This window comes from Synechococcus sp. MIT S9507 (assembly GCF_047304715.1).
Lineage (GTDB): Bacteria > Cyanobacteriota > Cyanobacteriia > PCC-6307 > Cyanobiaceae > Synechococcus_C.
Genome location: NZ_CP138970.1, coordinates 2,415,515 through 2,519,720, shown reverse-complemented (window position 1 = coordinate 2,519,720; position 104,206 = coordinate 2,415,515). Strand labels below are relative to the sequence as shown.

At 55.5% G+C, this 104,206-nt stretch carries 140 protein-coding genes and 2 pseudogenes (2 of these 142 cut by a window edge); 70 read left to right on the top strand and 72 right to left on the bottom strand.

Annotated features, from left to right (window positions below; translation table 11 throughout):
- Positions 1–42, bottom strand: the 5' portion of a protein-coding gene (locus SIB83_RS13665) for a chlorophyll a/b-binding protein (RefSeq protein WP_066907841.1). 102 nt of this gene lie to the left of the window's left edge; the window shows 42 of its 144 coding nt (coding positions 1–42); the start codon lies at positions 40–42; the stop codon falls past the left edge of the window.
- 48 nt (positions 43–90) lie between these two features.
- Positions 91–264, bottom strand: coding sequence for a conjugal transfer protein TrbI (locus SIB83_RS13660; RefSeq protein WP_413401948.1), 174 nt, complete (start codon positions 262–264; stop codon positions 91–93).
- 144 nt (positions 265–408) lie between these two features.
- Here SIB83_RS13660 and SIB83_RS13655 point away from each other — a divergent pair, with 144 nt between their 5' ends.
- The 6 genes from SIB83_RS13655 (at position 409) to SIB83_RS13630 (ending at position 4,266) form a co-directional block, all read left to right on the top strand.
- Positions 409–657 (top strand): hypothetical protein, encoded by a 249-nt coding sequence (locus SIB83_RS13655; protein WP_413401946.1) that lies wholly within the window; start codon positions 409–411, stop codon positions 655–657.
- A gap of 45 nt (positions 658–702) precedes the next feature.
- A complete protein-coding gene (locus tag SIB83_RS13650) occupies positions 703–2,655 on the top strand; it encodes a DNA polymerase (RefSeq protein ID WP_413746156.1) in 1,953 nt (650 codons plus the stop codon).
- Between the two features lie 258 nt (positions 2,656–2,913).
- Positions 2,914–3,282 (top strand): AbrB family transcriptional regulator, encoded by a 369-nt coding sequence (locus SIB83_RS13645; protein ID WP_413401942.1) that lies wholly within the window; start codon positions 2,914–2,916, stop codon positions 3,280–3,282.
- Positions 3,283–3,414: 132 nt separating this feature from the next.
- A complete protein-coding gene (locus SIB83_RS13640) occupies positions 3,415–3,621 on the top strand; it encodes a hypothetical protein (protein WP_413746155.1) in 207 nt (68 codons plus the stop codon).
- Between the two features lie 25 nt (positions 3,622–3,646).
- Positions 3,647–3,814 (top strand): hypothetical protein, encoded by a 168-nt coding sequence (locus tag SIB83_RS13635; RefSeq protein WP_413401938.1) that lies wholly within the window; start codon positions 3,647–3,649, stop codon positions 3,812–3,814.
- A 26-nt stretch (positions 3,815–3,840) separates the two neighbouring features.
- A complete protein-coding gene (locus SIB83_RS13630; protein WP_413746154.1) occupies positions 3,841–4,266 on the top strand; it encodes a DUF3750 domain-containing protein in 426 nt (141 codons plus the stop codon).
- Positions 4,267–4,294: 28 nt separating this feature from the next.
- Here the strand turns inward: SIB83_RS13630 and SIB83_RS13625 are convergent, their stop codons facing one another.
- A complete protein-coding gene (locus SIB83_RS13625) occupies positions 4,295–5,149 on the bottom strand; it encodes a hypothetical protein (protein WP_413746153.1) in 855 nt (284 codons plus the stop codon).
- Positions 5,150–5,306: 157 nt separating this feature from the next.
- On the opposite strand from SIB83_RS13625, the gene SIB83_RS13620 reads away from it, so the two are divergent.
- Complete coding sequence (locus tag SIB83_RS13620; protein ID WP_413746152.1) at positions 5,307–5,540, top strand: Nif11-like leader peptide family natural product precursor; 234 nt, start codon at positions 5,307–5,309, stop codon at positions 5,538–5,540.
- Between the two features lie 13 nt (positions 5,541–5,553).
- On the opposite strand, the gene SIB83_RS13615 is transcribed toward SIB83_RS13620, so the two are convergent.
- Positions 5,554–5,679, bottom strand: coding sequence for a hypothetical protein (locus SIB83_RS13615; protein ID WP_413746151.1), 126 nt, complete (start codon positions 5,677–5,679; stop codon positions 5,554–5,556).
- Between the two features lie 604 nt (positions 5,680–6,283).
- On the opposite strand from SIB83_RS13615, the gene SIB83_RS13610 reads away from it, so the two are divergent.
- Together SIB83_RS13610 and SIB83_RS13605 are read left to right on the top strand one after the other, a co-directional pair.
- Complete coding sequence (locus tag SIB83_RS13610; RefSeq protein WP_413401929.1) at positions 6,284–6,634, top strand: hypothetical protein; 351 nt, start codon at positions 6,284–6,286, stop codon at positions 6,632–6,634.
- Between the two features lie 90 nt (positions 6,635–6,724).
- A pseudogene (locus SIB83_RS13605) lies at positions 6,725–7,609 on the top strand (GNAT family N-acetyltransferase).
- Positions 7,610–7,655: 46 nt separating this feature from the next.
- Here the strand turns inward: SIB83_RS13605 and SIB83_RS13600 are convergent.
- The gene (locus SIB83_RS13600; protein WP_413747384.1) at positions 7,656–8,801 is read right to left on the bottom strand and encodes an acyltransferase family protein; all 1,146 of its coding nucleotides are present in this window, start codon (positions 8,799–8,801) and stop codon (positions 7,656–7,658) included.
- A 522-nt stretch (positions 8,802–9,323) separates the two neighbouring features.
- On the opposite strand from SIB83_RS13600, the gene SIB83_RS13595 reads away from it, so the two are divergent.
- A complete protein-coding gene (locus tag SIB83_RS13595; protein ID WP_413746150.1) occupies positions 9,324–9,581 on the top strand; it encodes a hypothetical protein in 258 nt (85 codons plus the stop codon).
- Between the two features lie 36 nt (positions 9,582–9,617).
- On the opposite strand, the gene SIB83_RS13590 is transcribed toward SIB83_RS13595, so the two are convergent.
- The 5 genes from SIB83_RS13590 to SIB83_RS13570 form a co-directional block, all read right to left on the bottom strand.
- Positions 9,618–9,785, bottom strand: a complete 168-nt coding sequence (locus SIB83_RS13590; protein WP_413746149.1) for a conjugal transfer protein TrbI — start codon at positions 9,783–9,785, stop codon at positions 9,618–9,620.
- Between the two features lie 151 nt (positions 9,786–9,936).
- Positions 9,937–10,065, bottom strand: coding sequence for a hypothetical protein (locus SIB83_RS13585; RefSeq protein WP_413401922.1), 129 nt, complete (start codon positions 10,063–10,065; stop codon positions 9,937–9,939).
- Between the two features lie 24 nt (positions 10,066–10,089).
- Positions 10,090–10,245, bottom strand: a complete 156-nt coding sequence (locus tag SIB83_RS13580) for a hypothetical protein (protein ID WP_413406575.1) — start codon at positions 10,243–10,245, stop codon at positions 10,090–10,092.
- A complete protein-coding gene (locus SIB83_RS13575) occupies positions 10,193–10,369 on the bottom strand; it encodes a conjugal transfer protein TrbI (RefSeq protein ID WP_413401920.1) in 177 nt (58 codons plus the stop codon). Before SIB83_RS13575 ends, SIB83_RS13580 begins: the two co-directional genes overlap by 53 nt.
- A gap of 221 nt (positions 10,370–10,590) precedes the next feature.
- Positions 10,591–10,920, bottom strand: coding sequence for a DUF1651 domain-containing protein (locus SIB83_RS13570; RefSeq protein WP_413746148.1), 330 nt, complete (start codon positions 10,918–10,920; stop codon positions 10,591–10,593).
- Between the two features lie 218 nt (positions 10,921–11,138).
- Between SIB83_RS13570 and SIB83_RS13565 the strand changes: the two genes are divergently transcribed.
- From SIB83_RS13565 to SIB83_RS13550, 4 genes are all read left to right on the top strand, one after another.
- Complete coding sequence (locus tag SIB83_RS13565) at positions 11,139–11,300, top strand: hypothetical protein (protein ID WP_413746147.1); 162 nt, start codon at positions 11,139–11,141, stop codon at positions 11,298–11,300.
- Positions 11,297–12,253 carry a M28 family peptidase gene (locus SIB83_RS13560; RefSeq protein WP_413746146.1) on the top strand — a complete coding sequence of 319 codons (957 nt, stop codon included), beginning with the start codon at positions 11,297–11,299 and terminating at the stop codon, positions 12,251–12,253. Before SIB83_RS13565 ends, SIB83_RS13560 begins: the two co-directional genes overlap by 4 nt.
- A gap of 138 nt (positions 12,254–12,391) precedes the next feature.
- Positions 12,392–12,571, top strand: a complete 180-nt coding sequence (locus SIB83_RS13555) for a hypothetical protein (RefSeq protein ID WP_413439760.1) — start codon at positions 12,392–12,394, stop codon at positions 12,569–12,571.
- A 32-nt stretch (positions 12,572–12,603) separates the two neighbouring features.
- Complete coding sequence (locus SIB83_RS13550) at positions 12,604–12,771, top strand: hypothetical protein (RefSeq protein WP_413746145.1); 168 nt, start codon at positions 12,604–12,606, stop codon at positions 12,769–12,771.
- Positions 12,772–13,216: 445 nt separating this feature from the next.
- Here SIB83_RS13550 and SIB83_RS13545 read toward each other — a convergent pair whose 3' ends face one another.
- Entirely contained in the window at positions 13,217–13,375 is a 159-nt protein-coding gene (locus SIB83_RS13545; RefSeq protein WP_413746144.1) for a hypothetical protein, read from the bottom strand.
- A 197-nt stretch (positions 13,376–13,572) separates the two neighbouring features.
- Between SIB83_RS13545 and SIB83_RS13540 the strand changes: the two genes are divergently transcribed.
- Positions 13,573–14,574 carry a hypothetical protein gene (locus tag SIB83_RS13540; RefSeq protein ID WP_413746143.1) on the top strand — a complete coding sequence of 334 codons (1,002 nt, stop codon included), beginning with the start codon at positions 13,573–13,575 and terminating at the stop codon, positions 14,572–14,574.
- 345 nt (positions 14,575–14,919) lie between these two features.
- On the opposite strand, the gene SIB83_RS13535 is transcribed toward SIB83_RS13540, so the two are convergent.
- A complete protein-coding gene (locus tag SIB83_RS13535) occupies positions 14,920–15,087 on the bottom strand; it encodes a hypothetical protein (protein WP_413746142.1) in 168 nt (55 codons plus the stop codon).
- A 291-nt stretch (positions 15,088–15,378) separates the two neighbouring features.
- Here SIB83_RS13535 and SIB83_RS13530 point away from each other — a divergent pair, with 291 nt between their 5' ends.
- The gene (locus SIB83_RS13530) at positions 15,379–15,885 is read left to right on the top strand and encodes a DUF3828 domain-containing protein (RefSeq protein WP_413746141.1); all 507 of its coding nucleotides are present in this window, start codon (positions 15,379–15,381) and stop codon (positions 15,883–15,885) included.
- Between the two features lie 935 nt (positions 15,886–16,820).
- Here SIB83_RS13530 and SIB83_RS13525 read toward each other — a convergent pair.
- On the bottom strand, positions 16,821–19,001 hold the full coding sequence (locus tag SIB83_RS13525; protein WP_413746140.1) for a mechanosensitive ion channel family protein: 2,181 nt from the start codon (positions 18,999–19,001) through the stop codon (positions 16,821–16,823).
- Between the two features lie 300 nt (positions 19,002–19,301).
- Between SIB83_RS13525 and SIB83_RS13520 the strand changes: the two genes are divergently transcribed.
- The 3 genes from SIB83_RS13520 to SIB83_RS13510 all read left to right on the top strand — a co-directional run bounded on the left by SIB83_RS13520 (position 19,302) and on the right by SIB83_RS13510 (position 23,490).
- Positions 19,302–21,068, top strand: coding sequence for a gamma-glutamyltransferase family protein (locus tag SIB83_RS13520; RefSeq protein ID WP_413746139.1), 1,767 nt, complete (start codon positions 19,302–19,304; stop codon positions 21,066–21,068).
- A 62-nt stretch (positions 21,069–21,130) separates the two neighbouring features.
- Positions 21,131–21,988 carry an alpha/beta fold hydrolase gene (locus SIB83_RS13515; protein ID WP_413746138.1) on the top strand — a complete coding sequence of 286 codons (858 nt, stop codon included), beginning with the start codon at positions 21,131–21,133 and terminating at the stop codon, positions 21,986–21,988.
- Positions 21,989–22,119: 131 nt separating this feature from the next.
- On the top strand, positions 22,120–23,490 hold the full coding sequence (locus tag SIB83_RS13510; protein ID WP_413746137.1) for a cytochrome P450: 1,371 nt from the start codon (positions 22,120–22,122) through the stop codon (positions 23,488–23,490).
- 12 nt (positions 23,491–23,502) lie between these two features.
- On the opposite strand, the gene SIB83_RS13505 is transcribed toward SIB83_RS13510, so the two are convergent.
- The 3 genes from SIB83_RS13505 to SIB83_RS13495 are packed head-to-tail and all read right to left on the bottom strand — an operon-like array spanning position 23,503 to position 26,989.
- Positions 23,503–25,173, bottom strand: coding sequence for an FAD-dependent oxidoreductase (locus SIB83_RS13505; protein ID WP_413746136.1), 1,671 nt, complete (start codon positions 25,171–25,173; stop codon positions 23,503–23,505).
- Between the two features lie 57 nt (positions 25,174–25,230).
- Positions 25,231–26,196 carry an SDR family NAD(P)-dependent oxidoreductase gene (locus SIB83_RS13500; protein ID WP_413746135.1) on the bottom strand — a complete coding sequence of 322 codons (966 nt, stop codon included), beginning with the start codon at positions 26,194–26,196 and terminating at the stop codon, positions 25,231–25,233.
- Positions 26,189–26,989 (bottom strand): SdiA-regulated domain-containing protein, encoded by an 801-nt coding sequence (locus tag SIB83_RS13495; RefSeq protein WP_413746134.1) that lies wholly within the window; start codon positions 26,987–26,989, stop codon positions 26,189–26,191. Before SIB83_RS13495 ends, SIB83_RS13500 begins: the two co-directional genes overlap by 8 nt.
- A 162-nt stretch (positions 26,990–27,151) precedes the next feature.
- Between SIB83_RS13495 and SIB83_RS13490 the strand changes: the two genes are divergently transcribed.
- Together SIB83_RS13490 and SIB83_RS13485 are read left to right on the top strand one after the other, a co-directional pair.
- On the top strand, positions 27,152–27,298 hold the full coding sequence (locus SIB83_RS13490; RefSeq protein ID WP_413746133.1) for a hypothetical protein: 147 nt from the start codon (positions 27,152–27,154) through the stop codon (positions 27,296–27,298).
- Positions 27,299–27,392: 94 nt separating this feature from the next.
- On the top strand, positions 27,393–27,587 hold the full coding sequence (locus SIB83_RS13485) for a hypothetical protein (RefSeq protein WP_413401891.1): 195 nt from the start codon (positions 27,393–27,395) through the stop codon (positions 27,585–27,587).
- An 83-nt stretch (positions 27,588–27,670) separates the two neighbouring features.
- On the opposite strand, the gene SIB83_RS13480 is transcribed toward SIB83_RS13485, so the two are convergent.
- Positions 27,671–28,093 (bottom strand): DoxX family protein, encoded by a 423-nt coding sequence (locus SIB83_RS13480; protein WP_413746132.1) that lies wholly within the window; start codon positions 28,091–28,093, stop codon positions 27,671–27,673.
- Positions 28,094–28,162: 69 nt separating this feature from the next.
- On the opposite strand from SIB83_RS13480, the gene SIB83_RS13475 reads away from it, so the two are divergent.
- Together SIB83_RS13475 and SIB83_RS13470 are read left to right on the top strand one after the other, a co-directional pair.
- The gene (locus SIB83_RS13475; RefSeq protein ID WP_413746131.1) at positions 28,163–28,639 is read left to right on the top strand and encodes a cupin domain-containing protein; all 477 of its coding nucleotides are present in this window, start codon (positions 28,163–28,165) and stop codon (positions 28,637–28,639) included.
- A gap of 62 nt (positions 28,640–28,701) precedes the next feature.
- Positions 28,702–29,442: a class I SAM-dependent methyltransferase gene (locus SIB83_RS13470; protein WP_413746130.1), complete on the top strand. Its 741-nt coding sequence runs from the start codon at positions 28,702–28,704 to the stop codon at positions 29,440–29,442.
- A gap of 21 nt (positions 29,443–29,463) precedes the next feature.
- On the opposite strand, the gene SIB83_RS13465 is transcribed toward SIB83_RS13470, so the two are convergent.
- Positions 29,464–29,910, bottom strand: coding sequence for a cupin domain-containing protein (locus SIB83_RS13465; protein ID WP_413746129.1), 447 nt, complete (start codon positions 29,908–29,910; stop codon positions 29,464–29,466).
- Positions 29,911–30,050: 140 nt separating this feature from the next.
- Between SIB83_RS13465 and SIB83_RS13460 the strand changes: the two genes are divergently transcribed.
- Together SIB83_RS13460 and SIB83_RS13455 are read left to right on the top strand one after the other, a co-directional pair.
- Positions 30,051–30,440, top strand: coding sequence for a putative quinol monooxygenase (locus SIB83_RS13460; RefSeq protein ID WP_413747383.1), 390 nt, complete (start codon positions 30,051–30,053; stop codon positions 30,438–30,440).
- Positions 30,441–30,622: 182 nt separating this feature from the next.
- A complete protein-coding gene (locus SIB83_RS13455) occupies positions 30,623–31,387 on the top strand; it encodes a GAF domain-containing protein (protein ID WP_413401881.1) in 765 nt (254 codons plus the stop codon).
- On the opposite strand, the gene SIB83_RS13450 is transcribed toward SIB83_RS13455, so the two are convergent.
- The 5 genes from SIB83_RS13450 to SIB83_RS13430 all read right to left on the bottom strand — a co-directional run bounded on the left by SIB83_RS13450 (position 31,388) and on the right by SIB83_RS13430 (position 37,011).
- Entirely contained in the window at positions 31,388–32,593 is a 1,206-nt protein-coding gene (locus SIB83_RS13450) for a glycosyltransferase (RefSeq protein WP_413746128.1), read from the bottom strand.
- A gap of 111 nt (positions 32,594–32,704) precedes the next feature.
- Positions 32,705–33,277 carry an SDR family oxidoreductase gene (locus SIB83_RS13445; RefSeq protein WP_413746127.1) on the bottom strand — a complete coding sequence of 191 codons (573 nt, stop codon included), beginning with the start codon at positions 33,275–33,277 and terminating at the stop codon, positions 32,705–32,707.
- Between the two features lie 159 nt (positions 33,278–33,436).
- Positions 33,437–34,231, bottom strand: a complete 795-nt coding sequence (locus tag SIB83_RS13440; protein WP_413746126.1) for an SDR family NAD(P)-dependent oxidoreductase — start codon at positions 34,229–34,231, stop codon at positions 33,437–33,439.
- Between the two features lie 405 nt (positions 34,232–34,636).
- A complete protein-coding gene (locus SIB83_RS13435) occupies positions 34,637–35,686 on the bottom strand; it encodes a WD40 repeat domain-containing protein (protein WP_413746125.1) in 1,050 nt (349 codons plus the stop codon).
- On the bottom strand, positions 35,674–37,011 hold the full coding sequence (locus SIB83_RS13430; RefSeq protein ID WP_413746124.1) for a CobW family GTP-binding protein: 1,338 nt from the start codon (positions 37,009–37,011) through the stop codon (positions 35,674–35,676). Before SIB83_RS13430 ends, SIB83_RS13435 begins: the two co-directional genes overlap by 13 nt.
- Before the next feature lie 127 nt (positions 37,012–37,138).
- Here SIB83_RS13430 and SIB83_RS13425 point away from each other — a divergent pair, with 127 nt between their 5' ends.
- The 7 genes and pseudogenes from SIB83_RS13425 to SIB83_RS13395 form a co-directional block, all read left to right on the top strand.
- Positions 37,139–38,197: a metal ABC transporter solute-binding protein, Zn/Mn family gene (locus tag SIB83_RS13425; RefSeq protein WP_413746123.1), complete on the top strand. Its 1,059-nt coding sequence runs from the start codon at positions 37,139–37,141 to the stop codon at positions 38,195–38,197.
- Between the two features lie 6 nt (positions 38,198–38,203).
- Positions 38,204–38,974: a metal ABC transporter ATP-binding protein gene (locus SIB83_RS13420; RefSeq protein WP_413746122.1), complete on the top strand. Its 771-nt coding sequence runs from the start codon at positions 38,204–38,206 to the stop codon at positions 38,972–38,974.
- Positions 38,967–39,824: a metal ABC transporter permease gene (locus SIB83_RS13415; RefSeq protein ID WP_413746121.1), complete on the top strand. Its 858-nt coding sequence runs from the start codon at positions 38,967–38,969 to the stop codon at positions 39,822–39,824. Before SIB83_RS13420 ends, SIB83_RS13415 begins: the two co-directional genes overlap by 8 nt.
- Positions 39,825–39,863: 39 nt before the next feature.
- A complete protein-coding gene (locus SIB83_RS13410) occupies positions 39,864–41,129 on the top strand; it encodes a cytochrome P450 (protein WP_413746120.1) in 1,266 nt (421 codons plus the stop codon).
- A gap of 378 nt (positions 41,130–41,507) precedes the next feature.
- Complete coding sequence (locus SIB83_RS13405; RefSeq protein ID WP_413746119.1) at positions 41,508–42,494, top strand: GRP family sugar transporter; 987 nt, start codon at positions 41,508–41,510, stop codon at positions 42,492–42,494.
- Positions 42,495–42,503: 9 nt separating this feature from the next.
- The gene (locus tag SIB83_RS13400) at positions 42,504–43,406 is read left to right on the top strand and encodes a ribokinase (RefSeq protein WP_413746118.1); all 903 of its coding nucleotides are present in this window, start codon (positions 42,504–42,506) and stop codon (positions 43,404–43,406) included.
- Between the two features lie 357 nt (positions 43,407–43,763).
- Positions 43,764–44,489 (top strand): annotated as a pseudogene (locus tag SIB83_RS13395) (cytochrome P450); the annotation flags it as partial.
- Positions 44,490–44,719: 230 nt separating this feature from the next.
- Here the strand turns inward: SIB83_RS13395 and SIB83_RS13390 are convergent.
- Complete coding sequence (locus tag SIB83_RS13390) at positions 44,720–44,944, bottom strand: hypothetical protein (RefSeq protein WP_413406365.1); 225 nt, start codon at positions 44,942–44,944, stop codon at positions 44,720–44,722.
- Positions 44,945–45,556: 612 nt separating this feature from the next.
- Between SIB83_RS13390 and SIB83_RS13385 the strand changes: the two genes are divergently transcribed.
- Both SIB83_RS13385 and SIB83_RS13380 read left to right on the top strand, forming a co-directional pair.
- Positions 45,557–46,810: an alpha-hydroxy acid oxidase gene (locus SIB83_RS13385; protein ID WP_413746117.1), complete on the top strand. Its 1,254-nt coding sequence runs from the start codon at positions 45,557–45,559 to the stop codon at positions 46,808–46,810.
- Between the two features lie 63 nt (positions 46,811–46,873).
- A complete protein-coding gene (locus SIB83_RS13380; RefSeq protein ID WP_413746116.1) occupies positions 46,874–47,494 on the top strand; it encodes a DUF3598 family protein in 621 nt (206 codons plus the stop codon).
- A 47-nt stretch (positions 47,495–47,541) separates the two neighbouring features.
- Here SIB83_RS13380 and SIB83_RS13375 read toward each other — a convergent pair whose 3' ends face one another.
- A complete protein-coding gene (locus SIB83_RS13375; RefSeq protein ID WP_413746115.1) occupies positions 47,542–47,796 on the bottom strand; it encodes a hypothetical protein in 255 nt (84 codons plus the stop codon).
- A gap of 11 nt (positions 47,797–47,807) precedes the next feature.
- Positions 47,808–48,020: a hypothetical protein gene (locus tag SIB83_RS13370; protein WP_413401860.1), complete on the bottom strand. Its 213-nt coding sequence runs from the start codon at positions 48,018–48,020 to the stop codon at positions 47,808–47,810.
- A 216-nt stretch (positions 48,021–48,236) separates the two neighbouring features.
- On the opposite strand from SIB83_RS13370, the gene SIB83_RS13365 reads away from it, so the two are divergent.
- Entirely contained in the window at positions 48,237–48,437 is a 201-nt protein-coding gene (locus SIB83_RS13365; RefSeq protein ID WP_413401858.1) for a chlorophyll a/b-binding protein, read from the top strand.
- A gap of 89 nt (positions 48,438–48,526) precedes the next feature.
- On the opposite strand, the gene SIB83_RS13360 is transcribed toward SIB83_RS13365, so the two are convergent.
- On the bottom strand, positions 48,527–48,730 hold the full coding sequence (locus SIB83_RS13360) for a hypothetical protein (protein ID WP_413746114.1): 204 nt from the start codon (positions 48,728–48,730) through the stop codon (positions 48,527–48,529).
- A 231-nt stretch (positions 48,731–48,961) separates the two neighbouring features.
- On the opposite strand from SIB83_RS13360, the gene SIB83_RS13355 reads away from it, so the two are divergent.
- Positions 48,962–49,066, top strand: coding sequence for a DUF4278 domain-containing protein (locus SIB83_RS13355; RefSeq protein ID WP_413746113.1), 105 nt, complete (start codon positions 48,962–48,964; stop codon positions 49,064–49,066).
- Between the two features lie 48 nt (positions 49,067–49,114).
- A complete protein-coding gene (locus SIB83_RS13350; RefSeq protein ID WP_413746112.1) occupies positions 49,115–49,438 on the top strand; it encodes a hypothetical protein in 324 nt (107 codons plus the stop codon).
- 41 nt (positions 49,439–49,479) lie between these two features.
- Here the strand turns inward: SIB83_RS13350 and SIB83_RS13345 are convergent, their stop codons facing one another.
- Entirely contained in the window at positions 49,480–50,307 is an 828-nt protein-coding gene (locus SIB83_RS13345; RefSeq protein WP_413746111.1) for a DnaJ domain-containing protein, read from the bottom strand.
- Positions 50,308–50,460: 153 nt separating this feature from the next.
- Here SIB83_RS13345 and SIB83_RS13340 point away from each other — a divergent pair, with 153 nt between their 5' ends.
- On the top strand, positions 50,461–51,126 hold the full coding sequence (locus SIB83_RS13340; RefSeq protein ID WP_413746110.1) for an SDR family oxidoreductase: 666 nt from the start codon (positions 50,461–50,463) through the stop codon (positions 51,124–51,126).
- A 237-nt stretch (positions 51,127–51,363) separates the two neighbouring features.
- On the opposite strand, the gene SIB83_RS13335 is transcribed toward SIB83_RS13340, so the two are convergent.
- Positions 51,364–51,501 carry a high light inducible protein gene (locus tag SIB83_RS13335; protein ID WP_066908436.1) on the bottom strand — a complete coding sequence of 46 codons (138 nt, stop codon included), beginning with the start codon at positions 51,499–51,501 and terminating at the stop codon, positions 51,364–51,366.
- Between the two features lie 179 nt (positions 51,502–51,680).
- Between SIB83_RS13335 and SIB83_RS13330 the strand changes: the two genes are divergently transcribed.
- The 3 genes from SIB83_RS13330 to SIB83_RS13320 all read left to right on the top strand — a co-directional run bounded on the left by SIB83_RS13330 (position 51,681) and on the right by SIB83_RS13320 (position 53,518).
- Positions 51,681–51,887, top strand: a complete 207-nt coding sequence (locus SIB83_RS13330) for a hypothetical protein (protein WP_413401845.1) — start codon at positions 51,681–51,683, stop codon at positions 51,885–51,887.
- A gap of 7 nt (positions 51,888–51,894) precedes the next feature.
- Positions 51,895–52,710 carry a PhzF family phenazine biosynthesis protein gene (locus SIB83_RS13325; RefSeq protein ID WP_413746109.1) on the top strand — a complete coding sequence of 272 codons (816 nt, stop codon included), beginning with the start codon at positions 51,895–51,897 and terminating at the stop codon, positions 52,708–52,710.
- An 88-nt stretch (positions 52,711–52,798) separates the two neighbouring features.
- Complete coding sequence (locus SIB83_RS13320) at positions 52,799–53,518, top strand: alpha/beta fold hydrolase (protein ID WP_413746108.1); 720 nt, start codon at positions 52,799–52,801, stop codon at positions 53,516–53,518.
- Here SIB83_RS13320 and SIB83_RS13315 read toward each other — a convergent pair.
- The 5 genes from SIB83_RS13315 to SIB83_RS13295 form a co-directional block, all read right to left on the bottom strand.
- Positions 53,504–54,835 carry an FAD-binding oxidoreductase gene (locus tag SIB83_RS13315; RefSeq protein WP_413746107.1) on the bottom strand — a complete coding sequence of 444 codons (1,332 nt, stop codon included), beginning with the start codon at positions 54,833–54,835 and terminating at the stop codon, positions 53,504–53,506. The two genes, SIB83_RS13320 and SIB83_RS13315, sit on opposite strands and share 15 nt — an antisense overlap.
- Before the next feature lie 9 nt (positions 54,836–54,844).
- Positions 54,845–55,000: a hypothetical protein gene (locus SIB83_RS13310; protein WP_413439765.1), complete on the bottom strand. Its 156-nt coding sequence runs from the start codon at positions 54,998–55,000 to the stop codon at positions 54,845–54,847.
- The gene (locus SIB83_RS13305; RefSeq protein ID WP_413746106.1) at positions 54,997–55,710 is read right to left on the bottom strand and encodes a hypothetical protein; all 714 of its coding nucleotides are present in this window, start codon (positions 55,708–55,710) and stop codon (positions 54,997–54,999) included. Before SIB83_RS13305 ends, SIB83_RS13310 begins: the two co-directional genes overlap by 4 nt.
- 5 nt (positions 55,711–55,715) lie before the next feature.
- Positions 55,716–56,195 (bottom strand): nucleoside deaminase, encoded by a 480-nt coding sequence (locus SIB83_RS13300; RefSeq protein ID WP_413746105.1) that lies wholly within the window; start codon positions 56,193–56,195, stop codon positions 55,716–55,718.
- 61 nt (positions 56,196–56,256) lie between these two features.
- The gene (locus SIB83_RS13295) at positions 56,257–56,433 is read right to left on the bottom strand and encodes a hypothetical protein (RefSeq protein ID WP_413746104.1); all 177 of its coding nucleotides are present in this window, start codon (positions 56,431–56,433) and stop codon (positions 56,257–56,259) included.
- A gap of 282 nt (positions 56,434–56,715) precedes the next feature.
- Here SIB83_RS13295 and SIB83_RS13290 point away from each other — a divergent pair, with 282 nt between their 5' ends.
- The 5 genes from SIB83_RS13290 (at position 56,716) to SIB83_RS13270 (ending at position 61,326) form a co-directional block, all read left to right on the top strand.
- Positions 56,716–56,988, top strand: coding sequence for a hypothetical protein (locus SIB83_RS13290; protein ID WP_413746103.1), 273 nt, complete (start codon positions 56,716–56,718; stop codon positions 56,986–56,988).
- Positions 56,988–57,158, top strand: a complete 171-nt coding sequence (locus SIB83_RS13285) for a hypothetical protein (RefSeq protein ID WP_413746102.1) — start codon at positions 56,988–56,990, stop codon at positions 57,156–57,158. Before SIB83_RS13290 ends, SIB83_RS13285 begins: the two co-directional genes overlap by 1 nt.
- Positions 57,158–57,508 (top strand): hypothetical protein, encoded by a 351-nt coding sequence (locus SIB83_RS13280; protein ID WP_413746101.1) that lies wholly within the window; start codon positions 57,158–57,160, stop codon positions 57,506–57,508. The genes SIB83_RS13285 and SIB83_RS13280 overlap by 1 nt, the downstream gene beginning before the upstream one ends.
- A 542-nt stretch (positions 57,509–58,050) precedes the next feature.
- A complete protein-coding gene (locus SIB83_RS13275; protein ID WP_413746100.1) occupies positions 58,051–58,533 on the top strand; it encodes a hypothetical protein in 483 nt (160 codons plus the stop codon).
- Positions 58,534–58,704: 171 nt separating this feature from the next.
- On the top strand, positions 58,705–61,326 hold the full coding sequence (locus SIB83_RS13270) for a DUF3987 domain-containing protein (protein ID WP_413746099.1): 2,622 nt from the start codon (positions 58,705–58,707) through the stop codon (positions 61,324–61,326).
- Between the two features lie 127 nt (positions 61,327–61,453).
- Here the strand turns inward: SIB83_RS13270 and SIB83_RS13265 are convergent, their stop codons facing one another.
- The gene (locus SIB83_RS13265) at positions 61,454–61,855 is read right to left on the bottom strand and encodes a hypothetical protein (RefSeq protein WP_413746098.1); all 402 of its coding nucleotides are present in this window, start codon (positions 61,853–61,855) and stop codon (positions 61,454–61,456) included.
- A 1,182-nt stretch (positions 61,856–63,037) separates the two neighbouring features.
- On the opposite strand from SIB83_RS13265, the gene SIB83_RS13260 reads away from it, so the two are divergent.
- The 4 genes from SIB83_RS13260 to SIB83_RS13245 all read left to right on the top strand — a co-directional run bounded on the left by SIB83_RS13260 (position 63,038) and on the right by SIB83_RS13245 (position 65,634).
- The gene (locus tag SIB83_RS13260; protein WP_413746097.1) at positions 63,038–63,835 is read left to right on the top strand and encodes a hypothetical protein; all 798 of its coding nucleotides are present in this window, start codon (positions 63,038–63,040) and stop codon (positions 63,833–63,835) included.
- 118 nt (positions 63,836–63,953) lie between these two features.
- Entirely contained in the window at positions 63,954–64,154 is a 201-nt protein-coding gene (locus tag SIB83_RS13255) for a DUF3104 domain-containing protein (RefSeq protein WP_413746096.1), read from the top strand.
- Positions 64,155–64,209: 55 nt separating this feature from the next.
- Positions 64,210–64,707, top strand: a complete 498-nt coding sequence (locus SIB83_RS13250) for a hypothetical protein (protein WP_413746095.1) — start codon at positions 64,210–64,212, stop codon at positions 64,705–64,707.
- A gap of 153 nt (positions 64,708–64,860) precedes the next feature.
- Positions 64,861–65,634 carry a hypothetical protein gene (locus SIB83_RS13245; RefSeq protein WP_413746094.1) on the top strand — a complete coding sequence of 258 codons (774 nt, stop codon included), beginning with the start codon at positions 64,861–64,863 and terminating at the stop codon, positions 65,632–65,634.
- Positions 65,635–65,659: 25 nt separating this feature from the next.
- Here SIB83_RS13245 and SIB83_RS13240 read toward each other — a convergent pair whose 3' ends face one another.
- Positions 65,660–66,901, bottom strand: a complete 1,242-nt coding sequence (locus tag SIB83_RS13240; protein WP_413746093.1) for a terminase large subunit domain-containing protein — start codon at positions 66,899–66,901, stop codon at positions 65,660–65,662.
- A 98-nt stretch (positions 66,902–66,999) separates the two neighbouring features.
- On the opposite strand from SIB83_RS13240, the gene SIB83_RS13235 reads away from it, so the two are divergent.
- Positions 67,000–67,389 carry a hypothetical protein gene (locus SIB83_RS13235; protein WP_413746092.1) on the top strand — a complete coding sequence of 130 codons (390 nt, stop codon included), beginning with the start codon at positions 67,000–67,002 and terminating at the stop codon, positions 67,387–67,389.
- Here SIB83_RS13235 and SIB83_RS13230 read toward each other — a convergent pair.
- The 5 genes from SIB83_RS13230 to SIB83_RS13210 form a co-directional block, all read right to left on the bottom strand.
- Entirely contained in the window at positions 67,386–67,766 is a 381-nt protein-coding gene (locus SIB83_RS13230; RefSeq protein WP_413746091.1) for a hypothetical protein, read from the bottom strand. The genes SIB83_RS13235 and SIB83_RS13230 overlap by 4 nt on opposite strands.
- Before the next feature lie 51 nt (positions 67,767–67,817).
- On the bottom strand, positions 67,818–68,012 hold the full coding sequence (locus SIB83_RS13225) for a hypothetical protein (protein WP_413746090.1): 195 nt from the start codon (positions 68,010–68,012) through the stop codon (positions 67,818–67,820).
- 73 nt (positions 68,013–68,085) lie between these two features.
- The gene (locus SIB83_RS13220) at positions 68,086–68,274 is read right to left on the bottom strand and encodes a hypothetical protein (RefSeq protein WP_413746089.1); all 189 of its coding nucleotides are present in this window, start codon (positions 68,272–68,274) and stop codon (positions 68,086–68,088) included.
- Positions 68,274–68,717 (bottom strand): hypothetical protein, encoded by a 444-nt coding sequence (locus SIB83_RS13215; protein WP_413746088.1) that lies wholly within the window; start codon positions 68,715–68,717, stop codon positions 68,274–68,276. The genes SIB83_RS13220 and SIB83_RS13215 overlap by 1 nt, the downstream gene beginning before the upstream one ends.
- 164 nt (positions 68,718–68,881) lie before the next feature.
- Positions 68,882–69,178 carry a hypothetical protein gene (locus SIB83_RS13210; RefSeq protein WP_413746087.1) on the bottom strand — a complete coding sequence of 99 codons (297 nt, stop codon included), beginning with the start codon at positions 69,176–69,178 and terminating at the stop codon, positions 68,882–68,884.
- A 468-nt stretch (positions 69,179–69,646) separates the two neighbouring features.
- Here SIB83_RS13210 and SIB83_RS13205 point away from each other — a divergent pair, with 468 nt between their 5' ends.
- Both SIB83_RS13205 and SIB83_RS13200 read left to right on the top strand, forming a co-directional pair.
- A complete protein-coding gene (locus SIB83_RS13205; protein ID WP_413746086.1) occupies positions 69,647–70,042 on the top strand; it encodes a hypothetical protein in 396 nt (131 codons plus the stop codon).
- A gap of 399 nt (positions 70,043–70,441) precedes the next feature.
- Entirely contained in the window at positions 70,442–70,870 is a 429-nt protein-coding gene (locus SIB83_RS13200; RefSeq protein ID WP_413746085.1) for a hypothetical protein, read from the top strand.
- A 368-nt stretch (positions 70,871–71,238) separates the two neighbouring features.
- Here the strand turns inward: SIB83_RS13200 and SIB83_RS13195 are convergent, their stop codons facing one another.
- A complete protein-coding gene (locus tag SIB83_RS13195) occupies positions 71,239–71,790 on the bottom strand; it encodes a hypothetical protein (protein WP_413746084.1) in 552 nt (183 codons plus the stop codon).
- Between the two features lie 473 nt (positions 71,791–72,263).
- Between SIB83_RS13195 and SIB83_RS13190 the strand changes: the two genes are divergently transcribed.
- The 3 genes from SIB83_RS13190 to SIB83_RS13180 all read left to right on the top strand — a co-directional run bounded on the left by SIB83_RS13190 (position 72,264) and on the right by SIB83_RS13180 (position 74,593).
- A complete protein-coding gene (locus SIB83_RS13190; RefSeq protein ID WP_413746083.1) occupies positions 72,264–72,710 on the top strand; it encodes a superoxide dismutase [Ni] in 447 nt (148 codons plus the stop codon).
- Between the two features lie 393 nt (positions 72,711–73,103).
- Positions 73,104–73,403: a hypothetical protein gene (locus tag SIB83_RS13185; protein ID WP_413746082.1), complete on the top strand. Its 300-nt coding sequence runs from the start codon at positions 73,104–73,106 to the stop codon at positions 73,401–73,403.
- Between the two features lie 746 nt (positions 73,404–74,149).
- Positions 74,150–74,593, top strand: a complete 444-nt coding sequence (locus SIB83_RS13180) for a hypothetical protein (protein ID WP_413746081.1) — start codon at positions 74,150–74,152, stop codon at positions 74,591–74,593.
- A 613-nt stretch (positions 74,594–75,206) separates the two neighbouring features.
- Here SIB83_RS13180 and SIB83_RS13175 read toward each other — a convergent pair.
- From SIB83_RS13175 to SIB83_RS13155, 5 genes are all read right to left on the bottom strand, one after another.
- Complete coding sequence (locus tag SIB83_RS13175; RefSeq protein ID WP_413746080.1) at positions 75,207–75,614, bottom strand: hypothetical protein; 408 nt, start codon at positions 75,612–75,614, stop codon at positions 75,207–75,209.
- A 79-nt stretch (positions 75,615–75,693) separates the two neighbouring features.
- A complete protein-coding gene (locus SIB83_RS13170) occupies positions 75,694–77,007 on the bottom strand; it encodes a site-specific integrase (RefSeq protein WP_413746079.1) in 1,314 nt (437 codons plus the stop codon).
- A gap of 229 nt (positions 77,008–77,236) precedes the next feature.
- Positions 77,237–78,097, bottom strand: a complete 861-nt coding sequence (locus SIB83_RS13165) for an N-acetylmuramoyl-L-alanine amidase (protein ID WP_413746078.1) — start codon at positions 78,095–78,097, stop codon at positions 77,237–77,239.
- A 178-nt stretch (positions 78,098–78,275) separates the two neighbouring features.
- Entirely contained in the window at positions 78,276–79,190 is a 915-nt protein-coding gene (locus SIB83_RS13160) for an N-acetylmuramoyl-L-alanine amidase-like domain-containing protein (RefSeq protein WP_413746077.1), read from the bottom strand.
- Positions 79,191–79,258: 68 nt separating this feature from the next.
- Positions 79,259–79,516 carry a hypothetical protein gene (locus tag SIB83_RS13155; RefSeq protein WP_413746076.1) on the bottom strand — a complete coding sequence of 86 codons (258 nt, stop codon included), beginning with the start codon at positions 79,514–79,516 and terminating at the stop codon, positions 79,259–79,261.
- Between the two features lie 136 nt (positions 79,517–79,652).
- On the opposite strand from SIB83_RS13155, the gene SIB83_RS13150 reads away from it, so the two are divergent.
- The gene (locus tag SIB83_RS13150) at positions 79,653–79,811 is read left to right on the top strand and encodes a hypothetical protein (protein ID WP_413401825.1); all 159 of its coding nucleotides are present in this window, start codon (positions 79,653–79,655) and stop codon (positions 79,809–79,811) included.
- Here the strand turns inward: SIB83_RS13150 and SIB83_RS13145 are convergent, their stop codons facing one another.
- Positions 79,812–79,961 (bottom strand): hypothetical protein, encoded by a 150-nt coding sequence (locus tag SIB83_RS13145; RefSeq protein WP_413401823.1) that lies wholly within the window; start codon positions 79,959–79,961, stop codon positions 79,812–79,814.
- 809 nt (positions 79,962–80,770) lie between these two features.
- Here SIB83_RS13145 and SIB83_RS13140 point away from each other — a divergent pair.
- Positions 80,771–82,219 carry a glycosyl hydrolase family 57 gene (locus SIB83_RS13140; protein WP_413746075.1) on the top strand — a complete coding sequence of 483 codons (1,449 nt, stop codon included), beginning with the start codon at positions 80,771–80,773 and terminating at the stop codon, positions 82,217–82,219.
- A gap of 29 nt (positions 82,220–82,248) precedes the next feature.
- Here SIB83_RS13140 and SIB83_RS13135 read toward each other — a convergent pair whose 3' ends face one another.
- The 3 genes from SIB83_RS13135 to SIB83_RS13125 all read right to left on the bottom strand — a co-directional run bounded on the left by SIB83_RS13135 (position 82,249) and on the right by SIB83_RS13125 (position 83,298).
- Positions 82,249–82,476 (bottom strand): DUF1651 domain-containing protein, encoded by a 228-nt coding sequence (locus tag SIB83_RS13135; protein ID WP_413746074.1) that lies wholly within the window; start codon positions 82,474–82,476, stop codon positions 82,249–82,251.
- Between the two features lie 31 nt (positions 82,477–82,507).
- Entirely contained in the window at positions 82,508–82,843 is a 336-nt protein-coding gene (locus SIB83_RS13130; protein WP_413746073.1) for a hypothetical protein, read from the bottom strand.
- A 254-nt stretch (positions 82,844–83,097) separates the two neighbouring features.
- Positions 83,098–83,298, bottom strand: a complete 201-nt coding sequence (locus SIB83_RS13125) for a hypothetical protein (RefSeq protein ID WP_413746072.1) — start codon at positions 83,296–83,298, stop codon at positions 83,098–83,100.
- A gap of 38 nt (positions 83,299–83,336) precedes the next feature.
- Here SIB83_RS13125 and SIB83_RS13120 point away from each other — a divergent pair, with 38 nt between their 5' ends.
- Positions 83,337–83,711: a hypothetical protein gene (locus SIB83_RS13120; protein ID WP_413746071.1), complete on the top strand. Its 375-nt coding sequence runs from the start codon at positions 83,337–83,339 to the stop codon at positions 83,709–83,711.
- Here SIB83_RS13120 and SIB83_RS13115 read toward each other — a convergent pair.
- Positions 83,690–84,148: a hypothetical protein gene (locus tag SIB83_RS13115; RefSeq protein WP_413746070.1), complete on the bottom strand. Its 459-nt coding sequence runs from the start codon at positions 84,146–84,148 to the stop codon at positions 83,690–83,692. The two genes, SIB83_RS13120 and SIB83_RS13115, sit on opposite strands and share 22 nt — an antisense overlap.
- 337 nt (positions 84,149–84,485) lie before the next feature.
- On the bottom strand, positions 84,486–84,770 hold the full coding sequence (locus tag SIB83_RS13110) for a hypothetical protein (RefSeq protein WP_413746069.1): 285 nt from the start codon (positions 84,768–84,770) through the stop codon (positions 84,486–84,488).
- A 1,401-nt stretch (positions 84,771–86,171) separates the two neighbouring features.
- Between SIB83_RS13110 and SIB83_RS13105 the strand changes: the two genes are divergently transcribed.
- Positions 86,172–87,992, top strand: a complete 1,821-nt coding sequence (locus SIB83_RS13105) for a hypothetical protein (RefSeq protein ID WP_413746068.1) — start codon at positions 86,172–86,174, stop codon at positions 87,990–87,992.
- Positions 87,993–88,149: 157 nt separating this feature from the next.
- Here the strand turns inward: SIB83_RS13105 and SIB83_RS13100 are convergent, their stop codons facing one another.
- The 3 genes from SIB83_RS13100 to SIB83_RS13090 form a co-directional block, all read right to left on the bottom strand.
- The gene (locus SIB83_RS13100) at positions 88,150–88,467 is read right to left on the bottom strand and encodes a hypothetical protein (protein ID WP_413746067.1); all 318 of its coding nucleotides are present in this window, start codon (positions 88,465–88,467) and stop codon (positions 88,150–88,152) included.
- A 757-nt stretch (positions 88,468–89,224) separates the two neighbouring features.
- On the bottom strand, positions 89,225–89,755 hold the full coding sequence (locus tag SIB83_RS13095; protein ID WP_413746066.1) for a DUF6538 domain-containing protein: 531 nt from the start codon (positions 89,753–89,755) through the stop codon (positions 89,225–89,227).
- 470 nt (positions 89,756–90,225) lie between these two features.
- Positions 90,226–90,384: a hypothetical protein gene (locus SIB83_RS13090; protein ID WP_413747408.1), complete on the bottom strand. Its 159-nt coding sequence runs from the start codon at positions 90,382–90,384 to the stop codon at positions 90,226–90,228.
- Here SIB83_RS13090 and SIB83_RS13085 point away from each other — a divergent pair.
- On the top strand, positions 90,340–90,522 hold the full coding sequence (locus tag SIB83_RS13085; protein WP_413746065.1) for a DUF1651 domain-containing protein: 183 nt from the start codon (positions 90,340–90,342) through the stop codon (positions 90,520–90,522). The two genes, SIB83_RS13090 and SIB83_RS13085, sit on opposite strands and share 45 nt — an antisense overlap.
- Positions 90,523–90,620: 98 nt before the next feature.
- On the opposite strand, the gene SIB83_RS13080 is transcribed toward SIB83_RS13085, so the two are convergent.
- The 3 genes from SIB83_RS13080 to SIB83_RS13070 all read right to left on the bottom strand — a co-directional run bounded on the left by SIB83_RS13080 (position 90,621) and on the right by SIB83_RS13070 (position 92,218).
- Positions 90,621–91,076, bottom strand: a complete 456-nt coding sequence (locus SIB83_RS13080) for a hypothetical protein (protein ID WP_413746064.1) — start codon at positions 91,074–91,076, stop codon at positions 90,621–90,623.
- Between the two features lie 396 nt (positions 91,077–91,472).
- Entirely contained in the window at positions 91,473–91,835 is a 363-nt protein-coding gene (locus SIB83_RS13075) for a hypothetical protein (protein ID WP_413746063.1), read from the bottom strand.
- Positions 91,836–91,915: 80 nt separating this feature from the next.
- The gene (locus tag SIB83_RS13070) at positions 91,916–92,218 is read right to left on the bottom strand and encodes a TIGR03894 family protein (protein ID WP_413401813.1); all 303 of its coding nucleotides are present in this window, start codon (positions 92,216–92,218) and stop codon (positions 91,916–91,918) included.
- 139 nt (positions 92,219–92,357) lie between these two features.
- On the opposite strand from SIB83_RS13070, the gene SIB83_RS13065 reads away from it, so the two are divergent.
- Positions 92,358–92,735: a hypothetical protein gene (locus SIB83_RS13065; RefSeq protein WP_413746062.1), complete on the top strand. Its 378-nt coding sequence runs from the start codon at positions 92,358–92,360 to the stop codon at positions 92,733–92,735.
- On the opposite strand, the gene SIB83_RS13060 is transcribed toward SIB83_RS13065, so the two are convergent.
- Positions 92,726–92,884: a hypothetical protein gene (locus tag SIB83_RS13060; RefSeq protein WP_413401809.1), complete on the bottom strand. Its 159-nt coding sequence runs from the start codon at positions 92,882–92,884 to the stop codon at positions 92,726–92,728. The two genes, SIB83_RS13065 and SIB83_RS13060, sit on opposite strands and share 10 nt — an antisense overlap.
- Here SIB83_RS13060 and SIB83_RS13055 point away from each other — a divergent pair.
- Entirely contained in the window at positions 92,883–93,215 is a 333-nt protein-coding gene (locus SIB83_RS13055; RefSeq protein WP_413746061.1) for a hypothetical protein, read from the top strand. The two genes, SIB83_RS13060 and SIB83_RS13055, sit on opposite strands and share 2 nt — an antisense overlap.
- Positions 93,216–93,274: 59 nt before the next feature.
- Here SIB83_RS13055 and SIB83_RS13050 read toward each other — a convergent pair whose 3' ends face one another.
- Positions 93,275–93,451 (bottom strand): hypothetical protein, encoded by a 177-nt coding sequence (locus SIB83_RS13050; protein WP_413401806.1) that lies wholly within the window; start codon positions 93,449–93,451, stop codon positions 93,275–93,277.
- 88 nt (positions 93,452–93,539) lie between these two features.
- Positions 93,540–94,346, bottom strand: a complete 807-nt coding sequence (locus SIB83_RS13045; RefSeq protein ID WP_413401805.1) for a prohibitin family protein — start codon at positions 94,344–94,346, stop codon at positions 93,540–93,542.
- Positions 94,347–94,457: 111 nt separating this feature from the next.
- Here SIB83_RS13045 and SIB83_RS13040 point away from each other — a divergent pair, with 111 nt between their 5' ends.
- Together SIB83_RS13040 and SIB83_RS13035 are read left to right on the top strand one after the other, a co-directional pair.
- Complete coding sequence (locus SIB83_RS13040) at positions 94,458–94,967, top strand: hypothetical protein (protein ID WP_413746060.1); 510 nt, start codon at positions 94,458–94,460, stop codon at positions 94,965–94,967.
- Positions 94,967–95,137 (top strand): hypothetical protein, encoded by a 171-nt coding sequence (locus SIB83_RS13035; RefSeq protein WP_413401801.1) that lies wholly within the window; start codon positions 94,967–94,969, stop codon positions 95,135–95,137. Before SIB83_RS13040 ends, SIB83_RS13035 begins: the two co-directional genes overlap by 1 nt.
- A 32-nt stretch (positions 95,138–95,169) precedes the next feature.
- On the opposite strand, the gene SIB83_RS13030 is transcribed toward SIB83_RS13035, so the two are convergent.
- The 4 genes from SIB83_RS13030 to SIB83_RS13015 all read right to left on the bottom strand — a co-directional run bounded on the left by SIB83_RS13030 (position 95,170) and on the right by SIB83_RS13015 (position 98,418).
- Positions 95,170–96,150, bottom strand: coding sequence for a SagB family peptide dehydrogenase (locus SIB83_RS13030; RefSeq protein WP_413746059.1), 981 nt, complete (start codon positions 96,148–96,150; stop codon positions 95,170–95,172).
- Positions 96,151–96,908: 758 nt separating this feature from the next.
- Entirely contained in the window at positions 96,909–97,169 is a 261-nt protein-coding gene (locus SIB83_RS13025) for a hypothetical protein (RefSeq protein ID WP_413401797.1), read from the bottom strand.
- 424 nt (positions 97,170–97,593) lie between these two features.
- Positions 97,594–98,220 carry an SOS response-associated peptidase gene (locus SIB83_RS13020; protein WP_413746058.1) on the bottom strand — a complete coding sequence of 209 codons (627 nt, stop codon included), beginning with the start codon at positions 98,218–98,220 and terminating at the stop codon, positions 97,594–97,596.
- A 15-nt stretch (positions 98,221–98,235) separates the two neighbouring features.
- A complete protein-coding gene (locus tag SIB83_RS13015; RefSeq protein ID WP_413401794.1) occupies positions 98,236–98,418 on the bottom strand; it encodes a hypothetical protein in 183 nt (60 codons plus the stop codon).
- A gap of 47 nt (positions 98,419–98,465) precedes the next feature.
- Between SIB83_RS13015 and SIB83_RS13010 the strand changes: the two genes are divergently transcribed.
- Positions 98,466–98,621: a hypothetical protein gene (locus SIB83_RS13010; protein WP_413401793.1), complete on the top strand. Its 156-nt coding sequence runs from the start codon at positions 98,466–98,468 to the stop codon at positions 98,619–98,621.
- Between the two features lie 18 nt (positions 98,622–98,639).
- On the opposite strand, the gene SIB83_RS13005 is transcribed toward SIB83_RS13010, so the two are convergent.
- Together SIB83_RS13005 and SIB83_RS13000 are read right to left on the bottom strand one after the other, a co-directional pair.
- Positions 98,640–99,161 carry a DoxX family protein gene (locus SIB83_RS13005; RefSeq protein WP_413401791.1) on the bottom strand — a complete coding sequence of 174 codons (522 nt, stop codon included), beginning with the start codon at positions 99,159–99,161 and terminating at the stop codon, positions 98,640–98,642.
- Between the two features lie 205 nt (positions 99,162–99,366).
- The gene (locus SIB83_RS13000) at positions 99,367–99,786 is read right to left on the bottom strand and encodes a nuclear transport factor 2 family protein (RefSeq protein WP_413401790.1); all 420 of its coding nucleotides are present in this window, start codon (positions 99,784–99,786) and stop codon (positions 99,367–99,369) included.
- Positions 99,787–99,869: 83 nt separating this feature from the next.
- Here SIB83_RS13000 and SIB83_RS12995 point away from each other — a divergent pair, with 83 nt between their 5' ends.
- Positions 99,870–100,085, top strand: a complete 216-nt coding sequence (locus SIB83_RS12995; protein ID WP_413401789.1) for a chlorophyll a/b-binding protein — start codon at positions 99,870–99,872, stop codon at positions 100,083–100,085.
- Between the two features lie 23 nt (positions 100,086–100,108).
- Here SIB83_RS12995 and SIB83_RS12990 read toward each other — a convergent pair whose 3' ends face one another.
- Entirely contained in the window at positions 100,109–100,960 is an 852-nt protein-coding gene (locus SIB83_RS12990) for an NAD(P)-dependent oxidoreductase (RefSeq protein ID WP_413746057.1), read from the bottom strand.
- A gap of 196 nt (positions 100,961–101,156) precedes the next feature.
- Between SIB83_RS12990 and SIB83_RS12985 the strand changes: the two genes are divergently transcribed.
- Complete coding sequence (locus SIB83_RS12985) at positions 101,157–101,288, top strand: hypothetical protein (RefSeq protein ID WP_413746056.1); 132 nt, start codon at positions 101,157–101,159, stop codon at positions 101,286–101,288.
- A 91-nt stretch (positions 101,289–101,379) separates the two neighbouring features.
- The gene (locus SIB83_RS12980) at positions 101,380–101,574 is read left to right on the top strand and encodes a hypothetical protein (RefSeq protein WP_413401783.1); all 195 of its coding nucleotides are present in this window, start codon (positions 101,380–101,382) and stop codon (positions 101,572–101,574) included.
- Between the two features lie 66 nt (positions 101,575–101,640).
- Here SIB83_RS12980 and SIB83_RS12975 read toward each other — a convergent pair whose 3' ends face one another.
- Both SIB83_RS12975 and SIB83_RS12970 read right to left on the bottom strand, forming a co-directional pair.
- Positions 101,641–101,940 (bottom strand): DUF2811 domain-containing protein, encoded by a 300-nt coding sequence (locus tag SIB83_RS12975; protein WP_413746055.1) that lies wholly within the window; start codon positions 101,938–101,940, stop codon positions 101,641–101,643.
- Between the two features lie 463 nt (positions 101,941–102,403).
- Positions 102,404–103,663, bottom strand: coding sequence for a glutathione S-transferase (locus tag SIB83_RS12970; protein ID WP_413746054.1), 1,260 nt, complete (start codon positions 103,661–103,663; stop codon positions 102,404–102,406).
- Between the two features lie 54 nt (positions 103,664–103,717).
- Between SIB83_RS12970 and SIB83_RS12965 the strand changes: the two genes are divergently transcribed.
- Positions 103,718–104,182 carry a hypothetical protein gene (locus SIB83_RS12965; RefSeq protein WP_413747382.1) on the top strand — a complete coding sequence of 155 codons (465 nt, stop codon included), beginning with the start codon at positions 103,718–103,720 and terminating at the stop codon, positions 104,180–104,182.
- Here the strand turns inward: SIB83_RS12965 and SIB83_RS12960 are convergent.
- Positions 104,172–104,206, bottom strand: the 3' portion of a protein-coding gene (locus SIB83_RS12960; RefSeq protein ID WP_413746053.1) for a pyridoxamine 5'-phosphate oxidase family protein. The gene runs 526 nt beyond the window's last position; 35 of the gene's 561 nt are visible here — the last part of the coding sequence; its start codon lies off the right edge, out of view; it ends in the stop codon at positions 104,172–104,174. The genes SIB83_RS12965 and SIB83_RS12960 overlap by 11 nt on opposite strands.

Here is a 104,206-nt window from a genome sequence, read left to right as displayed (position 1 = left end):
GAAGTTGACGAAGCCGAAGCGGCGTTGAGTGGTGTCAGTCATGGTTTCAGGTGCGATGGTTTCGGATGCGGAAGTGAATGGAGAAGCAGATCAGCCGGCGCAGTTGCAACCACAGGGCTCACGGCCATGGCACGGCTCCCTGTTGATGTGTCCGTTGGCGCAGGCCTGCGAACAGAAGAGAAGAGTGCCCCGGTGAAAGGATGTGGCCGGCTCGACGGCACAGGCGCAGTCGGGGCATGCGCACTGATGGAGAACTGCTGTCATGAATGTCTCCGCTGGGGACCTTTTCGGTCTATGGCTGCCGCTCCCCACGGTGCAGAGGGGACAGCCGACCTCGGAGGTACGGTTTCAGGATCTTTCCAGGTGAACGGCTCGGGAGCAGATTCACAGCTTTTTTTCAGCTGAATCATGCGGATCAGGCCAGCTCCGCACATCAATCGGTTATCCGTAGCCAATGGCACCGACAGCCCGATAACGGCCGGCCAGCATGAATGCATCCACACCGTTGGAGTTGGAACCATGAAAGCCAACAGCAACCGTTGCCAGGACCTGAACAAGCAGCTGGCCATGTACCGCGCCTTCCGCGACATGGAAGGCGTTGCGGCCGTCACCCGCGAGCTGCAGATGGATGCCTGCGCCTGCCCGATTAGGGACTGAACCTGATCAAAGAGGATCAGAGCTGCCCCGGCATCCAACAATTCATTGTTCGATCAGCAACTGCTGTTCCCCGGCAGTGAATCCATCCAACCGGCTTGTCCGGTGCCTTTCAGAGGGGAACCACCCACCGGCATCGACTACATCGGCAAGGCAACCGACCTTCCCGATCCCGATGCGATGGCACTCTCGATCGGATTTGATCTGGAGACCTTCAACCGTCGCACGGATCTCTGGCGTCACAAGGCCAGCCTCAGCCCCTCGCTCGGCGGCGAGATCCGGTTGGCACAGCTGCACGCAACGGGCAGTGACACCACACTGGTGATCGATGTGGCGGTGATCGGTCAGCCGGCCACTGACTGGATCCGCAGGCTTGTGCGCAACCCCGAACGCAGGCTGGTGGGCCACAACCTTCTGTTTGAGGCGACCTTCCTGATCGGCGCAGGCATCAGACCGTTGTGCCAGTGGTGGGACACAATGCTGGCCTGCCAGATCATCGGCGACCTGCCGGGCAACAGTCTGGCCGCCGCGGCTGCGCACTACCTGAAGCGTGCGCTCGACAAAAGCGAACAGACCGGCGACTGGGGAAATGCCCTCACCGCCAGCCAGCTGCGCTACGCAGCTCTGGATGCCGAAATCGTGCTGCCTCTGGGACGGGAGCTGCATCAACAGCTTGTCGCCACGCGACAGACCACGGTGCACCGGCTTGATTGCTCAACCATCAGTGCCTGCGCTGATGGTCAGGTGCGAGGGCTGGCGGTTGATGTCGAAACAGCACTTGACTCCAGAGAACGGGCCCTCAGAGAACGGGAACGACTGGCGGCCCAGGTGCAGAAGACACTCGGAATCGAGAACTACAGAAGCCCCGACAAGCTGCAGAGTGCCCTGAGTGTTCACCTGGGCGAGCCGGTTGAAAACACCAGGGACAGAACCCTGAACACGTTTCTTCCCGATCCAGTCATTGAGACGCTGCAGCAGCTGAAGGCGTTGGATCAGGAACTGAAGGAGGTGAACTGGCTGCTGGATGAAGCCCGGCTCACCGATGGCAGGGTTCGTCCTCACTACCGGATCATTGGTGCCAGCACAGGCCGAATGAGCACCAGTGCCCTGATCCGCGACAGCCGCAGTCACGTTCCATCCGACACCGAGCGATTCAAAACAGGCCCGAGACAGGGCGAACCCAAGCCCGTGAAACTCGGTCAGTGCGGATTCAACTTCCAGGGCATCACCGGCGATCGCAAAAAAGCGCTGGGAACCGGTGATCCCGACACTGTGCTGATGGACCTCGACTGGTCATCGATTGAGATCCGGCTGCAGGCAAGCCCTGAGCTTTACAACGACGATGGCCAGCGCAGCATCCTGCTGGACGGCATCGACCCACATGCCTACATCGCCAGTCAGGCCTGCGGACGCGAGATCACGAAGGCGGATCCGGAACGCTCAACGATCGGCAAACGAGCCAATTTCGCCCTGGCCTACGGCTGCGGGCTCTCGGGGGTTCGCAAATTGCTCTCGAGGGCCCGCGGTGAGCAGGTCTCGGAGAAGGAAGCCCGTAAGGTTTACGACGCCTGGCATGATCTGCACCCGCAGATGAGCCTGGAGATGGAGAAATTCTCCAGCGGAACCGTGACAGAAGTGCGCAGCATTGCCGGACGACGGATGACATTCCGGAGCAACCAGGTGGGATCTGATGGCATCAGACCGATGCAGCCACTGGGAAGAACCAACGGCATCAATTTTCCTGTACAGGGATCCGGTCGTGATCTGCTCGCCTCTGCCCTTGGTGATCTCTGGCCAGCGCTGGATGGCTTCGCAGGTGTTCACATCGTGGGGCTGATTCACGATGAGATTCTTCTCGAAGTTCCACGAGATCTTGTGGAGGAGGTGAAAGCCGTCGCCCTCGCCTCGATGACCTCAGAGAAGCTTCAGAGCCTGTACCTCGGTGATATTCCCCTGGAAGCGGAGTGCAACATTGCAGAGAGCTGGGGAGACGCTCACTGAACGATCACTGTCTCTGGGCAGACTGACTCCGCTCAAGTCGTCGATCGGATGATGGATCAACACTCATCCAGACGTTGAGTTGAAGCTCGCCTGGATCGTCACAACCAATTTCTTACAAGCGTGGGAAAGCTTCTGCGAGTTCATCCGCTACGTGCGGATCAGATCAGCCGCACAAAAGGTTCAGAACCAGACAAACGAAAGACTTGTTATTCCTTGGCAACAAGGTTTAAATAGGAATGACGAATTCATCTGCCTGAAATGCTCACTGGTGCCGATCTGCTGACCAAGGTCAAGGAACTGGGAGACGTCTCAAAAACTGATCTGGCTACTGCCTGTGGGTATGTCTCCAAGAAGAAAGACGGCTCTGACAGGGTTAACTTCACCGCCTTCTATGAAGCATTGCTGAATGCCAAGGGCATCGAACTTGGTGGCGGTTCCGCCGGAATGGGCAAGGGTGGTCGCAAGCTCAGCTACACCGCCAAAGTGCAGGGCAATGGCAACCTTCTGGTCGGCAAGGCTTACACCGCCATGCTGGATCTTGCTCCTGGCGATGAATTCGAAATCAAGCTCGGCAAGAAAGCGATCCGACTCATTCCCGTCGGTGGCGAGGAAGAAGGGGAAGAGTGATTGTCTGAAAAGACCGGTCACCACCTGATCGATTACTGGCAGGGTTGCGCGTCAACCCTGCTTTTTTTGTGGCTGAATCAGGGGAGGGAAAGCACGACAATCCACTAAAGTGCAGCTCCCGGTGGGTGATCAGTGAGCACGGAAATACTGCAGTGGAAGGACCTGTCTCTCGAAGAGCTCGAGCTGGTGCTCAAATCGGAAGAGGTCACAGGTGAGCCCGAGGAATATGCCTACATCAGAGACAATGGTCGACTGAATCTGCTCAACGACGAGTCTGCGGTTCAGTTTTCTCTGGAGTTGCCCAAGACTGAAGCCGTTGAAGCAACTGAAGCCGGTTAAGGTCTGCTGAATTGTTGATCGGATCGTGCTGAGCCTGATTCCTCCTTACTATCTGGCGGCACTCGGCCTGGGACTGGCTGCGATCGTTGTGGTTCTGTTTTATTCGTTCACTCGCACCACCAACTATGAAGTGCAGGAGAAGCTGAAGAAAGCGCAGCTCAGGAAACAACGGCAGCAGCTCAACGATCTTTGAGACCTGATCACCTGTTCAATCAACTCATGCTGAAGGTTGAACTTCGAGCCGCCAGAATTCCAGGCTTACCGGGTCTGATTGCAGATCACTACTGGTTGCTTGTGATTCGCGAGGGTGATAATGACAGTCAACGCGAGTGCGATCGCTGGGAAGTGTGGCAATCCCCGCGCCGGAATCATTCCTGCTGGGGCCATCTCCACAAGAATCTTCTGGCCCCCTGCCAGGGTGTCGGCAATGGTCCATCCCGTGTGATCCAGCAATGGCTTGGTGATGATGCCCTGTCCATCGTTGAGAGGATTGAATCCTCGCCAGCCAGCTATCCCTACACCGAAACCTACCGATACTGGCCTGGCCCCAACAGCAACACATTCGCGCAATGGATCGTTCGCGGAAAAATGGATCTTGGAGCCAGGGCCATCGGCAAAAGCTTCCCGGTTCCAGACGTGATCTGATCACGAAGGCTTCAGGCGACTGTGGAGATCACAGCCCAAGCCCCTGGATCAAACGCTCCTTGGCCTGAATGATCGCAGTCATCTGCTCGGCAGAGCCCCCCAGATCCGGATGAGCCTCTCTGGCAGCGGCTTTGTAGGCAGCCTTGACCGCCTCAACGGTGATCCTGCCCTCTGCCGGAAGACCCAGCAAGCGTCGATCCAGCTCACGACCTGGCCTGCCGGCCATCCTGTCCGCGTGATCAGACCACCACTGGGAGGCACTTCGGGCCCGCCCGCGGTCGTGGCAGGCGTAACCGCACCAGGCAAGACAGTCGGCGGTGTCCTGAGGTGGGTCTCCTTCAAGGGTCGGCAGACGCAGAACGACACCCCAGAACAGACAGCGGCGGATGAGGTTGTCTTCTTCAGGGCCACCGGAGGTGAAATCGAACACCTTGCCGGAGGGGATCAGCTCTTCAAGATCAGACCAGAGAGCCTGATCGATCCTGTCGCGACGCTGAAGCCCCACCGTTTCAAGAGCATCGAGCAGGAAGCAGACTGCTGAATCGGAAGTCGTGATTGATGGAGCCGATTCGACAGCTCCATCGATGGCCCCGAGTCGATGCGGTGTGGCACGACGTTTGAGTCTCTGAATGCGTTCGGCCAGCACAGCCGCTTCTCCCTGAACCTGCCGTCGGTGATTGTCAATCAGCTCAAGCAGCGCCCGCCTGCCGTCATCAGACAGAGGTCGATCACGGTCAAGCCTCTGCTCAACCTTGAAGATATGAACCTGCCTGGCGGTCACACCCGGCATGGCGGAAGCGTCCTGACTGCAGATCCGCCAGCGCCTGGCCTGCAGGCTGACAGCCCCAGAGTCATGAAACCCGGCCGGAGAGTCCGAGGACATGTTGTTGATCATCAACTGCTCCACTCACGCCATCCGGAACGACCATTGCTGGTCGGCACGGCGATCGAGCCAATGTGCCATTGAAGGTTTGCCTGGCAATCATCTGATCGCTTGCACTCAAAAAGACACGTACATTCCCCCCAACCGCCAGCAACGCATGTCGATGGAGGAAGTGAAGAGATTTTTACTGACCATTCGAGACAACAAGCCCTTGTACGACAAGATTGCAAGTGTTGCAACGGCAAGCGAGATCGCTTCCATCGCCAGCACGATGGGGTTTGAATTCACAGCTGCTGAACTGAAATCAATTCCCAATCAGACCGTTGAAGGAGTGCGAATCAAGAGCCAGGACACAACACCTTCATACAATTTCGGCGAAGGTGGAAACTGAATCAGCCCTGAGATTAGTCAGGCATCAGGTATTCCAGAAGCAGTGAAAAACTCCACAAACCAGCAACGGCAACAAAACCAAGAAGGATCAGGGCAGCAGGATTAACCGCACCCTCGGACTCCACAGGGAGCTCTTCCATGGTGCTGCTGTCAATTTGATTCTCCACAGGACGATTAACAACTCAAGCCATCTTATTGCTGACCTCAGAATTCAAGTCGTGCGCGATACTGAGGATACTTTTAATGCGGCGTTCAGCCACAATTCCAGTCCAGCTGGGTAGCTTTCGACAAGCCCCGGAGTTGTTTCCTGTCAAGCGCTTTACAGGCAACAACAAAACACTATTTTTATTCACCAAAAAGTAATCAGCATCATCCTGAGCGAACGTTCCCGGTCTTCAATCCACCAAACGAAGGCACAGGGAAGAGGCAAAACCCCAGCTTTCTAGCGGCGCCTGCGGCTCATTTCATGCTTTGAAGTTTCACTGAATGCGGTGAACAAAACAACAACGACCGAGACAAGACCCAGACCAAGAAACACAAGGTAGTAGGACGGAAGAATACTGAGCATTAAAAACACGCTTTATTCAAGAGTAATCAGAATTTGAGAATCAGCTCATCGATTGATACTCAGCTCCCATCTATCTATTGTTTTTAAATTGGCCTGATTATTCCATTGCCTGTTTCCAATGCAATGGCGGACCTGACAAAAGCTCTCACCCTGTTCAACGTGGGAGTAACCGGGCCATGCTCATGCTTTCGCTTCGATCACCTGCCATCGCCCTTGTGGCGCTCGCACAGTCATTCAGTGTTGGCGTGTTGCCTGGCCAGGCTGCTCAGAACTGCGGGCCTGGGGCTCACTGGGTTCAGACCGGACCCATGCTGGGTGCCGGATATTGCAAGCCGAAGCACCGCAAAGACCACTTCGTCTGCGCCATCGGCTATCACTACGCAGGACAAGGGCGGTGCGTTCGCAACGGTCCCTGGTGGGAGGGCCGCAGACCTGTGAACTGGGGTCCCTATTACGAGCCACGCAACAAACAAGGCAGCGTGACCTTTGAAGGACCGAATGGGGGCGAGATCAAGCTGAAATGGTGATCAGCGGCAGCATCGCCGGGTCACATCAACAATCTGAAGCAGCCATGAAATCTGCTTGCAGCGCCGGAATGTCTGGCTCAGCCTGAGCCCATGCAATCCGCCTTCTCGATTCGCCCCGTCAGACCGGCCGACATTCCGCTGATCAATGACTGGGCGCGTCGTGAAGGGTTCGCGCCGGGCACCGGAGACATCAACATCTACCGGCAGACGGATCGCCAGGGCATCTGGGCGGGCTGTCTTGACGACACGCCGATCGGGTGCATCGCAGGCATTCGCTACAACCATGCCTACGGTTTCATCGGGCTCTACATCGTGCGCCCTGACCACAGGGGCAGGGGCTACGGCGTCAGGCTCTGGAGAGAAGCGCTCGCTCACCTCCAGGACGTGAGCTGCATCGGGCTTGAAGCCGCAGAAAACAGGATTGATGACTACGCCAACTGGGGTTTTCAACCGGCCTCAACAACGACGCGCTGGCAGCTCGAGATCGATTCGCTGGTCGAGCGGCTCCCTGCATCGACCCTGCCTGAGGGGCTGAGATTGATTCATGGGGATGACATCCCGGAGGCAACGATTCAGCTCTATGACGCTGACCGGGAACTCAGCCCCAGACCTCACTTTCTGTCGGACTGGCTGCACCACCCCGCCGGTGAGGTGACGGCGCTGCTCGACGGAACGCAACGCTGCCATGGTTTTGCCCGGATCCGGCCCTGCCTGCTCCAGACGCAGGCTGGCTAGCGGATCGGCCCCCTGCTGGCGGATTCAGCTGAACTGGCTGAGCTGTTGATCCTGGATCTGCTCAAGGCAAGGCAGGGACTGGTGATCATCGATTCCCCGGGCGGCAATGCACTGGCCTCACCATTGCTGAACACACTTGGCTTCACACCAGCTGGACGCACGCTGCGGATGTACCGCGGTGTGATGCCATCCCGGCAACTGAATCAGGTCTACGGACTTGCCTGCCTGGAACTGGGCTGAGCCGGACATCACAGAGCGATGGATCCACACACGGTGGATCTCAGGATCAGACAAGCCTGGAAATGGCAGGGATGCGCCTGAGCTGATGACTCAGACCAAAACTGACCAGCACGGATGCAGCACCACCCACAATCCACGACAACAGATTGGGCCACGCGAAGAAATTGATCGAGCCGATGACGAGAACAATGATCAGCGGGTGAATGATGTAAACGAGAAAACTGTCGACCCCTGCTGTGGCCAGCCACTGACCACAGGCCTGCTCATGTCGCTGGAACCAGAGCAGCAGATACCCCATCACACCCCAGCCAATGAAGGTGTTCATGAAGTCGAAGAGAACAGAAATGCCAGGCTGCTGCTGCTTGAAATTTCCTGTGACTGCAACGGCAACGCAAATCCCCAGCATCAGCAGAGACAGAAACACTGAAAGGCGGAACCACCTCACAACCAGATGGGCATCCAGACGCTCAAGCCATTGATGGGCCGCCGCCTTGCAACCCAGAAAGAAAAGAAAGGCATAGGTGAAGACATGGGATCCCTGAGCTCCGAGACCATCGAGAGGTGAGTTGAGCAATATCGACCAGAAATCGCTCGGCATGGTCATCAACACTTCGATGACAGCGAGCACCACAGCACTGATCAGCCAGGACCGCAACCGAGGTGTCGGCATGGTTGCATCAATCGTGAACTGATGACCACTGAGCCTGATCCAACCGCAATAGAGAAGATCAAAGCTGAACAGAACAACGAGGAACCACAGAACTCCAAGATGGTTGAAGGGATAACTGGCAAGAGGAACGGATCGCAACACACCTCCCGGAAAGAATCCGCTCAGCCAATAGGCAAGATTGTTGATCAACAGCAATCCCACCAGAAATGGAACTCCCAGCCTGATCAGGCGTTCTCTGAGATAGGTGGAGACACCTTTTTTGGCCACAGAGCGCGGCACAAAATAACCGGATATCAAAAACAACATGCACATATAAAAGGTATTGAAAAACTCCACGAGGGCCAGATCAAACCCCGTTAACCAGTTCGGTTGACTGCGTCCAACAAAACCGATGCCCATGAAGGATCCTTCAGGAAAGAAGGTCAACGTGACATGGCATAAGACCACCAAAGCAATCATCACTGCCTTGATCTGATCAAAAAAAAGCACGCGCTGCTTAGCGCTTTTTTGAAGTTGAGTCATAGTCATGTCTAGTCAATTCAGCGGGCGCCAGCCATCGCCATCCGCCTGAAGCAGGCATCGACGACGTGCAGGCAGCAAGGATCAAACGGATCAACAAAGACAGCGCCATAACAACGAGATTCACAGCACAGGAGGCCAGTCGCCGCTCCTGAAGGCCGCGATTATTCATCGGCCGAATGAAGTCGGCGACACATTGACTGGTCCTGCTGAGATGGCAGTTTTGAGGTCCAATGAGTCAGAGGTGGCTGATTGGTCGTTCGGGCGCTGGTGGGACAGCGCCAGGACGTTATGGCTCCTGCAAATGATTCAGTGGCATTGATGCATTTCAGCTGCGCTGACGATTCAGCTGATGCATGGCCTTTAGGGAAGCTGTTGCCAGGTTGTGAGTCCAATCTGATGGTCGATTGGTCGCCTAGGTGGGACCGGTGCTGAGGGACTCAGCACCGGGCTAGGCCAGCTGAACCCAGGCCTGCACAACCTGGTTGTTGCCGCTGAATTGCGCTGATCGCAGCTTTGCCAGAGTTGGCCTTGATCAGCGAGGCAGCAGCGCAGATGTTCGGGCTTGATCAATCCCTGCTGCTCGAGTGGATCTCCGCCTGGTTGGTGCTGAACTGGGGTGCGCATCTCGCTCTGAGCCGGCAGGAGGGCGGGGAATCCGCCAACGATTCATCCAGACGTCAGTTCCCCGGGCTGAGCGAACAGTTCCGCTACGCCCTTCATGCGCTGGCGATTGGCTGGTTGATCCGGTGGTCGTGGCAGCTGCTTCCGGCGGTTGGATAGAAGGGCATGACCACTGCACCCCTGGATCAACCCGGTTCAGAGAATCGGCGCTGCCGGGCAGATCCCCCTGTTGCACCCACAGGAATGACCATTGGCGCAGGCTTCGGAGCAGAAGGCTTTGCCGTGGCGCATCACCGCCCTGGCAGGCTCGAATTCACAGCGGCAGTCTGCACTGCACTGGCACTTGATCAGATCAGACGTCATGGCGATCACCGGAATTGAGACTTTCTGTCTATGCCGGCCTGACCACCCCCGGAAGCGGTGACAGCCGTCAGGAAAGGTTCGGTTTCAGGATCTTTGCTGCGTGGCTGAGCGGGATCAGAGTGGCCGGGATCAAACGACACCAGTTCAGGCATCAGGTCGGCTGCAGCACCACAGCGATGCAGACCAGCGGGCCAGCATCATGCTGCGGTTGCACAGAGGTGGGCGATCGCACGGCGACAAGCCCGGTGACCTCCTTCAGCACCGCCGGGCAGGTCGTCATGGGCCTGCACCGGCGTGCCTTGGATCAACGCTGCTCAATCCAGCGGCTGAGTTTCATGTGGATTGGAATCCAGATGGCAACGACGATGACGGCGGTGGTGAGGGGTTCCATGGCCTGGCATCGAGGATCAGGAACCGCAAGTGCAGCCGCAGGCACCGGCAGCGTCGTGGCAGGGCTCATTGTTGGGATGACCGCTGGCACAGGCCTCCGAGCAGAAGCTCTGACCGTTTCTGGACACCGCAGACTCACCGCTTGCATCGCAGTTGCAGGTAGGGCAGGCGCACTTCAAAACTGTTGCTGACATCACAGGATCACGTCTTCAATTGTTCTATCAGCCGATGGATACTCAGCAGCTGAAAAAACAATGAGAGTTACAGATTGGCATCAAAAAAAGAGAATGATTATCGGTTTCAGATGTCAACGAAGAGAATGATTATCAGTTTCGCGAACTGTCTTTATGGCCTGCATTCCCAGCCCAATGAATGGTTCTGAGTGATTCAACAATCAGCGCGGATCCAACGGTGATCAACGCACCGGTGGACGACAGCGCCGCCAGCCCACCTTCTGCATGTTCTGCCATGCCTCGATGGCGTTGTGCTGGAGCATGCGTCTCTGGCTCTGCGGCTCAGGGGGATAGGGCCTCACCCAGCGATAGGTGCTGAGGATCACCCACTGCCCATGGGCGGTTGAACGGCCAGTGCTGAATCTCACCAGCAGCTGCTCATCACCATTCACCAGCCAGCCATCCCTGCCGGCATGCAGTGGTGGTTCGTGGCTGATGTGATCCCGCTCAAGCATGGGAAGGAGTTTCGCCGTGATCGTTGCAGACAGGGACAGGAGTTCACAGAACCTCACTGCAGCAGAGAGTCAGCCGCCGTTAGGTGATCAGCTGAGTCAGCAGTGCGGCGGAGGCCAGTCCTCCGAAAAACAGGAACGTGGGCAGCAAGGCCGGCCAGACCATGGGAGGAGTGGGATCTGACATCAGGAAGCCGGGGCTTTGGTTCCGTGAAACTAAAAGGTTCAACCCTCTCAGCAGGTGATCAGCTGAGGCCCCGCAGGTCGTATTTGCATGGATGCCGGGTATCTCCGCGATCAACGTCCCTGCTGCGACAGCCGATGTGGCTGCCGATATCACTGCAGCAGTGGCTGCAACAGTGGCTGCAGAAGTGGAGATCTCCGCACCCTGCACTGGCGGTTGTCCCCCTGGAGGATCCGGGATCGTTCCCCGAGATTGAAAGGGCGTCGGGTGACGCGTTACGCCACGGCACGGATCCCCGCCGTTGGTCGAGAGCCTCCCCTGAGAACGGAGGCTTTTCCTGCCTGGATGACGACCCGACAGGAGAACCAGACTGGGGGAATGGCCCAGCTCTCACCCGCCTGCCGCAACGACCTGGAAGCCATCGCCGTTCCCAGACATTCCAGCTGGGAACCGCTGGGTCTGATGGCCGTGCGCAGCCATGTGCGGCAACAGCTCGCTGCACTTGGGCAGGTGGAAGAGCAGAGGTTCAGAGAAGGCAGCCATGAGGGCGTGAATCTGATCCTGAAACTTGCCGGCCGCAACCCGAGGCGACGGCCGCTGCTGATCGGCGCGCACTACGACGGGCCGCTCAATTCAACCGGAGCCGATGACAACGCCAGTGCGGTCGCAGCCCTGCTGGAGCTGGGCAGGCGCTGGAGCACTGCACCCCCCAGACGCCCTGTGTGGCTGGTGGCCTTTGACCTGGAGGAATGGGGGCTGCTCGGCAGCGCAGCACTGGCTGAACAGCTCAGGACTGAGCAGCAACGACTGAAGCTGATGGTGAGTCTGGAGATGCTCGCCTACACCAGTGACAACCAGAGCTACCCGCACCCCGCCATGGGCCGGGTCTACGGCAACCGCGGCGACTTCATCGCGCTTGTGGCCAATGCCCGCGCCGGCCTGATGCTCAGCCGGCTCACCCTTACCATGGGACAGCACGTGAAAACCAGGGCGCTGCCGGTGCCGCGCGCCGGCATTGATCTGCCCGCCGTGCGCCGCAGCGACCACAGCCCCTTCTGGGATCGGGGGTACAGTGCCCTGATGGTGACGGACACCTCGTTCATGCGAAACCCGCACTACCACCAGATGAGCGACACGATCGACACGCTGGATCTGCCCTTTCTGGCCTCCGTGATCAACGGTCTGGAGGTGGCGCTGGGCACCCTGTGAACAGTTCTGCGGATCTGAACACCCCTGCAAATCAATGGAAGCCATCAGCGGTGCGGCCATGGCGATTCAGGAGGAATTCCTGCAAATAGCAACATCCACAGCGAGATCGCTGCACGGTTGTTGAGACCGAGGGCTCTGATGGATCAGAAAAAAGGCCGCCATCCCGAGGACATCACGCACCACATGATTCGAGCAGCAGTGCTCTTTTTCATCGTGACCGCTGCTGCTGTGACCTACTGGACCGTGCGCGATCTGAAGAAAGGCGTCTCGGTGCCGGCTGTCGAGCCGATGACAGAACAGGCTGTGCCGAAGAACTGATCGCACTGAAAGCCTGCTGCTGAATTCGCTCCATGGGCACCAAGAGGAGATCGGTGAAACGAGCGGTGATCGCCGGAGCGATCAGCGGGCTGATCGTCAGCTTCCTGAGTGATCTCGACCCAGCTGTCGCCATCCTGATCGGCGTTGGCTGCGGGATCGGCGCCGATCGACTCATCGCCGCAAACCGGACTTTGCCCTGACACCCGAAACCTGAAGCAGGGGCTGAGGCGCAGGAGCGTCGTTTCAGGCGAGAGGCCTACGAGCCAGCGCCGTCGAGAACGGCAACAGCGGCAAAGACTCCGCCGATCGCCACGAAAAAAACCAGAGCCAGGAACACAGGACCGAAAAGCAATCCACACTGATGAGTATTAACGCTTAAGTACATTTACTCATGTCTTCAGGGATACCTTCCGGCCTGAGTGCCCCCTGCGCCTTCAGGCGGATCCTGCGCAGCAGGCCGTGAACTGCTCATCCAACAAGCAGCCGCCAGACGCAACGCCCCTCATCAAGTGATCAACGAAGCATCAAACTTGTTCGGCGCCGATCAGACAACTTCACAAGGTCAGATGATCGATTCCTTAACGAAATACTGCCACGAATAACAGCGTGATTAGAGTCGTGAGAACAACAATCACGCTTAAATCTTCAGCGATGGGCCATTCCAGGGGGGCGAAGATCGTCCATCAGGCAACAATGCTTGCACTGGCTCTCAGCACGGCCTGTCTGCTCTCTGAGAAGGCAATGGCCAACCCGACTGGAAGCAGGAACTTTCGAATCGAGGACTCCTCCATTGAATCCATCCATGCTGCGATTCAGCAGGGAACAATCAATTGCGAACAACTCATCGAGAGCTATTTCGATCGGATCAAAAAATATAATTTCAGCCTTACAAGAGGAGCTCCTCTGAATGCATTTGTCGCCCTGAATCCGAATGCAGTCAGACAGGCCAAGGCTCTTGACAGGCGCTTCCAGCGAGGCAATGCACTGACCGGTCCTCTTCATTGCATCCCGATCGCTGCCATGACAACAAGACCACGACCTATGTGGTGGACTTCGCAAACGAATCCAGCGAAATCCTCGAAGCTTTCCAGACCTACTACCAAACCGCTCAGCTATCAGAGGCCACAGATCCAAACCTGATCTTGGATCTCAAGACCAAGCTTGATGTTCAAAACCACTACGACGAAAACGAGATTGACCGCGTGGTGGGAGTGCTGCTGAATCCCAACGCCAAGCAAAGCCAGCTGATCAGTGCACTGGAGCCTGTGGCCCAAAGGCTGATGAACACCTACAAGGAAGCACGGCAGAAGCTGAGGGACGCCGAAAACTACAACGATCCTGACAGCGCCAAGCAAGCCAAGGAGGAACTGGAAGCTCTGACCCTGTTCCGCAGGGATATGGGGACCTACGTGCGCTTCTACACGTTCCTTTCTCAGATCTTTGATTACGGCAACTCCAGCCTTGAGAAGCGTGCACTGTTCTACAAAAGGCTTTTGCCGCTTCTGGAGTTCGAGCGGGAGATTAACACTGTTGATTTGTCCAAGGTCGTTCTGACCCATCACAACTTGCGAAATCTGGGTGAGCGCAACCTTGCTCTAGGTGGATCCAAGACACTGCCACCCTCAAAGCCAGGTGGTGGTTCAGTCAACGAGAAAGAGAAAGCTCGGCTTGCGGAAATCATTTCGAAGCTCAATGACCTGTTTACAGGTGATCTGACTGATGACGACAAGCTCACCTATGTCGGCACTGTCATCAAAAACAAGCTGCTTGAGGACAAAGCTCTTCAAAGCCAAGCTGCGAGCAACACTAAGGAGCAGTTCAGCAGCTCTCCTGATCTAATGCCCAAGCAACTGGATGCTGTCATCAAAAGTCTGGATGTCCATCAATCGATGAGCTCTCAGGTGGTGAATGACGTCAGCCTGCAGAAACGCATGCTGGAACTCTTACTTGGAAACTTAAATCTCTACGAAGACCTCAAAGCCCGGGCGGGAAAAGCCAATTGAAGTGATTAATTAAGCGCTTCAATCCTCCGCCTGAATCTCCCGCACCACCTCATCGATCTGATCACTCACATCAATCTCATCTTTCTGCCCAGCTAGCTCCGCAAACTATCTTCCGCGCGGAAGCTACCACTCTGCGCTGAACCGGCTGCCCCACTGGAGCACGTGTTGAAGAGATTCAGGTTGTTTTCAATGCTTCAATCAGCAAACCCCCGACAGTTGCCCATTCTCCATTCCATTGCCATCAATGGAACGTGGGAAGCGCTCTTGGTGGGGCGCCCACGTCATGAGGACGGAGGCGGCCCTGCCGCCCCCCTCTTGATGCCATCAATTTTGTGAGATCCGGCCTCAGGCGGCCTTGCTCTGCTCCGTCTCTTCGGATTCGGCTTCAGAACGCAGGAAACGCTTGCGCTGAGCAGACTCGTAGCCACTCAGTTCAACCTGTTTCTTCTCGATCGGTTCACGCTTGGGCTTGTCCAACCCCATCAAAAGGGGGTGCAGTCCTCTTCGGCTCATTGGTCTTGTCCGTTTATTTGGATTCCGCGTCCTGGTCGGCTTGACCATCCACGTGCGGAAATCATGCCGCCTTTAAATCAGCAATGCGGTGTGATCGGAGACAAATGAAACAGAATGACGATCATTTTTGAGCAATGGATCTCAAGCAGCTGAGCCGATTGAGCTGAAAGATTGACCCGCAGGGCAGGATCATCAGCTGTTCCTGCATCAACTCCATAACTCTGATCATCAGCCGGGTCGCCGGTTGTCGGTGATGGTCGCAGCCAGACTGATCAGATCTGCAGCGCCTCCATGCTTCCTCTGCTGACAGCCAGCCTGATCGCCATGGCCGTGCCGGCTGCCGATGCTGCCTGCCCGCAGGGCGTGATCGATCAGCTCGATGGTCTTTACCGCTGGCAGGTGCAGCGAATGGATGCCGATGAAGACCCGGTGAAGGCACTTTCCAGCCAGCGCCAGCGCTTCACACCATCACTGTTCGAACTGTTGCTGCAAGCCAGACAACTCACACCCGTGCGCGACGGTCGCTACCTGGATTTCGACGTGTTCAGCAACACCCAGGTGGCGACCTACGGAGCCAGAGTGACAGGTTGCACGGCGGAGAAAGCCAACAGCATCAAGGCTGAAGTGGCAGTGGATGTCGGCCTCAGGGGCCGATCCAGCGGCACCCCGCAACGCCTGCTTTACGAGCTCAACAACAACAGCGAAGGCAGCTGGCGCATCAACAACATCACCTATCTCGATGGAGAGGTCTTTGAGCTGCGGCCGTTTCTGCAGAAGCTGATCCAACCCACCGCCTGAGGTGAAGAGGCCTGCGCCTCAGTCACCATCGCGCTGGATCTCCACGATTGCCCAAATTAGTATTAATTTTTAAATAAGCCTTTACGCGCTCTCCACGGCCAGTAAAATGCTGCTAAGTCTCTTTTCATGAATTTTAAATAGTCATTCGTAAGACGTATAGATCCATTGTTAGCAATAGAAACCAACTCATCAAACGATGAACAACATGAAACTTCACGACGAAGTTCGGGTGTAGCCTCAATCTTTGAAATGAATTGAGTGAGCTGCTCAAACTGTTGTTCGTCAAAATCTTGCACGACCAATTCATTAAGCTTGTAGCATTTTACACTATACGATATTCGCGCTCTGAAAATTTCATGAGACGTGGCTGATAATAAGACTATAAAGAAGTTTGAATTCGTTCAGGAGCAAATAAATACAAGTTAGCTGGAGTTCACTTCACCCAATTCTCCAGAATCAAAGTATCCATACATCATCTTTGCTAAAGCTTGGGAGCAGCGCGGCAAGCCCTTCGGCGCTCGCCTGAAAACAGGCGATTTTCGCAAAATTTAAGCACTTGAATGGGTGCCAGACCTTTAGGGCCCGTCGCACCTGCAGAGATATGGTGAGCTACTGCTTATTCGCCATTCCATCGAAAGCATCGTACAAATCACAATCGAGCTGCACCAACGAAATAACAACGGTTTTGTGCTCAGGCTTTGGATTCGAAAAAATTGCCATGACATCTGGTGACAGAAGATGACAGGACTTAGAGCCAAACTCAGAGGCCGATCCAGCAGTACTCCACAGAGCTTGCTCTACAAGCTCAACAACACCGGCAAATGCAGCGGTACATCCACAACATCACCTATCTCAATGGAAAAGTTTTTGAACTGAGGCCGTTTTTGCAGAAGCTGAGCGATCTCCGATGAGTGATTTATGAAGAGACCGTCGCCTCAGTCACCATCACGCTGGATCTCCACGGCGGTGGGGAAGGGAATCACGATCTCGGCAGCAGCCAGTTCATGCAGCAGAGCGCGGTTGATCTCATCGATTGAATCCTTGAACTGCGTGTAGGTCAGCCCCTCGGAAAACAGATGGCACTTGAAGTTGTAGCTGAACTCAGCGATCTCCAGCAGCCGGCAGGCCTTGACTTCAAATCCCGCTGTGCGCTCGATGATCCCGCGCAGAATCACGGGAATCTGAGTGAGCTGTTGATCGGTGGTGTCGTAGGAGACGCCGAGCACGAAATGGCAGAGATCAACCCGCTGAATCAGTTCATTGAACGCCAGCGTGAGTGACTCCTGCAGCTCGATGTAATCGCGCCAGTTCGCCACATCAATCAGCCCGATGCAGCGCAGCCTCTGCGGTGCATCGGGCTCCAGCTCAACGGTGAGGCAGGGATTGATCAGGTCAGGCCGGCTCTCGGCATAGCGCCGCGCCAGGGTGAGCAGATCATTGATCTGATCGGGGTTGAACGGGCCGTCATCATCGAGCTCAAGGTTCAGCTCCAGGCCCTGCATCTGCGCTGATCCCGGGGCTGGTTGATTGCGCGAGAGATTGTTGATGATGCAGTCTTCAGCGACGGCATTGGGGATCGTGACCTTGCCGGTGACCGTTTCGATCTCAACCGAACGCAGACCGATCTTGGTGAGAAAACCCTGCTTGTCGCCGATCTCGCAGAATTCACCCACCCGCAGAGGTCGGTCGGTCTGCAGGGACAGGCCGGCGAAGAGATTGCTCAGCAACTTGGACGCGCCAAGACCGATCGCCAGGCCAGGCACGGTGGACAGCGCCAGCACCAGCGAGGGAGACAGACCGAGCTGCAGCAGCAGCTTGTAGATCACGGCAATGGCGATCACCCCCGAGAGAATGCGGCAGGTGGGCATCACCCGGTTGCTCGTTCTCTGCAACCGCCACACGTCATGGCCCCCTGCCATGCGAACCAGCAGTTCCGAGGTGGAGCGACCCAGCGCTTCCATAAACAGAAACACCAGCAGAACCACAAGGCTGAAAAAACCGACCTCAAACATCACAGTCAGCACCACCAGGGGCATGCCGGTGAAGTTGAGGTAGTCGTCAACGAACAGCTCCACCAGCTTGGTGGCGATCACCATCGGGAGCACCAGCACAACCCGCTTCCAGGCCAGTGAATCGAGCGTCCAGATCCGCTCCGGATCGCGCGAGCTTGAGCGAAATGAACGGATCAGCTTGCGGATCAGCAACGCAAACAGCAACAGCAGCATGCCGATCGCAATGATCGACAGCACCAGCCGGAACAGCGTCTGCCCGAACAGCACCTCAGCTTCAATCGCGCTGCGGAAGCCAGCCGGAAGATTCAGATACCACTTGGGCGGAAACAGGCGCCCGGGCGTGTGGACGAAATCCTGATAAAACGCGCCGGTGATGAAGGTCTGGCCGTCCAGGTCGGCAACCTGCGGGCTGATCTGGGCATACATGCCCGACACGGCCGCCACCGTGTCGGCGGAGAAATAGAAGTCGCTGTTGACCGGATCATCCTTCTGCTGACTGCTGAGCACGATCGAAGACCCGGGCAGCGTCCATGACTGGGTGTCCTTGGAGCGGTCGTCATTCAGCGACTTCATGGCGCCGGCGTCGGGAATGGTGATGATCTGCCGGCTGCTGCTGAAGATGAAATCGAGAACATGCTTCAGCTGAATCGCCGCTTCGTCCTTGAGATAGGAGCGCACGCCCAGAGGGAATGACGAGCCGTCGAGCGATGCCACCGCCGCATCGAACAACCCCTGCACCTCCTCCATTTCGGCGCGGGCCTGGCGGTTCCAGAACAGACCCCGGTCGTTCAGATGGGAGGCCTCCACATCCTCGATCAACTGGCCGACATCGGCCATCACCGCATAGAAATTGAGCAGGGTCTCCCGCGGTGAATCACCCACCACCTGCCCCAGCGGTGTGTGACGCCAGAGATCAGCGCGTTTCACCAGGTCCGGATAAAACGGTTGATCCTCCAGGGGAATCACAGGAAGCGCACTCGCATAACGAGTATCGAGCGGTTGATATCCCTGAGGCTGCGGACCGGCGATCAAGGGCAAACCTGAGACCAGAAAGACGCAGACAAGACCGATCAGAAAAGCGACAATCCGCCTGCCCTGTCTCACTCCGTGAATCTGCAAAACACTTTGCCGATCCTAAGCTGACTTCCAGGCAGTGACGTTCACCCTGCAACAGAATCAGTCATCAGGCAAAGCTCTGAAATCAGAACACTGGCAATCGACAATCCAAGCAGCTCGATGAGCCTGAAAATTCAAAATCATCCTTGATTGTCGAGATTCAGATCAGTCAGATTGCTTCACTCAACAACACCTTCGAGAGTCAATCAAGGATCCTTCATCCACTTGTTTTGGCCAACGGCCCCGTGCTGAAGGCATCAGAATGAGCAACGACGTGGCCTCCAGCGGATGCAGCGATCCCTGTTTCTGATGCTGGGTCTGTGCAGCCTGGCCATAACCGGTGCTGCTGCAGCAGCACCGGTCAGCCGCGATGACCCGGAATCCTCCGACCCCGGCCGCAGAAGCATCTCCACCGCCACCGGCTCTGCGGTGGTCGTCACCGCCAATCCCCTGGCTAGTGCCGCGGCCCTGGATGTTCTCGCCGAAGGCGGCACGGCAGCCGATGCCCTGGTCAGCGCGCAGGCCGTTCTGGCGGTAGTGGAACCGCAGAGTTCCGGGCTCGGTGGCGGCGGTTTCCTCCTCTACTGGGATGCACAGCAACAATCCCTGGAGGTGCTTGATGGCCGCGAAGTCGCGCCAAGCAGCAGCCGACCTGACGATCTGCTGAGCCCGTCAGGAGAAGCGTTGCCCTGGAACGAGGCCACAACCCGGCTCGATGCGATCGGCATTCCTGGAACTGTGGCCTTGCTATGGGATGCCCATCAGCAATACGGTCGCCTGCCCTGGAAAAGCACCCTGCTACCGGCAATCCGGCTGGCGAGGGATGGCTTCCTACCCAGTCCGCGCTTACTGCGCTCCCTGCAGTTGGCCAAACGCTTTGGTGTCACTCACAGCGATGCTTTCCAAGAGCTCTATCTGCCAGGAGGCCAACCGCCGCAGGCCGACCAGCCCTTCCGCAACCCTGCCCTGGCAAGCACGCTTGAGAGCCTGGCACGCGATGGCGGGCCTGGCTTTTACCGAGGAACGCTTGCGCAACAGATTCTGCTGGAGATGAGCTCACTGCAGGCCAGCGAACCCGAATTCCAGGGCTGGAGTGCATCAGATCTGGACAGCTATGCCGTGGTGCGCCGGCAACCGCTCTGCAGCACACAGCTCAAACTCCAGATCTGCACGATGCCGCCGCCGAGCAGCGGCGGACTGGGACTGCTGCAGACCCTGGCACTACTCATGCAGACCACTGATTTATCGATCTCAAGCGCTGATGATCCTGAAACTTGGCGACAACTAGCCAGAGCCCAAGCCTGGGCCGATGCCGACCGCCTCTACTGGGTGCACGATCCGCTTGATGGAGCCGTCCCCGCCACGGCCCTACTGAATCAGGCCTACATTCAGGCCAGAGCCAAAGACATGCAGTTCGCAGCCGGAAAAGCCCCCTCTCCTGGGCTGCCGGCGGGGATCAATCGTTATCCCTTCGGTCTGCCTGAGCGGGGACGTGAACAAGGCACAACCCAAATCACGATCGTGGATGTAGTTGGCAATATCGCAAGCTACACCTCCTCGGTGGAGACGATTTTCGGGAGTCGGCACCTAGTGGCCGGAATGGTGATGAACAATCAGCTCACCGACTTTGCCTTTCAGCCCTCTAGGCAGGGTCAACCGGTGGCGAACCGTCGCCGGCCGGGGCGCCGGCCGATGTCGTCGATGGCGCCCACGCTGGTGTTCCGGAACGGACGACCGGTGCTGGCGCTCGGCAGCCCAGGCGGCCGAAGCATCCCACACCTACTCAGCAGGGTGCTGCTCGCCTCCTTGATCTGGAATGAGCCTCCAGAGCGGGCCGTTGCCCTGCCCCATCTCTCCAGCCGCGGCCGCACGCTGGTGATGGAGAAGGATCCACCCCTTCCCTGGCCCCTGCAGCAAGAGCAGCTCAACAACAGCAATCAACCCGCCCGTCTACAGGGCATTGGTAGTGGCACCGCCCTGGTGCAATGGATCAACGGCCGCTGGCATGGTGCGGCCGATCCTCGCCGGGAAGGAACGGCCCTGGCGCTTCCCTAAGTAGGTGGCAGTCATTTCCGCTCCGTAGCCGCCATCATCTGAATTCCAAGCTTTCAGTCCTGATGGCATCAGCCACCGGTTATACACCGCCCATGCTGCTGATCCATCCCATTGGAGTGGGACTCTCCTCACGCTTCTGGGACCGGTTCATTCAGAGCTGGCACCACGACGATCCTGATGCCGAGCTCATCGCACCTGATTTATTCGGCTGCGGCCAAGCGGATTGCAGCAGCGAGCCACTCACCCCCAGCGATTGGGCACGACCGCTGATCAGGCTGCTAAGCGAACGCAACAGCAGGCCGGTGTTGCTGGTCACTCAGGGCTCCTCCCTACCGATCGCTCTGGCGCTGCTGGAGAGGGCTCCTGAGCTGGTCTGCGGTCTGGTGGCCATAAGCCCGCCCGGATGGCGGGTGCTTTCGGAGGCGACGTCGATCACAAAAGCCAGGCGGCTTTGGCGATGGCTGTTCAAGGGCCCCATCGGAAATCTCTTCTATCGATATGCCCGTCGCCGGGCATTTCTGCGCTCATTTTCCGAGAAAAACCTGTTCTCGCAGGCGGAGGCCGTTGATGAGGAATGGCTGCAGACCCTTAAGGAGGGGTCGCGAGACATGAACACACGCTGGGCGGTGTACTCCTTTCTGGCCGGCTTTTGGCGGCGAGACTGGCAACCGCAGCTGAGCGCTCTAACACTGCCGTTTCTGGTGGTGTTTGGAAGTTCAGCCACGGGGATCGGCCGTTCGCGCAGTTGGGATGATTTCCACGAACGTCTCGAGACCTACAGGCGCAAACTGCCACAGGCAATCATCGAAACGATTCCCGGCAGAAACGTGCTGCCCTACGAATCCACGGAAGCTTGCGTAGGCAGCATCAGCAGCTGGATGTCTGCCCATATCAACGATCTCAACCCTGAGGAGGACTAAAAGCAGCCGCTCAACACCAGCTTCGTCACTCGCAGACAACTTGGACCGTTGCAGTGACCACTGGGGTATCGCATGTCACGTCCCGCTGGCCTCGTCAATAAGATTGAACTCTTCTTGGCGTCCAGGCTCTGATGACAGCAGCTGACCCGCTCAAACCTCTCCCTGGACGCAGTGGTTTTCTGATCGGCCTCAGGGAATCGCTGGACTATCTGAGAAATCCCGATCAGTTCATCGCCGCTCGCAGTGCTCAATACGGACCGGTATTTGGCACCACGCTGTTTTTCCAACCCACTGCCGTAGTCGGAGGAATTGGCGCAATTGAAGAATTTCTCAGAAAAGAACGAAGCATCTCGGAAAGTTCCCTGCCCGAAACCTTTACAGCACTGCACACCCCCTACGGAGCACTCAATCAACAAGGCGCTAGACATCGATCCACCCGAGCCGGTTATGCCCCGCTGTTCAACAAAAGCGCATTTGAAGGCTTCCTCCCAACTTTGAATCGGCGAATCACAGCCTTTGTGGATCAGGTGGTGGATCAAGGCACCACGAGAATCGCTTTCGACTGCAAAAGGGTCTGCCTTGATCTGTTCGCCGAGTGCTTCGCGGGAGAAGCGCTGACTGATCGAGAGGCGGAGGCGTTCATCACCTACAACGATGCTCTTCTCAGTCTGAGCAAACTGCTGCCGTCATATCGACGCGGTGAAGCGGCCCTGACCGAACTACAAATTGCGATGACGCAACGGCTTGTCCGCTTTCGACGTGGAGAACTCCACGGCAATGCACTCGAGGTGTTCAGTACAAATCACGATGAAAATGGAGAACCCTGGAGTGACGAACGGATCGCCACGGCCACCGTGCTGCTGATCTGGGGGGCCTACATCGAGGTGGCAGCACTGATGAGCAAGAGCCTCATACTCTGCTCTGACAAAGCGTCAGTCAGGGAGAGAATTCTGGAGGAAGCCAGCCGTCAACAACTAGGAGATCGTGATCGACATGGAACAGTTGAGGACTGGACCCTTCCCTACGTCCAAGGCGTACTGCGTGAATCACTGAGGTTGATGCCGCCTGCCGGTGGTGGGTTCAGGCGCACATCCATTGACCTTGCAATCGCAGGTTTCCGTATCCCCTCTGGAACGGTTGTGACCGCCGATCCACGGATCGGCAACAGGATGGCCTCAATGTTTCCTGATCCGGAACGCTTCGCGCCCGAGCGCTGGACAATCCCTAATGGGGCCGCAACAAGCCGCTGTCCTGTTGCGGGATCAGCCCGCCGACTGCCCAACGGAGCCTGGTTTCCCGGTGGCATTGGCAGCCATGGTTGCCCAGGCATCCCTCTAGCAGAACTATGTGTACGCCTTTTCTTAGTTCGCTGGATGCAGTCCATTCGAGCTTGGAACCAACCCCCTGAAGCAGCAAATGCTGTGCCGTATTCACTGATGCCGATCCGGATCCCCACCGACGATTACTGCCTGATAGTCGATCCGGTCGCACCATCGCCTTAAATCAGAGTTCGCTCATCTCACCGGAGGCTTGGGTGGGGAACTGATCTCCGATTCCAACCAAGGCAGCCTGATACCCAGAGCATTGAGCGGATTCATGATCAGCTTGTTGATCTCCTTGCCAATCAGGACCTGCGGTTCATCGGCCCGGATCGGAAGCACGGGATGCTGACGGCTGCGCGGCACACCATCGCCGCGCACGATGCCTCGCCGCAGCAGCGAGTTGCCCGCCTCCAGGCCGCACACGTAGGCGCGTTCCTGGCATAACCCCTTGGCGCCATGTTCCCTCGCGCCCATCCGAACCCAGTCGCCAGCACAGACCACCGGCGCCAGGGACGTTTCCAGCGGCGGGCGCTTGCTGAAGCTCCCCGGCGAGAACAGCGACACCGATCCCGGATAACGGCGCACCTCCTGATCCACCACCCGGGCCTCAGCAAAGGCTGGTTGAGCCATCGGCAGCAGATCCTGCATCAGGCAGTTGACGATGCCCTGATCGCTGAGCTCGGCGATCGCCGTGGCGTTGTAGAAATCGCTGGCCACCACCGAACCCTGCACAGGCTGCCCACCCCAGAGCTCCGCCTCGGACTCCTTCTGCAGCTGATCGAGCATGAAGAAGGTGGCGCCGGACCCCTGCAGGGCACTGAAGCGCGAGAACACATTGGCGGGATCGGCAACCGCCACGTAGCGATCAAGCCATAACCGCACCGACACCACATCAATCGTTCCAAGCGTGCCGGCCTGCACCAGCTCCGGTGCCAGCACGCCGCACTCGCGCGACTGCGCCATCAGAGCCGCCATGCCCTTCGCACCCACCGCAAGTACCACCGCATCCACGTCATCAAGCACGGCACTGCCGCCCGTTATCACGTTGCGGGTCTCCAGCGAGCGGATGCTGCTTCCGTCGACTGACACATTCAGCCTGGTGGCCAGGGTGCCGCCCAGCACTGTGAGCTGATGGCGCTCGCGCAGGCGCTCACTGAGCGGTGCGATCAGCTGTTCAGCGATGCTCCTGCTGCGGATCCAGCGCACATCGAAGGAATCCTGATGGGCCAGGGCGTAGTAGTAGAGCAGTTCCATGGTCACCGCCGCCGAGAGCTCCTCCGGCGGCTTGAACAGTCCCACCAGCAGGGTGGGCCGCAGGAAGTCGTCGATCATGCGGTCACTGATCCGCAGCTGTTTGAACAGCGTCAGCGCATTGATGGCGTCGTAGTTCCGGTACACCGCATCACTGCGGTTGAGATCGAGCATGGCGTAGAGCAACCCGGCGATGCTGAGCCGATCCGGCACCGGCAGACGCCTGAAGTTCTTCACCGTGGCCAGCACCTGACCCACCGGACTGGGAAGCTGCGGCGCATCGCCGAACACCGGCGCTGTGGCCTCCAGCCCATCCGGCGACCAGAAGGCACTGGTGGTGAAGTCGGTGTAGATCGAACCCACACCGAGCTCGTCGGTGAGCGCATTGATGTTGGGGTAGTCCTTCCAGAAGCCTCGGGTGCCGGCTTCAAACGGTTTGCCGCTCTCGGTGGTGATCGGCTCACTGCCGCCGGGATCGGCCATGCCGTCGATCAGGGTGACGCGCACCCCGGCTTCGCAGAGGGCCTTGGCCGCACCCCAGCCTCCCCAGCCGGCGCCCACCACCACCACATGCGATTGCTGCTGCTTCGCTGAAGAACCCGTCTCTACCATGGCGCTGCTGTGCGTGGACACAAGCTAGGGAGATCGGCCGGGTGTTCAGGCAGGCCATCAGCGGCAGGTGCTGCTGGCGATCAACTGCTCCGACAGCCGCCACAGCTCCTCGGCCTTGGTCAGATCGGCGCCCTCGGCACTGGTGTCGGTCGACTCCAGCCGATGTCCACCGAAGCTCACAACCTTGTTGGTGTAGTAGCTGAAGCCCGGTGGTATCTGCGGATCAGTCACCAGCTGCGCCAGCAGCCGGCCGGCATTCGCGGGGGATTCGGTGATCCGCAGCAGATCGCGGGCCACAAAGGCGAACGCTCCCATGCCCAGCGGATTGCTGCGCTTGTTGTACCGGAAGAAACCGCCGTTGTTGCGGGTGATCACCAGGCCGGGGCTCCAGGCGATCACGGGCATCGCCGCGGCCAGCTGCCGGTCGAGCTCACGCGCCATCAGCACGTTGCAGAGCTTGCTGTCCTTGTAGGCCTTGTTGCCATCGAAACGATCACTGCCATTGACCATCGCGAAACCGGCTCCGGCCCGCAGACCCGCGAGATCGCCCAGGTCGGCGGGCTTGCCCACCTTGCCGGCACCGCTGACGGGGTTGTGCACCTCGGAGGCGGTGATCACCAGCCGCGGGCGGGCTGATTTCAGTAGCTGCGGCAGCAGCAGGGACGCCATCAGCTGGTGGGCCAGCTGGTTCACCGCAAAGGTGAGCTCGATGCCCTGCGCCGAGAACTGAGCGGCTGATGCACCGGCGTACTGCAGACCGGCATTAAGCACCAGCGCATCCAGAACCGTGCCGCTGTCCAGCAGCTGGCTGCACACCTCGGCGACCGCAGCGAGATCGGCCAGGTCACAGATCAGGGCGCGAGCGGTTCCGGAGAGCTGGCTGAGGGTCTGATCAGCCGTGGCCTGACTGCGGCAGAGAAGCAGGAGCTGATGGCCCTGGGCGCTGAGAACCTTCGCCGCCTCAAAGCCAACGCCGGAGCTGGCGCCGGTGAGCAGCACGCAACTGGATGCAGGATCAGCCATGGAGCTTGAACACGTAGAGCTCGGCGTCACGATCGCTCACCACATAGACCCTGCCACGTTCCGGATCCACGGCAATGCCCTCGGCCTTGCGCACCCGCCTTGGTGAGCCGCCGTCGTTGAGCAGCAGATCGATGCGCTGCAGCACCTGATCACGCTCCCAGTCGTAATGGAACAGGCACTGACCCTTGTCGCTGGCGATCCAGAGGGTGTCGCGGCGACTGTCGTAACTGAGCCCTGAAAAGTCCAGCCGACGCGGACCGACCTGCGGATGGGAAAAGCCGTTGATCGAGGTGAGCAATCGCGACGACAGGATCGTTGTGCAGTCGGCATCGAGTTCGATCAGCAGCCCCGGACGTCCTTCCTTGACCACATAGACATGCCGGTTGCTGCTGTTGACCGTGATCCCCTCCAGACCCTTGTTGTCCGGCTTGGGCGGGAAGTGCATCGCAACGCTGGCGTAGTTGACCATGCCGGCCAGTGGTCGATGCCACAGTTCCCGGCGACTGGCGAGATCAACGCTGATCACCGTGTTGGTCTCTTCCTGCACCGCCAGCAGCCGCTGACCGTCAACGCTGAGGGCCAGTCCCTCCATGTCCGTGACGCTCATGAAGAACGACTCCTCGATCGACACCTTTCCCTTCAGGCTCAGACGGAAGACCGCCTTGGTGTCGTCGCTGACCGTGTAAAGCGCCGTGCCGTCGGCATTGAGGCTGAGTCCCGAGGGTTCATTCAGGCCAAGGCCGGGATCAGCGATGCAGTGCCTCCTGATCAGCTCGAGGCGGAGTGGCTCCATCAGCACCCGGTTGCACTACAGAGCCGATTGTGCAGGGAGAACCCGTCGGCGTCATGCAGCCATCCGCCGGCTTTGGCAACGCAATGTGAACGCTAATGAGAATCACTTGCTCCAAGCAGAAGTCCCATGCTTTGTTGAGAGTGAATCTCAGATGCAAAGCCAATGCTTCGGCTGTTCGGCGATCGTCAATCCCTGCTTGAGGCGCTGATGCAGGACTGGGCTGAGGCCCAGCTGCAGCTGCCGAGCACTAGCGATATCCCCCATCGCCTGCGGATCCAGCGCAGACCGGAGCGCTCCTCCAACAACTGAGCGCACCCGAAGAATTCCCGAAGTTGCTCAATTCCTTCTCCAGCCTCTCTAAGGTCTGATCATCAGGAATTCGTTCTTCAGGAGGAATTGCGCGATGTCTGATGGCAAGCACAAGTTCGAGGAGTATGAGCTCCCTTACGGCACCAACGAAAAGCACGCATCCGATGAGTTCGATCCGAAAAAGGATGCGGGTGTGAACAACCCCGACAGTCGCCACCGCGACAAGGTGCTCGACGAGATCTGCGACACCCACCCCGGCTCACCGATGTGCAAGGTCTTCGACGAGTGAAGTCCTGAGCGTCAACTGAACATGCTGCTCAACCCCCACCGGCGCGTGGGGGTTTTTGATGCGCGGAACTCCTGCGGCCGTCCTCAGCTGTCGCGATCGAAAGCCTTGGCACGCACCTGACGGAAGTTGGGAGCGGCATTGGCCGTGGAGCGGCTGATCGCCAGCATCAGAGCGCCGATCAGCGCCAGATTCATCAGAAAGGGGATCGTCTCAAACGGGAAGGCGTGGAAGATCAGGGTGGTGGGAACCAGGAAGACGAGCAGCAGCGACGCCCCCAGAATCGTGTCACCGCCGAACACCAGCAGAACCGAGCCCACGATCAGCACCAGGATCGCTGCGAGCAGAAGCAGATTCGCCAACGGTTCAGGGATTCCCTTGGAGGCGATGCGCGCGGCGTTGCCTGCGAAATCGATGATCTTGCCGGGGGCCGCATTCACGAACACGGCAGCGAGAAAAACACGGCCCAGGAAGTCAACAATCCTGTTGGGCGTGATGGGGGTACTCATAACGATCAAGCGGTGTCAGGCGCCGTTTTGGTAGTGGTTGGAACAATAGTGACCAATTCCGGTGCGGCCATGCGAGCTCCTGTTCTGTCGCTGATCAGTTGTGCCGGCCTGCTGCTGCCGGGCCCAGCGGCGCTGGCACACGGGAATCACGCGGCGCAGACCGTGACACCCGCCCGCGAACAGCGCGCAGCTCCGCCGGACGCACCGTCGATCACCAGCAGAGTGAGCGTGGAATCGCTGGGCAGCCTGGATCTCTCCAGGGAATTCACGGCACTGCAAGGTCGGGTGTTGCGCAGCCGACGCATCACGATCGCCCCCGGGGGATCGGTGGCCTGGCATCAGCATCAGCAACGCCCAGGTGTGGCCTATCTGATCAGCGGATCCCTGATCGAGATCCGCGATGACGGATCGGGACCACGCTTGATCCAGCGCAGTGCCGGAGATGCGGTCTTCGAATCCACCGGTGTGCTCCATGGCTGGAGAAACGACTCCGGCCGACCGGCCACGGCGGTGGTGATCGACCTGGTGCCGCAGACTCAGCCCTGACGGTTGCAGTCCTGACAGCCTCAGGCCGGATTCATAGGCTGAGCGCAGGCGGATCGGTGTGCATGAGCGACTACCAGGGACATGCCACCGGCTATCAAACGGCCAAGCGCCAGCCCTGGCGCACCTATCTCGAACAGCCTTCAGCGTTGGCGCTGCTGGGGGATCTCAGCGGCAGCTCGGTGCTGGATCTGGGCTGCGGCGAGGGGCACTACACGCGCCTGCTCAGGCAGCTCGGCGCCGATCAGGTGCTGGGGGTCGACCTCTCCTCCGACATGGTTGAGCTGGCCCGGGCCCAGGAGAAGAGCCATCCGCTCGGCATCGACTACCGGGTCTGCGACGCCGCTGAGCTGAAGCTGCAGACCACGTTTGACCTGGTGTTCGCCGGCTACCTGTTCAACCATGCCCGCAACCGCGAAGAGCTGCGGGCCCAGTTCAGCTCCGTCTGCGACCTGCTGCGACCTGGAGGCCGGCTGGTGGCACTCAACAACAACCCCGACGACCCTCCCTCGAACTTCGAGGCCGGCCGCCCCTACGGCTACAGCAAGAGCATCGATGGCCCTCTGGTGGAGGGTGCTGCAATCCACTACCGTTTCGAGCTTGAAGACGGCGGCGTGTTCGAGCTCACCGATTTCTACATCAGCCGCGAGGTGATGCAGACCCTGATGGAAGACTGCGGTCTGCGACAGGTGCGCTGGCCCCAGCCGGTGCTGGCTGAGGAAGGGGTGGAGGCCAGGGGGGCCGACTACTGGACGGCGATCATGGCCACACCGCCGTTCTGCCTGATCGAAGCCACCCGGGCCTGATGCCCCTTCCGCATCAGCGCATCATTTGATCCATTCGGTGGTGGGCAGACCCTCCACCGAAGCCACCATCACCCACACCACGGTGGGTTTGTCGCTCTTGTTTTCCACGAAATGGGGTTCAGAGGAACCCTCGATGAAACTTTCACCAGACTTGAACACGCTGCTCACCTCGCTGCCGTCCGGCTGAACACGGGTGTTGAGCAGATCGCCGGAGTCAACACCCTGCACGTGCACCAGCATCGGAGCGGGATGGGTGTGCAGGGGGACCCTGCCGCCCACGGGAATCTCCACCCGATACAGCCGCAGCTCCGGATTGCCCTCCGGATAACGCAAGGGCGTTCCGTTGAGCGTCTGCGTGCCGCTGAACACCTCCTTCACCGTCACCTCGGTGGACGCCGAGTCCGCACTGGCGGCTGCGGACTCCTCAGACTCACTGCCGCGGTTCGTGCACCCCGCGACGGCTGCCATCAGAACGGATGCCGCAACCAGAGCAGGGAGAACGGTTTTGCGCATGGATCAAGACTCGGATCAGACAGCTTCGACAGTGTGACCCGAAACAGATCCACAGAGCCCGTTGCCGCGAGGATCAGAGCCTTTTCAGTGAAGCGATGGCCGGATTCGATTCCTCAACGCCGTTCATGCTGCTGGCCCGCATCCATGTGAAGCCGGGCTGCGTGGACGCCTATCTCCAGCTCGCCGCAGCCACCGACGCGGCGGTGCAGGCCAGCGAGCCCGGGATGCTGCATCACACCTTCGACCAGGACCCTGATGACCCCCAGGCCTTCGTCTGGTCGGAGGTCTACGCCAACGATGCGGCCTTCTCCGCCCATGTGAGCAACCCGCCGGTGCAGGAGTACCTGCAGAAACATGCCGAACTGGGTGATGGCTTCAGTGTGGAGGTCTACGGCACCGTCGGCGCCGAGTGCCGCGCCCTGATGGAGTCGTTCGGGCTGCCGCTGAAGATCTACGAAAGCCGTCTGGGCTACAGCCGCGTCTGATCAGCTGAACCTGGCGACAACCAGAAAATGCGGCTCCTTTAAGGGGTAATCACAGCGGAGAACTGCGATCTCATTCATTCCTATTGAAACTTCACAGAGCAACATCTCCGCCGTGAATTTCCATTGCCGGACGCTGTCAATCTCTTCATCACGCATACCTTGTTGAGGAAATGCATCAGGCGATGAAAACCGCTCTCATCCCTGAATTCGAACAGGAACGCCTCAAGGCCCTGAGTGAATACAGGATTCTTGGCACTCGGCCTGAGCAGTCCTACGACGACATCACCCACATGGCCTCACTGGTGTGCGAGACACCGATCGCTCTGCTGAGCCTGGTGGACAGCGACCGACAGTGGTTCAAATCCAAGGTGGGAATCGAGGCCGAGGAGACCCCGAGAGACTGGTCGTTCTGCGCCCATGCCATCCACACCGACCAGCCCCTGATCGTGACCGACGCGCTGGAGGACGAGCGTTTCGTCGACAACCCCCTGGTCTGCGGTGATCCCAAGATCAGGTTCTATGCCGGCTTCCCGCTCAACAACGAAGCGGAACACCGGATCGGCACCCTGTGTGTGATCGACCGCAAGCCCAACCGGCTTGCTGACACCCAGCTTCAGATCATGCAGGCCCTCTCCCGTCAGGTGGTGGCGTTCCTGGATCTGAGAAAACGCTCGATCAATCTGCTCGAGTCGTTCTGCTCCGAGAGCAAGCCTTCAGGAATCATCTCAACCTGCAGCTACTGCCGCAAAGCCAAGGATGAGCGTGGTGACTGGGTGCATCTCGATCAGTACCTGGCCAAACGCAGCACCCTGAACTTCTCCCACGGCATCTGCGACAGCTGCATCGAAGAGCACTTCCCGGAAGTGCTGGAGGCCTGGCAGGCGGAGAGCAGGAAGTCGGGCGACAACAGCCATACATCGGCGCAGGTGATCAGCGATGGGCTCTGATCAGCCCAGCTGACGGCCTTTCCAGGTCCAGCCGCGGCCGGTGAGTGTGCGCCACACCGACACCGGACCGATCGCCCCGAGCAGCAGGCCGCCTGCGCCCATCAGCCACCAGTTGGTGAGCGGCACATCAAAGCGCCGTTGTTGCCAGAACCGCAGGGCCAGCTGCTGCCCGATCCCCAGCAGCGACAGCCCGAGCAACAACAGCCACCAGAACGACAGCTGTGGCAGCACCCGCAGCAGCACAACTGCCGAGGGCAGCAACAGCCAGGGGCTGCTGAACATCAGCACCACCACGGCGGCGGCACCGAGAGCCTTGGCCACATTGCGATCGAGCCCGATCAACCAGTTCTTGGTCCACCCCTCCCAGAGCGATGGCAGATCGGCGTACATGCGCAGATCCACGGCATCAAGTCCGAGCAGATAACGCAGACGGAAGCCACCAGCCTTGATGCCCCTGGCCAGGGCCAGATCCTCCACCACTTCAGACGCGAGAGCGCGATGCCCGCCGATGGCCTCGTAGGCACAGCGGCGGAACAGCATGAACGGCCCTGCCGCGAAGGCCACCTCGGACGCCGGGTCATTGGTGGCCTCGATCGGAAACCCCAGCCCCAGCAGGCTGGCCATGATCGGCTGCACCATCCACTCCGCCAGGCAACCGCAGCCGAGCCGCGGCGCCAGACTGAACAGATCCGCCTGCTCCCGCATCGCCTGGGCGAGAGCTCGGCGCAGAGCCTGAGGCTGCAGGCGCACATCGGCATCGATGAATAGCACCCAGTGGCTGCGCACCTGCTCCATCGCCCTGGTGCAGGCCCAGTTCTTGCCCACCCATCGCTCGCCGGAGGGCCGGGGACCGGCACCGAGCAGTTCGAACAACGGCTCGGCCGCCTCGCATTCAGCCGCCGTGAGCCTTGCCCTTTCGGCCGTGGCGTCCGTGGAGTCGTCATCCACGACCAGCACCCGCCAGTCGCGGCAGGGCGGATCACTGGCGAGCACGCTGCTCAGGCAGGCGCCGATGTTGGCGGCTTCGTTGTAAGCAGGGATCACCACACAGAGAGAGGTGTCCGGTGGATCGGTCGCCGGCGCGGCCTCGAGACAGGGGGCGATCGAAAACACGCGCTGCAACCCGAGCTGGGCAATCAGCAGACCGAAGCAGGCAGCAAAGGCCGTGGCCACCAGCAGCAGGGCTGCGATCAGCAGAGGGTCCAAGCAAACATCCGGATCGTTCACTCCAGGAAATCATTCAGGGCGGCTGCGCAGACGACGCGAGTCCACAGGTCGGCGGATCCAATGATTCAGTTCAGCCGCTGATGTCGACCGTCAGAAGCCGCAGTCGGTGGGCATCACCGCGATGTCGCGGATGCAGATGTGTTGGGGCTGCTGCCAGCAGAAGACGACGATGTCCGCGAGCTCCATCGGTTGGATGAAGGTCGGATTGCCAAGCATGGTGCAGTAGTCCTCGAAGATGATCCCCATCTTCTGGTGAATCGCTGTTCGGATCAGTCCGGGCGCGAGATTGATCACACGCACGTTGTGCTCCGCCTCCGACATGTTCAGGCTTTCGCCTAGGGAGCGCACGGCGTGTTTGCAGGCGTGATAAACGGGAGCTCCCGGAGCCGGCTTGCGATCACCGATCGAACTGATGTTGACGATCGTTCCACAGCGGCGTTCCCGCATTCCGGGCAGAACGTGGTGAATGCCATTCATCACCCCTTTGATCATGGTGTCCACCTCCTCATTGATCTGCTGAAGGCTGAGGCTGTCCAGTCCACCGATGTGCAGCATCCCCGCATTGTTGATCAGGCAGCCTGTGGGTCCATGCTCACGTTCCGCTGAGGCGATGGCCTCCTCCAGTGCTCCTGCATCGGAGACATCAAGCTGTCGGTAGATCACGGATCCGCCGTCGAGCGCGGGATCCTGTGATCACCACCAGTTGTGCGGTCATGGCCTCAGGCGACTGACTGACTGTTCACACCTTGACAACGATTCCCTTCGTCAAGAACTCCCCGGCGCGGATGTGGATCAAGCACAGGGATTCAGCGGGAGGACGAGTCACGCTTCGTGTCTGGACTGGCCTTCGTGCTGAATCATGAAGCCACCATCCACCAGCAGCATGGAGCCGGTGATGAACGCTGCCTGATCCGACAGAAGCCACACCACTGCATTGGCGACATCACCAGGGGTGGCCATGCGTCCGAGTGGATGCAGCTCACGGGCCCGCCTTCTGAGGGCGTCGGGATCATCGCTGGCTTCAAGGGCCTGGTGGGTGAACCCTCCATCAACCCAGCCTGGTGCGACATTGTTCACGCGGATGCCTCGCGGCGCCAGCTCCCCGGCTGCGGCATAGCTGAGACTGAGCACAGCTCCCTTGGATGTGGTGTAGCCCCCGCCATCGGCTGAGCCGATGAAAGCCGACACACTGCCCAGGGTCACGATTGAACCACCTGTCGCTTGCAGATGTGGAACAGCGGCCTGCACCGCGTGAAAGGTTCCATCCACATTCACGGCCATCATGCTCTGCCAGTCCTTGTGGGACTGGCTCGCCAGAGGTCCGGTGCGCAGAAGACCGGCAGCGGTGACAAGTCCGCGCAGTGGCCCCAGCTGCTCCACCGCCCTCGGCATGAGTTGTTTCACTGCGTCCGGATCGGTGACATCGAGTCGGAACCCCATCGCCACTGCGCCGCTTGCGCGAATCCCGGCGGCAATGCGCTCAGCGGCATCGCTGTTGATGTCACAGACGGCGACACTGGCACCGGCCTGAGCCGCCTGAACGGCGATGGCACTGCCGATGGAGCCTGCTCCACCGGTCACCAGCACCAGGCCTCCGCTGAGATCGATGCTTGTCATGCCGCGATGGATCCAGGACACCTGTCCCAAGAGTGAAGGGCGTCGAAGTCTTCGTCATCTGCGCAGGCCACAACGGTGAGTCCATCGGCGTGGAAAAACAAGATCAACTGCTGACTGCGACCGCACGAGGGATCAACCCACAGATAGGGTTGATGAATAATCTGAGTGCAACGAACACTGTGCACAATTTCGGTCTGTAATTCTCCATACAATCGCGAAAACGATTGCGATATTGCATCCAGATTGTCCTCGCTCAGAGCAACGCGATTCAAAAAACAGTCTCTGAGATCAGCGGAATTCAATCAACAGAATTTCATCCATCCTGATCCTGTCTGACCAGAGCTTCTTGTTCAAGCGTGAACATCAGTGCACTGAATCCAACTCAGTGAAGATCGCCCGCAGATCTCAGCCGCGAATCTTGAACGGCCACACCGAGACGCGTCCGTTGGAATCAATCGCCGCCAGGGCGGTGTCATCGGGCTTCCAGCACACCGCACTGATCCTCTCCGCCGTGAAGGCGCCCCCCAGTGGATTGCCGTCACCATTCTGATCAAGCAGCCAGACAAACACCGAACCATCCCTTGCACCCGAAGCCAGGATCAGTCCCTGATGGGCAAACGCCAGCGTGGAGATGGGTTCGGGATGGAGCACAAGCTGACCGGGCAGTGATCCTTCAGGTCCATCTCCCTGAAAATTCCAGACGATGATCTGATCACTGCCACCGGTCGCCAGGAACTGACCGCCCTGATCAAACGTCAGCTGGCTGGGCTTGCCGGGATAGCCGGTCATCTCAGCATCCAGACCGGTGGAGCGTCGCCAGAAATGCACGGAATTGTCCTGACTGCCGCAGGCCACGATGTCTCCATCAGGACTCAGCACCATCGAAACGAGCGATCCCTGCCATTTCAGTTCCTGAGCAACCTGTTGCCTGGTGATGTCGAAGAAACTGACCTTTCCGTAACAGGCGGTGGCGAGCTCATCAGGCTTTGACCAGGAGATCGAACTGACCGTGCTGGGGTGTTCCTCGGTGCGCCATCTCTCAACACCATCGGAGTTGAAGATGTGCACGTTTTTGGATGCGGCAACGGCGAGCATGTCGCCACTGGCTGACCAGGCCAGATGTTCAACCCAGCCGCGCCCTGGCTTGATCGAATGCAGGACTTCACCCTGCCGGCTGTCCCAGATCAGCACGCATCCATCCTGACCGGAAGTGGCGAACAGCGCCCCTTTCGGATGAATCGCCAGTGCCAGCAAGCCGCCATGATGAATGTTGTTTCTGGTCCAGATCAGCTCACCGGTCTTGCCGGAGAAGAGAGACAGCCCACCGGCAACATCGCCGACCAGCAGCCCTTCGCCGTCGCCGGTCCATCCACAGGCCAGTGCGTAGTCATCAACCTGGGCAGTCCAACCCTCATGAAGCATGCCCTGGGGGGCAAACATCTTCAGATCAGGCATTGGTCAAAATCCTTGCGCATCTGAGCCTCGTCAAGATTACGGCCGATGAACACAAGCTGATTGCAGCGCGGCTCGTCTCCCCACTCCTGCCCGGGCTGGGCGGTGAACAGCATGTGGACACCCTGGAACACAACTCTGCGGGATTCGTTCTGGTAGCTGATGAATCCCTTGGTTCTGAAAATGTCCACGCCTTTTTCAGCCAGCAGTGTTCCGATCCACTGGTTGAGTTTTTCAGGGTCAACATTTCCCTCACGCTCAATGGCGATTGAGCCGACCTCGTCGTCATGCTCATGCTCGGCGACCCAGACGCGCTCTTTGATCGGGCTGACTGATTGCCCCGACCGGATGATCTTCAGGTCAAATTCCTCAGCCGTGTGCTGGGCGTAGAAACCGATCGTTTTTTCATCCTTGACTTCGAACGGAAAGGATTTGGTTCCCTTTGAATCGAGCTCAAGACTGAGATGCTGATTGGCAGCGATTGAATCACCGGGCCTGAGCGATTGAGCGCCCAGGGCGAACAGCCGCACGCACTGCTCCGCGCTTTGCTTCAGTGCATCCTCATCCGTGGCCTGACCGGGAATCGCCACCAGTGACATCTCCGGATCCGGGCCGTCTTCAAGGGTCATTGCGTACTGACCCGGCTCAAGCTGATAGACACCTGTCCACTCGAATGGATATTCCGGCTCAAGGAATGTGGGTCGACGCTCCAGGATCTGATCGAGATCGAAGGCACTCAGATTGAGCACTGTCTCGACAGGCACGTCCGCCTGGGTGCTGCGCACCACACGGGCCATGGTGTTCATGTCGCGCAGGCGTGATTCGAGCTTCACCAATGAGTCCTCAGGCACAAGGTCAGACTTGTTGAGGATCAGCACATCAGCGAAAGCAACCTGTTCAGAACTTTCATTGCTTCGCTCGAGCTGCTGGTCAATGTGTGCGGCATCAATGAGCGTGACGATGCCATCCAGGGTGAATTCATCACGGATTTCATCATCCATGAAAAATGTCTGGGCAACCGGCCCTGGATCGGCAAGCCCGGTGGTTTCAACCAGCACGTAATCGAATTTGTCGCGTCGCTTCATCAGGTTCCCAAGAACCCGGATCAAATCTCCACGAACAGTGCAACAAATACACCCGTTGGACATTTCAAAAACTTCTTCATCAGCATTGATGACAAGACCCTGATCAATACCAACTTCTCCATACTCATTCTCAATGACAGCAATACGTTTGCCATGTTCTTCACTTAATATTTTATTCAACAAAGTTGTCTTACCCGAGCCCAGATAGCCGGTCAGAATCGTTACGGGTACTTTTTGATACATCAGCTGCGGAGACTCGTTTGCCTCAGGCTAATGACCTTGAGCAACTGACGAGATAATGATTACCATTCTCGTGTAGCGAGCTCCATTGAGCTCTGAACCTCAAACCCGTCCTGGCTTTCACAACTGAATGGCTTCTGTGTTTTCGCGCCTGAGCGCACTGTCTCTCCTGGTCGGCCTGGTTGCCTGCGGGGCACCCGATGCCTCCAACAAGGATGCAAGCCAGGGAAAGGGAGTGAAAGTGGTCAGCACTTTCCTGCCGATCACACTGTTCACTGAAGCAGTGGCCGGCGACTGCGCGGAGGTCACGTCGTTGATTCCGCCCAATCTGGGGCCCCATGATTTTCAGGCCACACCCTCCGACCTGACCGATCTCAGCGGAGCGAACGTTCTGGTCAAAAACGGGCTGGAGATGGAGGAATTCCTCGACGACCTGATCGATTCCGCTGACAACAAGGATCTCGTCGTGATTGATTCCAGCAAGGGCGTGGAAACGATCAAAGCGGCCGGTAGCGGCGGTCACGATGATCATGACGATCACGATGATGATCATCACGACGGTGAGCACCACGACCACGACGATGACCATCACGATGGCGACCACCATGAGGGTGAGCACCATGACGATGATGATGACCACGATCACGGCCATGGACACAGCCATGGTGAATACGATCCCCACATCTGGCTTGATCCGGTTCGCGCCACTCAGCAGGTCGAGAACATCAGGGACGGACTTGTCAAAGCTGACCCAGGCTGCGCCGATGGATACAGGAAGAACGCGGCCCAGTACACCGCCAAGCTCAAGGAGCTGAACACTGAATTCACCGAGAAGCTCAAGCCCTACAGCGGCAAGACATTCGTCGCCTTCCACGACTTCGCGACCTACTTCGCCAACCGTTATTCCCTGAAAGCGGAATTCCTGGTTGACCTGCCCGAGATGAATCCAAGCCCGGCCGATCTGCAACGGGTCGCCGCTCAGGTCAAAGAGTCAGGCCTTAAAGCCCTGCTCAGCGAACCTCAGGAAGGCAAACGTTCCTTCAATGCCTTGGCGAAAGATCTCGGGGTGAATATCGTTGAATTCAACCCGCTTGAGACCGGCTCAGCCGAATCCGCCAAAGTGCCGGGAACCTACTTTGAGGTGATGCGCTCCAACGTCAACAATCTGGTCAAAGCCATTGGGGACTGACGTTTGATGCCCGACCCGGTGGTGGTGGTGAGGGACCTGTCGGTTGAACGTTCAGGTCGCCTCGCTGTGGAACAGGTCTCGTTCGAACTCCAGGGTGAGAGCGAGACCGCCGTGGTTGGGCCCAACGGCGCCGGTAAAAGCACTCTGGTGGCCGCCCTGCTCGGTTTGCTGCCGAGAAGACACGGGGAGGTGCGGATTCTCGGCAAACAGCTCTCGCCCAACGGCGACCTCCCAGGTGCCATCAGATCCCAGATCGCCTACGTACCTCAGAGTCTTGCCCTGCAGGGACGCTTTCCCCTGAGCGTGGCCGAGTTTGTCGGCTTCGGGTTTGACCCGCCCGGCCCACGCTGGCCCTGGCAGCAACACCAGAAACGCAAAGCTGCCGTTGAGAAGGCACTGGATCGCACCGGTTGCCTTGATCTGAGAAACCGTCTTCTCAGCGAGCTGTCCGGAGGTCAGCTCAAACGGGTGATGCTCTCCTTCTGTGTTGTGCGCCCCCGACAGCTTCTGGTGCTCGATGAAGCACAGGCAGGCCTCGATGTGCCCTCCAATGAGCGCTTCCAACAGCTGCTGCTTGAGTTACGACGTCAGGAGGGATGGACCGTTCTGCACGTCTCCCATGATCTCGACATGGTTCGCCGCAGCAGCGACCAGGTTCTCGGCCTGAATCGACGCCTCTGCTGCAGCGGTTCACCGGATCACACCCTCACCCCTGAACGTCTCATCGATCTGTACGGGCCCCACATGGTTCCCTACAGGCATCAGTGTCATGGTTGACACCCAGACGCTGACGCTCGTTCTTGCCGAGCCTTTCATGCAGCGAGCGCTGATCGGCGGTCTGCTCACCGGAGCGCTTGGAGGATTGCTGGGCAGTGTTGCCGTGCTCAGGGAGCTGTCCTTTTTCAGCGATGCCCTCGGGCATTCAGCCCTGCTGGGCATCACGGTGGGAATCCTGATCGGCGTGAATCCCACACTGGTTCTGATCCCTTTTGCAGTGCTGTTCGCCCTTCTGGTGAATCAACTGGTGGAGAAAAGCTCCCTCCCCACGGATGCACTGCTGAACATTGTCTATTCAACCTCTCTGGCGGCAGCGATTCTCTTCCTCAGCCTGGTCGAGAGCTACCGGGGCGGAATTCGCCAGCTTCTGTTCGGAGACATTCTCGGGGTCAGCAGTCTGGACCTGATTGTGATCGGCATGTTGCTGGCAGCGGCACTGATCTATCTGAGCCTGAGCATGCGTGCGCAGGTGCTGCTCACCCTGAATCAGGATCTTGCCGGTGCCGTGGGTGTGCAGACCCGCTGGCACCGGCTCGCATTCATCGTGCTGCTTGCCGTGGTGGTGGCGGTGTCGATCAAGGCGGTGGGCGTGCTGCTGATCAGCGCCTTTGTGGTGATTCCCTCCTGCGCAGGCCGTCTGCTCTGTCGCCGTTTTCCGGTCTACGTCTTCGTCTCCTCGATCCTGGGAGGCACCTGTGCCCTGCTCGGCTTGCTGGCCTCGGGACTCACGAATCTGCCATCGGGACCCTCGGTGGTGATGGTGCAGTTCCTTGGATTCCTGATCGCCCTGCTGCTCAGTTCACGCCTCTTCAGGCGGCTATCCACGCCGGAACCTGAACCCCAGCCCTGACCCTGGCCGATAGGTTCTCGGTGCATCAGATCAGTCTCCATGCCCGCCTCGACATGTCCCAGCACCGGTGCTGTCACGGGTCTCAGGGAAACGCTTGAATTCTTCAGTGACCCCGGCTTCGCCAGCAAACGCTTTGCCGCCCATGGCGATGTCTTTGAAACCCGCCTGCTCGCCCAGCGGATCGTGTTCATCCAGGGTGAACGGGCGATCTCCGATCTGCTGAAGCAGGGCGCGGATCTCGAGGGCTGGTGGCCGGACAGTGTGCGGCAACTGCTCGGCAGTCGATCTCTGGCCAACCGCAGCGGCCCCGCTCACAAAGCCCGCCGTCGCGTGGTGGGGCAGCTGTTTTCCAGCGGCGCACTCAGTCGCTACACCCCATCGATCCAGGCTCTGATCGAGGAGCTGATCACTGAGCTGCAGCAGAGCGATGGTCCGCAGTCCCTGGCCGCAAAGATGCGTCGATTCGCGTTCGCCGTGATCGCCACCACCGTGCTGGGACTGGATGCCGCTGACCGCGACGCCCTGTTCGCTGATTTCGAGATCTGGACTCAGGCCCTGTTCTCCATTCCACTGGCTGTGCCGGGAACCCCCTTTGCCCGGGCGATGGCGGCAAGGAAGCGGCTGCTTGACCGCCTGAAAAGGGTGCTGCAGAACAGTGATTCCAGCCAGGGAGGACTGGATTTGCTCAGCGGTGGACTCGATGAAGTCGACATGCCACTGGATGACGACGACCTGGTGGAGCAGTTATTGCTGCTGTTATTTGCAGGGTATGAGACAACTGCATCATCACTGAGCTGCCTGTTCCGTGCCCTGCTGCTCAACCCGGAGGTGGAACGCTGGCTGCTTCCGGAACTGCTGACATCACCCTGGCCTTTCCAGACCTCGCATCGATCACCTCGCCTGGATGCCACGGTTCTGGAGGTCATGCGGCTCACGCCACCGGTGGGAGGTTTCTTACGACGCAATCTGCAACCGATCCGCCTGGCCGATGTGGAGGTTCCCAGAGACCGGGTCATCCAGGTGGTGCTTGGTTCATCGGGTGCTCAGCACGACGGCGACATCTCCGCATTCAGGCCCCAGCGCCATCTCGATGGATCCTTCACCCAGACTTTGCTTCCCTTCGGAGGCGGTGAACGGGTCTGCCTCGGCAAGGCATTGGCTGAACTCGAGATCAGGCTGATGACCGTGGGTCTGCTCCAGAACCTGCGGCTGACTCTGATGCCCGATCAGGACCTGTCGTTGAAGCAGATTCCCAGTCCGACACCACGTGACGGGTTACTGGTGCAAGTGGTGTCGCGCCGTTGAAGACGGATCCAGCGCAAGATCTCAGATAGTCATCAAGTCCAATGACAAACTGTGTGCATGAACTGAACCGGAATGAGATCGTCACAACCAATCGATTCATCGGTGGCATCAGAACATAGTAATTTTCAATTACTCTGAGCAAAACGGTCAATGATAGAATGCATCTTACTGTTTTAATTTGTCCAGCTCACATCTCCGGGGCCCAATCAGACAAAACCACATATCCGATCAATAAATTTTTGAACCAAGAAAGATGACAGACAACAGCAGCCACTACAGCGAATACCCCTTTAAGTGACAAAGAGCACTTCAGCAGCGATAGAGACTGGACAAGATCAGAAAGATACATACAGTAAAGGGAGGATGAAAATATGAACAATGCTCGCGAATCAAAGCTATTCAGTGATCATTGCAATGATGATCCTGACCTTGGTGTGCTGGGGCTCATGGGCAAACACACAAAAACTGGCAAGCAAAATCAGATTTGAATATTTTTATTTAGACTACTCAATTGGCGTTACGTTATCGGCATTTTTAATGGGCTTCCTTGCAGGAGGCAGCACAGCCACAGGAAAAACTTTCCTTGAAAATATAGCCAATGCAGACTTTAAACATGTCGCCTACGCTATAGCTGGAGGCGTCATATTCAATATTGCAAACTTTCTACTTGTAGCAGCAATCGAAATCGCCGGCATGTCAGTTGCATTTCCCATCTCGATTGGTATTGCGACAATCCTAGGTGGAATTCTGAATTATATGATTGATCCTCAGGGCTACCTTCCGCTGTTCTCAGCTGGAATGATCATGATGGCTCTGGCGGTCATCTCGGCGTCTCTGGCCTATGGGCGCATCAAAACTGCCAGCACAAATCAAAAGCCCAAAGGACTCGTCATTGCTCTGATCTGCGGGTTGCTGATGTCACTGTGGTCTCCGCTTGTAACCTTCTCTTATTTACCTGGAGAAACGTCTCTTGATGTGTTTGGAGCCTTTGCAATGATGGGAGTAGGCATCATTACTTCATCCATACTTCTTTTCTCATATGTCATCAAAAACCCCATCATCACCACAAAAATCGATGATCGAACCCCTTTCATAAAGCAACCTGCTGTCCACCATGCCGGAGGTGTATTAGGAGGAATAATATGGGCCGTAGGCACAATGAGTTTTTATCTGGCGTCGACTCGCGCAGGGGCAGCCGTTGCATACACTTTCGGTCAGGGCGCTCCACTGATGGCAACCGCATGGGGCCTATTTGCCTGGAAGGAATTCAAGGGCGCGACAGGATCTAGTAAATACTTAATTGCCCTTTTCGCCTTTTACATCGCTGGACTAACCTTACTTGCCAAAGCAGCGTCTCAGGGATAAAATCACAAAATGAAAAGTCAAATCCATAGCCTAAAAAATTCAAAAATCATTTGTTATGGTTCCTTGAATATTGATTATGTTTATCAAGTCGAGGAAATTGCTTCTCCTGGAGAAACAATCAACAGTAAGTCGTTAGAAATTTTTCCTGGTGGCAAAGGCGCCAATCAAGCATTGGCTGCAGCTCGCGCCGGCGGACATGTACACCATGCAGGAAAAATAGGTCATGACGGAGAGTGGATGTTGTCTGGTCTACAAAGCGATGAAATTGACACCAGCAATGTCGTGATCTCAGACGAAGTAACAGGCCATGCCGTGATTCAGGTGGACAGCTCCGGAGAAAACAGCATCGTTCTGTTTGGTGGCGCTAATCAAAACATTACTAAACAAGAAATTGAAAAGACCCTCTCAAAATTTGATCAAGATACGATTCTAATGATTCAGAACGAAACCAGTGAAATTAAACATATCCTGAACACAGCAATTGAACGGGAGATGTTTGTTTGCCTAAATCCATCACCCATTTCCAATACAATCCATAAACTTGACATCAGTCGCATTGGTTTGCTGGTGGTCAATGAAATCGAAGCTCAAGCACTTGGCGGCGAGTCCAGCGATCAAATGCAGAATCTAAGAAAAAAATGCCCGAGCGCCATTATTGTTAAAACTCAGGGCTCCGATGGAGGAGTCGTGTTGTTACCCGACAACGAAGAAATCATCACCTACCACGCCAAAGAAGTGGTTGCTGTTGACACCACTGCAGCCGGAGATACGTTTTTAGGATTCCTCGTTGCAGGCCTTAGCAACGGGGACGAGATCACCGAAGCGATCAACAGCGCTTGCCGTGCAGCTGAACATTGCGTAACAGTTCAAGGAGCACAGTCATCCATTCCGCATCGAAAGCAACTTGACTAATACTTGGGCGATGGAGAACTCTCATGATTAGTAAACATTCAATAGAGAGCAGAAACAAGGCTTCATGCGATCAGACGATCAACGTCCTTAATCAATTTAAGGGACGATCCAGTCTGACACAGATATAAAAATCGGTATGGACATCCTCGAGGAAGAGAAGCTTTCAGAAACTCATAAACAGGCAGCGTCGGACGATGTGTACTCCGCTCTGACTCTTGTTCTTAACCACAACTGAGTCAATACAATTTATGTACATTGCCTTACAGTCGCCAAGGTCAAAACTGTGTGCATGGAGATCGGAGGCGCTGATGACATCCGATACTCCACCCAACCAGATCGCAGGAGCCTCATGACTCTCCGGCGGCCCCCTTTGCCCGGGCGATGGCGGCAAGGAAGCGGCTGCTTGACCGCCTGAAAAGGGTGCTGCAGAACAGTGATTCCAGCCAGGGAGGACTGGATTTGCTCAGCGGTGGACTCGATGAAGTCGACATGCCACTGGATGACGACGACCTGGTGGAGCAGTTATTGCTGCTGTTATTTGCAGGGTATGAGACAACTGCATCATCACTGAGCTGCCTGTTCCGTGCCCTGCTGCTCAACCCGGAGGTGGAACGCTGGCTGCTTCCGGAACTGCTGACATCACCCTGGCCTTTCCAGACCTCGCATCGATCACCTCGCCTGGATGCCACGGTTCTGGAGGTCATGCGGCTCACGCCACCGGTGGGAGGTTTCTTACGACGCAATCTGCAACCGATCCGCCTGGCCGATGTGGAGGTTCCCAGAGACCGGGTCATCCAGGTGGTGCTTGGTTCATCGGGTGCTCAGCACGACGGCGACATCTCCGCATTCAGGCCCCAGCGCCATCTCGATGGATCCTTCACCCAGACTTTGCTTCCCTTCGGAGGCGGTGAACGGGTCTGCCTCGGCAAGGCATTGGCTGAACTCGAGATCAGGCTGATGACCGTGGGTCTGCTCCAGAACCTGCGGCTGACTCTGATGCCCGATCAGGACCTGTCGTTGAAGCAGATTCCCAGTCCGACACCACGTGACGGGTTACTGGTGCAAGTGGTGTCGCGCCGTTGAAGAGCCAGGATTTCGAGTGAGTGAGCGTCCTGCATCCACCTGCCCCTGCACTCAGCAAAGCCTCATGAAAAAGTTCCCGAGGTTGACACCCAGGGAACCGATGCACTCATGCCGTTCTCAACCGCGCCAAGACTCGTACAGCACTCTGAATCTTCACAGGGGGAAAACCGTAGAAGCAGGGTCGGGTGTCCAGACAGCACCAACCGCAAACAGCACCGGTGTTCCACGCACTAGGCAACCCAACGATCGGCATCCATGATCGTTTTGATCAGCAGGCCAAGGCGCTTGAACTCAGCGAAATCGAGGTCTTTCACAGCCTGATCAAGGCCGGCATCAACCCAGTCTCCATTGCGCTTCTCATAGATCGTGAAGTCCTGATCCAGCGACTCACGCCTGATGCAGTAGGTGAGTCCATCGTCATGCACGAAGTCGGCGGATTGCAGTTGCAGGCCCATGGCGTCAACCCCCTGAGGACTGTGCGTTTGCACGCCGTTCTGACTTTCGGTCGCAACCACAGCTGAGGCAATGCGCCTTCATGCTCATTGCCTTTGCGTTCGCCAACGCCAAAACTGTGGTCATCGAGATCGGAGGCGCTGATGACAGCCGACACTCCACCCAACAAGATCGCAGGAGCCTCCTGACTTTCCGGCCCCCTGCTCCAACAGTTTCCACCCATCCGTGAAGCTGGTCCTTCGACAGGCAGACATCAGGTGCGCCACGTCGATCGACACTCCATTGCATCGTCACAGGTGCCCAGGAGTTGCATCAGCTCCACCTCTGGACGTCATGGCCCCAGGGACGCCGCAGTCAGTTGCTTCGCACACCTCCTTTCATCCCGACGTGATGGAGTGAAACCATGCGCGAACGAGCGAGATAGGCCGTCTCTTCCATCCGGAAGAGGCGGCCTTCCGCATGCGGAGGCCCGTCTGAAATCTGCCTGGAGCGAAATCGCTGCAGCAGCCTGTCGATAAGGATTCCAAACGACTTGCCGGATGCTGCGATCCATATGCAACAACACTTGTACTCTTCGCTGAACGAAACAACAGCCGGGGACAAGCTTCAACGCCATGACGGTCAGCTCTGAATTTCAGGACGCGCTGTGCACGGAGGATCTCTGGAGGCGGATGCGCAAACGGGTGCCACCGATCGTTTCTGAATATTTCGTGGGTGGCGCCGATGAGGAGATCACGCTCAAAGGCAATGTGAAGGCCTTTCAACAGACGGTTCTCAACGTGCGCGGCGCCACACGTTTCGAGACCCTCGACACCAGCACGACCGTTCTGGGCCATGAGCTGGCGGTTCCCTGGTACATCTCTCCCGTTGGCAGCCTGCGAACCATCTATCCCAAAGGTGATGCTGTGGCGGCGCGCGTCGCCGGCAATTTCGGCACCGTGATGGGTCTTTCAACCCTCTCCGGGACACGCATGGAGGAGGTGGCCGCAGCATCCTCGAAACAATGCTGGTTTCAGCTTTATCTCTGCGGAGGACGGGACACGGCCCTGCGTGCGATCAATCGCGCCAAAGAGGCTGGTTTCACCGCGCTGTTCCTCACCATCGATACGGGTGTCTCCGGCCAGCGGCGGGTGCATGAACGGATGAAACCACTGCAGGCCCTGCATCCGTGGGAAGGACTCAGCGCCAATGAGCGACTGCAATGGATCCTGCGGCGGCTGCAGCTGGCACCTCAGATGTCCACACGGCTGCCCTGGCTCACCGACCTGCTCGGCGATGAGGGGGTGATGCGGTTCCTGAACATCATTGATGAGAACGGCGAACCGATGCCGTTCACGGACATTGGCTCCCAGCTGGCGTCATCCGCCGTGACCTGGGCCGACTTTGAGTGGATCCGTGAAGCCTGGGGAAGGGATCGTCCGATCATCATCAAAGGCGTTCACTGCGCCGACGATGCCAAGCGTGCCGAGGACGTGGGGGCCGATGCCGTGGTGTGGTCCAACCACGGTGGACGACAGATGGACCGGGTCCCTCCAACCCTGCACATGGTTCAGAGCGAAATGCCCAAGCTCAGCGGCTCCGGGCTCACGTTTCTGATGGATGGAGGGATCCGTTGCGGCACCGACATCCTCATTGCTCTGAGCCATGGAATTCAGGCTGTGGGCATCGGACGGGCCATGGTCGCCGGTCTCGGAGCCGGCGGAGAGGCAGGTCTCACACGCAGCTTCGAGATCCTGCGCGAAGGACTTGAGAGAGGGATGCGTCTGACCGGGGTGGGCTCAGTCGATGAGATTCGCGCAATGGGCGCCGACCTTCGCTGTGAATGCCTGCTGCAGGGAGACAGCCATCTGCCTCCCTTCGTGTACTGAGCTGGTCACATCCGATGCGTGAGGCCGCCACGATTGTCGGTCGATCCAGCTTTCCGAGGCCCCATGCACGACCCCCGCGCCGCTCTGCTTCAGCACAACCGCGGACACTGGCGGGGATGCTTCATCCGCCTCGACGGCAGCGGGGTGGAGCAGGACCGTTTCCCGACCTCGCTGCAGGTGCAGGAACGCGATGGCGTGATTGAGAACTGCCTCACGTACCTGGCCACCGGAGAGCAGAAATCGATGAATTTCGAGTCTGTCCCCTTCACCATGCAGGTGAATGAATGCGGCGGTTGGTCACTCGGCCCGAGTGCGATCACACCCCTCGCCTGGGCGGGGGAACTGAGTGTCGTCCATGGCGATGAACGACGTCGGGTCGTGGCACGGCATGGGTTCCACGGCCTTGACCAGGTGGTCTACATAGTGGAAACCAAAGCTGGCGGCGAACCCTGCGCACCATCACAGCCGTTGCAGTGCACGATCCGAACGAACGGCGACTGGGTGATCTGGCAGCCGGAGCCGAATGTGGAGCTGTTGCTCGATGCGAGAGATCGGCACATGGGCGACAACACGGTCTGCGGCCTGCGCTGGGTCAATCCGCAAGGTCAGATCAATCAGATCGTTCGGCGCTATGACGCCAACGGTTACCTCGAGAGCCTCCCGGAAGCAGACATCTGGGGGTGACGAGTCAGGGGCTACCTGCTGCAGAAATCATCAAGCATCGAGTGTTCTCACTCGGGAAGAGTCATGCCGTAAACGATTGCGTTTCCATTGGCTGGATTGCGCAGGCCGAATGCCCCTGCAAACCCGCGCAGCATCCAATCCAACCGGAACACATCGCAGGGAACACCCGGGCAGAGAAAGGTTCGCCTGCAGTCAACAGGCCGGTTGTTGAACAGACAGCTCGACCACTGATCAGACCTGACAGGCTCCGCAGAGCCGAGGGCAAGCACGGGTAAAGCCAGGGCCGTCAACAATGAAGTCATCCTCTGCGAATTCAATCCAGTTCCCAGCATTCACTGCCGTTCCGGGTCATCAGACAAACCAGAGCGGATTCCCTGCTGATCACCCGGTAGGTGTGACCATCTGCATGACTTTTGGCTCTGGCATGCCAGAGCGCATGGTCCTTCGAGTTATGCAGGTCGGTCTGATGCCAGCCGCTGTCGGTCAGTTCTTCAATCTGAAACACGGCATCACCGGAATCTGTCATCAAGATGTGCAGCTGAAGCAGTCATGCAGAGAAGCAACGGAAAGATGTCGGGATTGGTTCATCTCAAGTCGCAGTTCATCCCAGGATCAGACAAGAATCAGACAAGGCAGCTCAGACAACACTGTTCAGTCAGCAGAATTCTGATCGGCGGATGGAGAGCCCCGCGTTGCACTCCTTTACGAAGAGTCGTAATATTGCTTTACAAGCAGAGAGTTCATGAGTTCCTCAACCTCCACCCAGGACCAGTGGTACCAGGATGCAGCCGCCAGCCAGATCAAAGGTGAGCGCATGGTGCGTGCAGAGCTGCTGAACGGACGGGTTGCCATGCTCGGCTTCGTTGTCGGCGTGCTCACGGAAGCCCTCACAGGTCACGGCATCGTCAGTCAGATCACTTTCGGGGTGCTGGGTCTCAGCTGATTGCTGAACCGCCAACCGATCATTCATCAAGATCCTCGGAGTATTCGCTTCGAGGATCTTGTTGTTCAGGGAACTCAGCCCTTCAGCCGTCACTCATCCTTCGTCTGGCTGGAGGCGGCGATTCTGGCGTCCGCCCAGCGGGCGAAGAAATAAACACCGACGAACAGAGGCGTGTAAGCCAGCCACATCCGTTCAGGAGCAAGACCGCTGTTGTTGATCACGGTCAGTCCGCCATATCCCACCAGGAAATAGATCCCAGCCCTTCGAAGAGCACCCACCTGCTTGGGATTCATGTCTGGACACGTATTCACTCCACTCTAAAAAAACCAGCAGTGCTTGAAGGTGCTGCAGGGTGCCGATGAACTGCTGAGCAGACGGGAGACGGCACGAACGTCATTGCTGTTGACCGTCCTGCTATAAAAAAAGGTCGCTGTAAACCTCAGCATCGTTCACCTTGTCAATGACAAGGCGCAGTTCGACTCAGGCCATGGAACGGGGACCTGAGCCTGCAACGAGGAACCACCATGACACTGACCTACCGCGGCCAGAAGTACGCGCAGAACAACGCTGTTTCCAAAAACAGAATTCGTTCTGAACTCGTGTACCGGGGCCAGAAAGTGGCCCGATGAGTTCCGCCGCAATCCGGCACAACGCCCTGCTCCGTCAGGGCTTTTTTCATGGCTCTGCACCAACCTCTGAAACTGACATCCCGGCTTCTGCTGCTCAGCACCCTGCTCGCGTTCGCTGAGCCCACCGGCAGAGTTCATGCCGACAGCACGATCGCCCATTGCCTGCTGAGCGATTCAAGCCCTGCCGTTCAGGTCGAATCAGGTCCGTGTCGATTCAGCCAGCGCCAGGGGAATGTGACCATCATTTTCGGCGATCGCGCTTTCGACTTCCCTGTCAGCGAGTCTGGATTGCGTTACCAGCGCAGCAACAGCACTGCAGGAATCCGCTTTGACATGTCAGGCGGATCAAGTCTTGAGGTGCTCTGGCGATGAGTCAATGGCTGGAATCACGTCGATGACGTCGCGGCTCGCCTTCAGGCCATCAGCAACTGATAGGCGTCATTGACCCGCCGGAACGCCTCGGCTGATCCACCCAGATCGGGATGGTGCTGCTTGACGAGCGTCCTGAAGGCCTGCTTGATCGCCTCCTGGGAAGCGTCCGTCGTCAGACCCAGCACCGAAAACGCTTCGGAACGCGCATCAGTTGAGCCGCTCTGCCCCTGTCCCGATGACTCACGATCCGTGGAACGTTGATCACTTCGCGTCCGCCGCCCATTGCCGTCTCCCTGCCGATGACCCTGACTTTGACGCAAACGCTGGTGCAGTTCCGCCACCACCCGTCGGGGGTCCTCATCAAGCCATTCACTGGCCCGCACTCCATACAGCGCGAAAGCCGCCAGAACCGCAGCCGTTTTCTTGGTGGGGGTTGGACCCACTGCAGCCATCAGGTCCGTACCCAGACCGCTGATCACCCGATCGAGCCTCTCGCTCAGGCTGAGCTGAGCATGAAAGCTGCTGCGATTGAGCTGTTCAATCAGGCGTTCAAGGCCGTGCCGGCGCAGCGCGCTCCAGCCCGGCTGCATCGCCAGAGACTCACCCCAGCGCTGAACCTGTTCTGAACTCACAAGTGGAGAGGGCTGTCGTCTGCTCCACCCAGCGGAAGCATCGTGCTGAGGTCGCTGCCACTGTTGTCGTCGCAGACGGTCGAGTTGCTGTTGCAAACGCCGAACTTCCCTGCGCAGGGCTTCGTTGTCCCGCAGCAAAGCCTCCACATTGCTGGTGACACGTTCAGCCTGGTTCTGCCGAACGCGATTGTCACGGGCAGACGATGAAGACGGCCACCGGCGCGGATCAAAGCCCATGAAAGCCGTGCGACAGAGCCGGATCTGCGAATGCCAAGAGACTACGAGCCAAGGCGATCTGCGTTGAGTGATGGGCCCTGAATGATCGTCCTTAAATGATGGGCGGATCAGCTGTCGGCGAAGGCAGGATGGTGCTCTGCGGCGATTCGAACATTGGCGACTTCTCTCGTGACCGGTGCCAACAGGGGAATCGGTCTCGCCTACTGCCAGCAGCTCCATCTGCGTGGTGACCGGGTGATCGCGGTCTGCCGTCAATCCAGCGATGAACTGGATGATCTCGGCGTGCAGGTTGAGTCCGGGATCGAACTCACCAGCCCGGACTCGCTGGCGGCCCTGGTCAATGGGCTGGCCGGTCAGAAGCTGGACACGGTGATTCTCAATGCCGGGATCCTTGAATCGATGGGGCTCAGTGATCTGGATCCGGAGGCCATTCGCCGGCAGTTTGAGGTGAATGCTCTGGCTCCGCTGCTGCTGGCCAGGGCTCTCACACCGTTGATGCCTGAGGGATCAAAACTGGTGCTGATGACCAGCCGCATGGGATCGATCGAAGACAACAGCTCCGGTGGCTCCTATGGATACAGGATGTCGAAAGTGGCGCTGAACATTGCCGGAAAATCGCTTGCGGTGGATCTGCGGAGCAGAGGCATCGCCGTGGCGATTCTTCACCCCGGTCTGGTCAAGACCCGGATGGTCCAATTCAATCCCAACGGCATCAGCCCTGAGGACTCCGTCAGAGGTCTGATTGCACGGATTGACGAACTGACGTTGAACAACAGTGGCAGCTTCCTGCACGCCAACGGATCCGTTCTGCCCTGGTGAACCATGCATCAGCAAAAAAACCCCTGCCGGCGGCAGGGGTTCAGCAAACCAACAGCGGTCTCAAAGCCCGCGAATCAGATCAGAAATAATTGCTGAGAGCGTCCAGCGATGACCAGAGGTACTTGACAACAATGTTTGCACCGACTCCAAGAGTCGCAATGAACGCACCGAACAAAATCAGCTGGACGTAGCCGATTCGATCTTCCGGTGCCCAAACATCAGGCTCCTGAAGAGATTTCAACCGAGACCAACCTGGGAAAGGATTCCCTGACCGGTCAGAAGCTCGGTTCCGAGACCGATCACAAAGCCCATCATGGCCAGACGGCCGTTCCACTGCTCAGCGAATGCGGAGAAGCCAAATTTTGCGTTGTCCATCGGAAAGAATCGCGTCTCCATCCTTTGTAACAGATTGTGTCGTCCTCGTGTGGATCAACGTGCAAATGAATAGCTGGCAGAGGTCAGGACTGACTTGAGTCATCCCATGACAAGGGACGACCAGGCCTGATCCAGCATGGATTCGCTTCAGGCAGGATCTTTTCGCAGTCAGATCGACGATGGACAAGCAAACAGCTGCAAAACCATCGCTTCAGGACATCCTGCTGCGAGCTCTGCGGATCACCGCAAGCACCGTTGCGATCGTGGAACTGCTTCGCAGCGACTGGAGCGGCGGCGTTCTGGCAGCTCTGGCCTGGCTTGTGTTCCTGCAGGTCGAAAGACTGCGCAGCTCCGGTGATGCGGAAACAGGCAACGACGCCCGCTGAATGTGGCATGAGGGGAACGATCCCGATCCAGCAGGTCGCTGCTTTCGCCGAGGGCCCCTTTGAGGGCAACCCCGCCGCCGTCTGCAGCTTGGATGCATGGCTGCCCGATGCCCTGTTGCAATCAATCGCAGCGGAAAACAACCTCTCGGAGACAGCCTTCGTGGTGGGAGCCGATGGTTGCTACGGCCTGCGCTGGTTCACACCAAGCTGCGAAGTGGATCTCTGCGGACATGCCACCCTCGCCGCCGCCCATGTGGTGTTTCAGCAGGACCAGGGCCAAGAGCAGATCAGGTTCGAATCCAGGAGCGGTGATCTGCTGGTGCGGCGCCGGGGGGAACGATTCACCCTTGATTTTCCCGTGCAGGAGTCCAGGCCCTGCGAAGCCCCTCCGGAACTGAACAGGGCTCTCAACCTGAGGACAACGGCCTGTCTTCAGGGGGTTGACCTGATGGCCGTGGTCGCCGACGAAGAAACGGTTCGGCGCCTGCAACCCGATCTCGCCATGGTGGCGGCACTGCCCGGTCGCGGACTGATCGTGACCGCACCCGGCATCAACGCTGACTTTGTCAGCCGTTTTTTCGCGCCGGGACTCGGCATCGACGAAGATCCCGTGACCGGATCAGCCCATTGCAGCCTCACTCCCTACTGGGCCGAACAGCTGGGACGAAGCTGCCTTGACGCACGGCAGCTGTCGCAACGGAGCGGAACCCTGCACTGCCAGCTGCAGGGTGAACGGGTGCTGATCACTGGACGTGTGATGCCTTTTCTGTCTGGCGTCATTCATCTGGCTGACCTGACACCGCTCACCGCAAAGCAGCACTGAAGAGCGAAACGAAAGGCGAAACGAGAAGCGAAAGCGAACCGTGTGGTGCGGAAAGATCGCATCAGACTCGGAACATCGCTTGGAATCCATGGCTGTGTTCGTGCTTGTGCATGGTGGATCTCACGGAAGCTGGTGCTGGGACGCTTGTGCCGGCGCGCTGCGAAGTGCAGGTCACCGGGTGGTGAGTTTTGATCTGCCCGGACATGGCCAGGATCCAACGCCTCGGGACCAGGTGACGTTGAAGGCTTACGGCGAGGTGATCCGCGATCAGCTGAAGCAATGCGGCAGCGAATCGCCTGTTCTGGTGGGTCATTCACTCGCAGGAATCGGCATTGCTGAGGCCATGGCGCATGAGCCGCTCGCCATTGGCCAGCTGGTGATGATTGCAGCACTCGTGCTGAAACCCGGCGAGCGCGCCATCGACAGAATTCCTGAAAGCCGCCGACCGAGCTACTTCGAACTCGCGGCGGCCTCATCCGACCAGAGTTTCGCATTGAGTGCAGAGGTCACCCGCAGGGTGTTTTTCAACGATCTGAACGACACCCAGGCCTCCGGTTATCACGCCAAACTCACGCCCCAACCCCTAGGTGTCTACCTGGAAACAACCCGGTTTGATCTGTCTGAGATCTCCTGCCCAAAGCACTTTTTCGCCTGCCGACAGGACCAGGCACTCGGGCTGGAGAACAATCTGATCTATGCGCAGCGGTTGGGAGGCAGTATCACAACCCTGGATGCCGGACATGATGTGATGCTTTCAGAGCCCGACCTGCTCGCTCAAAGCCTGATGGAACGTCTAGGCATGCGTTGACGTGTTGAGTGTCGGCAGAATCCGGTCCGGATCCCACTGACACTTCAGAGTTTGCAGCAGCTCCAGGTCCGGCCCGTAGGCCAGCTGCAGCTGACGTGCGTAGCGGATTGTTCCGGGATGTCGTTCGACCAGGTAGACGTGGGATGAGAGTGAAGCCAGAGCATCGAACAGGTCATCGGACCACTGCTTCACCTCATCCGCTGCAGAGCTTTCGTCAGGGTGCCAGAGACCGGAAATCACAATGGACCATTCGGCGTTTCGCCCCCTGTAGGCGGAGCTCTGCATGGGCTGATCGCGCACCGCACCACCGATGTGCTGCAGATCAATTCGACAGAGAGGATTCGGAGCCCGCTGAATGGCCGTGGTGAGGATGGTGGCAAGGGGTTGCGTCTGCCCGGACTCCACGCTGATGGCGTAAATCCAGGAGCGAAGCCGACGCCGCCGATCGGTGTCAGCCATCGGCTCCGCCGGCAGAGATCCGTCATGACCCGGCATGTTGAAATCCGGCAGCTCCTCCAGGCCCATCACCCGCTGCCGCCAGACATCGGAGCAATCGGATTCGGTCGTGGAATCGCCGCTGTCCTCCACAACGTTGACGACATAACTGAGCACAGCAGCCTGTGTGCTGTCGGGCGGTACACCCAGCACAAACGAACAGGAGCGCGAATGAGGCAGGGCTTCAGCACTTTCAAGACGGTCCTGAAACCCCTCAAGAGCACTCAGGGAACGCCTCACATCCAGGGGACGCCGTTCATGCGTGCGCAATGTGGCCTCAGTGATCACAGCAAGAAACGGTGCTGCTCCACGCAGCATCCTCCAGGCGTTGGGATCCTGCCCATCGCCCTGCATCACAAACGGCGTGCCGTCGGCTCGCACGCCCCGCAACGCCGTGATGCTGTCGAGAGTGAGACCAAGACTGCGGCTGAGATGGCCGATGCCACCCATCAGCAGCAGCCCGAAACCGGGCGTGGCGTGGGTGCCCACCGGCAGCATGCGCCCATGCGGTGCGAGTGCCTGAAGCAAAGCCCCCATGCCAACGCCTCCCTGCACACGCACACAATCGGCATCGAGCTCGATGGCCGTGAAATGGGCGGAAAGATCGAGCACCAGTGCTCCATCAGCTGCACAGAAACGACTGTGGCCTCCACTTCTCACCATCAGGGGCAGACCGTCACGGCGAGCACGCATCACCGCCTCCACCACATCCTGCTCATGACGAGGCTGGAGAATGCCCGCTGGGTCGGACGCCGCAGCGTCACCGTTGAACAGCGCAGACAGGGCCTGCTCATAACCGCGCTGTCCTGGATCCAGAGTCATGACGGTGATTCAGAACGAAAGCGTGGGTTGAAGTGTGCCGTTGACGGTTTCGGCATCAGCTGAGCAAACCCCCGCCAGCGGCAATTTCGCAGGAACCCAGAGCAATGAACCATCTTCACGGTCACAGCAGCTGGTGACCCGCGGAGATTCGGTCAAATCACTCATGAGACAAGATTCAGAACTGTTGCGTACGGTCTCAGACCTGAAGCCTCCCAGGGAATCCCAGGCAAATGCGAAAACAGACTGAACAGAAACAGCTGTAGAAAAACGACTGAAACAATCCCCAGCACAGTGAAACGGATCGATTGAGTCTGCAGCCAGTTTTTATACAAACCGCTCAACCAGGGCACCAGGACATGCCCCGTGAGCAGGACCGTTATGTAGTTGCTGATCAACATATTGAGGGGCAATGGCAGAGTTCCAAGTGTGGAATTACCGACCAGAGTCAACGCCATAACTGATGGATAAAGCGCCAGCCAGACCAGCAGATTGACCTTCCAAACCGGAACCTTTCGATCCCGTTTTTTCTGGATCCACTGGTCAAAGGAATCGGCTTCGAGGCTCGCTCTATATCGATAATCCATCAATGTTTCAGCCTGATACAGAAGGCTTCGCCGTTCCGGGCTGTCCAGCCATAGCAGACACTGATCCAGGGCTTCAAAAACAATTCGAGTCGTGGCCGATAGCAACTGACCATCATCCATGTCCTGAAAAGAGGTGGACTGGCCGCAATATCCATCAAAGTTGAGAGCTTTCTCATTCATTCGGCGCTGGAGACTCTCAAAGGATTGCTTTCGCTCTATTGGAATCACACTGTGAATGGTGTACACAAAATGACCCGGCTCAAGCACTTCAGAATCATTCGAGGAAGCCATGATCCTCAGTAACGTGCCCCATCAGGCATCTCGCGGAATTCGTCCCAGACTTTGCAGGCTTCGCACTTGAGAATCTGTGTGAGTTTTATCTCTCGCTGCTCCCTCGATTTTTGCATGTCATTATTAATGGCTTCATCTGAAAACAGATCGCTGTAGTCCGACCAGGAAGCTGCATAAAACACATCGCGAATGCCAGCCCAGTAGGCCGTGGCGTAACACATCGGACAGCATTCACAGCTGGTGTACATCACACAACCAGACAGATCCCAGGTGCCCAGTTTCTTGCAGGCAGCGCGAATCGCATTCACCTCAGCATGCGCGCTGGGATCAAAGTCCCTGACCACACTGTTACCGGCTGAGGCCACGATTTCTCCATCTTTGGCGACAACCGCACCGAAAGGGCCACCCGTTTTGTTCACCACTCCGGCATCTCTCATCAGACGAATCGCTTCTCTCATCAGAGCCTGATCCCGATCAGATTCCATGGATGCAAAGTCCGCTGACCACAGATTGGCTGTCACGGCAAAAGGCGGCAAGCAATCCCTTTCAGCGACGACGCACCCAGCTCCAGAACAACCAGGCGATCAGCCCGAGCAACACCCAGGGCAGAAGTGATCGCAGCACGACCACAGCCACGAACACAACCAGCAGACTCACTGCGCCGCGTTTGACCAGCGCTTTGCTTTCGTCAGTCATGTAACGCCAGCGGGGGATCAGAGGCATGCTTGAAAACGTAGTAGTGGACTGACTATTAGGCGAATGTGTCGGTTTTTATACGCTGAAAAATACGCTCAACGCACCAACACCGCACAATCCTCGCAACAACGTGCGTACTGCCTTCGGCTGGAGCGTGGAGCACGGACACCATGGATAGTGCCAAACCCCTTGCGTTTGCCGGAGCTAGTGCGTAGCTTCATCGGTGAGGGGCACCGGTAGCCCAGCTCGCACTTATCACAAACCACAAAAGCGATTTAGTTCTTTCGTTCCCCGAAAGGGGTTTTTGTGATGAGTCCACCAACCAGCAACACCAACCTCCCCACAGTTCAGGCGAGCCAGCTTCTCGGCTTGAGTGAGCACACTCTTCGGAACTGGGCACGAGGCCGCGTTGATCGCGGGAAAAAGGTCGAGCCCAAGCTCAAAGAAGGGGTGTACTGGTTCAGGCGTGGCCAAAGCCACAACTCACCGCTGATCTTCAGGATCCGTGAGTGCAGAGAGTTCCTGGACTCTCAGGGTTATCCCTTGCCACCGCTCCAGCCCGTTGCAGAGGGCCAGGGCTGATGCCGAAGAAACCGACAATCGTGCCCAGCGACCTGCTGGATGCTGCTCTGGCTTGGGAAGAGCTGCGCGAATCTTTCTGGTCACAGCTTGGCCGTGACACTGGCGAAATCAGATCACGCATCGTTGGCCTAGAGCGCCGCATCCGATCCGAAACAACGGGGCAGGGCTGATGACCACTGACACTGCAATGGCGCTGGCTAAACAGCAGCTCGCTCAAACCAGCCCTCATTACGGGTGGGGGCTTCGGCGGCAACAAAGCCATGATGGTTCCTGGCTCGATGGTCAGCTGGAACGGGGCAAACGCTGCAGTGAGATCTCGCACCAGTACAGAACTCGATCTGAAGGTGATGCGGCTGCCGGTCACGAGCTTGGGATTCGATCCAGACAGGTTCGGACTTACCGCAAGTTCTGGCAGCAAAGATCACTCTTGAGGTTGATGTGGCAGCAACTGCCATCTGATCAACGTCCCAGCTCGATGGAAGATGCGCTCCAGCAACTCAACCAATCGAGTGGGAGCTGAACATGGCGGATTTCTCAAATGATCAGCCTTTGATTGACCTGGCGACAGACTGGTGGGGCCACTCGAAGCCCCGCCGTGCCACCTAAGCGTGATCCCCTCTCAGCCGAATTTGCATCAATTAGCAATGCAAAGATTGAGGCTAATTGTGAATCAACGCACCGATTGAATTACATCCTGAGGGAGCTGGTCAATGTGGCACGGGAATATAGAACTTCAGTCGTTCCAGGGGGTTCGGAAGTTCACTTCGGCCATCTGGCCATGGCCATCAACTAACTGGAGCTAATTGTCAGTAATACTGACTGATTGCGTTTCCTAGCACAATCAGATTTTGCCCTCTAAATCCACCTCTTACGGGTGGATTTTTTGTGTTTACACTGCTCATAAGCCTCACGGCTCAATCCAAGTTTTAAGCCTATGTGCATGAAATCCGATTTAACGGAGTTCCGCCGACGAGAGATGGCGGGATGCTTCCCGACAAAAGACACAGTTTCTGCTCGCATCCCTGTTGTTCTCAAGAAGAAGCTTGAGATTGCAGCTATGGAATGCGGAACAACACCGAGCATGATGCTCCGGTTTTTCGCCATCCAGGCACTCAAGAGCTACGACATCGACGGATTTTCTGCAGTCTGATGAAAACTATTAAAGAACCAATCATCTTCTTCGATTTCTCAGCGGAGATGGTGAACCCCGTTTGGCCAAACCAAGGTGTGCACTTGGATTTGGGCAATTTGGAAGATCAGCGCAGGGCTGATGTGTGGCGCGTCCTGATTGCAAGGGAACTCGATGAAATTCATCAAAGGAACATGCAATTAGGTGAAGACGAGCGCGAATCTCGTGAGGATCTGGATCAATGGTCAGCACTGAGTCAATCGTGGGCACTGCTCGCCCTGCCTGACAAAGCAGTTGCGGCTGCCAGAAAAAGGATTTTCGGTGCCGTTCCACCAGTTGATGAAAACGATTGCTGGATCTTCAGCTGGAGCGAGTTGCTAACACTCACCGCTGCTTTCTGGGGTCACGCTCTCTAACGGACTAAGTACCTGTACGAGGTGCAAGCTGCTGAGCAGGTATTTGATCGACGCACCAAGGCAGCAAGGCTGCTGAGCGATCTGCAAAACGAGCTGTAACCAGTCACAAAAAGAGCCAGCGGGTGTGCATCCCACTGGCTCAGAGATCCAACTTTTAACACCCACAGCGTAATGCCACAGGACCCAAACCGTCCCACCCCTTGGGAAGAACTTGAAGCTCAGATCCGTGAACTCAAGGCGTTCGGTCCAGAAGCTTGTTTGAACGGACATAGAGCCGATGCTGAACAACTTCTAGAACAAGCACTAGAGATCAATTTCGATCATGAACTGACGGACTGGCTTTTTGATCAGCTGAATCCGATCAGTGCATTCAATCTTCTTAAGCCGGAGGATCTGCCCGAGGACACGCAGATGGTTCCCATCGATCACTGGCTCGATGAGCAGGATCTGGAGGACATCGTTCAATCACCTGAGGCATGGACTACCCAAGCTCGTGAACTACTGGATCGGTCCTATGGACAGCTCGAAGCGTTCCAGTTCGGGGAAACTAAAGCTGACAAGGATGGTGAGTTTGCCCGCGAAGCTAATCAACTCGCCATGGAATGGGATCTGCTCGATTGGGGAGTAGAGAAAGGAGAGAAGCTTCCTGATGAGTGGTATTACGCTGCGTGGCTGCATGGGCAGATTGAAGACCACATCGACCCATCGCGAGAGCTGTTCAATGCTCGTAAAAAGCTGCATTGGGGTGATCGATGCACACCATCAAAGCCGTTCCAGCCCATAGAGATCGAGGAATGGCGAGCACAAGACCGGATTTTGAAAGAGAGGATTCCGCTTAGGTATGTCCTCAAGGATCCGAAAAAGGGGGATGATTTCGATAATCGTGAGTATTGCTCATGCGTTGAATCAGTTGCCCATCATGAGGATTGGGTGAAGCGTGGCAAGCCTGATCAGGATGCTCCGCTGGTGAAGCTGAACGGAAAGGTCGTTCAAGCTGATGTCAGCAAAATGCTCACGCTTGGCCTGGAACAGATCGAGCAGAGTGGTGTTGGGGGTGCAGAACTCACGGGCGCTTTGCTGATGATGGCAACGAATATCGGGCAGCCGTTCCACTCGATCAAACAGGCTCATGATGAGTATCGAGATGGAGTCGTGGAGCGTGGTTTATATGAGTCGGTGCTCGACGACATGCTGAAAGGCAAAGAGCCGATGATCACCGTTGAGGAGTTGGCAGGAAAGAAGTTCACCGACAAGGTTGTTGCCGACTTTCAAAAGCAGTTCGACGCCGATCCATATCTGGTGCTGTTGACGGTGATGACAGCCATCGGATCGGTGTTGCCTCTCAACACCAGAGTCAGGGGGCTGAGCCATACCCAGCACTGGAGGCCAGGAATCCTATTCGTGATGATCCTGATCAACAGCGGTGGCAAAAAATCAATGCTGCTCGATGAGTTGGTCGAGAAGCCAATCGTCGGAGGTGAAGTCGGCGACACGGTGCGGATATACCAAAAGCGAGCAGCTGGCGTGGAACGCATCAAACGAGCGTTCCACGGCAACAACCACGAGGAGGCTGATGGTTGGAAAGCAGCTCCCGAATGGTTGACGGATTACGTCGAGAAAAACGGCACTCCAGACAAGCTGATGCACCTGATTGGTGATTTCACCGGGGAAGGCATTGACCGCAACGCAATGGTGAATGAGCAGTTTCCCGGCTACCGGACGGGATTCATGCTGACTTCTGATGGGGGCCGGCAACTGCTTGGCGGTGATCGCTACAAATCAGCCGGGAAGGGTATTGCCGGCAGCAAATACACACAGGACAAGCTGAAACGAGCCTGGGATGGCAAAGGTCCGAACTCAGCGAGAGGCAACAAGGCGTTGGAACGGAACTACGAAAAAATCCGGCTCTGTGTACTGGGATTCATTCAGCCATCCATCTACGACGAGATCAGCAGTGATGAAGCTGACGACGCTTGCGGCTTCTGGCCTCGCTTCCTTGCCTACGAAACTGAGTCGATCCAGCTCAAAGAAGGCCTGACACCTGCCGAACGGCGGGAAATCACTGAACACAGCACGTTCCGCAGGTATCTCGATCAGATGTATGGAATGATCCACGGGCTGCACAAGTTCCATGGTGGTGTTGGTTCGTACGCGGAATTCACCTTCTCGACCCAGGCAGAGAATTGGTGGTATCCGGTCCAGTGTCAGGTCGATCGTGAATCTGCGCGGGAGGAAGCATCCGATGATGGTGTGATGGGTCGTTTGCTGGCCAAGTTGCCTGCGTTGGTGGTGGATACCGCGTTACTGCTCCACCTGATTCGCACCTTCGGCGACAAGCCCCATTTGCTGACACCCGTATCGGTCAGCAGATGGGGGAAGGATGAAACACAAGATTCCGAGCAGATGGAAAAACGAGATACGGCACTGAAAGAGCTGAAATCCATTCCGCTCGAAACGGTCCAGCTCGCTTACAAGATGTGCAGGCAGTTGATGCTCAGAACCGCGAAGCAGCGGAACCGGGCGCAAGGTGATGGCAGTGGTGATCGCGCTCAGTTCCTGATCAAAGTGCAGAACGTTGCAATGAAGTTCGATCCAGATCAGAAGGGGTTGCCCTTGGGTCAGCTGCAGCGGGGCTGGAATGGTGCCTACCTGAAGAAGAACCCCAACATCAAAGATCAGCTCTATCAGGCAGTGGGAGCCTTAGCGGATCGTGGGTTGGGTGAACTGCAGCACGGTGACAGCAACAACTCAGGGCTTCGGTATCGCTGGATCAGAGAGGTGACACCTAACTGATCGCCGCGGCTGAGCGCGTGGTGGCTAGCGTTTAGCGCTATTCAGGGCGTCACCGAAAAGATATGGCCGACTGACACGGTTCAAACAAAATCAGAGGATAGTCTTAAAGTATATGTTAATTAATTAATTATTGAGATCGGTGGGAAGCCGATTCGTCTTTGACTCGCAAACAGTTAATGGCGACTGCTTGCATACCGACATCAGCCTTGGCGTCACAGTCAAATGTGTTCTTTACTCCATTGGGTGGATCAATATTAACTAAAACATGACCAGGATCATCGGTCAGTTCTGTGACTCTCACGGTAGATACTCCTTGAGAACAGCGAAGTTGGTCAATTCCTTTTACTACTTTTAATGGAAGAATAAAAATAGCTTGATGAAATTTACTGGCCGTGCAGAAAACCGGCTCTACTTCATTGCTCTCACTAAGTGTGTAAATTCCATGAATTATGCCTTCATCTTTCGCAAAGGCAGACTGGGTAACAAATGATGCCAAAATCAACAGGCTGGCAGCTAACTGTTTTTTCATGGCTTGTGAATCAAGGCAGGCATGTTTTTACTGGTAGCAACGAATGTCCATTTTGGACAATCCCCGCTTTTCAACCATTTGACGCATCAGTGTCAGTTCGAAGCTTGATTGTGAGTGGGGCGCAAATACATCCGATAGGAATTGGGTGCACGCAAAATCGACATGTTGCCTTTCTCTTATTCTTACTAAGGGGATCATCCTCCTCGGTCTTGCCTGGGTTCCGGAGTTCATTGCAGCGGCTGAGAGGTTGCTGGCACAGATGTAGCCCTGTTGCTAAAGCTCGGATCAGTTGCTCAACGCATGCTTGAACCCTTGGCTCCTCCTTCTCTACACGGTACTGTTTTGCTTTATATACGGGGCAGCCTATGGCGCTGCACTCACCGGAAAAATCGCTTGCGTGAACCGCAATTCAGCGACAACTGCATCAATATTTGCAGTTGTTCTATGGCTCCTCAACAAACCCTTTAGCTGAGAAGATTTCTCTGATCCCGGCTGGGAGTGGTGATCAAGCCGGCTTCTGTTGTTATGTGTTTTTGACGATTGACCACGTGGTTTACAGCTCACCCGAGTCAGAGAGGCCGGTGTTTTTGGATGTCGCTCCAGGGATGAAAGTGATCGTGCGCCATGACCTTCAGACGTGAAAAAGGGCCGACGCAACACAATGCCTACGTCATTCAAGGCTGGTGGTGGTTTGTCGATCTGAGGTGACGCAGGCTAATACCAATCATCCTTTTTTACACAAGTAAAAGTAGTCACATCTCTGCTACATCGAAGAGTAGATCCATCGTTCCCCCTTAGATCAAAGTCCATTCCTAGCTTTGGATCGTATAAAGGTTGGTGGCGGTAAGTTACTCCTTCTGAATCCGTATAAGTGTAATTTCCGTCTATCCATGGAAGTATTGAGCGTCTAAGTTCTTCAGTCTCCTGAGCGTTTGCTGGGACAACCTCGACAAACGTGAACGACGCCAGTCCAGCAGCAGCACAGCCAGCCAAAAGGATGATCAGATTTGTGAGTCTCTGCATTGACGCGAAACCTTGCTTCTGATCAGCATCGTCTGATCACCTGCTAAGCACATCCCCCAATGTGACCGATTCAAACCTGCATCTTTAGTACCAATGGGGGTTGTGACATGCGTGCAGAAAACCCATAGTTAACTCTGATGACCACAAACAAGTGAACAAGTGGAAAAGGTCAGATTACCTAGAACAGACCACACTGGTGAAAAAGTCGGTACTCGAAGAGTAATCAGCTTTGCAGGAAGAGATGACAACAACAAGCCAAGGTGGAATTATAAATGCACGCTTTGTGGAACACCGTCAGAAACAACTTCAACCTGGGATAACTTAAGAGCTAGAGCGAAAGCTGCAAAAGAAAATGGAACAATGCAATATTGTATTCACTGTCCTGAATGGCAAAATAAGTCTTGGGTAATTATTCCGAACGGAACCAAGGTTAATAATCTGGTTGTAACCGGACCTTGCTTTCTTGACCGCGAATTGAAAAGCCCAGGTCATCCACATGGCCGTCGTGTTGTGCCGACATGTTGCGTCAAATGTGGAAAGGAGGAGCCTAAAGAAAAGGCGAATATCATAAACAAAAGAGCCAATTGTCCATGTGAATCCCAGGTTGCTCTTGGTCTATCCAACACACCTCTTGGAAGAATGTTTCATGCCTCCCAAGCTAGATCCAAAAAGGAAGGATGGGAATATAACCTCACAATTGAATATCTCATCGAATTGGGAATACCTGAAACGTGTCCTTGCTTAGGCATACCACTTAATAAAGAGATCAAAGAACGTTCGGAAAATTCACCTGCTCTTGACCGTATTGATAACAACAAAGGCTATATAAAAGGCAATGTATGGATTATTTCTGATAGGGCTAATCGCCTGAAAAATGACGGCAATGCCGATGAACTAATGAAGATAGCCCTTGCCGTGCAAAAAAGATTGCAAAGCCAAGCTGCACAAACCGAATGACAACCGGCCCCTACCACCTAGCCTGTAGTTCGCCTGTACTACTCTTTTGTCCATTGACCATGGCCTCTACAGCCAATCCCCTGAAAATCGTCCAATCTTTCTGGACGTGAAACCTGGTATGACGGTCGTTGTCCAACATGACTTTCTGCCTGGCGAAAAGGCCGAGAAGGATTGGTGGATGGGCCAGGTTCTCCACTGCGGTGGCGCTGCCCGTGATCCCTCCATCTACAACCTGTTCCAGATCGCTGATGTGGATTCAGGCGTGATCCGCTGGGTCAACGCTGATCTCGTGACCCACATCCTTCCATCCATTGACTGAAGAGATCACCCAATTGGGGCTTTTGTGAAATCCGCTAATCGCAGATACTCGCGACATGGGCACACCACCATCCGAAAAAACAATTGCTCGATTTGATGCGGCTCAGCGCAAATCGATCGAAGAGATGTATTTGAGCGGAGCGAGAGTAGAGGAAGTCGGGAAAGCACACGGCGCTTCGAACGTAACCATCCGGTTCCTTCTGAAACAAATGGGGGTGCGGATGAGAAAAGCTGGAGAAGCCGCCAGGAAAGACCTCACAAAGATGAGATTCGGAAGATTAGTTGCCATCCGCGATGTAGGGAAACAGATAAGTGAGTCTGGGAAAAACAGCGCTCGGCTCTGGGAATGCCTTTGTGATTGCGGTAATACAACCAAGGTCACGGCACCAGCACTCATTAGCGGAAATACTTCCAGCTGTGGTTGCTACTTAAAAGACCGCATTACAGAGACGCAGCGGAAGGATATGACAGGAGTTCGCATGGGGACGCTTACTGCAGTTCGCTTTAGTCATAACATCACCAAATCCAACGGTAATAAGGGTCAGGCTTATTGAGTTTGGAAGTGTGACTGTGGGGAAGAATTAACCGCACCGGGGGCAGGAGTTGAGAATCGTCTTAAGAAAAATGGTGACGTTTCTTGTATTAAGTGCAGCTCTAAGAAGAGGGCTGAGAAACGACAGCACGACTACACAAACCAACGATTCGGGATGTTAGTTGGGATTAAGCAGATTGATTTGACCCGGTCTCCAGCCCAAGCCAAATGGCTTTGGCAGTGTGATTGCGGAAAAACAGTAGAACGTCATGTTTCCAACGTAAAAGATGCCGACAATGCCAATTGTGGCTGCAAGAGAAAATCAACAGCAGCTGATCGAACCGGCGAAAGGTTTGGTGCACTTGTAGCTCTGCGGAGCTTGGGGAAAAAGCCAGGCGAAAGCACATATACGTGGGAATTTCAATGCGATTGCGGGAAAATTTGTCAAGCAAGACTGAGAGATGCTATATCGGGCTTGCAACAATCTTGTGGATGCAGACAAGGCGGGTGGGACAGTATCGGAGCTTGGCTTGAAGGGAATTTCAGAAACCCTGAAATTGATGGATATTTCTATGTATTCCCGCTCAAAAGATATCCTGGATTTGCAAAGCCTGGTATCACTGATGACTTAGAGAACAGAAAGAAAGATTCACGTGGTGAATATGGAGAAATTTATGACTTCATTGCCTTGCCTAGGTTAGAGGCATGGCTTGTGGAACAAGCGACTTTGATCGCCACAACTAAAGCTAAAGATTGTCCACCTCGGCTGGCAAAAACAAAGTGGGAAGGATATAGAGAAGTTAGGAAAATGAAGCCTGTGGAAATTTTTGAAATTGCACTCAGCCTGCATGAAGAGCTTCAGTTTCTTGGCAGAGAAGAATTTGCCGTTCGGTATCTTCCTGTTACCCCAAGCGAACGGCGTAGACTACTTGATGCAAAACCCCATTAACGCGATTCCTTCAACGTCCAACCACTCAGCACACGAGGAAACCGGTGACGCCAAGGCTCCAGGGGAGCAGGCCCTTCTGAAGGGCGATGCAGGCATACCCGAGAGCATCGGCCATATGGCTGTGATCGGATTTTGGATCGGGCACTGACGCTCCAGCCCGGTATTCGAGATTCGACAGGCTGCGGATCACCCGCTTGCAGCATGGTTCCACCTTCAGGCGGCGATGGCCGTTGGCATCTCGGATCATCAAGCGTGTGGCGCTCACCTTGTCGCGGATGCTCCAGGGGGCACGGGGAGCTTTGATGCGGAAGCTGTATTTCTGCAGGATTGCATGGTCTGAAAGCCCCATGGCGCTGGAGGTTTGCAGCCTTCGGCCTGTTGGGTCTGGGCAGCAGAGAATTTCCTGATAGGGGAAGTCCGCCCGCACGGCTTGCGCCATCTCGTGAGTGTCACTGTTGATGAGGACGTATTCCTTCAGGACAGCGAGCCGGTCGCCCTGCACCTGGAGCACACACGCGCAGAACGGTGTCCGGTTGAAATCGATCCCAAGCACCAACCGTTCGTTCTGCCGATAGTCCATAGGAGTGATGTTTTGCCGGTTGAAGTCGGGGTAAACCGCTCCAAGCAGTGACTCGATGGAGGCTTCGAACTCCTGCCTCCACAGGATCGGGTCCATGGTGGCTTTGGCTTCCTGAACGAATGTGTCATCGATCCAGCCGCCATCGGTGCTCTTGAAGCTCCAGCGCTGCCATCCGGGTGTGTTCTTTGCTCGGTCCCAAAGCTCGCTGGCGAAGTTGCCGCCACCGGCTGGAGTGGAACAGAACACCACTCGGCCACGGGTTGTACCGAGCATCGGAAGCAATGAGGCTTCCCACATCGACTGAAGTTCGGTCACATATGCGAACTCATCGATCAGCAGTAGGTTTGCCGCCTGACCACGCAAACCATCCGCATAATCGCAACCGGCAAGGATCAGTTTTGATCCGTTGCGGAAGTGCAGAGCCAACTGTGATTCATAGGTTCGCTCCAGCCAACTCGCCGGAACCATTGTTTTTAAGTCGGCCCAAGCGATGTTTTTGGCCTGAACTCTTGAAGGTGCGAGGTAAAACACCTTCGCTCCAGGGTTTTTCAGGCATTCTTCGATGCCTTCGGTGAGCATCAGCCGGGTTTTGCCAAAACGCCGACCGCTGAACACCACTTTGATCTGAGCATCAGAGCGATGGATCTCAGAGGCGGCTGGCTTGAGTACTATTTGAGCTATCGCCATAACCCATTTTGCCAAAACTTGTATGCAAATTGCCCTCATTCCCCCATTCGGGGGATGCGGCTGCGTTCAAAAAGAACCAAATTAATTGAAAAAATATAATGACAATGCTACCGGAACTATTCAAGAAAGCCTGGGAGGCAATAGATCAAATACCTGACACCGAATCAGAGGCTGAAGAAAAAGCCAAAGCTTTTGCCAACCTGATAGAAAACCCTGACGATCCAGAAACCCATGCGAGATGGTTAGAAGCTTATGACAAAACCATTGAAGGGAAGGCGGTACAAATGAAAATGATGTGGCATTTGTTGAGAGAAAATAACACTTCTATTTCTCCTGAGGTTTTTTGGGAAACATGGAAGAAGACAGCCAATTCAATAGAAGCAAGACGAGTAAATGAAGGCGATCATGAAGGACAAATGGCTTTGAAGTTGGCGCAGACTATTGAGCAGTTGGCTTTCATACGGGCAAAGCGTGAAGTGATCCATTAATCAACAGCAGGAATGACGCCGCATTTGCATCGCGGATGAACGGGGTACGGCACTGGGAAGTCCTCCATTCGTCGTTCCACACGGCCATCGAGTGGAGCGCAAACCGGGCAGGTGCCGGTCTGGGACAGCTCTGGACGTGTCACCCAGCGCCATGCTTCCGGGGTGCTCCAGGTGATCTGTTCTGTGCGGGCGGCGAAGCTCCAAACAGCACCTTCGATAAGGCTGTTCACGCTGTTGCGGATCTTCTCTGCACTGCCGCCGATCAGGTCACGCATCCACCGTGACGGGGATTGGCGATCGAGCCAGGAAGACAGTGGGGCGGGGTCTTTTTGGCTGCCGTATTCAACGGATCTGAGCAGTTCCTCGGGGGATTGCATCCGTTGCGGGCGACCGGGGAATGCTCGGAGTGCCAGAGAACTCATTTCGGTCTAGGCCGTGAACATCGCCGCGCCGATGTCTGCTCGAAGCGCGTCGTTCAGGTCGCCGAGATATTCATCGTCAACGGTGGCAGGGTCATAAGTCGCCAGTGCTCGTTCCAGGATTGGTGTGATGGCGCGGTTGAGCTGTTGCTCGATCCGTCCCAAGAGATCGTCTTTGCTGTTGAGATATTCGTCTTCGGTCATTGGTTTGGTGCTGATTGGTGGGTGGAGTGAGCAGCCCCCTGCTCACCCCTGGCGGGGATCCCCGGTCACTGACCTAGGTGCTGCACCCACCGCTCACGCTCCCTTTCTCAAGTCCCTCACGAGGTCCAGCCACGTTTCCAAGATCCGCATCTTCCGTGCCAGGGGTGTTTTGCCCGTTGATGGCGGCCGGTTGTTGCTCCAGATCAAGCGCTTCTGCATTGAGCTGTCTGATGTAGCGGCGGGCCTGTGGGGAGCGAATCATCAGCCCTGCCTCCGGCGGGCGGCGGCATGGCGGGGGTATTGCGCTGCGGCCAATCGCGCACCGTGTTGGTGACTTTCGATGGCAGCTTTTTTGGTGCGAGCTTGATCGGCGCGAGTAACGGCTTCGCTCCACTGATTCGCATGGGGTTCGGCTGCTTTGCGGAGGGTTGCGGCGGTCATTGGGTCGAGCTGCTCCAGGCGGAGCTGACTCGTCAAGTTCGGAGAATCTGCGGAGTATGGATTGCCCGCATCGCGAATCTCGCTGACTGTTTGTTTGCGAGCAGCTTCGGCAGATTCTTCCGGCGACAAACGAGGTGCCAGGGTTCCTTCGATTGCATCTGCCCGGACACTTGCGGGAGCAGTGCCATCAAGCAGTGAGCAAAGCACTGGATCCAGGGATCGGATTTTGACGCTTTCGGTGACGTTATTGCTGCACCAAGTCATCCAATCGCGAGGAAGTGGCTGTTCGATTAAGTCAGCCCAGCGCCTGAGGACTGAGAGATTTGAATCGAGACCGTGCAAAATCGTTATTAGTTACCGACTTTCCGAGCCTAGCTGATATTTTGCGGGCTGTATTTACCAATTAATTGTAGTATAAATGAGAGTAATCACCAGATTCTGAATCCTGTGTTGTCGTGGAGTCCTGCTTCGCGGCGGATTTGCTTTTTCTGGGCTCTTTCTTCCTGGAAGATCTCACGCTCTCGTTCCAGGCGGTCTGCGGGTAGGTAACCCCATTTCACCAGCTTTTTGATGTAGAGGAGATCATGCTGGCGGGTCCATTTGCGGCCTCTGGATTGCATGACCATGCGCTTTGCGGCTAAGTCTACAGCTCGTGTGATCGGCTTTCTGCCGTGGCCTTGCTCTGCTCGATCCAGGGTCTGCCAGGCGGGCTCCAGGGGGTTCATGCGTCTTCTGAGATGTGTTGGGTGGGCGAGGCGTGTTTGCAGCCCAATTTGATAATCAGTGCATCGCTGCCTGGATGGAGATTGGGCATTCTCGATCCACATTCAGGGTGAGCGCAGCCTCTGACGTAGTGGACCGGGATGGGTGCGGCCATTTGATTGCGCCGTTCCAGCTCAGCGATTTGATGGTGGAGGAGCTTTAGGCGGGTTCTGCGACTGTCGAGTATTGAGGTTGTGAGCATGGGCAACCGTTTCCTCTGAGAATACCCAGAAAAATAAAATCAGAAGTTAGGGTTGTTATGCTACAAAAAACACTCTTAGGAAAGTGACAAGAATAGGCGACAATCATGCGGATACGGCGTGCACTTATGGAATCGGACTGTGCCCCTTATATGTCACTATCTTCTAGGATATGGATGCGTCAGAGATTGAAAGATTTCTGATGCTTTGTTAATCAAATCTCTTTCACATATGGAAGCGCCAACTTCCTATGCGATTCTGTTTCTCTCATTCGTTTTGATGATTACTATCGACAAAGCTCCCAAGATTGGGAGGCATTTCCTGTCATCTGCCAAGGATGTTATGGATCACTATCGCAGAACTCCACGGAAGGTAATCACTACCGTGGAGACAATGTATCTTCCACCATCAGATGATGCTGGATCACGTTTCACTGCAACAATATGTGATTCAAAACAGTTTGATTTTGTGCATATGGATTATGCACTTACAACATCAGAGAATCACCTTGCTGCAGCCATGGGAGTGATTTCCAGCCAACTGTATGGAAACTATTCTCTCATTTCCTTTGAATCAGTCAGAGATAGCGCTGCCTATCTGTTCACATTCCAGGCAGAGGAATGGTGATGACAATTATCAGAATTGCAGAACCGCAAGGTCACTTCCGAGTGACCTTTGATTCCGTCTCGGCATTATCTGCCGAGTGCGAATCGGTTCAATCTTGCGGCTGGCTGGATTGGCAAGGTAATCCCGTGGATGATTACGTGGATTCCTGTTGGGATTTCCAGGATCTGAGAAATCACCTGATTGGCTGTCATCCAGAGGGAGACGGTGGAAAGGTTCCTGATTTTGTGAGCTTTGATCCAGGCTGCGACTGGTGGTGGATTCTTTCTGGAATGGCATCAGAGATTCAGTCTCTGATCCTGATGATCTGTTGGGAGTGACTGCCTATGTGCACCGTCCCAGTTGGATCACGGATTCCAGTTGGCTGCGTGTCTTGCGGTTTCTCGGCTGGAGGCAGCGCTAATGGCTGGCGGGACTCACAACAGTTCCGAGAGGGAGGCAGCCGTGGAGGCTGCCCTTTCTCTGATGGATCTGTCCGCACCACGGGCAGTGGTGATCTCGGCACTGCAGCGGAATCACGGTTACTGTCGCGCTCAGGCTTACAGGCTTGCCGCGGAAGCTGGAGAGATCAGCGGGCAACAGGGCATCAGTAGCAGACCTTCCGGTTCTGATCTCGCTGCCATGGCGCAGATCATCACCGCTCAGGCTTTGGCCAGTGCACATCTCGATTCCGACTGGAAGGCTGTAGCGCGACTCGGAAAGGAACTCAGAGAGAGTCTGAAAGCGACTGGCGGAATCACTTCCGTTCCACCACCAGATCCTGATCAGTTGGCGGAACAGGTTCAGGCTGTCCGGCTGAAAGGTCAGAGAGAGGGGAGGCATTCTGAATGAGATTTGTCTCATTCTGAAAGCCTGTCAGTCACTGATTCTCACTACTAATTTGTCTCATTGCCATTCTTCGTGGAATGGCAATTCTTGCTCTTTCTGTATTACAGAGAGGGCTGTATTTAACTTTGAATTATTAGCGTGTCGAGCGTATCCGTGTTGCTTATTAGGCACCACATCATTCCATGGACGCTGATGGGCTGGCATAAAAGGCAGTCGCTGTAGTGGGTTTGGCGGATTCATTGACGTCATTACGGGCAAAATCTAATAACGGCGAAATATACGCAGAGCGGTACGCACAAAGCCGCGGACGGGCATCACCGCACCTGAGAAATCGAGCAAAGCGAAGGTGCGGTGATGTATGGCCGCGGCTTTCAATCAGAATCCACTTCGCCTTCGATTATCTCGGCATCGTGCACTTCATTGGGTATGGGTCCGTGGATGGCAGCTTCTGCTAATTGCTCCATTCTTTGTTCCAAAGCTTGGAGCATTTGCTGTTCTTCAAAGACTCGGGCGATATTTTGTTCTGCTTCAAAAGCCAATCGAGCGGCCTGCAATCGAATGTGCGGATTCTTGTCGTCTAAGAGTGCATCAACACGTTCCAGGGCCTTTCCATACAATGCTTTTAATCTGACGCCATGCAGCTCTGTATCAACCTCCATCATTTCGGAGACTGCCACCCTAAAGGAAGGAAGTTTCCGCCACTTCTTTAAGGCATCAACTGAGATACCAACAGTGTCAGCAACACAAAGTGGACTTAATCCAGCACATAAGAGTTCAACAGACTTCTTTTGTTTGCTTGTGAGCGGTTTATCCTTCCTCGCCTGTTGTGCTAGTTGATTAGACCTGTCATATCGGATTTTAGAGCCTGATTCTTCGGTCACAAGAAGCATTTTAGAGTCATTTAGTGCATATACTGTAGTCACTTTCGCTCAGATAATGTCATTTTGTGCGTCATGGGCGTGGAGAAGCATTAGTTCCAGGGGAAAGATCAATACTGAAAAGTCGCTACCTGCCCCCCATTCACGGCTCAGAGCAACCACCAACCAAGCAGAAGACCGATGATGAGACCTTTGACCCAAGCCAGAGCAGCCATCTGGTAATTCGATAATCCCAGCTTTTTCTGAATCCAATTGAACGCCTGCTCATCAGCGAAAAAGACAGCTCGTATGGGGCGAATGATCCAATCCATTACTTAAGGCCATTTATGACTTAGAGGATGCTGCTCAGACATCGCTAGAGCAAGCCCTTAAGGCAGCGAGCAATCCGCTCCAGGTCATCTACCCTCCGTCCACTCAGCCTGAGCGAACTGCTCTCAAACGGAATACGCGGCCGTCGTCACGCTTCATCAGAGAAGCGATAAATTGCTAAGCGGATTCATTCAGAGGAAAATGCCTTCATGAAACTTCTATTCACAGGATTCAGTCTTGCAGCGGCGCTGGTTAGCACAGGCGTTGCTCACAGTCATTGCCAACTGCCGTGCGGTATTTACGATGACCATGCACGCGTTCACTCGATGCTTGAAGACGCTGATACCATTCAAAAGACTGTAATTCTTATTAAAGAGAACTCAGGAAAGAATGATGCTCAATCCAATAATCAACTAGTAAGATCAATTGCCAACAAGGAATCTCACGCTCAGTCAATCATAGAAACAATTAGCGACTACTTTTTGACTCAGCGTGTCAAGCCCAGTCAAAGTGATTACACGGAGCGGCTCAAAAAGCATCATGCCGTGATCGTCGCCTCGATGAAAGCAAAACAAAATTCAGATCTCCAGCATGTTGACGATTTAAAATTGGCGATCGTTGAGCTTGAGCAATACTACCCAAGGCAATCAGATTAGCCCGGTTAGCAAGGGCGGCTACTTTTTTGTCGCCCTTTGAAGTGTTGCCATCCTAAGAAAACAATGTTTGCGGTTATTAATCTAATTCTTTGAGTTTCTTTTTTGGTGAGAATGCTAATTATTATCCAAAATTTTAGTTCTTGGCAGATTTTACTGTACAAGAGTTGATTTCCAGGTATTTGGGGATCGAGCCTGCCTCGAAGTCAAGCAGAAGAAAATTAGGATATCTTTTCTTGTTCATGTTTTATGCATTTATAAGCATCATTTACAGTGAATGCTTGATGTGGGTCAAATAAGCCACTTATTCTTTTATGGTAGGGTATTTCTTGATGAGAAGGCATTGTGATACGCACCACAATCACCACCATCACTTCAGTTGCTGCACTGTTCGCAGTGAGCGAGCCGTTTGATCCACCTGTCGCTCAAGCCGACACAGTGAAGGGTGCGCTCTGCATCCTCTCCAGACATGACGACTCAATCCCGAAAGAGGAGTTCACCTGCGACTTCACGCAGACGATGGGAGCGGCCTACATCGACAGCAATCGCTGGGCATTCACCTTTCCTCACGCTGAACAAGGCAAGACATATCAGCGCCAGAACACTGAGGATTTCAGCCGCTGGACCCGTGAAGGCCAGTACACGCTGACCCTCTTTCAGAGCGGCAAGAAGCCATACGAGCCAGGCGGCTGGTGATTAAGTTCCAGCGCTTCGCGAACTGCAAGCGAAGCGAGAGAAGAGCGAAGCGGGAGGTGCGCCAACACCGTTAACCCCGCTGGGGACTCATTACGTCCCAAGGAACAATAACGCTCCAGCACGATCCAGCTCAAGGTCATCGACATCATCGACTCCATCGACACGCATCGACTCCAGCATGTCGGACTTGAGACACGTTCCAGCACAAGGGATTAGAGAGAATAAAAAGAGATATCGACATCATCGATTCTTTTTTCTCTATTCCCCCCTCACCTACGCCCACAGCACTTCCCCTCTCCCTTTCCTCCAAACCATGTCGATAGTGTCGATGCTGGAACTTTTTCTCCGAAAAGCACTGCCCTGGAGCGCATCTCAAGTCCGACACACCCCATGTCGATGACGACATCATGAGTGTCGATAGTCGATGGAAATCCGCAAGCGTCGGGAATCCAGGGATTTGAGGACCCACAAGACACAGCCTGAGCGGGTCTAAAAGTCAGAAGGAAGAATATGAGTCACCACATCGGCGATATGGAACAGGTTGTGCATGGAGCGGTGGCGAGGAACCGCTGCGACATGCACTGCCTGTTAGAGGTGGGCTCCTTCAAGATCGCCTAATAGCTGTGGTTGAACATCACCCGATTGGGTGGAGATGCAAGTTGAAAACCCCCTGAACGGGTGATGTGGATACTAATTACTGCAGTGATAATGAATACATCGTAGGGATGCAACTACACTCTTGCAACATGATGATTACTTCAAAATCAATCATTGGCTCGGCAATGCTTTTGGTTTCTACCGGATTAATTTTCACGCCAACAGCATTATCAGATCCGGACGATTTAATTGAACTGCGAAATACATGGAATCAATATTTAGCGGAGGTTTCACGGAGAAGCCGAAGCACTCAATGCAGTGGTCTATCTGTCATGCGAGGCACCGCTGAAGCTTTCATGTCTCGACATAGTGATTCGTCTTATGCATCGAAATTCAATGCATTACTTGCAAGGTATAACTGCCCAGATCTAGCAAAGCTTGAGTATCTGCCAAGTGCTGGCACTCCTGACAAAACAACATTTAAACCCATTTCTCAATATGGATCATGCTTGACGATGTCTGAAATACTAAGTGCAAACAAAGAGATAACCAAAAGATGTGAAAACACTTTTATCCATATAAAAGTTCATTGACAAGTATTCGGGAAGCCTGATGCCATTGCGAGGTGGCTGAAAGCAATACAAAACCCTTGAAGGGAAAAGCAGGGGGCGTTGAGTGGACGCTATTGATCTCCCGGCAAAACACTATTCAAAAACAACCTTTTAAAGATGGCTAAGTTCGTTCCGCCTTCTATTTCACAACCTCAGAGCATAAGGCCTACGAAAGGTCCCACTGAGATTGTCGCTTCAGCGCCACCAGTAAGTAAAGCTGCACTGGCAGGCCATGTTTTTGGTACTATTCTTATATTTATGGGGCTTCTGAATCTAACTGAAGGCAAAGATCCCGATCTTGGTGTTATGGCTGAGGCCGCTCAGGGTATTAAGCAAACAACTGGAATGGCGTACGTTGCTGCTGGAGTTAATACATGCATGATTGCCACTCTGTGTCAGCACACCAAGCGAAAGGAATAAGTGCAAACACCAACTCACGCCAATCACGCCCCGCCCAGAGCGGGATTTTTGCTGTCCTTGCCCCTTAGCGGCACCGGCTTCCGCATCAGCTGATCGGGTGAGATTGCTGAAGTTGGCGAAGCAATCGCTCAAGGCGATGCCAAGCGCAAAGCCCACCAAGAAATTGAATACTTTATCAACGCCATATACAAAAAGGACGTCGACTTGTTCGGAGCGCCTTGTGTTCCTTGCCAAGACTGTCTACAACAAATATCTCAGAGTTTTCTAATTCGCTTGGATACTTGAAAACATCGCCATCCATATACAGCACTGTCGATTCAGGGTGTTTCTGTTTAAGTCTTACAGGGGATTTATTTTTAGAATTAAACCATATGACCTTGTTTCCCCTGTAAGGAAACTCAATTCTTATCTTGTCAATACTTTTATCTCTTTTGCCGCGATTAATTACTGTGATTTCTAAACGCTGGGTCCACTTCATACCTGCCACTTGAGAGACAGCTGCAGTGACATGCAACATGTATCTATCTTGCCAAGACAATACAAGACCAAAAATTGCTGAGAAAACTGATGTAAAAGGTTCCACTTATTACAGAAGCTCAGGCAGTGTTTCTTCCAGGATCGGTCTCACGACTTCTACCTTGGGCGCACCCGCACGCTAACGGCTAAACCCGCGCCAGCACCCTTTCAGCCGCGGCCATCAGCTCAGATTCCCGTGCATTGGTGCCGTAATGCTGCACGTAGGTCATGCGGTTATTGCCCATGAACTGGCAGATCTCTCGATCATTGAGGCCAATCCGATCAGCCGCATATGCATAGCGATGGCGGAAGGAATAGCTGGCCAGCACCTCACCCTTCTCAGTAGCCGCGGCCTTCAGCTCTCTCCAAAAAGGATTGCTGCGTAGATAGTCGTTCGTCATGTTGCCGACCTGATTAGGACGGGTTCCAAGCGATGGGAGCCGTGTCGATCCAGACGACAACTCCAGCAGGAGCTGTTGACTCAACCCCGGCATGTCCTCTGGATCGATACCCATGACTATGCGTGGATCGGACTGCTTGCGTGAATTGCGCTTTCCTTCTGTCACTCGAAGGAACCGACCATCCACCTCCAGGAACTTCAACTCCCACGGCCTAAGCCCGAAGCAGGCCAGAAGACCGATGGCGAGTCGCCAACTCCTACCAGGCTCTGTATCCCGGAACGATTCCATCAGCGGCTTTAGCGCTGACTCTGGAATGGCATCTTTCTTGTTCTTCTGTCGTTTCCCGGCAACGGCTGCCCGTGGAGCGATGCCCACATATTTTTTGGTGTTGGCCGGTGGGTGCCAGCGCTCTTCAAAACCGAGTTCATCCCTGCAGAACTCCAGAAATGCTTTGACGACTTGCACCTTGCGCCGTCTGTAGACCGATCCCTGGGGCAATGGAATCCAATTCCCCTCAGCATCCTTTTGAGCGCTGTTGATGGCGTACTGGAGGAACTGGGATGCGTTCTCGGGCGATCGTTCATCCATCGCCAATCGCAACGCTCTCCAGGTCATTCCGTATGTGCGGTGAAACCCGTGCTCGTCGGAGACAACACCGCCGACCTTGGTTGCTTTGAACTCTTCGAAAGCAGCATCCCAATCCAGACCGCCATCAATGGTTGTGGCCTGCTTACCGATCACCTTGACCGCATCCTTCAGCGTCCGGCCATTGGCCATCGCTTTCTGAACCACGTTCAGAGCACTAATCACTTCAGCAGCACACCCACGCTCCCAAGCGATCGGAAGCATGGCGGTGGCTTTCTTCCTTGTGCCCCCTGGTTCGAGCCAGGAATGCTGCACCTGCACCTTTCCGTTGCGCTGGATCAGTGACCAGCCATCAGCGAAACCCGCATCGGCTACCGAGTCACGCAGTGTCTGAACCCACCTCTCGGCCGCCATGTAATGCCTTAAACGCACCACCACCATACGCAGAAAAATACGCAGAAGATACGCACGCACTGAGCAACAACACGGCAACAACTGGGCAACAACTGGGCAACAACCCAGCAACAACAAACCTCAAAAACCAGTTGCAGCCTCCTTTTTTGAGCGCTTCAAGCGGAGAAAGAATTGAGTCCTGATCGAGCCATGTACTTCCAGCGGAGAATCAGCGCCAAGGCATCAACTCAGAAACAGCGATGAACTTAGAAGATGTCTGCAAGGAACATTCCGTGCAGGCTTCCATCGTTCATGGCCCGGCCTGCTCGTTGTTGTACTGCTCGAGCCCGCAGAGCTTCATGGCCTGGCTGTAATGGGGTTCAAAACGATCCCAGCGGAAACTGCGCGGGTCGTAGCGACTGCGGCTGCGATCAACAGCCGCATGGGTGGTCAGGCGCGTGATGGGGATTCCGAATGTCGCCTGCCAGAGCAACACCTGCTCTGCGAGCGACCTGTATTGCGCATCCGTGTAACCGGAATGGCCATGGTCATTTCCGCGGCCATCCGGTGGCGAAACCAGGCTGATATGAAGTGCGATGTTGTTGATCGACCCCACGCTGCCGGGACGGTCCCGCATGGTGATGTCACCGAAGGCCGACATGCCGCTGCCGTAGGCGCGCTTCTGATCGGGAACAATCCTGATTCGACGACCATCCCGGCCGATGAGCATGTGATAACTCACCTGCTGATCATCCTCAGGGTGATTGGTCTTGAACAGGGCAAGCGCCTGGGGCTCGCTGATCACCGTTTCATGCAACACGATCACCATCGGCTTGACCTGCAGCTCACGCCCCCATGAGTCCCTGGTCTTGCGTTCGCCGAAATTGGTTGGATGCGCCAGCTGAAAGTCTTCCTGCGCGAGTCCCAGCGTCTGTGCACAGGCCTGAACCACCTCCGGCGGTGATGCGGCAACGCGGCTGTCACCCAGACGCATGAGAGGGGGCCTGTCGGACTGCAACAACTGTTCTCCAGCGGTATCTGACCACCCGAGCACACCGGAATCTCCACTCAGAAGTGAACAGCCGGTAAGGCCAATCAGCACTGAAACCGCCAGCTGATCCAACACTGGTTTCATCACAGCAGCTGGCAGGGTCAGTCCGGGAACAACCATCCCATGCTGTCCGAAGCTCTCAACACCAGCGAGAACAACAACACTGCTTTTCCACAAAAAACAGTTAGTCCCCCAGTCAATCGAAAGACTCAGTGGTGAATTTCAACAGCATTGACAGCTTTTGCGCAGCAACCTCAGGGGAAAAGATCATTTCCCAACGCTGCATTCGAATCCTCAGTTAATTCTGAAAAGGAGATTGTTTGATTTTTCGAGGTCTCACGATCACAGCACCAATCGCATCAGGCACTGATCGGATATAACTCGCGAACGACCGGGAACGCATCACGCCTCTCCCGGGGGCGGCATGAATGGCATCCACCCTGGAGCCCTCTCTCACCAGCAAGCCTGTGTGGCTCACGTCAAGACCGTCGACACGCGTTGCGACAGCAAAAATATCGCCGGACTGAACACTGGGGAGTGCAGCTTCGAGATCCCTGAGCGGTACGTAGTGCTGCTTGATCCGTCTTCCCTGCTCCCGCGCACGAATGCAATCGAACAGATCCTGGGATTGCAGGGCGGGGTACTGAGCACGGTGGCTCGACATGAAATTCAACGGCAGATCCCGCGTTGCCTCCCCGGACCAGACCGGGGCCTGTTCCAGCAATCCCTGTGCCTGCGCCGAGCTGACCCAGTCGTGAAAATAGTGCTGACGCGTGCAGTAACCGACCTCGCCGTTTCGGTAGCGAAGCTGCCTGGTCCGTTCAGCAAAATCTTCAAACGACTCGGCGGACACCGTGGCAAGCAGCTGTTCAACGAACAGCATGCAGTCGAAACTCACGAGGTCGAGTCGCAGCTGTTCGAGACCTGGCTGATCAAGCGACATCGCCAGATAGGGACTTCCGAGAAAGAATTCAGCTAGACGTTGCATCGCCTCGTTGACAGGCAACGACTGAATCAGTGATCGAGCCTGTTCAAAGCGTTTCCGTGTGCCGGCAACAACATGGGGTTCAGCGATGGAGGCTGATGAACCGGAAGGAGCAGCGTCAGAAACAGATCGTCCCAGCGCCAGCGACAGCGAGGGACGTGGTTCCTGCTGAACAAGGACTAAACATCCCGAGATCAATCCGAAAAACAGGAGCACAGCGAGCTTCACACTGAGTTGCAGGCAGATCTCACGCTCTCATGGGAGCTGATGAACATCCATCGAAAACCGTGATCTGCTCAGACCTGCGTGGTCGCATGGCGGCGCCTGCCGAGCGGCTCGATCCAGTGCTCCACCACTTCCCGATGCTGGAGCCATTGGGGAGGAACACGGCAACCGAGGTTCACCACTCCGTCGTCCATCAGGCGGCCTAGGCGAACTGCCGCTGCCTCCTCAGCTCGGGAAAAAACGTGTTGATGAGAAGCAAGCCAGTCGACCTCATCTTCCGTGATCACGCCCGTGGAGAGGCTTTCAAGGAACAGTTCACCAAGGGTCATCTGAACTATGTAACGAAGTTGTTACATCATGACGCTCGCTCCTGGCCATCGCGAGCGCAGGCACGAATCGGGAGGGAGAGCAGGCTCGCGCCCTACATGACATTTTTTTAAGCTCTTCCCAACATCTGGTTGTTTCATGCAGGTCAATCTCTCCCAGCAGTTTGAAGCCGAGTCGTTCAAGCGGATGATTGACGCCACCACAGACGTGCATGAGTTGCAGACACTGGCTCGTGAACTCACCGACCTCTATTTCCGACAACGCGCTGCAACCGCATGGGTGGTGTCGGAGCAGTGATCAGAGCGACTGACTCACAGTTGCATCACACAGTCTCATCACCATGAGTTGACCCTCCGGAGGTGAACCGTCGCGTTCCATTCTCTCGAGCTGAAAAACCATCAGAGCATGAGCCGAGAAACGCAGCGCTGACAGAACAGCGAGGCCCATGCACAGCGGACAGTGAAGTAATCCCATCAATCAAGACTGGGATCGATTGCCGCAGCTGACACCAATGCTTGCCATTTCTTGACCTCCTGATCACATCGGCCAGCCCTGAATTCCGGAGCGATTCAGGTGTCAACGCAACGACAACGAGTCAGTGATGTCTTGCTGAATACAGCGTTATCCAAGAGCGTCATCCAAAGCGGAGAGAATCGTTGTCCGATCCATCCCCATCGCTAAAACACGCCGTATTCAGCCTCGCCCAGCACGCAACCAACAGCAATGCGTGATTGCACTGATTGCCGAACAGTCCTGCGCACCTCAACACTGGAGTCATACAAACGGAGGCACCGGATGACGGCCGACACTCCACCAGAGCAGATCTGAGAAGCCATTCGGCTGTTTCTCCTGCAACAGGGTTTCTTTCCAACAAGATGAAGTGCAACTGACCGGGTCATGAAGGCCGAGCCGATCAGCCAGGCTTCACGGGAACCCGAGCCCAGGACTCACAGCAGATTGTTCGCTTCTGCTTTCCTTTGCTTCAACCACTGTCCTCCGCAACGCAATCAACCAGGATTCACGTTCAGATTCAGACAGGAAGCCAATGAACAAACGAGCGATTTAGGCCGTTCCATTCATCGGAATGGTGCGGTCACCAAACCAGCGGATCGCTGGCAAAAACCCCCGGGATTCAGAACCAACTCTGAATTCCGGGGGTTCATTCATGCACAGCGAAACAAACAGCACGGATACAGAGCGAGACATCTCCTGACCACGGCCAGCATCAACTACACCCGGCTCAAAGAGGAGCGTTCATGGTTGTTCAGTCAAGACACCACCCTGCGATTTGCGGCAGAGAGCAGGAGCTGCGCTCTCTGATGCAGGAGTCGGGCCGCAACTGGCCAGCGTCAAACGAACGTGGACTGCGAGATCTGAACTCCGGCTTCGCCTGCGCGCTGCATATGCATCAGCCGACGGTGCCCGCAGGTCCGAATGGTGAGCTGATCTCACACCTGCAGTACATGCTGGAACATCCAGACGAGGGGGACAACCACAACGCTGAGCCATTCGCCCATTGCTACAGGCGCATGGCTGATCTGATTCCGGAGTTGATCAGAGAGGGCTGTGATCCGCGGATCATGCTCGATTATTCGGGAAATCTGCTCTGGGGTGTCACGCAGATGGAACGGCGGGACATCACCGAAGCGCTGCACTACCTGGCCTGCGACCCAGAGATGAACCGACACGTGGAATGGCTCGGCACGTTCTGGAGTCATGCCGTTGCACCCTCCACACCCATTCCTGATTTGAATCTGCAGATCAGCGCCTGGCAACACCAGTTCGCCGATCTGTTCGGAGACTCCGCTCTGAAACGTGTGCGCGGTTTCTCCCTGCCTGAAATGCACCTGCCCAATCACCCGGACACACTGTTTGCCCTGGTGGATGGCCTGCTTGAAGCCGGGTATCGATGGCTGCTGGTGCAGGAGCACAGCGTGGAACAGCTGGATGGTTCACCGCTCAGTGGCCAACAACGCTTTGTTCCGAACAGGCTGATGGCCCGTTGCTCATCAGGCGACGAGGTCAGCATCACAGCACTGATCAAAACCCAGGGATCCGACACCAAACTCGTCGGACAGATGCAGCCGTGCGAGGAGGCGCTTGGCCTCGGACATCAGCGACTGGGGAACACTGTCATTCCCTCGCTCGCGAGCCAGATCGCCGACGGAGAAAACGGCGGAGTGATGATGAATGAATTCCCTGAGGCCTTTCGCCAGGCGAATCGCCGCATTCGAGACAGCAACGTTCAGACGACGGCGCTCAACGGTTCGGAATACCTCGAGCAACTCGATGACCTTGGACTGAAGACAAGCGAGCTTCCCTGCATCCAGGCCGTGCACCAGCATCGCCTCTGGCAGAAGGCCGGCAGATCAGCTGGCGCGGAACGCATCGCCGCCAGCATCGATGCACTCAGTTCCGCAAATGACGTCTTCTCCATGGAGGGAGCCTCATGGACCAACAACCTCAGCTGGGTCGATGGATACGACAATGTGCTCCAACCGATCCAGCGCTTCAGCGCCCGCTTTCATCAGCAGTTCGATCAGCAGCTTTCAGCGCAGCCGTCCCTGTCGAAGTCATTGCCGTATCGAGATGCACTGATGCATCTTCTGCTGCTGGAAACCAGCTGCTTTAGGTACTGGGGTCAAGGTCAATGGACCCAGTGGGCAACTGACATCTACGATCAGGGCATGAAGCTACTGGACTGATTGTGTGACCTTTTGTGTGACCTCTTCGATCACCAAACAGGGTCCGTCACAGACCATCCCAGGCGCGTGAGTTCCTTCCACAGAGCAACCGCGTCGTCGTAACGCATCATTCGACGTGTCTTGAGTAGTGGCAGCTGACCATCGGGCATTTCTCTGCCGTGGTCAACGATCACCTTAATGTCTCTGACCCAACTACCGGGGTCTCTGTGAAACCTGACTGACCAGAACTGCTGTGGGTCCGAGAGCCATCCGTCCATTCATCAACGAAGTAGTACGGCTGTACTGTACCTAGATCAAGCCGGCTGACTTCATCGCCTTGAGCTTCTTAAGGAGCTTCAGGTCTTCCAGCAGGTCATCCTCTACATCGGGTAGACGAGTCAGGTTCTGCTGGATGCTCTTCAGTTCATGTGACCGCAAGTCAGGTCCATCCCATGCATCGTCTTCCGACGGCTTTCGATTGTGTGTGACTTCTACTGTTGTGCCTGAGGGACCAGGAAGAGTGTTGTCACCGATCTGGAGTTGTTGCTTTCGGTCAATCAAACCTCTAGTGATCATGGCTTCCTCCACCAGACGGGCAATCGCTTTGGAATCGGAGTAGCCGTTTCGTTCAGCAAAGTTTTCCAAGACCGCCGCAATGGGCGGCCTCAGTAGTACTTGGAACCGTTTGGAGGGTGCCATCTGTCTTTGTTTTTACTCAGTTCTGTGTAGGAACAAGTTAGTAGTGACCCTCTAGTGACTCAAGCATCTCCAGCCGTTTAGTCAGATCTTCGAGCTGAGCTTTCATTGCAGGAGACATGTCAATGTCAGGTCCAGGTGGTCCCTGTACGCCTTGTGGTTCCGTTGGTCCAGACAGTACGGATAACCAGGAAGTCCAGGCTTTATGACTGGACCTTGGAGGCCTTGAGGTACATCAGTTCCGGGTTCGCCGGATGCACCTCATCCAGAACACCTTCGAACCGGCAGCGGGTCGGAAGCTCAGCAGCATCGAAAAGGAATCGGTTCTCAGAACCAACCTGGTGAACTTTCTGCAAGCGGGAAGAAAGGTCCTTGTTCACACCAGAGTCAAGAAGAAGTCCCATGGGCTTCATCGAAGCTTCTGCAATCAGCAAGGGAAATAGTGACGGAACTGACAGACGCCAATTCCAATTTCCTAGAAAGTGGGAGTAGATGCGAAGGAACGAATGTCCAGAAGCAGTTGGTTAAAGACCCGAACACGGTGCTCAGCCGCTTCGACCTGGCAGTCCTCTCACCAGCGGTCAACACAGGCGTCGACATCACCGTTCTGGAGCACTTTGATGAAGTCGTCAACTATTCCTGCAGTCATCTCAGCGTCTCCGATGTGGTCCAGGTCAGAGGTCGTTTAAAGGACGGCACAAATCGACGATTGCTCAAGAGCGACAGAAAGCACATTCTTGAAGATGTGTTCTGTCTGTCCACAGATCATACCTGTGTAAGCCATTGTTTTCTCTCTCAATTAGTAGGGAACGTGTGATCTTTCTTCCACTTCTTCACGAACGCTTGTCGCTCTTTGTAAGCAGCAGTCAGATCTTTCTCACTGACAAACTCAATGCCGGTTACAGCTTGCAGTTTGAAAAGAAGATCCGCTGGCATTCCACCACGTGAGAAGAGAACATTCCGTAGATTGTCGATGCTCAAACCAAGGAATGCTTCTACTTCAGACTCAAGTGAAGAGGGAGTAGAGACAGTCAGACCAGATTGAGTCTGTGTTTCAGAAGTGGTGAAGTTACCAGCAATGACCTCACGCACACCATTCAGAAGGTCTTTCCGAAGAGTGTTAGGCAGGTCGATGTACAAGGGCATTGAGATCCTGACGCCATCAGCGGTCATCGGATCGTTTGCTGCAGAGTTCAGAGCAACAGTCTTTTGGAAGCTGCGAACTTTAGAAGGGTAAGCGATTGCTTGAGTCATGTTCTTTGTTGAAAGTTTGTGGTAGTTGTTAGTTTTTAAAGGAGAGCAGAAAGATCATCATCATTGATCAATCCTGATGCATAGGCCGAAGCAATGTGTCACTCCTGGGGTGTGAGCTGACCTAGATCAGACTCGACCGATATCTCATCAGCAAGGCTGGAGATGGTTCCATCTGTCTGACGAGTGATGTTTCTCATTGACACCATCCCCTGAACATTCCCCATTGGCTGGGGCTTTAACTTTCCACGAAAACGTGGAGGTCGTGCTGGCTTCTCAGGGGGTTTATCTGTAGGGGCATCCCACCGATTGACTGAAGACTTGTTTGAATCCCAAGGCATCACTCCAACCTTCTACGTCTGAGATCTTTCTTCTGAGCTTTGGCGACCATCTCATCACCCACAGGCTTTGGTTTCTCCTTAGAGACATGCTGTAGTTTCTTGCGACGTGCCCGTTTCATCGAAAGTGCAGCCGTAGCTTCTTCCTCCTGAGGAACTTCTTCCTCTTCCAGGGTCTGCAAGTTGACGAAATAGTTGGATCGCATCCAATCAGTTGTTTCAACTGTGGTTAGCTCTCCGTCCTCACTACGCATCGTTCTGTAAGAACGGATTGGTGAGTCATTCATGCGGGTTCTCCCCGAAGCCATGAAGGTCCACTGATCTTTCGATGTTGGGCAGTACTTGGGCCTTTAATGACAGGTGCTCCGACATCTTTGTCAACAGAGTCAAGGACGATATCCTCAATCTGTTCTTCCAAGCTCAGTCCTACAAACGCTGCTTTCTGTGCAAGACGTGAAAGCACATGTGGAGGAAAAGTCAACGTGACTGTTGCACGTGTGATGTCTTTGATCTGATGTTCGATGTTGTCTGTTCGTTGGTTCTAAGGTGTTTTAGTTTCAGGCATTGTTCATGTAGTGGTACATCTTGGCTAAGTCTGACATGGAGTACTTAGAGGTCATCTCATCCATTGCATCGTTCCAGTCGATCTCTCCTGCGTGGAACCTTGCGGTTGCCGTACACCAGTCGGAGTAAAGAGGGTTAGTGCCTTGAGAGTTAACAGCAGCTTCTAAGAAAGGAAGTGCTGTCTCTTGACCTAAAGGTTCAGCAGCTTGTAGTTCCTCAACTGCTACATTGATGTCTTCATCAGAGACGTCGATCTCTTCATATGGATCTGTTTCTGTTTCTTCCGGTTCGTAGTTGTCAGACTCTGCTTAGTCAGCAAGCAAGTCTTCAATCAAAGGCATGAAGACCTCAGGGTCTCTGACTCCACTACGTCGTTAAAACCTTGCACAGTATCAGGATCCAATTTGGCAGTTGCCCATGCTCCGTACTCAGGGGTTGCTTTCTGATCTTTTACCACCATGCTTTAGTTTCTTTTCTCTGTTGATCCCACTTGAAACTTCTCTGTTCAAGCATCCACAAGACTGAGACTTGCCGGACTTAAGATCACCTGTCGAGACAAGATTCTCGTTACCGCATTGACATCTGAAATGCCAGTAAAGCCTTTGTTTGATTGATCCTAAACATTCGATTGCTATTAGCCTTCCAAACTCTTCTCCAGTCAGATATAACGGTTTCGGCATTCATGAATCTCCTTGGTAAACAACTTTCAGATTCTTCTGTTTTGTCCTTTGTTCGTTGGTTAAAAGGTTTAGCGACTTACATCAGCAGAGCTGAATGCACTCTTCGATGTTCGTAGGGATATTCCTCCCTTGTCGAGAGGAGTTCCCTTGATTTGTACTGCGATATGAATTCGGCTAGATGTTTTGGTGAGTGTTACCCAACACAACCATCCACTCGGCCCGCCACCGAAAATTCATAGAGTCCTCTCAGGAAATTCTCTAAAGCTTTTTGAGTGCGGGTGATCGCCTGCGTTATAATAGGGAGTTATGTCGGCATTTCAAAGGAACAGAATTACTAAGCAACAGCGGCATCGATATGTTCGGAGGATAGCTTGGGTCCTAATGTCCTTCGGCATTATCGGCCGGTTGCTGACAAGCTTTGCCTCAGCGCAAGACTTGCCAACCATGGAAGAGCGCGCCGCCTGGTTGATCGAACAATATCGAGATGAGTCTATAAAACCCAATGCCAAACACGGACCTGCGGTGGCCTTGGCGCGTCTCTCGCTGAACCCTGACGACGACTATGTGATCGACCGAATCACCCACTACTACGATGAATTGTCAACTGGTAGGAACGGTGAACAATTCAGTTATTATGGGATTGCGTGGGTCTTAGGAAAATATTGGGATAAATTTACACCTGCTCAATTAGACCATCTGAAGAACAGGCTCAAAGGTTTCAACGATTTACTTGGCCACGGGACCGAGAATCACGCCATAATGAAGGCTGTAGGTGCATATCTCTTTGCTCAGTATTGGCCTAATGAAAGTGGGTGGGTAAGGGGTAAGAAAACCAGTGCGGAGGTTATGGAGACAACTCGCGAACAATTGCTGGCGGTGATGAAAAGCCTTTACGACAAAGGATATGCCGAAGACCTATCTCCAACCTATGCGCCGATTCATTTAGCTCCTTATTATGCTCTATACGAATGCGCGAAGGATCCTGAAATAAAAGCTGCAGCCGACGCTGCACTTCACTATCATCTCACCAATATAGCGGTTAACCACTATGAGGGAGTGACCATTCCCCCCGTGAATCGAGATAAGCCTTCAAGGATTGAGAACACAAATACAAGCAAAGAATCAAAGAACCTGAATACATCTTGGATCCACTGGCTCTACTGGGCCGACGCTCAGAACTGGATGGCGTCTTCGAAACTTCGCGGGAATGATCACCGCATCACCTACTCAGCTGTCACAAGCTGGAGGCCTCCCATCTTCATCGAGAGCCTTGCCAGGGGGGAGACTGCTCCTTATGAACTTACGGCATCAGTTCCTGATTTTGGGTTTTGGGGAGACGGCCGACCGGCAAATTCAATACGTTATATCTACCGAAATAAGCTCTACGCCATGGGAAGTGGATTCTTCCAGTACAACCCATGGGGTTATTACGTTTTCTACACAGCGTTTCGTCTTATTTATAAAAGTCCCGACCTCTATAATTTCTTCGAGTGTTACCACCCCTACTGGAGAAGCGATGACCGCTCTTGGCGAGGCTTAAACTCGCCGTTTCAGCAATGGGCACAGCATGAGAGTACGGCGATCGCCCTCTTCAATATACCTACTGCCGACCCGTGGGTAGGCCTTGGAAGGCCCAGAGGAGACTGGCAAAGACTCCGCGATTATCACTCAGACCAGTTGATACAGGAAGCGCTCTTAAGCTACCCGAAGTCGATCGATCAGAAAACCGAGGCAAACGGCTGGATCTTCTTGAGGGAAAGCGACGTCTATATAGCCATTCGTCCGCTGAATACTTACACGATAGACACCAACTATTCGCTGTCTACTGAAGATGTTGTCCATTCGAAGGCTCTTGAAGAATTCAATGTGATCCGCAGCGCCTTTGCGCAGAATGGCTTTGTATTCGATATAGCGACTAAGGGTGAGTTCGACTCGTTCGAGGCGTTTCAGGCAGCGGTGGGCAAGAACCCACTAGCCGTGGATTGGGACCAGCTTCACGTGACATACACCAACGTAAAGGGCGACACACTCACAGCTAAGTGGAACCCGCCGAATTACAACGTCCCCGAAGGAGAGAGGGTCCTGGTTCGGCCAGCCATCACGGTTAATGGAGTCGTAGTACAGATTGATAGCGATTTCATCAACGCCAAAGCGGTAATGAAATCTCCGTCCGTCGAGTTAGTCGACAGGATTTTGCGAATTAAGACACCGACAGGAAAGCTTGAGGTGGACTGGCGGCAAAAGGTACCAAAGTTCAGCAGATAGTAGTATCGCCGTTCGAGAAGAGGTGATTTTGAGGAAGGCCGTCTTGCTACGAGTGCAATCTCTTCATTGGTATGGTTTTGACAGTACTAAAACCAATTTCATCCTCAATCGTTTCCGCAATTGCACTTGCAATATTCAAAGAAATAACTTTACCTTTCTAGCTGGTATATGAATCAATCAGCGTCTTCAAAGCAATTGCATCTGTGCCAATAGGATCAACTATCTCCATATAAGCACTCATATAATCCGAACATCTGGATATAATTTCCCTGGCAACCAAAGTAGTTAAAGCATTTTCGGTTTCCTTCTTCAACAGCTCAGCAAAAGGCAAGTAGTGCTGCTGAAGTGTCCATATGCCATTTTGTGTATTTGAATAGTAATTTCTTGATTCTGTTTTTTCTAATTCTTTTATCTGATTTGCTTTTCCACGCTGTTGAAGCTCTAGTTCGCATTCAATTTCATTAGGGGTAGTCATAATTAAAAGTATGTGATGCTTGCATACCGTCGTAACAGCTTAATGAGAGTGACGAATGGGAATTATGCCTTGCAGCGCTTAAGATGATTATGAATGGACTGAAATCTGATGCGAATCAGTTAGTGATGTCCTGAATAAGGTCCCAAACCTTGTTCGATTCCCTCTGGAGTACCTCATCAGGGAAGGTGCCGTACCCTTAGCTGACTTAGATCCTATAGTAGAACCATGACCAGCTAGTTCTTCAATGATCCGTGCATCACACCCTGCTCTTCTGGAGAGTTCGTAGAAGGTATGTCTTGAGCTGTGTACTGGCGCTAAGGGATCAGTGATCAACTTTCTAAAGGTCTGTCTGATGCGTTGTTTCTTGTAGGTGGGTTTAGTAAACCCATCTGGAAGGGGTACACGGCGGTGAGTTGAGAGAGTCTTAGGTCTCCAGACAACCTGTCCGTCTTTCTTTTGTGGAACAACGATGAGGCAAGGTCTTCGATCTGAAAGTGCACGTGTTCACCTGTGCGGATGCCAGTCATCAACGGCCAGTAGCAAGGGTGTTGGTGGTACTTAAGCAACGTGATCTCTTGATCAGTAAAGGCACGACGTTCTTGCCTGCTTCTGGCTGTGTAGGGAACGTCTAAGAAGGGGTTCCGCTGTAGGTAGTCCTGAGCAACTAGGTCTTGGCAGATCGCAGACAAAAGACTGAGGCGTGATCTGACGGTTGAACTGCTGATCTTCTCTTCGAGTGCAGCAATGAACTCCCTGATCAATGTTTGTTGAGGTCAGAGGGTGAGCCAAACGGTCTGACTTCCTCTACTGACTTCTGCGCCTGTTTGATTGACCCTTCTGCCAGGTTCCGTGCATTGGCTTTGTTGCGCTCTTTGATCCACAGAGCAAGAGCTTCATCCCATGTGACAGGTAGAGGCTTTTGACCTGTGATCGCGTCCAGTACCTGTCGATGACGAATGTTTTTCTCGTCAACGAAACGAACACCTAGGACAGCTGCAGCCTTTTCAGAAGCAGTCAAGTCTGATCCATCTGGTGTAAGAGCAGACCCTGAGTTCAGTGCAACTTTTTGCCTGAAGGAAGGGTCTGCTAGTTGCCGCTGTAGATCGCGCTCTAGCTCCTGAAGAACACCACCAAACCTTTTCAGTGCAGTGTTGTAGTCATCGGTCTTCAGGGACCTTGTTAGTTGAGTTCTACCGGCTGCCTCACGTAAGGGAGTAGGCACAACAAGACGGCAGTAGTAAGTCCCACCTGACTTCTTTTGGTAGGGACCCTGCTTCTTTCTGCCCAATGGATTGTGTGACCCTTTGTGTGACCTTTTGTGTGACTACCTTACACGACAATCCCAGTTGTGCACTGCTTTTTGCCTGTTTCGCGCAGAAACCAGCTGCTTTAGGTACTGGGGTCAAGGTCAATGGACCCAGTGGGCAACTGACATCTACGATCAGGGCATGAAGCATCTGGATCGATAGTGTGACCTCTTGGATCGACCAAAAGGCTCCATCACTCGCGACGGGCAACAGTCGACTTCCTTTCTCAAAGCACGGCTCGACATAGACCACTGGATGGCGTGACTTCAGTCGACGATATTCAAAGGCACGCGTCTCGAAGAACTATCGATGACAAACTGCACGCAGGAATAAGTAGAAGAGATGGCGAATAGTACAAACCTGGTTCTGTTGTAACAGAAGGAGGTGGGGCTTGGGGGGCTTCAAGGTCCATGCCTTCCCATAGAAGGGCCTCGGAAATTTCTGCTGGGATTTAGGTGCTCAGAGCCATAGCGGCACCAAGACGCTGCTCTTGGTCTATTGCGGAGGAAAGCAGGTCGCTGATCTCTGCACTGAACACTGCTAACTGAAGAATACCCAAGAACGGATGGTCTGCCGCTTCAAGAACGACATGCCAACGCAGCACGCTCAATGGGTCGAAGTCGAAACCCCGTCACTGACAGGCAGCGGTCAGCCAGTTATCAGACGCATGCTCAGGAATAACGCCATCGAGGCATGGGAAACGATGCAGAAGTCAGGCGGGTGGAAGCGGTGTCAACTCAGGTGGTGACGCTCAGCAAGCCCAACACCCCTGCGTCATGTACAGAACCACTCATCGCTTGAGTGTGATTTTGGACGTAGCCACTCATACCGCATACGTATGGGAGGTCACGTCTGGGTTTTGCTCTCCTGAGGGCGCGCGACCAGAACCACAACCCCAAAGATCTGGAGCTGCCAAAGAAACGGCCCGACGAACACACCGACGATTGTCCAGGCCCACACGTTGCGCCCGAACCATTCGAACGCCATTGGAGCGACGAACGCTCCCAGAGGGCCGCCGGAAACGAGGCCGACCCAGCCCTTTCCGTCCTGCTGCTTCTGGTACTCCTCAGCACCGAGATTGCAAGAGCCATTTGCCTTGCTCAGGAAGTCATTACCAGCACCCGTTACGGTCCGTGCAGGCGCTGCGATGTCTAGGCACTGAAGCTCGAACCGTTCGCCGTAGCTCTTGGTCTCTGAGCCACCCCAAAAGCTTTTGGCCTCGACCGCTGCAGGGAAAAACGCCGCTGCACCCAGAAGACCGCCAACGGCAGAACTGACGAACACCCGACCGAGAGCTTTCATTTGATGCGAACTTGACCGACAAAAGCTACAAGAGAGTGCGTGTATCGGCGGACACATGTGTAATGACGACACAACAGCAGCAGAACCAACAACAGATTCCTTTCCCAATACATAAATGCAAACCCAAGCACCGTCACTGAAAGGGTGGTGAATGCGCATCCTCCAAACGAGCCAAAGTCACTTCTGAGCGAACAGCTTCAGCGAATCAACCGCATCAGCAATGCTGACCTTGACTAGCGGAATTCAAACATGCTGCGTGGAATTATTGATCATCGATGCATTCAATTCGATAAACACCAATTGAATGATAAGACAAATTATCAAATACATTTAAGCCCCTAATGAATTCCTGAAATCCAAATGATCATCAAACCTCAAGAATTTCAAAAAATATTTTTATTGAGAGCGACTGCATAACCTTCTGAAAAAGTAGGAATTACCGTTAAATATCACAACCACAAACTCATCAGAATCAACAACACCCTCATACTCAACACAGAAGGAGTCGACAAACTGATCTGAAGTTTCAATACCGATTGTCATCAGCACGCTGATAAACGAGTTGTTCTGATCTTCACCAAGAATGTAAGCAGTGTGGTCGGCAATCTCGTCGATCAGGAGTTGTTCATCAGCAGGCTTCTGCTCATACCAATCCGCATACCTCTGGCGCTCTTTGAGCGATTCACGCGAGAGACCACTCCACATCGACGCGCCTGCCTCAGGGCTGCCAATCAGACACGCTCTGATCGAAAACGGCAAGCATCATTTGTGGATCAGAGCCCCCATGACGATCGTCTCAGCAACTGAGGCTGGCCGGAGAATCAGCGCAACAGATCCGTTCAACCGGCGGAGCGGGAGCGACGACGTACAACCCGGCGACCATCAGGCGTCTGTTCCACGTCTGGAGCGGAGTCTGTCGACTTGGTCACGTCCTGGCCTTCAGGCTCGTTCTCAGGAGGTTCCTGTTCAGCGATCACACCAACCACCACAGCGGCCTGAACCTGGTCATGCAGATCGCCAATCACCATCAGGGCTTTGAGAGTGAGTTCAAGCCGAGACTCTCGCGGAAGGCCCGGGCGCAGTTTCTTGACTGAGCCCCAGAGCTCAAGCGCCACCTCTCTGAGGAGTTCCTTGTCTGCCATTCGAGCCCGAAGCGATCCGTCTAATCGATCGCATCAACCTACCGTTCAGAGTGCAGCATCTCTCAGCTGATCGGAGAATTGGCTGCAGACCGTTGCCAGAAACCCTCTGAATGCCATCTGAACGCGTCAGGATGGCGCCATGGCTTTGACTCTCGTCTATGACGGCGGCTGCCCTTTCTGCAGGCATTTCGCCCAGCGCAGTGAACTGGTGGGTGGTTTGCCCGACCTTGTGATCAGGGATGGGCGCAGTGACCAAGCGCTGAGGACGGAACTCCGCGACAAAGGATTCAATCTCAGCAACGGCGCAGTGCTGATGGACGAAGAGCACATCTGGCATGGCAGTGAAGCCATCTCAATGCTCTGTCAGCAGCTGTCCCCCAGCGATCCGTTGATGCGTCTGCTGAACACACTGTTCAGCGATTCCGGCCGTGCCAGTCGTCTCTATCCGGGGCTTCTCCTGGCCAGACAGATCGCACTGGGCCTGCAAGGTCTTCCTGTTGATCCTGATCAGGCTTGAACGGAGCTTCCCAGCAGATTGGCGGCAAGTTGTTCAGCAGAGTCAGCAGCCTGATCGTGCTGATAAGCGAACTCTTCAAGTTCAGAATGCAGTTCGAGCAGCATCACAGCCATTGCATGGGCCAGTTCGCTGCTGAAGCTGATCTGCATGGAACATCCAGGAAATCGACCGGGCGTTTCTAAAAGCTGCGGAGGAAAAGGCGTGGATGTCGTCAATGTGCCGTTACATAAGGGCCGCCCGCTGATCAGCGAACGGCCCCGAACATCACTTGTGTTCGCGTTGCCAGCGGCTGAAGTTGGCAGCGGAGAACTTGTGGCCATGGCGCATTCCAACCTTGGCGACACAGGTTGTATCCCCGGCGCACTGCTCAACTTCGCGTCGGATGTTGTCGTTGCCGTTGGCCCTGGCCATAAAAGTCTCCAGCTGTTTCATGGACATGGTGAACCTCGAAAGGGATTCTTCACCGCTAACCAATCCTGAAGAGAGCATCACAATCCATCGGTTTTTCTTCCCCAGCGACCACTCCCTGACAGCCAAAATCACATCAGCACGCCGGGAAGCGGATTTCTCTGCTCTGAAGGACCGGGGAGCTGAGGCAAAGGCCCCTGCTGAGGCAGAACCCTGTACTGAACCCGTACGCGGGTATTGGCCGCGCAGTGGGTGATCAGCCCTAGAAGCAGCACCAGCAGCATGCCTGTGGTTGCGCGTTGACTCATGCGCAGACCCGCCTGAATGAAAGGTCATCCAGGAGGACAACCCTCCTGGATGGCGACAGCCTCCAACCCGCAGGAAGCTGAAACAACATCACTTGCGGCCAACAATCACAGGGGGAGTGCCACCGGCCCCACCAGGAAGCCCGGGAACGACCTGGGTCTGGCCATCCCACTTGTCAAGGAAGAGCTTGTAGAGAACCTGGTCATCAAGGCTCTTGTTGAGCGTGTCGTAGCGCAGCGCTTCCTGCTCAGCGATTTTGACCTCTGTCTGAGCACGCAGCAGCTGCTGCTCAGCGATCTGTTTCTGCTCAATGGCAGCCCTGTATTCCTCTGCGATCTCCAGACCGGTGAGATCCAGACCCACAACCTTCACGTAGTCGAACTGGTCCAGTTCCTCGGCGACGGTGGATGCCACCAGGGCGGAAATGTCATTCCACTCGGAAGCGATGGTGACCAGTTCGTACTGGGAGAACACCGACTTGAGTGCCTTCAGCAGCGAGGGCTGGATGATGCGCGGATACACATCGCGATCGCTGCTGGCGATGGTGCTGTAAACACGGCCGGCTTCATCCGGGCGCAGAGCGTATTTGATCGTGGCAGTGGCCTGGATCACCTGAAGATCCTTGGTGAGCGTGGCGAAGTTCTCCGGCCTCACCTGAGTTCGAATGCTGAATGGCCAGACCTGCTGAACCAGCGGTGCCTTGATATTCAGACCAGGCTGGCGCGGATCACCGCTCACCTTGCCGAGGGTGGTGATCACCGCAACCTCGCCGGCGGGGACCACGAACAGGGCCTGACCGAGGAGCAGCAGACCGGCAAGGACCAGGGCAACGATCGCGACAAGACCGCCTTCGGGTCCTCCTGGATTGGCCGATCGCATCGACGAAGGACTCTGCATGAAGTGATTGCGAATAACGCTCGAGTTCGCTCTCTTCTAGCGACAGCGGACGCTCTTCGCTCACGCGGCCGATCGAGCCCTGATAGCGTCCGCTCCTCCTGTCTGGGTCCCATGCTGAGAAGCCTGCTCTCACTGCTGTTTGTCGGCATCCTGCTGATGGCGCAACCGGCATGGGCTGCAGACCTGAAGCTCACCTCCGTGACCCTGGCTCCCTGCGACGCCTCCGATCCCGGTTCCCAGCCAGGCAGCAGCACCATGCAACGCAGCAACATCACTAGCCCGGAAGGAGCGAGCTGCTATGTGCTGAGCGGAAACGTGAGCAACCCCGGACGCAACTCTGTGATCGACACGGATGTGTACGCGCGGATTCTTGATCGCAGCGGAGAACCGGTGCTTCAGAACCGGACGCGGGTGGGATCAATCGGTGATGTCCTTCCCGGGGAGCACCCCTTTGCCTTGCGTCTGGCGGTGCCGGCTGGAACACCGGGACCCTTCGATGTGAAAAACCCCCGTGCCCGGGGTTTCAGTGCACCCGTGCGCAGCAGGGCCGGTGATGACGAGGAATTGCTGCCGCTTGAACAGGGTGTGGTGCAACCTGGACAGGACGACGGGATCAGCTGATGCTGCAGATGCTGCGGGCCGGAGCGGTGATCGTCCTGCTGCTGATTGGCATGGTGCTGATCAGCTACCACCCCCGTGCCAGGCAATCGGAGCAAAGAATGCGCTCACTGCAGGACAACCGGATGATGCCCAGAAACACGATGAGACGTCTGCGGCAGGACAGGCTCTAGCCGGTCATCCCCGCATTGAGCGGGAGATTCCTTCAACGGGGATTACCGATCATGAATTCGCCGACGGAGCATTCCAGACAGCCTGAAAGTCCGGACACCTGCTCAAACAACTCACTGCTGCCGAAACTCAGCCCACAAGGGGCGAGGCCCAGAGCGGTCGCCACCAGATAGAGCTGCTGGTAGATCGATCCCACATCTTTGAGGATCAGCGCGTAGGACAAACCGGTTTGCTGATGAAGACCTGCATTTCGGCCGTAACGGGCAGCCATCACAACAAGAACATCAGGTCGCTGGCCCTGCCCCGGCGAAACGGAAGACGACTGAGGCGCTCGACACGTCGAGGCGGCGGCGAGGTCAAGCATCTGCAGACACGGATCGGCGAGATCGTTCAGCTTTCCCAGAGAGTGATTGGCCGAGTCGTAGTGATAGAACCCCGACTGAAGACCGATGCACCTGTTGATGCACAGATACAACTCGATTGAATGCAGCGCACCAGCACTGGCGACAGGTCTCAACAAGCCTTCATAGGCGCGCGGAAGACCAGGGTCGCAACGGATTTCCTCGCGGATATGCATCGAATGCCAGAGGAAATCAGCCAGAACAGAGACATTCACAGGCTTGTCCTGATAGGAACGAATTGTTTTGCGACTGTGAATGACCTGAAAAAAACTCAGGTTGTTGTTGATGCGAGATGGCCTTGGCAGAGATTGCGAGCAGAGGATGATGCGTTGATGCTTCGCCGGATACCGTTCCTGATCGACTGGCCTGGGAACTGATTGCCCGCTGCAAAGATCAATCATCTGCTCACGCGTATGACAGTGAAACTCAAGATCTTCAGCAGTCCAGCCAGCATCAACTGCCTCCTTGTCGACATCAGGAACTCCCTGAACATCACAAATCCCAGCGGTACCTGAGCTCAACAGCATTGAGACAACATCGGCACAGTGCTCCTGAAGATCATCAGGAAGTACCTTTCTGATGATCTCTTCATCGCACTCTGAAACGAGTTGCACGAGGATCGGGAACAATCTTTGATCCAGGACAAGAACAGCTCCGGCAGACAACGGAGAACTGATCCGGAGCCCATCATTAAAGGGCTGAACATTGACATATCTTGAAAACCTGATGCGGAAACCGCCCTCTGGCACTGTCCTTCGATGAAGCATCGACCTGACAGGCTTGAGACAAATTGCAGCACCGTTTACGCCACTGATTTCAATTAAAAGCAAACCTTTCGCATAAAAATTGTCCAGATCAGCCAAAAGCTCAGACCGACATGGCTCGTTGACAAGCGGATTGTTTTTGATTGAAAGCTGTTCCCGCTCAACTCCATCCGTCGACAGATCTCTCAAAAGGGCCTTGAACGAGTCACTCGGATCTTCAAAGCGAAGGCTGTGCCGGATTGAATTCAAGCGTGTGGCATACGGAGTTGTGATGACACAATCGCTCTCCTCCGAACCGACGTGAACACCATCTCGGAATCGATAACTGAGCATTGTCGCAACCCTAGCCTCGGGCGTTCACAGCGAAATCAGCAACATCGCAAACCATGGCTGCAAACAGGCCAAAAATCTTTCTGGAATCCAAAACAGATCTGATCAACCTGAGAGCATCAGTGGATCAATCAATGACACAAAGTCATTCAGAGCGAAATTTGTGCGCTTAAAACTAAATTTACAATTAAGCAATCTCAGGCAAATTCTTCAAATTTTAAAAACGATAGTGAATCGCAAACTACCATCAGCAACAAACCCGATCCATCAACAACGGCTCAAGCTAGATATCTCCAGAATTTTTTATTAACTGCAATGCGCATCCAGAAATACAAAGACATCAGAAATGCCCCGAGGAAACCAAGTCCCATTCCCCACATCAAAGTATTTTCAACTCCAAGAAAATCCATGCAATGAAAAAATGCGCCGGCCATGAAGAACGCAAAGCCATAGGCCCTGAAATTCTTCGGCAATTCATTGGCCTCTTGTTTGGAACTGTTCATTTCCGGTTGAAACCCCTGTTCAGAAAAGTGAACCATGCCCCAGCCACCAGAAGCATGGCCGGCAAGCCCGCAAAGAAGACACTGGAATCAGATTCCGAAGCACTCACAATCCAGAAGAGTCCCCAGAACCATGTCAGGAGAAATACAAGATTGAGAAGCAGCTTTGAAGAGAACTGAGCAATCAGCACTTCTCCAACTCGCCGCTGAAAAGTTGTGGCTTGCGTGTTAGCCATAATCATCATCGACAATTAGATTTTGATACTCACGCGCACTGGTGGCGTATCAATTGCTCCAGAGCGCAAGGTCTCCTCGGCCGGTACCAGGAATCAATTGATGCCAAGACTCTCATGCAGAGCGAGTCCTGATTTTTCGACTGCTGTGTTTCAGGCATCAGCCGATATTGATGGCTTCTTTGAAGCCACAACTGAATGATGACTCGAGCAGCGAACTGCCAACGGGCTCAAAACAACGAAAGCTGACCATCAGAACTGCCTGAGACCACTTCCCAGCCGTCCGGGTCCCATGAACCAAGGAGTGGCTCAAGAGCTTTCAGCTGCTGGCCATCAAGCGATTTCATCCAGGCGTCCTCCAGTCCATCCGGAATCAGAACAGGCATGCGGTGATGCAGGGGCCTGATGAGCGCATTCGCAACCGTGGTGAGAATCGTGCAGGTATCCACTTCACTGCCATCACTTCCCAGCCAGCGTTCCCAGAGGCCAGCAAGCCAGAAGGGGCGTTGATCGGTGCGCCTGATGGCACGCCCCTTTTCAAAAAAGCAACTGGCAGGAATCAGACAGCGGCGATGACGCCAGGCACCGCGGAAACTGGGTTTATCCGCCACCGTTTCCGCGCGGGCATTGAAAGATCTGGGGCCCTGGGATGGATCCTTCTGCCAGCCGGGAATGAGACCCCAGAGCATCAACGACGCCTCCGGTCCCGACTGATCCATCCGAAACCCCAGCAGGGGCTCTCCGGGAACAATCAGGTCTCTGGGGGCATAACGGCTTCGATGCTCCACTTCCATTCTGTTGAGCAGTGCATCAGGCAGCTGATTCAGGGGCAGCGAAAGGGCGTAACGACCACACATCTCGAACGGATCTGATCAGGATTCCTGACGAAAAATACGTTCCAGGTCTCGACGAAACTGCTGGGAACTGAGTGGACGCTCTCCCTTGCGGCGATTGTTCCGAATCATCAGTGCACTGATCCACCAGACCTGCAGACCAGCAAAAACGGATCCGACCACAAGCAGGCTGAATGTGGAGGCGTCGGGCTGGAAGGGCATCCGCGAAGCGTCAGATCAAGCAAAATGAGATATCCCGCCTTGGATCCATGAAGGAGATCAGCATTTTCGAGCTGATAGCCCGCAACTTTGCTCGTTTCGCTGCGGTATCCGGGGTGATTGCCCTAGTGATTTGGCTCACCTGGGTGTTGCTCGACTTCGAGCATATGAACAGTGGATTCACCCTGCCTCAGTCGGTTTACTAAGGCAGGTGAGGAGCAGACTCAGCCCACGCCGTCGGCAACAACATCAGCCTTGACATCGCTGGCTGCTTCAGTTTCTGCGCTGAATGCAGCTTCAAGCCGATCGGCCTGTGAACGTGTGTCAGGAGCGAATCGACGAACAATCAATTCATCGACCGAGAGCTGGCCCGGACCAACCGCCAGGATTGCTGCAACGGCAGCAAAGTAGAGACCGAGCAATTCGAGCAGATAGATGTTGAACCCTGCAGTGCTGATGGCGTGGTAGATAGCCACAGTCATGGTTCCGAGGATGGCCAGGGCACCGAAACGAGTCAGCAGACCTGTGATCAGCAACCAGCTGCCACCCACCTCTGAGAAAGCAGCGATGTAAGACAGAGTGATCGGAAATGGAAGCCCGAGAGGGCGAACAAACGCGTCAGCGAAATTGTCGATATTGGCGAGCTTTTCGTAACCGTGATGAATCAGGAGAACTCCGGTGAAGACCCGAAGAACCAGAAGACCTGCATCGGCAAGGAATGGACGCGTAAGGATTGCCCTGATCACAGAAATAAAAGATAGTTTACGAAACGTAAGGGAAGACCCCCTCACTGCGTGTGCCCAAAGAGCGAATCAAGCGAAAATTAAGCAGAAATACTCAACAAAGCGCAAAACGCTGCACTCGGTCAAAAGCTACGAAATGAAGCAACATTACGAGTCCTTGACATGGCAGACGAAACCCTCATCTCTTTGTTGCTCGGCTGAGCCGCCATCAATCGACGAATCGCTTGTAAAGCCAGCGCACGAATCCACCGACGACGGGTACCGGCTCAAAGGTCGGACCCACGAAATCGAAATAATCCCGGTGATCCTCCACCTTGCCTTCGGCGTTGAAGCGCAGACGGGTTGCTCCGGGATAGATGAATTCGATTCCTTTGATTTTGAGTCCCATTTCCCATTCCACAAAGGCTGTGTCTCCCTCAACGGCGATGGCCGCCGGAGTGAGGTAAACGTCATCACAGCGCCTCATCAATCCGTCCTGCGCCTCGACATACGCCTTGATGCCCTGACGTTCCTGCGTCGGGTCCTTGAAATGCACGTTTTCGTCATAAAGCTCCCGCCACTGCTCTTCGCTCGGAGCAGGCGTTCCGTAGGGCTTTGTGAACAGTTCACGCAGACGATCAACGTTCACAGAAGACAAGCGGATGAGGCCACACACTATTCAGATCTCAGCTGAGGTTGCATAAGCTTCTGGGCCGCACAATCCCTCCGCTCATGCCCGAAAAGCAATATCAGTACGAACCCGTGGAAGCCTTCGGAGAAAGCCTCACCACCAATCGTCCCTGGAACACCTCGGCACTCGAGATCGTGGAGCGGATCAATGGACGCACCGCCATGGTGGGGTTTGCCGCCGCAGTCATCGGCGAATGGCTCACCGGACAGGGGCCCGCAGGCCAGGTGATGGCCCTGATCCGCTGGTACCTCAGCTGAATTTCAGGACATCCGCCTGGCCATCATCCAGCCGTCAGTTCATGCAGGGCTGAGTAGTCGCCGCAGTCGAGTTCCGTGCCCTCAGCGCGATCCAGCAAACTTGCAAGTCCGTCAAGAGCGGAGGCGTTCACCCCCGCCAGCCGCGCCTCCCGCAGAAACAGAAAAAGATCTTTGCGCAACAGGCTGGTGCTGAAATTGGGGTCGGAGTAATGATGCGACATCATCCGCTCCAGCTTTTTGTCGACGGTGGGGGCATAAAGCGCTGAGGGGCGCAGCACGTCCATGAAGCGATCAACGTCCAGACCCGAGGCCTGAACCAGGCGAAGAGCCAGTGAATATCCATGAGTGAGGCTGGCGATCAGCTGATTGAGAGCCAGCTTCGAGGCTGCGCCCGTACCCACGGCACCCATCAGACGAGGCTCGGACGCCAGCTGCCGAAGCAAAGGCAACTGAGCGTCAAACACATCCTGCTCGCCACCGGCCATCACCAGCAACCTGCCCTTCAATGCTTCAGGGCGGCTGCCAAGCACGGGTGCTTCCAGATAGGTGCCACCCTGAAGGCGAACCTGCTCAGCGAGCGCAACACTTTCACTGATGCCCATGGTTCCCATCGGCATCAGGCATCGTCCCTTCAGGGAGCCGAGGCTGCCCGCCACCTCCGTCGTGACCGGACCATCACGCAACACCGTGATCAGCACCGAGGCAGTCTCAACGCCATCGCCCGGCTGGCTCAGCTGACGGGCTCCTGCCTGCACCAGCGCCGCGCAGCGGGAGGGATTTCGGTTCCACACGTTGAGCGTGACACCCACTTCGAGCAGCCGCTGACCGATCGCAGCGCCCAGGAGACCAGTGCCGAGCAAGGTGATGGTGGTCATCAGACAACCTGGAATTCCTTCCACCATGCAACAGGCTGCAAACCAGATCGAACTGACCGATCACCTCGATGCACCTGACTGAAAGGTGAATGCCTGCGCGAGATCAGCCAGAAGGATCGCTGAGTCAGAGATCGCAGACATCGGTGGTCGATCAGGCTTGATCCAGCAACCAATAGAAGATGTCCGGCCTCAGGTGATGGCGAGAAAAATCCAGCTCCCACTGTCCAAACGTCCCGGCTCCGGTACTGCCGCGTGGGCCACACTGACCTTCGCCTACGTCGCAGCCTGGGCTCTCTGGGGATTGGTCAATGCGTCTCCAAGCCTTTGAGCGCAGGAGCCTGAACACTTGTCGCCTGATAGGCCAAACCCGGCAGTGGTGAGATGGATCGGTCGTCAGCACGACATTGCATCAGGGTCTCATGAACACCAGCTCTGCTCCAATTCACTCGCTGGCTGTTGCGCTGCTGGCGGTGGCCGTGATTGTTCTGGCCATCAAGGAACCACGATGCGAGTGTGACAATGACCTGCCGTCCTCAGAGACGCCAGCTGCTCGGCAGGCTGAACAGCCCCGCCCTTCGAGAACCGGTCGCCGGCGTGAGCTGCGCAAATTTTGAACTGCACTCAGAAGTCGTTCACTTGCAGGGATTCAGCACATCGAGTGCACAGGGAAAGCCTGCAGTTCAGGCAGACCTGGAACCTTCCTGGTTCTTTTGTGGAGCCGAGACGGGTCGGATGAACAGATCATCGAGGTAGCGCTCCGTCACGGCCCTTTCACTGCATCCGTTCTGGTAGAGGAATCGTGCCAGAGCGGAACTCATCAGCTGGTATTGATCCCAGTTGGGGTTGGCACCGATGAAACCCTTCATTGCAGCGAAAAGGACTTCAGGGATTTCAGATTCCAGGCTCACAAAGGGCGTCTTATCCTCAGAGACACCGACCAGCTCCGGATTGATACAGCTTTCCAGTTGATTGCGATCCATTCAGTCCTGATGGTCCTGCTTCCGGCCACCACAAAGCCATGAATGGGGAAGGGCGTCAAAGTCCTCTCGGAATTGCCAGCGATTCCTGATCTGAAATGAGACTCGCCAACCCACCTGGCTTTTGAGCTTGGTGCTGCGTCCCGGCACACCCTTTCACAAAGCACGGAGCTTTCTGTCAAGCAGCGAATGGCACGGGAGCCGAAACCCACAAACCTGCTTTCCAGCATTGCCGTTTCGGAAAAAACCTGTGGAAAACATTTTCAATCCCTGTGGAAAAGCGACGCTTTTTCCCACAGGGATTGAAGCCATTAGCAAGGCTGATCCCTTGAAGTCTCACAGGACCCAGCGCGAGCAAAGACGCCTGAGAAGCCAGAAGGACGAGGAACTGTCAGGGATTGAAGTGATGCTTGCTACTGAGTGCTTAGTAGACAGCGATCGAAATCGGATCAGGGAGGAACCCAGCTCAGGCCGGCTGCTGCTGGGGGCCAAGGAACGGCCTGGGGTCCTGATCAAAACGATGCTCAAACGGCAGAGCGTCCGACTGCTGATCACCATCCAGTGCAGCCGTCGACTCCAGAACCTTGCGCAACACGCGGGCGCTTTCCAGCGGCATGTCGCGGGGTACGGAGATCCGGTCACGCAGATAGCGCAGCGCCGAGGCTGAGCCTCTCTCCGGTGTCACTGGCTGTTCCAGAACCATCGCGGTCAGCGCGGCTCTCAACGGTTGGTCGAAGCGATCCCCCAGTGGGTTCCGGTTCACAAGAGTGCACCGATGCCTCAACACCCTTTCAAGGGCTCGCTCCCTGGCCGACACCGTTGAGCCTGAACAGCTCCAGCGACTTTCAAGCTCATCGAGTCCTGCGCCGCTGTCCACCGCCCGAGCCATCCGCAGCTGAGCATCGCTGCCGTCAGACCAGCAGCCACCCATCTGCGGTGGCAGATCATGGGCATGGGTATGCACATCGCTCTGGGTGCCTCGATAAGTTGCCAGCCGCTCAAGTGCCGCGAGCCAGCGATCGATTCCGGGATGCTCCCGGCGTAACGCGAAACCCTTGAAATAGGCGAGTGAGGCATTCATGCGTTCCACGTAGGGAATGAACACCAGATCGGCCGTGCCGGGCTGCGGCCCATCAGGTGCATCCGGATCCAGCCAGCTGCCTCCACCGCTGGCGAGCGCCTGCTCCATCTGCCGGGCCACACGCTGAAACTGATCGCGGGCCTGACCCTCCTGACGCTCTCCCAGCCCGGGAGTGCACAACCAGATACACCAGGCTCTGAACAGCAGGCGCTCCAGATCTCGGAGCCGTCGCACTCGTCGGTCAGCCATCGGGGCTCCGACAGGACCGAAGCTTCGTTCCAGAGACTCCAGGATGCGATCGCTTTCAGTGATCAGCCGCCCATCGAGATCAAGAGCCGGCAACATCCCGGAGGGTACGAGTGCAGTGAACCAGGGCTCCTTCGGGCCATAGCAGCGCATCGTCACTTTGCGGATCCGGTATGGAATCCGGCGAAACTCAAGCCAGAGCCACACCTTCTGACAGTAAGGGCACCAGGCATGGTGATCACGGAACAGTGTGACCCGCACCGATGCCTCCGGCTGACCGAACAGACGCAGCGTGGCCTGAGCGTTGGCAGGCCCTTCAATGCGCTCGGCTGCCGGTGGAGCGAGAGCATCCAGGGCAGACCAGCTGAGCGCATCTGCGCCAGGTCGGACTTCTGTCATGACATCCTCGGAGCACCGCTGCATGATCTTCGCCGCAGCGGATCACCCGTGGACATGGATCACAGCCACCTCCTGGATCTCGAGAAGCAGGCTCGACGCCAAGGTTCCGGTCTGACTGCAGGCGACCTGGTGGGTTACTGGCAGCTGAACACTGTCTGGCCGAAGGGACGCAATCAAGCCGACGCATTCAACGGCTGGCTGTTGCGGCGCATCGGCGCCTGCCTCGAAATCAGCGAGGGTGTATCCGATGGGCTTCAACTGCGCAACGCCGTCTCCCTTGCGGGTCTCACCCTCCAGTTCACTGGACCGGGACACCTGAATGGCCGCCAGCCACTGCTGAAGTTCCGATTTGAAAGGGTGGAGCTGACACTGGGCGGATTGATGCTGTTGAAGCGCGACCTGCCGGCACCTCAATCGGGTGGTGAGCCGTTCTTTGCTCTGATCAGCCGTAACACTGAAGGTTGGCTGGCCGCACGAGGCAAAGGCGGTGGACTTGCGCTTTGGACCCTCAGGGATTGAGACGCTGTTCAAGCCAGCCGTCTC

Coding starts and splice junctions, on each gene's coding strand:
- SIB83_RS13660 (WP_413401948.1), bottom strand. CDS start 264: ATGACAGCAGTTCTCCATCAGTGCGCATGCCCCGACTGCGCCTGTGCC.
- SIB83_RS13655 (WP_413401946.1), top strand. CDS start 409: ATGCGGATCAGGCCAGCTCCGCACATCAATCGGTTATCCGTAGCCAAT.
- SIB83_RS13645 (WP_413401942.1), top strand. CDS start 2,914: ATGCTCACTGGTGCCGATCTGCTGACCAAGGTCAAGGAACTGGGAGAC.
- SIB83_RS13630 (WP_413746154.1), top strand. CDS start 3,841: ATGCTGAAGGTTGAACTTCGAGCCGCCAGAATTCCAGGCTTACCGGGT.
- SIB83_RS13625 (WP_413746153.1), bottom strand. CDS start 5,149: ATGTCCTCGGACTCTCCGGCCGGGTTTCATGACTCTGGGGCTGTCAGC.
- SIB83_RS13620 (WP_413746152.1), top strand. CDS start 5,307: ATGTCGATGGAGGAAGTGAAGAGATTTTTACTGACCATTCGAGACAAC.
- SIB83_RS13615 (WP_413746151.1), bottom strand. CDS start 5,679: ATGGAAGAGCTCCCTGTGGAGTCCGAGGGTGCGGTTAATCCTGCTGCC.
- SIB83_RS13610 (WP_413401929.1), top strand. CDS start 6,284: ATGCTCATGCTTTCGCTTCGATCACCTGCCATCGCCCTTGTGGCGCTC.
- SIB83_RS13600 (WP_413747384.1), bottom strand. CDS start 8,801: ATGACTCAACTTCAAAAAAGCGCTAAGCAGCGCGTGCTTTTTTTTGAT.
- SIB83_RS13590 (WP_413746149.1), bottom strand. CDS start 9,785: ATGACGTCTGATCTGATCAAGTGCCAGTGCAGTGCAGACTGCCGCTGT.
- SIB83_RS13585 (WP_413401922.1), bottom strand. CDS start 10,065: ATGACGACCTGCCCGGCGGTGCTGAAGGAGGTCACCGGGCTTGTCGCC.
- SIB83_RS13580 (WP_413406575.1), bottom strand. CDS start 10,245: ATGAGCCCTGCCACGACGCTGCCGGTGCCTGCGGCTGCACTTGCGGTT.
- SIB83_RS13575 (WP_413401920.1), bottom strand. CDS start 10,369: ATGTCAGCAACAGTTTTGAAGTGCGCCTGCCCTACCTGCAACTGCGAT.
- SIB83_RS13565 (WP_413746147.1), top strand. CDS start 11,139: ATGCCGGGTATCTCCGCGATCAACGTCCCTGCTGCGACAGCCGATGTG.
- SIB83_RS13555 (WP_413439760.1), top strand. CDS start 12,392: ATGGATCAGAAAAAAGGCCGCCATCCCGAGGACATCACGCACCACATG.
- SIB83_RS13550 (WP_413746145.1), top strand. CDS start 12,604: ATGGGCACCAAGAGGAGATCGGTGAAACGAGCGGTGATCGCCGGAGCG.
- SIB83_RS13545 (WP_413746144.1), bottom strand. CDS start 13,375: ATGGATGGATTCAATGGAGGAGTCCTCGATTCGAAAGTTCCTGCTTCC.
- SIB83_RS13535 (WP_413746142.1), bottom strand. CDS start 15,087: ATGAGCCGAAGAGGACTGCACCCCCTTTTGATGGGGTTGGACAAGCCC.
- SIB83_RS13530 (WP_413746141.1), top strand. CDS start 15,379: ATGCTTCCTCTGCTGACAGCCAGCCTGATCGCCATGGCCGTGCCGGCT.
- SIB83_RS13520 (WP_413746139.1), top strand. CDS start 19,302: ATGCAGCGATCCCTGTTTCTGATGCTGGGTCTGTGCAGCCTGGCCATA.
- SIB83_RS13515 (WP_413746138.1), top strand. CDS start 21,131: ATGGCATCAGCCACCGGTTATACACCGCCCATGCTGCTGATCCATCCC.
- SIB83_RS13510 (WP_413746137.1), top strand. CDS start 22,120: ATGACAGCAGCTGACCCGCTCAAACCTCTCCCTGGACGCAGTGGTTTT.
- SIB83_RS13505 (WP_413746136.1), bottom strand. CDS start 25,173: ATGGTAGAGACGGGTTCTTCAGCGAAGCAGCAGCAATCGCATGTGGTG.
- SIB83_RS13500 (WP_413746135.1), bottom strand. CDS start 26,196: ATGGCTGATCCTGCATCCAGTTGCGTGCTGCTCACCGGCGCCAGCTCC.
- SIB83_RS13495 (WP_413746134.1), bottom strand. CDS start 26,989: ATGGAGCCACTCCGCCTCGAGCTGATCAGGAGGCACTGCATCGCTGAT.
- SIB83_RS13490 (WP_413746133.1), top strand. CDS start 27,152: ATGCTTCGGCTGTTCGGCGATCGTCAATCCCTGCTTGAGGCGCTGATG.
- SIB83_RS13485 (WP_413401891.1), top strand. CDS start 27,393: ATGTCTGATGGCAAGCACAAGTTCGAGGAGTATGAGCTCCCTTACGGC.
- SIB83_RS13480 (WP_413746132.1), bottom strand. CDS start 28,093: ATGAGTACCCCCATCACGCCCAACAGGATTGTTGACTTCCTGGGCCGT.
- SIB83_RS13475 (WP_413746131.1), top strand. CDS start 28,163: ATGCGAGCTCCTGTTCTGTCGCTGATCAGTTGTGCCGGCCTGCTGCTG.
- SIB83_RS13470 (WP_413746130.1), top strand. CDS start 28,702: ATGAGCGACTACCAGGGACATGCCACCGGCTATCAAACGGCCAAGCGC.
- SIB83_RS13465 (WP_413746129.1), bottom strand. CDS start 29,910: ATGGCAGCCGTCGCGGGGTGCACGAACCGCGGCAGTGAGTCTGAGGAG.
- SIB83_RS13460 (WP_413747383.1), top strand. CDS start 30,051: ATGGCCGGATTCGATTCCTCAACGCCGTTCATGCTGCTGGCCCGCATC.
- SIB83_RS13455 (WP_413401881.1), top strand. CDS start 30,623: ATGAAAACCGCTCTCATCCCTGAATTCGAACAGGAACGCCTCAAGGCC.
- SIB83_RS13440 (WP_413746126.1), bottom strand. CDS start 34,231: ATGACAAGCATCGATCTCAGCGGAGGCCTGGTGCTGGTGACCGGTGGA.
- SIB83_RS13435 (WP_413746125.1), bottom strand. CDS start 35,686: ATGCCTGATCTGAAGATGTTTGCCCCCCAGGGCATGCTTCATGAGGGT.
- SIB83_RS13430 (WP_413746124.1), bottom strand. CDS start 37,011: ATGTATCAAAAAGTACCCGTAACGATTCTGACCGGCTATCTGGGCTCG.
- SIB83_RS13425 (WP_413746123.1), top strand. CDS start 37,139: ATGGCTTCTGTGTTTTCGCGCCTGAGCGCACTGTCTCTCCTGGTCGGC.
- SIB83_RS13420 (WP_413746122.1), top strand. CDS start 38,204: ATGCCCGACCCGGTGGTGGTGGTGAGGGACCTGTCGGTTGAACGTTCA.
- SIB83_RS13415 (WP_413746121.1), top strand. CDS start 38,967: ATGGTTGACACCCAGACGCTGACGCTCGTTCTTGCCGAGCCTTTCATG.
- SIB83_RS13410 (WP_413746120.1), top strand. CDS start 39,864: ATGCCCGCCTCGACATGTCCCAGCACCGGTGCTGTCACGGGTCTCAGG.
- SIB83_RS13405 (WP_413746119.1), top strand. CDS start 41,508: ATGCTCGCGAATCAAAGCTATTCAGTGATCATTGCAATGATGATCCTG.
- SIB83_RS13400 (WP_413746118.1), top strand. CDS start 42,504: ATGAAAAGTCAAATCCATAGCCTAAAAAATTCAAAAATCATTTGTTAT.
- SIB83_RS13390 (WP_413406365.1), bottom strand. CDS start 44,944: ATGGGCCTGCAACTGCAATCCGCCGACTTCGTGCATGACGATGGACTC.
- SIB83_RS13385 (WP_413746117.1), top strand. CDS start 45,557: ATGACGGTCAGCTCTGAATTTCAGGACGCGCTGTGCACGGAGGATCTC.
- SIB83_RS13380 (WP_413746116.1), top strand. CDS start 46,874: ATGCACGACCCCCGCGCCGCTCTGCTTCAGCACAACCGCGGACACTGG.
- SIB83_RS13375 (WP_413746115.1), bottom strand. CDS start 47,796: ATGACTTCATTGTTGACGGCCCTGGCTTTACCCGTGCTTGCCCTCGGC.
- SIB83_RS13370 (WP_413401860.1), bottom strand. CDS start 48,020: ATGACAGATTCCGGTGATGCCGTGTTTCAGATTGAAGAACTGACCGAC.
- SIB83_RS13365 (WP_413401858.1), top strand. CDS start 48,237: ATGAGTTCCTCAACCTCCACCCAGGACCAGTGGTACCAGGATGCAGCC.
- SIB83_RS13360 (WP_413746114.1), bottom strand. CDS start 48,730: ATGAATCCCAAGCAGGTGGGTGCTCTTCGAAGGGCTGGGATCTATTTC.
- SIB83_RS13355 (WP_413746113.1), top strand. CDS start 48,962: ATGACACTGACCTACCGCGGCCAGAAGTACGCGCAGAACAACGCTGTT.
- SIB83_RS13350 (WP_413746112.1), top strand. CDS start 49,115: ATGGCTCTGCACCAACCTCTGAAACTGACATCCCGGCTTCTGCTGCTC.
- SIB83_RS13345 (WP_413746111.1), bottom strand. CDS start 50,307: ATGGGCTTTGATCCGCGCCGGTGGCCGTCTTCATCGTCTGCCCGTGAC.
- SIB83_RS13335 (WP_066908436.1), bottom strand. CDS start 51,501: ATGGACAACGCAAAATTTGGCTTCTCCGCATTCGCTGAGCAGTGGAAC.
- SIB83_RS13330 (WP_413401845.1), top strand. CDS start 51,681: ATGGACAAGCAAACAGCTGCAAAACCATCGCTTCAGGACATCCTGCTG.
- SIB83_RS13325 (WP_413746109.1), top strand. CDS start 51,895: ATGAGGGGAACGATCCCGATCCAGCAGGTCGCTGCTTTCGCCGAGGGC.
- SIB83_RS13320 (WP_413746108.1), top strand. CDS start 52,799: ATGGCTGTGTTCGTGCTTGTGCATGGTGGATCTCACGGAAGCTGGTGC.
- SIB83_RS13315 (WP_413746107.1), bottom strand. CDS start 54,835: ATGACTCTGGATCCAGGACAGCGCGGTTATGAGCAGGCCCTGTCTGCG.
- SIB83_RS13310 (WP_413439765.1), bottom strand. CDS start 55,000: ATGAGTGATTTGACCGAATCTCCGCGGGTCACCAGCTGCTGTGACCGT.
- SIB83_RS13305 (WP_413746106.1), bottom strand. CDS start 55,710: ATGGCTTCCTCGAATGATTCTGAAGTGCTTGAGCCGGGTCATTTTGTG.
- SIB83_RS13300 (WP_413746105.1), bottom strand. CDS start 56,195: ATGGAATCTGATCGGGATCAGGCTCTGATGAGAGAAGCGATTCGTCTG.
- SIB83_RS13295 (WP_413746104.1), bottom strand. CDS start 56,433: ATGCCTCTGATCCCCCGCTGGCGTTACATGACTGACGAAAGCAAAGCG.
- SIB83_RS13290 (WP_413746103.1), top strand. CDS start 56,716: ATGAGTCCACCAACCAGCAACACCAACCTCCCCACAGTTCAGGCGAGC.
- SIB83_RS13285 (WP_413746102.1), top strand. CDS start 56,988: ATGCCGAAGAAACCGACAATCGTGCCCAGCGACCTGCTGGATGCTGCT.
- SIB83_RS13280 (WP_413746101.1), top strand. CDS start 57,158: ATGACCACTGACACTGCAATGGCGCTGGCTAAACAGCAGCTCGCTCAA.
- SIB83_RS13275 (WP_413746100.1), top strand. CDS start 58,051: ATGCGGAACAACACCGAGCATGATGCTCCGGTTTTTCGCCATCCAGGC.
- SIB83_RS13270 (WP_413746099.1), top strand. CDS start 58,705: ATGCCACAGGACCCAAACCGTCCCACCCCTTGGGAAGAACTTGAAGCT.
- SIB83_RS13265 (WP_413746098.1), bottom strand. CDS start 61,855: ATGAAAAAACAGTTAGCTGCCAGCCTGTTGATTTTGGCATCATTTGTT.
- SIB83_RS13255 (WP_413746096.1), top strand. CDS start 63,954: ATGACGGTCGTTGTCCAACATGACTTTCTGCCTGGCGAAAAGGCCGAG.
- SIB83_RS13250 (WP_413746095.1), top strand. CDS start 64,210: ATGGGCACACCACCATCCGAAAAAACAATTGCTCGATTTGATGCGGCT.
- SIB83_RS13245 (WP_413746094.1), top strand. CDS start 64,861: ATGTTAGTTGGGATTAAGCAGATTGATTTGACCCGGTCTCCAGCCCAA.
- SIB83_RS13240 (WP_413746093.1), bottom strand. CDS start 66,901: ATGGCGATAGCTCAAATAGTACTCAAGCCAGCCGCCTCTGAGATCCAT.
- SIB83_RS13235 (WP_413746092.1), top strand. CDS start 67,000: ATGACAATGCTACCGGAACTATTCAAGAAAGCCTGGGAGGCAATAGAT.
- SIB83_RS13230 (WP_413746091.1), bottom strand. CDS start 67,766: ATGCAATCCCCCGAGGAACTGCTCAGATCCGTTGAATACGGCAGCCAA.
- SIB83_RS13225 (WP_413746090.1), bottom strand. CDS start 68,012: ATGACCGAAGACGAATATCTCAACAGCAAAGACGATCTCTTGGGACGG.
- SIB83_RS13220 (WP_413746089.1), bottom strand. CDS start 68,274: ATGATTCGCTCCCCACAGGCCCGCCGCTACATCAGACAGCTCAATGCA.
- SIB83_RS13215 (WP_413746088.1), bottom strand. CDS start 68,717: ATGACTTGGTGCAGCAATAACGTCACCGAAAGCGTCAAAATCCGATCC.
- SIB83_RS13210 (WP_413746087.1), bottom strand. CDS start 69,178: ATGAACCCCCTGGAGCCCGCCTGGCAGACCCTGGATCGAGCAGAGCAA.
- SIB83_RS13205 (WP_413746086.1), top strand. CDS start 69,647: ATGGAAGCGCCAACTTCCTATGCGATTCTGTTTCTCTCATTCGTTTTG.
- SIB83_RS13200 (WP_413746085.1), top strand. CDS start 70,442: ATGGCTGGCGGGACTCACAACAGTTCCGAGAGGGAGGCAGCCGTGGAG.
- SIB83_RS13190 (WP_413746083.1), top strand. CDS start 72,264: ATGAAACTTCTATTCACAGGATTCAGTCTTGCAGCGGCGCTGGTTAGC.
- SIB83_RS13180 (WP_413746081.1), top strand. CDS start 74,150: ATGATGATTACTTCAAAATCAATCATTGGCTCGGCAATGCTTTTGGTT.
- SIB83_RS13165 (WP_413746078.1), bottom strand. CDS start 78,097: ATGGTTGTTCCCGGACTGACCCTGCCAGCTGCTGTGATGAAACCAGTG.
- SIB83_RS13155 (WP_413746076.1), bottom strand. CDS start 79,516: ATGACCCTTGGTGAACTGTTCCTTGAAAGCCTCTCCACGGGCGTGATC.
- SIB83_RS13150 (WP_413401825.1), top strand. CDS start 79,653: ATGCAGGTCAATCTCTCCCAGCAGTTTGAAGCCGAGTCGTTCAAGCGG.
- SIB83_RS13145 (WP_413401823.1), bottom strand. CDS start 79,961: ATGGGCCTCGCTGTTCTGTCAGCGCTGCGTTTCTCGGCTCATGCTCTG.
- SIB83_RS13140 (WP_413746075.1), top strand. CDS start 80,771: ATGGTTGTTCAGTCAAGACACCACCCTGCGATTTGCGGCAGAGAGCAG.
- SIB83_RS13135 (WP_413746074.1), bottom strand. CDS start 82,476: ATGGACGGATGGCTCTCGGACCCACAGCAGTTCTGGTCAGTCAGGTTT.
- SIB83_RS13125 (WP_413746072.1), bottom strand. CDS start 83,298: ATGGGACTTCTTCTTGACTCTGGTGTGAACAAGGACCTTTCTTCCCGC.
- SIB83_RS13115 (WP_413746070.1), bottom strand. CDS start 84,148: ATGACTCAAGCAATCGCTTACCCTTCTAAAGTTCGCAGCTTCCAAAAG.
- SIB83_RS13110 (WP_413746069.1), bottom strand. CDS start 84,770: ATGAATGACTCACCAATCCGTTCTTACAGAACGATGCGTAGTGAGGAC.
- SIB83_RS13105 (WP_413746068.1), top strand. CDS start 86,172: ATGGAAGAGCGCGCCGCCTGGTTGATCGAACAATATCGAGATGAGTCT.
- SIB83_RS13100 (WP_413746067.1), bottom strand. CDS start 88,467: ATGACTACCCCTAATGAAATTGAATGCGAACTAGAGCTTCAACAGCGT.
- SIB83_RS13085 (WP_413746065.1), top strand. CDS start 90,340: ATGGTCTGCCGCTTCAAGAACGACATGCCAACGCAGCACGCTCAATGG.
- SIB83_RS13080 (WP_413746064.1), bottom strand. CDS start 91,076: ATGAAAGCTCTCGGTCGGGTGTTCGTCAGTTCTGCCGTTGGCGGTCTT.
- SIB83_RS13070 (WP_413401813.1), bottom strand. CDS start 92,218: ATGGCAGACAAGGAACTCCTCAGAGAGGTGGCGCTTGAGCTCTGGGGC.
- SIB83_RS13065 (WP_413746062.1), top strand. CDS start 92,358: ATGGCTTTGACTCTCGTCTATGACGGCGGCTGCCCTTTCTGCAGGCAT.
- SIB83_RS13055 (WP_413746061.1), top strand. CDS start 92,883: ATGGAACATCCAGGAAATCGACCGGGCGTTTCTAAAAGCTGCGGAGGA.
- SIB83_RS13060 (WP_413401809.1), bottom strand. CDS start 92,884: ATGCAGATCAGCTTCAGCAGCGAACTGGCCCATGCAATGGCTGTGATG.
- SIB83_RS13050 (WP_413401806.1), bottom strand. CDS start 93,451: ATGAGTCAACGCGCAACCACAGGCATGCTGCTGGTGCTGCTTCTAGGG.
- SIB83_RS13045 (WP_413401805.1), bottom strand. CDS start 94,346: ATGCAGAGTCCTTCGTCGATGCGATCGGCCAATCCAGGAGGACCCGAA.
- SIB83_RS13040 (WP_413746060.1), top strand. CDS start 94,458: ATGCTGAGAAGCCTGCTCTCACTGCTGTTTGTCGGCATCCTGCTGATG.
- SIB83_RS13035 (WP_413401801.1), top strand. CDS start 94,967: ATGCTGCAGATGCTGCGGGCCGGAGCGGTGATCGTCCTGCTGCTGATT.
- SIB83_RS13025 (WP_413401797.1), bottom strand. CDS start 97,169: ATGGTTCACTTTTCTGAACAGGGGTTTCAACCGGAAATGAACAGTTCC.
- SIB83_RS13020 (WP_413746058.1), bottom strand. CDS start 98,220: ATGTGTGGTCGTTACGCCCTTTCGCTGCCCCTGAATCAGCTGCCTGAT.
- SIB83_RS13015 (WP_413401794.1), bottom strand. CDS start 98,418: ATGCCCTTCCAGCCCGACGCCTCCACATTCAGCCTGCTTGTGGTCGGA.
- SIB83_RS13010 (WP_413401793.1), top strand. CDS start 98,466: ATGAAGGAGATCAGCATTTTCGAGCTGATAGCCCGCAACTTTGCTCGT.
- SIB83_RS12995 (WP_413401789.1), top strand. CDS start 99,870: ATGCCCGAAAAGCAATATCAGTACGAACCCGTGGAAGCCTTCGGAGAA.
- SIB83_RS12990 (WP_413746057.1), bottom strand. CDS start 100,960: ATGACCACCATCACCTTGCTCGGCACTGGTCTCCTGGGCGCTGCGATC.
- SIB83_RS12985 (WP_413746056.1), top strand. CDS start 101,157: ATGGCGAGAAAAATCCAGCTCCCACTGTCCAAACGTCCCGGCTCCGGT.
- SIB83_RS12980 (WP_413401783.1), top strand. CDS start 101,380: ATGAACACCAGCTCTGCTCCAATTCACTCGCTGGCTGTTGCGCTGCTG.
- SIB83_RS12975 (WP_413746055.1), bottom strand. CDS start 101,940: ATGGATCGCAATCAACTGGAAAGCTGTATCAATCCGGAGCTGGTCGGT.
- SIB83_RS12970 (WP_413746054.1), bottom strand. CDS start 103,663: ATGACAGAAGTCCGACCTGGCGCAGATGCGCTCAGCTGGTCTGCCCTG.
- SIB83_RS12965 (WP_413747382.1), top strand. CDS start 103,718: ATGGATCACAGCCACCTCCTGGATCTCGAGAAGCAGGCTCGACGCCAA.